Consider the following 97,013-nt stretch of genomic DNA (forward strand, 5'->3'; position numbering starts at 1 on the left):
TCTGGAGCCGCGCCAGCGACCTCCACCCGCAGGGCATCCCCGAAAAGCTCACCCGCCTGCTTACCGAGGAACTGGGGATCATCGGGCAGCAGGGCTACGCCGCCTACTTCCTCACCGTCCACGATATCGTGCAGTGGGCGCAGATACAGGGCATCCTTTGCCAGGGGCGCGGCTCGGCGGCCAATTCGGCGGTCTGCTTCGTCCTCGGCGTCACCGCCGTCGATCCGATGAAGCACAACCTGCTGTTTTCCCGCTTCATCTCCACCGAGCGCAAGGAACCGCCCGACATCGACGTCGACTTCGAACACGAGCGGCGCGAGGAAGTGATGCAATATATCTACAGCCGCTACGGCCGCGAGCGCGCGGGAATTGCCGCCACGGTGATTCACTACCGCTCGCGCAGCGCCGCCCGCGATGTCGGCAAGGCGCTGGGGCTCAGCGAGGACGTCACCGCCCGGCTCGCCAGCACGGTATGGGGCAGCTACGCCTCGGAATACGACCGCAACCGCTGCATCGAGGCCGGCCTCGATCCCGATAATCCCACGATCGCGCGGGTCAATCACTTCACCGGGACGATCCTGAACTTCCCCCGCCATCTCTCCCAGCATGTCGGCGGTTTCGTGCTGACTCAGGACCGGCTCGACGAAACCGTGCCGATCCACAATGCCGCGATGGAAAAGCGCACGTTCATCGAATGGGACAAGGACGACATCGATACGCTCGGCCTGATGAAAGTCGACATCCTGGCGCTCGGAATGCTGACTTGTATCGGCAAGGCCTTCGCCATGATCGAGACGCACATCGGCCGCCAGTACCAGCTCAGTTCCGTGCCGGGCGACGAGGAAGATCACCGGAGCAATCCTCCCCACGTCAAAGCCGTCTACGAGATGCTCCAGAAGGGCGACAGTATCGGCGTCTTTCAGGTGGAGAGCCGCGCGCAGATGAACATGCTGCCCCGCCTGAGACCTGAGAGGTTCTACGACCTGGTCATTCAGGTCGCCATCGTGCGCCCCGGCCCGATCGAGGGGGACATGGTCCATCCCTATCTGCGGCGCCGACAAAAGATCGAGGACGTCATCTACCCTTCTCCGGCTCCTCCCCACGATCGCGACGAATTGCGCGGTGTCCTCGGCGAGACTCTCGGCGTCCCCCTGTTCCAGGAGCAGGCGATGCGGCTGGCGATCACCGCCGCGAACTTCTCCGATGCCGAAGCCAACCAGCTCCGCCGCGCCATGGCGACCTTTCGCAATGTCGGCACGATCGGCTCCCTGCACAGCAAGATGGTGAACGGCATGGTGGCCCGTGGGTATGAGAAGGACTTCGCCGAGCGCTGCTTCCAGCAGATCAAGGGCTTCGGCAGCTACGGCTTCCCGGAAAGCCATGCCCTCGCCTTCGCGCGGCTGGTCTGGGTCTCGGCCTATATCAAACACCACTACCCCGAGGTCTTCGCCGCCGCCCTGCTCAATTCGCAGCCCATGGGCTTCTACGCCCCGGCCCAGATCGTCCGCTGCGCGCAGAAGCATGGCGTGGAAGTGCGCACCATCGATGCCAACCACAGCGAGTGGGACTGCACCCTGGAACCCAAAGCGAAAGGCGCACTCGCCCTCCGGCTCGGCCTGCGCCAGATCAGCGGCTTTCGCGAGAACTGGGCGGAGCAGATCAAGACCCATCGCCCTTACACCAACCTCGAAGATCTCGCCCGGCGCGCCAGCCTGCCCCAGCGGGCGCTCAACCTCCTGGCCGATGCCGATGCCCTGCATTCGATCGGTCTGGACCGCCGCGAGGGCCTTTGGGAAGCACGCCGCACGCCAACCGGCGAACTTCCCCTCTTTGCTGCCGCCCGCGCCCGCGAACTGGGAGAGGAACCCCATGCCGCCCTGCCCGCCATGCCGCTCTCCGAGGAAGTCGCCGCCGATTACCAGACCACCCGGCTCTCGCTGAAAGCCCATCCGATGTCGTTCCTGCGCCCGGTCTTCGCGGCGGAAGGCGTGCTGCGCTGCGCGGACCTGGCGAAGACCCGAAACGGAAAGCGCGTGAAAGTCGCCGGCGTGGTGCTGGTTCGTCAGCGCCCGGGCAAGGGCAATGCCATTTTCGTCACGCTGGAGGACGAAGGCGGCATCGCCAACGTGGTGATCTGGGCCCGGCTGTTCGAAACCTACCGCCGCCCGGTCATGGCCGCGCGGCTGATGCTGGTGGAAGGTCTGATCCAGCACAGCCCCGAAGGCGTCATCCATATCATGGCCCAGAGCATCCATGACCGTACACCCGAACTGAAACGCCTCTCGGAAGTGCACGAAGCCGAGCCCCAGCTATCCCGCGCCGACGAATTCGTCCGCCCGCAGCACCCGCGCAACGTGCGGGTCCTCCCCCGCTCACGGGACTTTCATTGAGCCGTGCCACCGGCAACTCAAAAAATTCATTGGTTTCTTAATGGCATGCCCATATCGATACGCCCCTTCACTTATCGACGGGGGTATCGATGACCGACACGAATTCATCCACTGCGGCCATGGCCGGCCTGCTCTACCAGGCAAATGCCAAGTCCACCGGCGTCACGTATCTCCTGTGGTTCTTCCTCGGCTCGCTGGGCGCCCATCGCTTCTACGCCGGCAAGACCGCCGGCGGCATCGTCCAGCTCGTCCTCTTCCTGCTCGGCTGGGCGACCATCTGGATCATGGGCTTCGGCCTGCTGTTCCTGATCCCGCTCGGCATCTGGGTGCTGGTGGACGCCTTCCTGATCCCGGGCTGGCTGCGTCAATACAACACCAACCTGGTCCACCGCGTCCTGGCCTGACCCGCCCACCTGAAGGGCGGCGCCCGCGCCGCCCGATCACGGCCACCGTGCCCGCCCCAATGCCCGAACAGACACGGCAGAGCATGGCCCGGAAGCCGGTTGATCTTCGCAAATGGAGGAAATGGTGCACCCGACAGGATTCGAACCTGTGGCCTCTGCCTTCGGAGGGCAGCGCTCTATCCAGCTGAGCTACGGGTGCAGTGCCCGCGGCGACTAGCAGAGCATGAGCGGTGTTGCCAGCGCCAAATCACTTCGATCCATCATGGACTTGGGAAAAACCTGTCAGCCGTTCTGGCTGGGCCAGCGCTCCAGATGCCTTGCGGCTTGAAAGTTCCCTCTATGTTCCTATTATGCCGCGATGGCCGAAGCTGATTCTCCGCTCGTTTCTCCCGCTCTTTCTTTCGTCGCCGCCGATGTGGCGCGCGGAATAGGGCGGCTTTTTGCTCGTAACGACATCTGGTGCCTGCCGGAAATGTCGCTGCGCTGCGGGCGCCGCGCCGATCTCATGGGCATCGACGCGAAGGGGCATGTCGTCATCGTCGAAATCAAGGTTTCACGCGCAGACTTGCTGGGCGACGGCAAATGGCCCGACTATCTGGACTACTGCGACCGTTTCTACTGGGGGCTGCCCCCCTCGCTGGACCGGGCGCCGCTGGAAACCGAGCCGTTCCTGCCCGACCAGTGCGGCGTGATCGTTGCCGATGGCTACGATGCCGAGATCCTGCGCCCGGCACCGCTGCGCCAGCTTGCCGCGGCACGGCGCAAGGTGGAAACCGAGCGTCTGGCCCGCGCTTCGCTCAGGCGTCTGGTTACCCTGGGCGATCCGCAGACCCTGCAATGGGGCAGCGAAAGCTGACGTGCGGGCGAAGCGATCCGGCGCCGAAGCGCCGGATCGGCCCGAAACTCAGGCGATCTCCTTCTCGATCCATTCCGGATAGAATGACGGTTCGCGCTCCGACCAGCCAGATGCCGTGGCCGCCGCTTCGCTGATCGAGTGAAGCAACGTCTTGCGGCGATCGGGACGGATCTGGGGAAGCGCGGCGGCTCCGCAGAAGGCGCCGGGCAGCCAGGGCCTTACCCAACCGCCAAGCAGGCGTTCGTAAAGGAAACGGAAGGCCGGGAACGATTCGATGCGTTCCTGGGCGAGATCGAAGGCGGCGACGTAAAGCAGCTTGCCCATGAACGCGGCAATGTCATCGAAGCCGAATTCGTCAGGCCGCATCTCGCGCAGCGCGGCGAGATCCGCGTAGGCTTCGTATTGCTTGCGGATCGAGGTGGCTTCGACGCCGTCGCGCGCCCAGAGACCCAGAGCATCCTGCCGGCCCAGTCCCACGTCCAGGCTGCGCCGGATGTAGCGCTGCTCGCAGGGCGTGAAGCTGGCGAATTCCCGCAGCTCCCCGATGGTGATGGTGGCCTTTCCCGTGTGAGTCATGGTCCTGATCCTCGTGACACGGAAGGACAATCCTCCCTGTCACTAGAACCAATCTCCGCCTCTTCGGTTGCTACAGCCTTAACCGGATGATGGTTTGAACCCGATAATAGCCGCAAGATTCTTGCAGCATTTCATTTCGGGACGCTTTGAAAATGGCCGTCCGCGGCACTTTTCCGTCACAATCGGCCATGCTGCAGCAGAGCTATCGGCCATCGTGAAGAAAAATGCCCCGCGGCCGAATTTTCAGATCAGGCCGGCAAGCGGACTGGAGGGATCGGCGTAGCGGCGCTGCGCCATGCGCCCTGCCAGATAGGCATCGCGGCCAGCCTCGACCGCCAGCTTCATGGCGCGAGCCATGCGGATCGGGTCGCGGGCTTCGGCGATCGCGGTATTCATCAGCACGCCGTCGCAGCCCAGTTCCATCGCCACGGCGGCTTCCGAGGCCGTACCCACGCCAGCATCGACGAGGACCGGCACTTTGGCCCCCTCAACGATCAGGCGGACGGTCACCTTGTTCTGGATGCCCAGGCCCGAGCCGATCGGCGCGCCCAGCGGCATGACCGCCACGGCGCCGGCTTCCTCAAGCTGCTTGGCCGCGATCGGATCGTCCACGCAGTAGACCATCGGCAGGAAGCCTTCGTTCGCGAGGATTTCGGTGGCCTTCAGCGTCTCGCGCATGTCGGGATAAAGCGTCCGCGCCTCGCCCAGAACTTCCAGCTTCACCAGATCCCAGCCGCCCGCTTCGCGCGCCAGCCGCAAGGTGCGGATGGCGTCTTCGGCGGTGAAGCAGCCGGCGGTATTAGGCAGGTAGGTGATTTTCCGGGGATCGATGAAGTCGGTCAGCATCGGCGCCTTGGGGTCCGAAACATTGACCCGGCGCACCGCCACCGTCACGATCTCCGCGCCCGAAGCCTCCACCGCCGCCGCGTTCTGTTCGAAATCCTTGTACTTACCGGTGCCGACGATCAGGCGCGAACGGAAGGTCCGGCCAGCGACAGTCCAGGAATCGGTGGTCGAGGAATCGGAGACGGTATCGGTCAAAGTTCGCGTCCTTTCGGGGAACGGGTATGTCAGGGATCGGTCCGGCGAACAGGTTCAGCCACCGCCCACGAAGTGGACGATCTCCAGCACGTCGCCATCGGCCAGCAGCACATCGGCCAGGGTCGAGCGCGGGGCGATCTCGCCATTGCGCTCGACGGCGACCTTGCGGGGATCCAGGCCGATGCCCGACACGAGATCGGCAATCGAGGAACCGGGCGCCACGCGGCGCGGTTCGCCGTTCACGGTGAGGGAAAGTTCTTCAGCCATGGGCCGCAGATAGCGCGGAGAAACGATTTGGAAAGTGCCCAATCGGCACTTTCAATGCGCGCGGTGCAAGTTCCGGATGTGTGCGAAGGCGACAAGCGCGACGCCGAAAATGGTCAGCACCGATTCTGCCAGGCCATGACCGACGACGATGGCCGTGGCCATGAGCGCCAGGCCCAGGCCGCCGATCACCAGCGGTCCCACGCGGCCATGGCGCACGACGCCGAAGCCCAGGGAGATCACGCCGACCACCAGGGCCAGCCCCAGGCCGACGCGGTGAACCTCGGGCGAGAGCAGAACTTCGCCGCCAAGCCCCAGGAAACCCACGAAAAACACGCCGAGAATACAGTGAATCGCGCAAAGACCGCTGAGGACGATGCCTGCCCGGTCCAGCCGGTTTCGAATCGCGATGATGGCGGTGCGCATGAATGCCCATGTATGAGACGTTGTAACATTCATCAAGTCCTGACTGTGTCATGAAACATTCGGTCGACGTGCCCCTTGCGCATTTCGTCGCAAGATCGCAGGGATTTGCGTCATGAGAGTCCCTGACGGTCGCCCCCTCCTCGGTACAGCCGACGATATCGCCCCCATGGTTCGCTGGCTGCTGATCGTTGCCGCGCTGGTCATCCTTATCGTCGCGGTCGGCGGCATAACCCGGCTGACCGAATCCGGCCTGTCGATCACCCAGTGGAAGCCGCTCACCGGCGCCATTCCCCCGCTGACCGACGCGCAGTGGCAGGCCGAGTTCGCCCGCTACAAGCAGATCCCGCAATATATCGATGTCAACGGCCCGGCGGGCATGACCCTTTCCCAATACAAGTTCATCTACTTCTGGGAGTGGGTGCACCGCCTGCTGGCCCGCGTGATCGGCCTGGCCTTTGCGCTGCCGCTGGCGTGGTTCTGGTACAAGCGCACGATTCCCCTGGGCTACAAGCCGCGCCTGGTCGCGCTGTTGGCGCTGGGCGGGCTGCAAGGCGTGGTCGGCTGGTGGATGGTCTCTTCGGGCCTCTCCGCCGAGGCTGCGGATCGGGTGAGCCATTTCCGCCTTGCCGCGCACCTGCTGGTGGCGCTGACGACCCTGGGCGGTCTGGTCTGGACGGCGCTGGACCTTCGCGAACTGCGACGCGGCCAGGCCCCTGCCCGCCTCAACCGCTTCGGTGCCCTCGCCCTGGCCATGCTGTTCATCCAGCTCTTCATGGGCGCGATGGTGGCAGGCCTGCGCGCCGGCTACGTCGCGGGCATGGGCTGGTTCAGCATGGACGCCTGGCCGCTGATGCAGGGCAGCTTCTTCCCTGACGGCGTKGAATGGGCCGGCGGCACGCTCCATGCGCTGGTCAACGACCCGTTCCTCACCCACTTCGTGCACCGCTGGTGGGCCTGGGCCGTGGTCGCCGTGCTGATCGTGATGGGCCGCAGGCTCAAGGCCCGCCATGCGCGTCTCGCTTCGATCGCCGTCCATTCCGCGTTCGGCACGCAAGTGCTGCTCGGCATCTTCACCGTATGGTCTGGCGTGGCGCTCTGGCTTGCCGTGGCGCACCAGCTCTGCGGCGCGCTGCTCGTTGCGGCCACGGTCTGGGGCGCGCATTGCCTGGGCCGCCGCGACCAGGTCGGGCTTGGCATGTGACGGATCATGTGAGCGGGCAGGCCAACGGCCCGGCGCTTACCCCCGCGCTCATCTGGTGCCCCTTCCCCGATGAGGAGAGCGCACTGAAGGCTGCCAATGCCCTGCTCGACGCGGGCCTGGCCGCCTGCGCCAACCTGCTCCCGGCGATGACCTCGCTCTTCGTCTGGAACGGCGAGAAGGGCACAAGCCGCGAGCAAGGCCTGCTGGTGAAGACCAACGCCGCCCTGCTCGATGCCGCCACGGCGCGGCTGGCCGAAATTCATCCTTACGAGGAGCCCGCGGTGCTGGGCTGGCGGTGCGACACTGCCGCGCCGGCTACTACCGCCTGGCTGGCTGCGATCGGCAGCACGCAACCTTAGAGGTATCATTTTACCTCTCTGGAATGCCGCACTCTGCTTGACTTGCCGGCCCTTTTCGACGATTTGGCCGCCTTCCCGCGGTGCCGGAGATTCGTGAAAGCGATCGATTCGGCCTCCGCGACATGAACATTAGGGATAGACCAGCCATGAAGGCGCTTACGAAGGTCACCCGGTCGATCAAGCCGGCCGAGGTGGAAAAGAAGTGGCATCTGATCGATGCCGAGGGTCTGGTGGTTGGCCGTCTCGCGGTCGTTATCGCCGACCTCCTGCGCGGCAAGCACAAGCCGAGCTTCACCCCGCACGTCGATTGCGGCGACCACGTCGTCGTGATCAACGCCGAGAAGGTGAAGTTCACCGGCAAGAAGCTGGGCGACAAGACCTACTACAAGCACACCGGTTATGCCGGCGGCATCAAGGAAGTGACCGCGGACAAGGTTCTCGCCGGTCGTTTCCCCGAGCGCGTGCTTGAAAAGGCTGTTGAGCGCATGATCCCCCGTGGTCCGCTCGGCCGTGACCAGATGCGCGCCCTGCACCTCTATGCAGGCACCGAGCACCCGCACGGTGGTACCCAGCCCGAAGCGCTCGACGTCGCTTCCATGAACCGCAAGAACAAGGTGGGCGCGTAATGTCCGATACCGAAACCGTCCAGAGCCTGTCCGACCTCAAGGACCTCGGCGAAGTCGCTACCGCCGTTGAAACGTCGGAAGAGACCTTCACGCCCGTCGTTTCGAACGCGCCCCTGCGCGAGCAGCAGCTCGACGCCTATGGCCGCGCTTACGCCACCGGCCGCCGCAAGGACGCCGTGGCCCGCGTGTGGGTGAAGCCCGGCACCGGCAAGGTCATCATCAACGGCCGCGACCAGGAAGTGTACTTTGCACGTCCGACCCTGCGTCTCGTCATCAACCAGACCTTCCAGGTTGCTGGTCGTGACGGCCAGTACGACGTGATCGCCACCGTCAAGGGCGGCGGTCTCTCGGGCCAGGCAGGCGCCGTGAAGCACGGTATCGCCCAGGCACTCTCGAAGTACGAGCCCGCCCTGCGCGCCGCCGTCAAGGCTGCCGGCTTCCTTACCCGCGACCCGCGCGTCGTCGAGCGTAAGAAGTATGGCCGTGCGAAGGCACGTCGTAGCTTCCAGTTCTCGAAGCGTTAATTCGCTTACCGAGAGCTTCGGCTTTACGAAAAGGGGTCGCGGGCAACCGCGGCCCTTTTTTGTTGCTTTGTTGCACGGCCTGTTTTGTTTCTAAGCCGTGAGATAGCCGGATGCGCGTCCGGATTGCGCCGAGGGAAACGATGGACCATGCCCTTTCCCGCCGTCACCTGATCGCTGGCCTCGCCCTGGCTGCACTCGCCTGTCCCGCTCAGGCAGCGTCCGATCTGGAAGAAATCGAGCGACAGCACGGCATGCGCATCGGCGCGGCCATGCGCGGCAGCGATGGCAGGATCCATTTCGCCCACCGCGCGGACGAGCGGTTCCGGCTCTGCTCCACATTCAAGATCTTCCTGGCCGCCGAAGTGTACCGCCAGGCGGCCAAAGATCCGCATCTGCTGCAACGCCCGGTCACGATCCGCGATACCGACCGGCTCGGCAATTCGCCGGTGACCGCCCGGCAGCAGGACGGCGGCACATTGTCTGCCGGGATGCTGTGCAAGGCCGCCGTCCAGTACAGCGACAATTCGGCAGCCAACTACCTGCTCGATCTCGTCGGCGGCCCACCGGCCGTGACCCGGCTGTTCCGCACCCTGGGCGACAACATTTCGCGGCTGGACCGCATGGAGCCCGCGCTGAACCTGGGCACCCCCGAAGACTTGCGCCACACCACCACACCCGCCGCGATCGCCCGTTCGCTGGGAACCCTGCTGCTGACGTCGACCGTTCTGGGCGACCACCAGCGCGCGACGCTGCTGGGCTGGATGCGGAACGAACAGAACGGCACCCGGCGCATTCGCGCGGGCGTGCCCAGGGGGTGGACCGTGGCGAACAAGCCGGGGACCAACGATGCGGGCGCGGTCAACGATATCGCCATCATACGGCCCCCGTCGGGCGGCTCCTTCGTCCTGACGGTCTACACCGCTTCGGCGGAGAATCGCGTTACCCAAAGCGAAAGCGTGATTGCCGCAATCGCCGGCATGGCCGCGCTGAAGATTCCAGGGCGCTGAATCGACAAGGGGCGCCGCAGGAAAGCGGCGCCCCTTGTCTTGCAGGGCTGACGGATCGGCCCGGGACTCAGCTTTGGGGCAGGGCGTAAGCGACGAGGTAGTCGCCGGTCTTCGTGCCCAGGCCGCCATGGCCGCCGGCGGCGATCAGGACGTATTGCCTGCCGTCCACCGAATAGGTCATCGGCGTGGCATTGCCGCCGGCCGGGAGACCGGCCTCCCACAACGTCTTGCCGGTCCGCACGTCCACCGCACGGAACATGTTGTCTGCCGTGGCGCCGATGAAATCGAGGCCGCCGGCGGTCATCATGTTGCCGCCGATATTGAAGATGCCGGTCGGCAGCGGCAGGTTGGTATGGGTTCCGCCCAGGCCCGTGGCGCGGGTGTCGCCGATGGGGCGCTGCCAGACGATCTTGTGAGTCACCAGATCGATGGCAGTCAGGGTGCCCCACGGCGGCGGGTTACAGGGCACGCCGATGGGATTCAGCCAGGGGTGGACCATGCCGACGTAGGGCGTGCCATACTGCGGTGCGATTCCGGGACCGATCCTGGGCTCGTTGCCCGAACCGTTCCACGGCGGCACCGCGCCCGACTTCTCGAAGGGCTCACGCGGCTTCATGGTAATCATGAAGGGAATGTAGTTCGAGTTTGCGATCAGCAACTTGCGCTGCGGATCGATGGTGGCGCCGTGCCAGTCGATCACCCCGTCGAAGGCCGGGTAGACGATGGTCTGCTTGAGCTGGGGCGGCGTGAACTGCCCTTCGTAATGCGCCTTTCGGAACTGGATGCGGCACATCATCTGGTCGATCGGCGTCGCGCCCCAGAGGTGGTTCTCGACGAGGTCGGCCGGCGTCAGCGACGGCATGCCGACAGGGTAGGACTGGGTCTTTGCCAGGGTCTCGCCCGGAACGCCGTCCTGCGGGACCGGCTTTTCGATGGTTTCGACCACGGGCTTGCCGGTGCGGCGATCCAGCACCCAGAATTCACCGCGCTTCGACGATTGGACAAGGGCAGGGACCGTCTTCCCGCCGATGGGCAGGTCCACCAGCGACGGACCGATCGGCAGGTCCATGTCCCACACGTCGTGATGAGTGGTCTGGAAGTGCCACTTGGGCGTCCCGGTGGTGATGTCCAGCGCGACGATGGAGCTGGAATATGCCTCGTCGAAAGGACGGCGTCCGCCGCCGAAGTAGTCGGGCGTGGCGTTGCCCAGCGGCAGGTAGACCATGTTGAGGTCCGGATCGGCGGTATAGACGCCCCAGGCATTGGGCGTGCCGCGCGTCAGCACGGTATCGTCGCCGGGATGGACGACCTGATCGGGATGGCCGACATCCCAGGCCCAGATGATCTTGCCGGAGACCGGATCGAAGGCCCGGATCGCGCCCGAAGGCTCGTTGCGGGACTGGTTGTCGTAGACCCAGCCGCCCAGGATCATGCGGTCGTGAACGACCAGCGGCGGCGAGGTGACGAAGTGGAAGCCCGCCGGAACGTGGCCGAGGTACTTGGCCAGGCTGATGAAGCCATGGTCGCCGAAGTCCTCGCAGGGCTTACCCGTCTCGGCATTGAGCGCCATGATCCGCGCGTCCAGCACGGGGGCCAGGATGCGCGTGGGGCAGACGCTGCTCTTGCCTTCCGGCGCACGGTAATAGGCGACGCCGCGGCAGGCCAGGTAGACGTCCGCGTCGGTATTGGCCTTGGGGTCGAACTTCCACTTCACTTTGCCAGTGCGCGCATCGAGCGCCTCGACCCAGGAGTGGCCGGTGCAGACATAGACCGTGTCGCCGACCTTGATCGGCGTCACTTCGAAGTTGAATTCGTGGCCGGCATCGGTGCCGCCGATATCCTCGCCCGGGCGCATCGTGTCGCCGGTCTGGGTGGTCCAGGCCACCTTGAGGTTCTTCACGTTGGCCGTGTTGATCTGGTCCAGCGGAGAAAAGCGGTCTCCCTTGGCGGTGCGGCCGTAATACCACCAGTCCTCGGCGGGTACCGAACCGTCCACCTGGCCGGCGAAGAGGCGGCTTCCGGCGTCTCCCGCCACGCCCACCGGCTGCGCGAAGCCGGCGATCAGCACCACGATCGCCAGGCCGCTGGCCAGGGCAGGGGCCAGGGCGGCATGGCGGGCGAGGGGCCGCCGATCGGTTGCCGGCACGATCCCGCGCCGCACCCAGGGCAGCGACAGCCACAGGCCCAGCACGGTGGGCGCCACCAGCCTCGGCTCCAGCCCCCAACCGTTCAGTCCCACCTCGTGAAGGGCCCAGAGCACGGTGCCCACCAGCAGCGCGCCATAGAGCCACAGCGCCTCCGGTCTTCGTCGCAGCGCCAGGATCCCGGTGGCGATCAGGGCGATCCCGGCGACGAGATAATAGAGGGAGCCCGCCAGCGTCGCGAGATAGACGCCGCCGGCCGTGAACACGGCGCCGACCGCAAGGAGGACCAATGCGGTGAACCAGGGCTGGCGATGCGGGGAGGGGAATCGAGAGGGGGGCTGTGTCAAAGTGTTTCTCCTTGGCCACTCCCGACAATTCACGGCTCGGCGCGTGGTTGCAGCGAAACGGCGCAAAAGCGCGGAACAAGTGGGATTCCCTGTCGCCAAGGCGGGGCCAAGGCGGGTTTGCACGGTGCCAGATACCTAGCCATAGCAAGGTACCTTGCCACACCCCGTACTAATCTTGGCAAGGTACCTTGCGTTACACAGTAGCTTGCAATATACACTCCTCATTCGCAGGAGATGATTCGATGTCCGAAATCGAAGTACAGCTGAAAAAGGGAGTGCTCGGCCTGTGCGTGCTCGCCCTGCTGTCGCGGGGGGACAGCTACGCCTACGAGATCGCCAGCCGCATGGCCGCGGCGGTCGATATGGGTGAGGGCACGATCTATCCGCTCATGCGCCGCATGCAGTCGGATGGCCTCGTGGCGACCTATCTGGAGGAATCGCCCTCGGGTCCACCGCGCAAGTACTACCGCATCACCGAAACCGGCCGCAGCCGCCTTGCCGAACAGGTAGAGGAATGGCGCGGCTTCACCGCCGCCGTCGACGGGCTGATCGAAGAGGCTGCCGCCCCTTCGCCCGATGCTCCGATGGAAGGCCCCATCGCAGAGGAGCCGAGCCATGACGCGTAACGAATTCATCCGGCGCCTGAAGGCCGGTCTCAAGGGCATGCCGCAAGGCGATGTCGCCGAGATCGCAGCCGACTACGAAGAGCACTTCGAAGCCGGCGCCGCCGAAGGCCGCAGCGAACAGGAAGTGGCCGCCGCCCTTGGCGATCCCGGCCGCCTTGCCCGCGAACTGCGCTTCGAGGCAGGCTTCCGCAACTGGGAAAGCGGACGCTCGCCGTCCTCCGCCTGGGGCGCGATCCTGGCCTTCATGGGCCTGGCGACCATCGACATCCTGATCCTGCTGCCCATCGTCTTGCCGGTGCTGGGCGTAATGTTCGGCCTCTACGTCGCGGCCATCGCCGTGTTCGTGGCAGGCGGCTTCATGCTGATCGCCGGACCGTTCAGCGGCTTTCCGGGCGGCATCCTCGTCGCGATCCTGGGCGGCCTCGGCACGATGAGCGCCGCCGTGGCGATCGCCGCGCTGCTGACATTGGTCAGCATCTGGATCATCAATGCCCTCATGTGGTTCGGCCGCCTTCACTACCGCGTGATCGAACCCGCCATCCACCCCGAAAACTGAGAAAAACGAGAGAAAGGAACCAAGTGATGTTCAGGAAACTGCTCATCGTATTCGCCAGCGGCGTGATCCTGACGATCGTCGCTTTCAGCGCGGCCTGGTTGATCGGCGGGGACAAGTTCCGCCAGGACATCCACAGCGGGGACTTCAACTGGACCATGGACGGTGACGATACGGACAGCCCGCAGATCACCCGCAACTTCCAGATCCAGCCCGGCGCCCGCCTGGCCATGGACATCCCCGTCCAGCTCGTCTTCACCAAGGGCGACAAGGCCGAGATGGTCGTCACCGGCCCGCAAAAGCTGGTCGACCGCCTGACCTGGGAGAACGGCCGCCTGGACGTGAAGGGCAAGTGGCACGGCCGCAAGGGCCTGAAGGTCCGCATCTCCGCGCCCGAGATCGAAGGCCTCGATTTCGAAGCGCCGGGCGACGTGACCCTGACCGGGCTCGACCAGGACAGCCTGACCGTGAACGGCAACGGCGCTCTCAGCCTCGAAGCCTCGGGCAAGGTCCGCAAGCTGGCCGTGACCGCCGAAGGTGCGGGTAACCTGGACTTCGGCAAGGTCGAAGCCCGCGATGCCCTGATCCGCGTCAATGGCGCAGGCAATATCACCATCGGCGCCACCGGCACGGTCGACGTTGCCATCAACGGCATCGGCAATGTCAGCCTGGTGCGCAAGCCCGCGAACCTCAAGACCGAGATCAACGGCATCGGCAACGTCGATCACGACTACAAGTAAGTATTCCCAGGATCCGTCGCCGCGGCCCTTCCCGCAGCGACGGCAGAAATGAAAAGGGCCGCACCGTTTCGACGGTGCGGCCCTTTCTCTTTGTCTTTGGCCAGACCTCCGCGGATCAGTGCACCGGCGGATCGACCGGCGGCACCGCGCCCACCGGCGCCACCGGCTCGCCCGGTTCGCGCGGGGGCAGGGCGTTCTCGGGCACCTGGTCGATCTGCATGGCCGACGTCGGCACATGATCGAGATTGCGGGCGACCACGCTGATCCGGTCGCCCTCGATGGTGATCTCGTTGAAGCTGGGCGGGGTCGAGCGAATCCGCTTCGACAGCGTCCCCGCGCCGATCATCCGCAGCGGCCCGGCCGGAGTCTCGGCGGTCAGGTCGAAAGCATCGTGAATGTGGCCAGACAGCACGGCCATGACCTTGCGGCCTGCCAGCACTTCCATCGTCCGGGTGCCGTTGATCGTCAGCAGCTTGTTGTCCTTGGCGCGTCGCTCGGTCAGCGGGTGATGCGCGGCGATCAGCACGCGGGTTCCCGCAGGCAGGGCATCGATGGCGGCCAGAGTTTCGGCCAGCGCCTTTTCCGTCACCCATCCGTTCGACCAGGGGAAGCGCTGCCACTGGGCACGCGTGGTGGTCTTGAGCGGAACGATGGCCAGGCCCGGCAGGTGAAGCTCTGCCTCCACCATGCTCTCGATCGCGTGGAACCGCTTGTAGGGCGCGAAAAACCGTTCGTAGAGGTTGAAATAGGGGATGTCGTGATTCCCCACTTCGACCGTCACCGGCACGTCCAGCCCCTTGATCCACGCCGTCGCCGCGTCGAATTCGGGATGGCGTGCGCGCATGGTCAGGTCGCCGGTGATGGCGACGGCATCGGGTTTTTCACGCGCGATGCAGGACTTCGCCCAATCGATGGCGCGTCTGTCCTCCAACCCGAAATGGATGTCGCTCAAGTGGAACAGGCGGATCGGATCGCCCGGCGAGAGAGAGTTTTCAGGAAGCATTGCGGGTCGTTACCAGATCGACTTCGCAAGTTGCGAGGTAAAACTCCTCCTCCGCGCCGCCATCGAAAGGTTCGCCGTCGATCAGCAGGCCCATCGGCTCGCCATCGGGGCAGACCAGCTTGAGCCGGCGATGGCTGCCAAGCGAGTCGTGCGGTCCGTCGCGGAAGTCGCGATTGAGCAGGGCGATGCCCTGGCCGGCATAGTCTGCCAGCGATTCGGCGTAATAGCCGTTCGCCTCCAGCCCGTTTTCGCCGGGGGTGACGGTGATGGCCGCATATCCGTCTTCGCGGCCGCAATCCGATTCGGCGCAGAACACCTTGGGGCCGTTCGCGGACCAGGAGATCGCCTGCCGCGCGGTGTTGACGAATTCGACGATATTCACCGCGCGCATGGCCTCGCGCACCTCGTTCCAGACGGTGCCGGGCCCGGCGAGCACGCCGGTCAGGCCGATTCCGTGGCGACTGGCGATGACGGTCGGCCGCACCGTGTCGAGCGGACCGCTGGCGAGGCGGGCGACGATCTCTTCCACGGGGACATCGCCGTGCAGGCGCTTGGGCAGCATGTTCATCGTGCCACCGGGCAGCACCAGCACCGCGCCGCTCCAGCCGCTGGCCGCCGCGACCACCGAATGCGTCGTGCCATCACCGCCGAAGGTCACCAGCAGATCCACTTGCGCGGCATCGAGCACGGCCGGTGTCGGCGCATCCTCTTCGGGAAAGCGCAAGGTGCGGACCACCGGAAAGCCGGCATCGGCCAGGTTTTCCTCGACCCGGGAAACCGAGGCATCGTCATTGCTGCCGCTGGCAGCGTTGCAGACCAGCCATACCCGGGGCAGCGGCGCGGCGGACTGCGGGATTCCGGCCTGCTGGCCAGGACGAGAGCGGGGATGTTCCGTTTGCGTCATGCCGCCAGAAACCTGCCTCGCCCCGCCGGGTTCCCGATCAAAGCCGTCCGCTGGAGATCAGCCAGGCGGAAAGGCCGTTGAGACCGGAGTAGAGGATATAGACCCAGGCCCAGCCCGCCGACCCGCCGGCCACGGCGATCATCGCGCCCAGCAGCATCACGAATTCGACGACAAGGCTGAAGCGCCCGCCCAGGGGCTGGAAGAACCACGGGATCTGCGAAAGCATTCGATGGCCGCTTTCGAGCACCGCCTTGTGCGCGGCGAAGTTGAATATCCCAAGGAAGAAGACGAGGATCAGTCCCATAAGTACATACAAATGGTACCGTCAAACGGCGAGGAAAGCCAGCTTTCGAATAGACCGCGATTTTCGCAGTGCTGATTCGCCGTAGTTCTTTCGCGCAGCCCGGATCGCAAGACGTCGTTCGTCGACACCCAATGTCGTTCATCCCCACCACCCGGCCTTCGTCGACCTTGAACGGGTGACGGTCGAGCCTCGCGTGAAGCTGCGGCGATTCGGCTGCAAACAGGTTTCACCGAGCCGGTTGCGACGAAACTCTCTGCACACGGCTCCCCTGAGGAGGAAGAGACGATGTTCAAGACCAACATGATCGCCGCCGCTGCTGCCGGACTTGTCCTCGGTGCCGTTGTTGCCGCAACCGCCCCGGCCCCCGCTTTCGCCAAGAATGTCGAAGTGCGCTATTCCGACCTGAATCTCTCGACGCCGGAAGGCCAGCAGAAGCTGGAACGCCGCATCGATACCGCCGCGCGTGAAGCCTGCGACTACAACCGCGTCACCACCGGGTCGCGCCTGCGCAGCTCCGATGCCACCGAATGCTACAGCAAGGCCCGTGCCGACGTCAGCGCGCAGGTTGCCGGCGCTGTCGACAAGGCCGGCGCCGAACGGCTCGCGGTCGGCCAGTAAGGCCGATCTTGGAGACGCCCCACACCCTATCCCGAAGTCCCTTAAAAAATAACCGGATACGACCTGGCGGGCCCTAGCGGCCCGCCATTTTCTTTACGGTCGGCAGATAAGTCCGGCCGATACGCAAGGCATCGCCGCTGGCGGTTTCCACCGACCACACCCCCAGCCCTTCGTGCCGAAGGCCGGTGACATGATCGCGGCGCAGGATGCAACTGCGGTGGATGCGGATGAAGCGTTCGGGATCGAGCCGCTCCTCCAGGCTGGTGATGGTCTGGAGCAGAAGGTAGCTCTGGCCCCGCACATGCAGCCGCACATAGTCGCGTTCGGCATCGATGCGCTCGACGTCGGCGGCCGGCACGCGCACCAGTTCGGAGCGATGCGGCACCCAGAATTCCTCCAGCCACTGGCTGGTCGGCGCCGTGCGCTGGTCTCCGCGCCGCGACATCACCCGGCCCACGGCCCGCTCCAGCCGGTCCGGCGCCACGGGCTTGAGCACATAGTCGATGGCATCGAGGTCGAAAGCCTCGACCGCGAACTCGTCATGCGCGGTCACGAAGATCACCGCTGGCGCATCGGGCTTGCCCGAGAGACGCCGGGCCACGGTGAGTCCGTCGGTTTCCGGCATGGTCAGGTCGAGCAGGACGAGATCGGGCGTCAGCGCGTCGATCAGGCGCAGTGCGGCCTGGCCGTCGCTGGCCGTGCCGATCACCGAGACGCCCTCGATCCGCGAGCAGATCACCTGCATGCGTTCCACCGCCAGCGGCTCGTCGTCGACGATCAGCGCACGAAGCGGCGCCGCCTCGGTAAGTTCAGGGGAAATGTCAGGCAAAACCAGCCTCCAGGGGCATTCTCAGGACCGTGGCAAAGCCGCCCTCGGGGCGTTTGCCGAACGCAATGGTGGCCGCAGCGCCGTAGCGGGCGCGCAGGCGATCCCGCACATTGCCGAGGCCGATCCCGAAACCGCCGCTGTTTTCCGGGCATCCCGGCCCATCGTCCACCACGCTGATCTCCAGCATGTCGTCATCGCGGCGCGCGCGAACGGCGATCGTCACCGGCCGCTGGGTGGCGGCAACGGCATACTTCACCGAATTCTCTACGAGCGGCTGCAGGATCATGCCGGGCACCATTGCACCAAGAACGGAATCGTCAACATCAATCGTCGTTAACAATCGATTCGGAAACCGCACCGCTTCTATTGCGAAATAGAGCTTCTGCATCTCGATTTCGTCGACAAGTGCAAGATCGCTGGTGGGATCCCCGGAAAGTGTTCGCCGATAGAAGGTCGAAAGATTCTGGATCATCTTTTCGGCATCGTCCTGCTTGCCGATCATGACCAGTGCGGAAAGCGAATTGAGCGTGTTGAACAGGAAGTGCGGATTGACCTGATAGCGCAGCGATCGCAGCTCCGCCGCCGCCGCCGCCCGCCGATATTCGCCCTCGCGCCATTCCGCGGCCCGGGCTTCCTCCGCCTTGACCAGCGCGAAATAGAGAGCCGCCCAGGCCAGCACCAGGAAATAGCGGCCGAAGGCGGTGTCGGCCATGTTCGCCCAGCGATCGTAGGCCTGACCGAACATCTTCTCGGCATCGACGCTGATTTCCGAGCGGGTTTCGCTCGTCGTCTCCGACTTGCGCTCACCATCGCCGGCCTCGGCAACGGGAGATTCGCTGGTCTCCGATTTCGGCGACATGCTCTTGGGAAGATCGACCAGGATATTGCCCGCATCGTCCCGGCTGATCCGCACATTGCTCGGGCCGTCGACGGAATCGTGCTGGTACTGCTCGTCCTTGTCCGAATTCATGTCGGCAAAGATCGCATCGTTGATGAGCGAGAGCGCGATCGCCAGCGGCAGCGCGCTGACCAGCACCACCACGAAGCGCGTACCGGCCGAGCGGCGATCCAGAAGTTGCAGCAGCGGCCAGACCGCCGCCATCAGCAGCATGGACAGGACGCAGATCGTCAGCCGCCGCGACACCATCGGCCAGAACATGTCGTAGCCCATCGCGACGCCGCGCAGCGTGGCGACGACGAAGTAACAGGCCCAGAGGGCGGCAAGGGAAAGCAGGACGAGCCGCGCAGGCACACGCGGCTGGGTGGAGACGGGCGTCATGGGGGTCGTCATCTGCAGGGGATAGCGCAAAAAATCCCCCGCGCGCCAGTTCCCTGATCGGGCCGCGACCGACATTCGTCGAAGCGGCGCCGAGGGAAGGTCCGGTCCGACGGAAAAGCCGCCGGACCGGGCTTCATCACGCCGGAAGCAGGTGCTCCTTGGCGATCTTTTCCTTCCACACCAGCGGCGCCAGCTGGTGGACGTTCTTGCCTTCGGAATCGACCGCCACGGTCACCGGCATGTCCTTGACGGTGAATTCGTAGATCGCCTCCATGCCGAGGTCCGCAAAGCCGACGACCTTGGCTTCCTTGATCGCGCGGGCGACGAGGTAGGCGGCGCCGCCGACGGCCATCAGATAGGCCGACTTGTGCTTGGCGATGGATTCGGTGGCGGCGGGGCCGCGCTCCGACTTGCCGATGCTGGCCAGCAGGCCAAGATCGAGCATGGTGTCCGAGAACTTGTCCATGCGGGTCGCGGTGGTCGGGCCGGCGGGGCCGACGACTTCCTCACGCACCGGATCGACGGGACCGACGTAGTAGATCACTCGGCCCTTGAAATCGACCGGCAGTTCCTCGCCCCCCCCTGCTTTTTGGGCGGCGAGCATGTCGGCAATGCGCTTGTGCGCGGCATCGCGGCCGGTCAGCATCTTGCCGTTCAGCAGCAGACGGTCGCCCTGCTTCCAGCTCTGGACGATCTCGGGGGTGAGGGTGTCGAGGTCGACGCGGATGGCGCCGGCGTCGGGCGCCCATTCCACTTGCGGCCACTCGTCCAGATTCGGGGTTTCGAGGTACTTCGGGCCGGAACCGTCCAGCGTGAAGTGCGCGTGGCGGGTGGCGGCGCAGTTGGGGATCATGGCGACCGGCTTGCCGGCGGCGTGGCACGGCCAGTCCATGATCTTGACGTCCAGGATGGTGGCCAGGCCGCCAAGGCCCTGCGCGCCGATGCCGAGGGCATTCACCTTGTCGAAGATCTCGATGCGCAGCGCCTCGATATCGTTCTGCGGGCCGCGTTGCTTGAGCTGTGCCATATCGATCGGCTCCATCAGGCTCTGCTTGGCGAGCTTGACGCAGTGCTCGGCGGTGCCGCCGATGCCGATGCCCAGCATGCCCGGTGGGCACCAGCCGGCGCCCATCTGGGGCAGCATCTCGATCACCCAGTCGACGATGGAATCGCTGGGATTCATCATCTTGAACTTCGACTTGTTCTCCGAACCGCCGCCCTTGGCCGCGACGTCCACCGAGACCTTGGAGCCGGGGACCATGCTGACCGAAAGCACCGAAGGGGTGTTGTCCTTGGTGTTGCGGCGGGTGAAGGCGGGGTCGGCCAGAACCGAAGCGCGCAGCTTGTTCTCGGCATTGTTGTAGGCGCGGCGCACGCCTTCATCGACCACTTCCTGCAGCGACTTCTCGGATTCGAGGCGGCAGTTCTGGCCCCACTCGATGAAGACGTTGACGATGCCGGTGTCCTGGCAGATCGGGCGATGCCCTTCCGCGCACATGCGGCTGTTGGTCAGGATCTGGGCGATGGCATCCTTGGCGGCGGGGCCTTGTTCCGCCTCATAGGCGTCGCCCAGCGCGCGGATGTAGTCCATCGGGTGGAAGTAGCTGATATACTGAAGTGCGTCGGCGACACTGTCGATCAGGTCGTCTTCGCGGATGGTCACCATCTGCGTCATGGAATTGTGCTCCCGTTTTTCGGATCGCGTGATTTTGCGGCCTCCTTAGACCCGCTTTGACATTTGCGCAAAAGCGCATTTCGCGCGGCGATTCTTGTGTTCCACGCGCAGCGGGTTGCATGTTCGGGAACGGCATCGTCAAAGCGTCACGATTGATCGACCAAGGTATTTCAAACTGCTTGGCCTGCATCGCCGCTTCGCTTAGAAGGCCCGGCATAAAGTCCGTATTTGCGGGGTACAGGCGTCTGCCGTCCTTTCCCGCTCCAGCATGAGGAATAGGCCGCAATGACCCTGACCGAGGATCGGTCCGCCACCGAAGCACGCCACGCGATGATCGTCAGCCAGCTGCGCACCAGCGGGGTCAACGAACCCTGGGTGCTCACCGCAATGGCCCGCGTCGCCCGCGAGAACTTCGTTCCGGCCGCCATGCGCGACGCCGCCTATATCGACCGCGCGATCGCGCTGGAAAACGGCCGATTCCTGGCCGCTCCGCTCGTTCACGGCAAGATCCTGGCCGAAGCGGCTCCCACGCAGGACGACAAGGTCCTGCTCGTGGGCGAAGCCAATGGCTATCTGGCTGCACTGCTGCGTCCGCTCGCCGGTTCGCTGACCGTGGTGGACCCTGCCGAAGCCGCCGCTCTGGCGGGTGAGGGCGGCTATTCGCTCGTCGTGATCGACGGTGCGATCGAGGAACTGCCCGCCGCTCTCGCCGCGCAAGTGGTCGACGGCGGCCGCGTGGTGACCGGTCTGGTCGTGCGCGGCGTCACGCGCCTCGCATCGGGCGTGAAGGCTGCCGGCACGGTTTCGCTGCTGCCGCTGATCGAGATGGGGATTCCGGTTCTTCCCGAATTCGCTGCTCCCAAACACTGGAGCTTCTGAACGTGGCCCGGTTCGCAAAGCGTGCCGGGCTGCTCGCGGGGGGATGTCTGACACTGGCTCTGACCGGCGCTCCGGCGCTGGCAGATACCCTGCGCGATGCGCTTGTTGCCGTCTATCAAACCAATCCCACGCTCGAATCCGCGCGCGCGCAGCAGCGCGCCACGGACGAGGGCGTGCCGATCGCCAAGGCCCAGGGGCGGCCGAACGCCAGCGTCAGCGGCACCTACACGGAGTTCCTGAAGCAGAGCGAGAATTCGTTCAACGCGCCTGCGCGCACTTTCAATGCCGGGGCGGACCTGGGCGTGCCGATCTATTCGGGCGGTGCGGTGAAGAACCGCATCAAGGCCGCGAAGATCCGCGTCGACGCCGGACAGGCAGACTTGCGCGCCACGGAAGCCTCGATCTTCTCGCAAGTGGTCGCGGCCTATATGGACGTGATCCGCACCGAGGCGATCGTCGGGCTCAACCGCAAGAACGTCAGCGTTCTGCAGACCAACCTGCAGGCCACCAGCGACCGCTTCCAGATCGGCGACCTCACGCGCACCGACGTGGCGCAGTCGCAGTCGCGCCTGGCCGTCGCCCAGAGCGACTTGCGCACCGCCGAAGCCAATCTGGCCGGCGCGCGGGAGACTTACATCCGCCTCGTCGGCCATGCGCCCGAGGCTCTGGAGGCGCCGCCGCCCCTGCCGAACCTTCCGGGCAATGCGGATGAAGCCTCCGCCATCGCCCTCGATTCCAACCCCGATCTGATCGGCGCGCGAGAGCGTACCAAGGCTGCGGAAAAGGACATCGACGTCGCCGGCGCCAGCCGCCTGCCGACGCTGCGGCTGTTCGGCCAAGGCACCTACAACAACTACTTCAATACCCTGGCACGCGGGGTGCCCAGCTCCGGCGTGTCCCAGCACGATACCGCCGCGCAGGCCGGGGCGCAGTTGTCGATCCCGATCTTCCAGGGCGGATTGCCCGCCGCGCAGCGCCGCCAGGCCCAGGCCACGGCCTCCGCCACGCTGGAACAGGAAATCGCCGCCGAACGCGACGTGATCGCCCAGGTACGGTCGTCCTTCACCTCGTGGAATGCCTCGAACGACCTGATCCGCTCCTCGCAAGTGGCGGTAGACGCCGCCTCGCTCAGCCTGGAAGGCGTCCGCGCCGAGAATTCGGTAGGCAACCGTACCATTCTCGACATTCTCAACGCCGAGCAGGAACTGCTGAACGCCCAAGTCACCCTGGTGACGGCACGGCGCAACGCTTACGTCGCCGGCTTCACCCTGCTGGCGGCCATGGGCAAGGCCGAGGCCCGCGATCTCAATCTGGACGGCGGGATTCTCTACGATCCCGAGATCAATTACGACCGGGTGAAGGGCAAGATTCTCGACTGGGATAACGATCCGGCACCCGTGGCCAAGTCCACCCGGACCGTTGACACGCAAGTGCAGGACGGGAACATTCCGCAGCAGTAATTGGCTGCTCCGATTCGGAGCAGGATTTTCGTCGCGTCCGGTGGGCCTTTGAAGCAGGCAGCCGGACCAGCGAGCAGGGGCAAAGTGGCATGCGTCAAAGCGGTGAACCTTCGGTCGAGGAGATTCTCCAGTCGATCAAGCAGGTGATCGCCCGCGACATGCGTGTCGATTCGCGGTCGGATGCCCGGGCCGAGCGGCACCGCCGTTCGGTGGAGGATCTGCGCGCGGTCATGCTCGAGGACGAGGATGACGATGTGCTCGATCTGGCGGAAACCGCGCAGCTCGCGCCCGACGAACCTGCCGACGAGCCCGCGCTGGTTCATGACGAGAAGCGCAATTCGATGCGCGAATCGCTGGCGGCGCTGGCCATGATCTCGGAACCCGGCGTGCCGCCGCAGATCGTCCGCTCGGGCGAGACTTCGCTGGAAGCCCTGACTCGCGAATTGCTGCGCCCGGCGCTTGCCGAATGGCTCGACAAGAACCTGCCGCCGATGGTGGAGCGGCTCGTCGCTGCCGAGATCGCCCGGATCGTGGGCAAGAAGGGCTGACAGCGCCCCGCCGGTGAGACATCGGCCGGCGGCCTGCCGGCACGTTCGCACTGGACCATCCGGCCGCCGCTTCCTACTTCCCGGAACATGGCTAAACCCGATCCCGCGCTGCTAGACGCCGCGCGCTACCCGTTCTCCTGTCAGATCGAACCGCGTTTCGGCGATCTCGACGTGAACATGCACATCAACAACGTCGCCATGGCCGGCATTCTGGAAGACGCACGCGTGCGCTTCTTCCGCACGGCGGGCGGCCTTGAGCACCTCGCCGGGCTCTCGACGATGGTGGCCAGCATCGCCATCGATTACCTGGGCGAGACTCACTATCCAGAGCCGGTCACCGTGCACGGCGCGGTCGAACGCATGGGACGGACCAGCCAGACCGTGCTTCAGGTGGTGATGCAGGACGGCAAGCCCGTGGTTTTCGCCCGCACCGTAATCGTCATGGTCGGTCCAAGCGGCCCTGCGCCGCTGACGGAAGCCTATCTGGAAAGCGCCCGGCAATGGATGTTCCGCGCATGAGCGCCACCGCCGAAGACATCGCGCGCGCCGCCGATGCACTGGCGAAAGCCGGAGGCGACGGAATCCAGCGTCACATCTTCATCTGCGCCGAACCCCAGAAGGGCGAGTGCTGCGCGCCGCAGCAGGGCGCGGCCTCATGGAAATACCTGAAGAAGCGGCTCAAGCAGCTCGGGCTCGACGGCCCCCTGCGTCAGGACGGCGGCGGCGTCGCCCGGACCAAGGCCGACTGCCTGCGCATCTGTTTCGCCGGTCCGGTCGCCGTCGTCTGGCCGGACGGCGTGTGGTACCACTCCTGCACCGAGGATGTGCTGGAGCGGATCATTCAGGAGCACCTGATCGGCGGCCTCCCGGTCGAGGAATTCCGGCTGAGACCTGCCGCGACCTGATTCGTCCGGCGCCTGGCGTTCCGCAGCCGAAAATTCAGAACCGGTGATCGTCGTCCAGCGGATCGACGACCGCCTCGTCATGGCCGGTGCCGCTGGACAGGAACACCAGGCCCATCAGCGCGGACGCCAGCAGCATGGTGAAGCCGATGCCCAATGCCGCGGCGATGTAGAAGTGGACCGAGACCATCCCGTTGGAACGGTAGAGCAGAATCACCGAAGCGATCACCAGAGCCACCGTCACTGTCAGCATATAGCGCATGATGCGGCGATAGCGCGCCCAGGCGTGGGCGGCCTTTTCGGGGTCATCCAGGGGCGAGCGCGGTATCATCCGGCCCATGTGCGCCTTCGCGCGCCGGCTCGCAAGGGACTCGTGGCGGTGCCGGGCCTGTGTTACTCTCCTTGGAACAAGCCCCGACAGAGGGCGTGCGAGGAGCGGGTCGAGGACCCGATTACGGGAGATTGAAACGATGACGATCGAGCGGATCATCGCCGGCCGGGAGGCCGTTATCACCTGCCAGGCCGATTGCACCGTCAGCGAGGCGGCGTCCCTTCTGGCCGATCGCCGCATCGGCGCACTGCCGATCTTCGAAGGCGACAGCCTCGTCGGGATCTTTTCCGAGCGCGACGTGATCTACCGCCTGCGTGAATTCGGGCCGAGCGTGCTGGGCATGCAGGTCAGCGAAGTCATGACCTCTCCGCCCGTCACGGTGGACCCGTCCGCCTCGGCCCTGGCGGCGCTGGCGTTGATGACGCGGCGGCGCATTCGCCACCTGCCGGTGACCGTCGGCGATCGCATGGTCGCTTTCGTATCGATCGGCGACATCGTAAAATACCGACTGGAAAAGGTGGAATCCGAAGCCGCGGCCATGCGCGACTATATCCAGATGGCCTGAACCGGCTCCGGCCGCCGTTCGGGCACTCCCTTCCGGCCGCGCGAGGCCGTCAGAACGATCCGCAAGAGTGCGCGGGCGGTGCCGCATGGCGACGCGCCGCCGCACAGGCTTCCCGGCGCAACCGCCCTACCAAGCCGGACAGGATTCCTCTGCCCTCCGCGCCTTGCCGCCGGGGGCGGGGAAGCCTACATCGCGGACATGGACCAGCAAACCGTCACTCTCAGCCCCTCGGCGGCCTCGCGCGTTGCCGCGATTGCCGAAAAGCAGGGCAAGCCCGCGATTCTTCGTCTCTCGGTCGAAGGCGGCGGCTGCTCCGGCTTCCAATACAAGTTCGGCCTCGCCGAGGCGCCCGAGGCGGATGATACCGTCGCGGAAACGGACGGCGTGCGTCTGGTCGTGGACTCGATGAGCCTCGATCTCGTGAGCGGCTGCGTGGTCGACTACGTGGAATCTCTTGGCGGTGCGGCTTTCAAGGTGGAGAACCCCCAGGCTGCGGCCGGATGCGGATGCGGATCGAGCTTCTCGGTATGAGGAAGATCGCCACGTTCAACATCAACGGGGTCAAGGCGCGCCTGCCGCGTCTGCTCGAATGGCTGGAAGAGACGCGCCCGGCCGTCGCCTGCCTGCAGGAGATCAAGAGCCAGGACGAAGGCTTCCCGATCGCCGAGTTCGAGAAGATCGGCTACAAGGGCATCTGGCACGGCCAGAAAGGCTTCAACGGCGTGGCCATCCTTGCCGACGGCGAGATGCCGGTGGAAGTGCAGCGCGGCCTCGAAGGGGAGCCTGAGGACGAGCATTCGCGCTATCTGGAAGCGGACGTCTTCGGAATGCGCGTCGTCTGCATCTACTTGCCCAATGGCAATCCGGTGCCCGGCCCCAAGTTTGACTACAAGCTGCGCTGGATGGACCGCCTCCGCCGCCGCATGGACGCGATCAAGGCCGAGGAAGTTCCCGCCATCGTCACCGGCGATTTCAACGTCATCCCCACCGATTGCGATGTCTGGTCGCCGCCGGCCATGGCGGCCGATGCCCTGATGCAGCCGGAATCGCGCGATGCCTATTTCCGCCTGCTCGGAGACGGCTGGACCGACGCGATCGCCACTCACAACCCGCGCGGCGGCGTCTGGACCTTCTGGGACTATCAGGCCGGCGCCTGGCAGCGCGATCATGGCTTCCGCATCGATCATGCACTGCTCTCGCCCGAGCTGGCGGACCGGCTCGTGGCCTGCGGCGTCGACAAGTCCTACCGCGGCCGCGAGAAGGCCAGCGACCATACCCCGGTCTGGGTCCATCTGAGGGACTGATTCCGGCGGGCCCGATGACGGCACGAGAAAGGGGAGCGAAAGCGGTGCATGGCGCACCGATTTCGCTCCCCTTCTCATGTTCCGCTACAGGGGCTGCAGCGCGCCCCCATACCGATCACCGCCGGATCAACGGTAGAAGATGTGATTGTCCACGCGGGCCAGGCGCGTCAGGCGCCAGTTCGGTTCCACGCGCGTGGCGTGGAAGAACAGCGCACCCTTGACCGGGCTCTTCCAGCTCTTTTCCATGGCGATCTTGGCGACGGCCACGGCTTCGCGCCAGCCGCTCGACTGTTCGCGCACCTTGGGCATCTTCTTGCCCTGGATGAAGGAGAACTGCGCCGGCTGGTAGACGACGCCGCAGTAGCTGGCCGGGAAGCGACCCGATTCCGCGCGGTTGATGATCACGCGGCCAACAGCCAGCTGGCCTTCCAGAGTTTCGCCGCGCGATTCGAAGTAGATCGCGCTGGCCAGGCAGCGCATTTCGCTGCTCAGACGGCCAGGTACGGACTGCTGGGCAACAAGCTGCGCCAGCGTGTCTGCATCGACCGGGTTGTCCTGCGAAGCATCCTGATCTGCGCCTGCTGCACTGTCGTCATCCGTCGCGTCTACCCCGTCTTCCGAGGGGAGGGACTGGACGACCGGCTTCGAGACGAAGATCGGATCGAGGTTCGATTGGGCCTGGACCAGGACTGGTGCCAGAGCCGCGGCGCCCGAACCCTGTGCGCCGAATAGGGTGGTCAATATCGTAGCGGCCAGCGCCACTGCGCTTGCCCACTGAACTTTGCTTCGCATCAACTTTAGATCAAGGGCGGTGAACCAATCCGACGCAGGCGGGAACGGAATGCCTTTTAGAGGCGTTCACCTTCCAACGATCCTGCCGACGATTCCCCGTCTGCGTGCTAGCCGGGTTGGCCGAAATGCTACCCGAGCCGCTTCCGCGTCTGCGAAGAGGCCATTAACTTGCATGCCGTGCAAGTCAACCCGGTTATACACCAAGCCCGATGAAGCGTTCGGGCTTCGCGACATCCAGTTCCACGACCCAAAGGTCGGGGTCCTGCGTGCCGCGTCTCTCCACATAGTCCGAGAACGCGAGTCTCGCCGTTAGCGATTCGCCGAAATCTGCCGATTCCTCCTGGCGGCGAGTGCAATGCCAGGCGCGCGTGCCATCGAGGCCCGGCATGCGTTCATAGGCGCGCGCACTGCCTCCATTCTCGAGCAGGACGAGCATGATCGTCCCGGCGTCGCGCTCACCTTTGCTGAGAACCATGCCGAATCCGCCTTCCGCTTCCACTGCGCGTATGAGGCCGGAGACTTCCAGATGGGCGGGCAGGCGGTCGTCCATGTCAGGCCGTACCGGTCGGGCCGGGGCCAGTCGGGACGACGTAACCGGGCAGGCCGGAAAGCGCGATGCGCGAGCGCATGAACGTGCCGGTGCCGCGGCCCACTTCCTCGCCCTCTTCATCCACCAGGCGCGATTCCGCCACCAGCACGCGGCGGCGGCCGCTCACCCAGCGACCTTCGGCCACGATGGTGCCGCCCTTGATCGGCTTGCTCAGCAACAGGTTGAACGAGGTTGTGAGCAGGAAGCGATCGGTGACGAGCGTGTTGGCGGCATAGAACGCCGCATCGTCCAGCATCTTGAAATAGATCGTCCCATGCGCCGCGCCGGCGGCGTGGAAACTGTCCGGCTCCACATCGAAAGTGATGCGGGAATGCCCCTCGCCGACGATATCGAGGCGGGAGCGGAACATCTGGTTGATCGGCGCCGAAGCATAGAGGCCTTCCAGCGCACGCCAGTGCAGGCCGGCGCCGGACATGTCCGGAGCGCCGGAGTCCGAAGTCTCAGGCGGCATCGCGATCGATGACGTTGCTGAGCAGGCTGTAAAGCGCCTCGGGGCCGGGCGCATCGATCAGCGCGGAATGCATGCGTTCATCGCGCATCATGCGCGAGATCGCGGCCAGGGCGTGAAGATGAGTGGCGCCGGCATTCTCGGGCGAAAGCAGGCCGAACACCAGATCGACCGGCACGCCATCCGCGGATTCGAATTCCACGGGGGCGTCCAGCCGCAGCACGACGGCCACGGGCCGCCCAAGACCGGACATGCGGGCATGCGGTATGGCGATGCGGCGGCCGAAGCCCGTGCTGCCCAGTTCCTCGCGCTCGATAATGCGCGCAAGCACGACTTCGCGATCGAGGTGGTAAACCTCGGCGAAAAGGTCGGCGAGTCGGCCGAGAATCACGGGCTTGCTGTCTGCGCTGGAAGTCACGACGGCATCTGGCAACAGGGTAAAAAGACTGCTCATCTGCGTTTCTGGTTCTGGCCCAAGATGGGTTACCTAGGACTAAACGTCCATAACCCCCGGAAAACCGGGGGTTATGCTTTGTCCTTCGAAAAGAAGTATAGACGCCTATTCGGCGCTACGGTCGGCGTCAGTGCGGCTCGACCCAGCCAATCGAACCGTCGCCGCGGCGGTAAACCATATTATGGCGCCCCGTGCCAGCGTTTTTGAACAGCAGCGCCGTGGTGTTGCGCAAGTCGAGCATCATGACCGCGTCCGAAACGGTGGCCTCGGGAACGTCCACACGGGTTTCCGCAATCACGACAGGTGCGTCGATTTCCTGCTCTTCTTCCTGCTCGTTCGCGCGTTCTTCGAAGATCGTGTAGGCGGCTTCTTCCACCGCGACGGCATGAGCCGACTGTTCGTGGCGATCCTTGATCCGGCGCTTGTAACGGCGCAGCTGCTTGTCGATCTTTTCGGCAGCCTGGTCGCAGGCGATATGGGCGTCCTGTGCCATGCCGGTGCCCTTCAGCACCAGGTTCTGCATCACATGCATCACGATATCGCAGCGGAAAGCGCCGGCCGGGGCGCGTCCGAAGGTGACCTGGGACGACAGCGCTCGGCTGAAGTACTTGTCTATGATCGCCGTCAGTCGCTCGCTGGCGTGGTTCTGGAGGGCTTCACCGGTGTCGACCTGATGGCCGGAAACGCGGATGTCCATGGGCGATTACTCCTCTGCTGTGAATCAGGCGCCCCAGAGCGGGGCATCGACCGACTTGAGAAACTCTGCGTGAACAAGAAGTTCCTCGTCGGTAGCCGCGTGGGGACGCGGCTGACGAAACGGGCGATCCTTTCGAATGAGAATGCGCGCCTCCGTCGTGATTTCGGCGGTTTCCGCGAGAAGCTCCAGGCCGATCTGGCGACCGCCCCTCAGCTCCACATAGACCTGCGCGAGCAGCTCGGCGTCTAGCAAGGCGCCGTGCTTGGTACGATGACTTCGATCAATTCCGTAGCGCGTGCAAAGCGCGTCCAGAGACAGCTTGGCGCCGGGATGCCGCACTTTGGCGAGCGCCACGGTATCGACCATCCGCGTCAGGCAGACTTCGGCAAAGCCGCACTTGGCGAGTTCGAAATTGATGAAGTTGAAGTCGAAGCCCGCATTGTGCGCGATCATCGGCGCGTCGCCGATGAAGTCCACGAAGGCCTGGGCGCAGCTGCCAAACAGGGGCTTGTCGGCCAGGAAGGCATCGGACAGGCCGTGCACCGCTTCGGCTTCGGCGGGCATCGTGCGTTCGGGGTTGAAATAGGCGTGGTAGGTTTGGCCGGTAGGCACCCGGTTGACCATCTCGATGCAGCCGATCTCCACCATCCGGTCCCCGTTCCTGGGGTCGAAACCTGTAGTCTCGGTGTCGAAGATGATCTCTCTCATCCCTCTCCATATCTGCCTGCCCGGCCCACTTCGCAAGGCCCTGAGGCGATTATTCTGACCCGGCCAACGCATCCACGATGCGGCCCACCTGCCGGCGGGTTTCCTCCAATGTGGTCCCGGTATCGATGACGAAATCGGCGCGCGCGCGCTTTTCCGCGTCCGGAACCTGAAGGGTCAGTATCTGCTGGAATTTCTCCGCCGTCATGCCCGGCCGCGCGAGCACGCGGGCACGCTGGGCCTCTGCCGGAGCGGAGACCACCGCCACTCCGTCCAGGCCGCGATCGCCCGTTTTTTCGTAAAGCAGGGGAATGTCGAAAACGACCAGCGGCGCGCTGCCATGCGTCGCCATGAAGCGGCGCCGCGCCTCCGCGACGGCAGGGTGGACGATGCCCTCGAGTCGCGCCAGTTCCGCCTTGTCTCCGAACACGGCCGCGCCCAGCTTCTGGCGAATGACTCCCTCCGGGCCGGTGGTGCCCGGAAAGGCCGCCTCGATCGCCGCGACCAGCAACCCGCCCGGGCCCTGCAATTCGTGAACGGTCGCATCGGCATCGAAGACCGGCACGCCGAGAGCGCGGAACATCCCGGCCACGGTGGACTTGCCCATGCCGATCGAGCCGGTGAGGCCCAGGATCTTCGGGGCCGCGGCGCGATTCATGCCAGAAGCCGCGCGCGCAGTTCCTCGTCATGCTCGCGCGGCGGCTTCACCCCGAAGAAACGCGTGAAGGCGACGTCGGCCTGGCCGATCAGCATCGCCAGGCCGTCGACCGTTTCCAGTCCCGCCTTGCGGGCATCCTGAAGGAACGGCGTCTCCAGCGGACTGGTGACGATGTCATAGGCCACGCTGCGCGGCGGCGCATGGCTGAAATCGAAGGCGAGGGGCGGCTGCCCGGCCATGCCCAGCGGACTCGCATTGACGATGATGTCGAGGCATTGCTCGCGGTCGTCGAAGGCGAAGTCGGTGGGATCGGCGAAATGCGCCAGGTCGATGGCGTGATGGTCATTCTGCGCGGTCAACTCGTCCAGCATGGCCCGCGCCTTGGCGGGATCGCGCCCGGCCARCACGATCACGAAGCCGCGCTCCGCCAGGGCCGCGACGATCGCCCGCGCAGCGCCGCCGGTACCCAGCACGCGCGCCATACGGAACAAGTGAGTCTGGTCGAGCAGCGGCTGCAGCGGCTCCAGAAAGCCCGGAGCGTCGGTGTTGTAGCCCGTCAGCGAGCCATCCGCTTCCCGCACCACCGTGTTCACGGCGCCGATCCTGGCCGCCAGCGGATCCAGCCTGTCGAGCAGGGGCACGATTGCCAGCTTGTGCGGCATCGTGACGTTGCAACCCCGCCAGGCGGCATCGCCGCGGCGTTCGTCGAGATAGCCGGCCAGGCCTTCAACCGGAACGAGATGCCGGTCGTAGCGACCCTCAAGGTCGAGCTTCTCCAGCCAGAATCCGTGAATCACCGGGGACCTGGATTGTCCGATCGGATCGCCGATCACTTCGGCATAAGGCAGGGTCATTTCGCGATTACTCCGAGACGGCGCAGCGCCGCCTGCACTTTGAGCAGCGGCATGCCGAGAATGGTGAAATAGTCGCCGTCGATCTTCTCGAACAGCTGCACGCCGCGGGCTTCGATACGAAAAACGCCCACGCAGCCTGCCACTTCGGGCCATTCGGCATCGAGATAGTCGGCAATGAACGCCTCGGAAAGCGTCGTGACATGGAGCGAGGCCACGGCGTCCTCGGCCCAGAGGACCTCGCCGTCGCGCACGAGGGCGGCGGCGCTGTGGAGATTCATCGCCTTGCCGGAGAAGAAGCGCAGATGTTCGGCGGCGGCCTTGCGATCGGCGGGCTTGTCGAAGCGGCGGCCAGCGCACTCGACCAGCGAGTCACTGCCGAGCACCAGTTCTCCAGGCGCCTGATCGGATACCGCCAGCGCCTTGGCCCGCGCCAGTTGCAGGGCGATCTCGGCGGGCGGCCTGCCGGAAAGCCCCGCCTCGATGGCGCGCTCGTCGACGTGCGCGGGCTGCGCGCGAAACGGAATGGCTGCGGCTTCGAGCATGGCACGCCGCGACGCGCTTTGAGATGCCAGGACGATCATGTCGATTTCCCGTGAAGTCAGATCGGCTTGGGGCCGACCGGACCTTGCGTCCCTTCGGCCTTGCGCTCGTTATAGAGATTGATGATCGCCGCGGCCGTTTCCTCGATCGAGCGACGCGTTACGTCTATCACCGGCCAGGAATTGTCCGCGAACATGCGGCGCGCGTATTTCAGCTCGTTCTCCACCCTATCGGACTTCACGTAGTCGGTATCCGGCGACTGGCTGAGGGAGAGCAGACGGTTGCGGCGAATCTGAATCAGGCGCTCCGGCGCGGTGGTCAGGCCCACGACCAGCGGTCGCTTGAGGCCGAACAGCAGCGGCGGGGGCGGGCTCTCCACCACGATGGGGATGTTCGCCACTTTGTACCCGCGGTTGGCGAGGTAGATCGATGTCGGCGTCTTGCTGGTGCGCGAGACTCCCGCCAGGACGATATCGGACTCTTCCCAGTCCTCCCAGGCAATGCCGTCGTCATGAGCGATGGTGAACTGAATCGCATCGACGCGCGCGAAATAGGCGTCGTCCAGGCGGTGCTGCCGGCCCGGACGCCCCTTGGCCTCCTGGCCGAGCAGGGCTTCCAGGGCATCGGTGACACCGTCGAGCACGGCAATCGCCGGCAGGCCGAGCTGCTGGCAGCGCTCTTCCAGCCTGCCGCGCGTTTCCTCGTTCACGAGCGTGAAGAAGACGAGTCCGGGATTGGCGGCGATTTCGCCCATGATCCGGTCGAGGTGCTGCTGGGATCGCACCATCGGCCAGAAGTGCCGCAGGACGTCTGAATCGTCGAACTGGGCGAGGGCGGCCTTGGCTATCATTTCCAGCGTTTCGCCAGTGGAATCCGAGAGCAGGTGGAGATGAAATCGCGCCATTCGAGGCTTTTCCAGAGTCTTTCGCGAGGGAGCCGCCAGACCTCCCGGCGGCTTGTGGATATGTCCCGGCATAAACCACGGGACTAGTCCGGTGACAACTCGGATCCCGGTTTTCCTCCCCGTTGAACCGATTCAATCTCTAGAGTCGTAAACATGATTCAATTCGCGCCCACACCCTGTGGGTAACCGGGATAAAGAGTCTTTGACTCAGACTCCGTGGAGAGTCGCCGCGCAGATTTGAACCTGTTCACCGTGGAATAATTCGGGCAAGATTCAATCGTCCCCGATATCCACAGGACCAACAGACTCCATCATCCTTCTAAGAATCTTTATTTTTTTGATCGGACCTGAATCTCGATGCCTGGCCTCCTTCTCGAAAACCTGCACGGAACGAACACGAGCAAGCGCCCGGTCTGGCTGATGCGCCAGGCCGGAAGATACCTTCCCGAATACCGTGCCCTGCGCGCCGAAAAGGGCGGATTCCTGGCCCTCGTCTACGATACCGACGCAGCCGCCGAGATCACCCTGCAACCGATCCGCCGCTTCGGATTCGACGGTGCGATCCTGTTCTCGGACATCCTGATCGTGCCTTACGCCATGGGGCAGGACCTCCAGTTCCTGGCCGGCGAAGGTCCGCGGCTGACTCCGCGCCTGGTCGACAGCACGCTGGAGAGTCTCTCCGCCGTGCCCGATCGCCTCTCCCCGATCTACGAAACCGTGCGCAAGGTTCGCGCCGAACTCGATGCCGACAAGACGATGCTGGGCTTTGCAGGAAGCCCCTGGACGGTCGCCACGTACATGTGTGCAGGCGAGGGCAGCCGGGATCAGCATGAGACCCGCGCCATGGCCTATCGCGACCCTACGGCGTTCCAGGCGATCATCCAGGCTATCGTGGGGGTGACTGTCGACTACCTCAGCGGCCAGATCGAAGCCGGCGCGGAAGCCATCCAGCTTTTCGATTCATGGGCAGGGTCGCTCTCTCCCGCTCAGTTCGAGCGCTGGGTCATTGCTCCCAATGCGCAGATCGTCGCTGCGGTGAAAGCGCGCCATCCCGAGACTCCGATCATCGGATTCCCCAAGGGGGCCGGCGAAAAACTGGCATCCTATGCCCGGGAGACCGGTGTCGACGCGGTCGGAATCGACGAGACCATCGACCCGATCTGGGCGGCGCGGGAATTGCCGGCGGGCCTGCCGGTGCAGGGGAATCTCGATCCGCTACTGCTGCTTTCGGCCGGTGAGGACCTCGAGAGTCAGGTCCACCGCGTGCTCGATGCCTTTGCCGACCGGCCGCACGTCTTCAATCTCGGCCACGGAATCGGCCAGTTCACGCCGATCGAGAACGTGGAGAAGCTGCTCGGCATCGTCCGGAACTGGTCGCGATAGGCCCATTCCGGCGGCGGCCCTCAACAGGCATCCCTCCCTCACCCTGCCCAGCGATCAACCGCCCGGAGGCGGATTAATCGGCTGATTCAGGGACGGAATCGTCTTGCTCGAAGCAGGGCAAGAGTGCAGGAGGGCCGCCCCGGAACCATCAGACTCGTGGGACTCATGCAGGAAGTGCTTTCCATGCTCTATCTCTGGCTCAAGGCCGGACATGTCATCTTCGTGATCTTCTGGATGGCCGGGCTGTTCATGCTCCCGCGCTATTTCGTCTATCACCAGGAAGCGGAGCCGGGCTCGGCAGAGGAAGCGCGCTGGATCGATCGCGAAGCCAAGCTGCGCAAGATCATCCTTACGCCTTCGCTGATCCTCGTCTGGGTGCTGGGCATCGCCACCGCCACTGCCATGGGCGCGTGGGACCAGGGCTGGCTTCACGCCAAGCTGCTCTTCGTCCTGGGTCTCTCGGGCTATCATGGCTGGCTGGTAGGCTACGGCAAGAAGCTGGCGCGCGGCGAACGTCCGCTGACCGGCCGAAAGCTGCGCCTGCTGAACGAGATTCCGGGGCTGGCCGCCGCCGTGATCGTGATCCTGGTGGTCGTGAAGCCGTTCTGAATCGGTTTTAGTCCTACACTCCGGCCTTGTTTCGGGCCCGCGCCGTCGGCAGCGACCGGTCCGCAGGAAAGCGACTCAAGAAACCTCAGCGCTCCCCCGTTACGACCCAGGGGACTCGAACGGCTTCATTCGCCGCCGCGACCAGGCCCGATCCATTCGGCCCGCCCACACGCCGCTTGGCGGATTGACTCGTTGACCGAGGCCCGGCGAACGCTTATCTGGGCCCTGTTCCGGCATAGGGCGGCGAGCCCATTCTCCTGCCCGGATCCGCTTTCCCCAAGCCCTTCGATCCCGCCGGCCGACACACCATTTCCATCCGGAATCCAGACAAATGCATCTTAAAGAACTCAAGAAGAAATCATCGGCCGAACTGGTCGAAATGGCTGAGGAACTGGGCGTTGAAGGCGCTTCGACGCTGCGCCGCCAGGACCTCATGTTCGCCATTCTCAAGGAAGTTGCCGAGGACGGCGAGGAAATCATCGGGCAGGGCACCATCGAAGTGCTCACTGACGGTTTCGGCTTCCTGCGCAGCCCCGAGGCGAACTACCTCGCCGGACCCGACGACATCTACGTTTCGCCGAACCAAGTCCGCAAATGGGGCCTGCGCACGGGCGATACCGTCGAAGGCGAAATCCGCGCCCCCAAGGACGGCGAGCGCTACTTCGCCATCACCAAGCTCATCAGCGTCAACTTCGACGATCCGGACGTGGTGCGCCACCGCGTCAACTTCGACAACCTGACGCCGCTCTATCCCGATCAGCGCCTGAAGCTCGATTGCCTGGACCCCACGGTCAAGGACAAGTCGGCCCGCGTGATCGATCTCATCTCGCCGCAGGGCAAGGGCCAGCGCGCGCTGATCGTGGCGCCGCCGCGCACAGGTAAGACCGTGCTGCTGCAGAACATGGCCAAGGCCATCACTGACAACCATCCGGAAGTCTTCCTGCTGGTCCTGCTCGTCGACGAGCGCCCTGAGGAAGTCACCGACATGCAGCGTTCGGTGAAGGGCGAGGTCATCTCCTCCACCTTCGACGAACCCGCCCAGCGCCACGTCCAGGTCGCCGAAATGGTGATCGAGAAGGCGAAGCGCCTGGTCGAGCACAAGCGCGACGTGGTGATCCTGCTGGACTCGATCACCCGTCTCGGCCGCGCCTACAACACCGTGGTGCCCAGCTCGGGCAAGGTGCTGACCGGCGGTGTGGACGCCAACGCCCTGCAGCGCCCCAAGCGCTTCTTCGGCGCCGCGCGCAACATCGAGGAGGGCGGTTCGCTCTCCATCATCGCCACCGCGCTGATCGACACCGGCAGCCGCATGGACGAAGTCATCTTCGAAGAGTTCAAGGGCACCGGTAACTCGGAAATCGTCCTGGACCGCAAGGTGGCGGACAAGCGCATCTTCCCGGCGCTGGACGTCGGCAAGTCCGGCACCCGCAAGGAAGAGCTGCTGGTTCCCAAGGATCAGCTAACCAAGATGTGGGTCCTTCGCCGTATCCTCATGCAGATGGGCACCGTCGACGCGATGGAGTTCCTGCTCGACAAGATGAAGGACTCGAAGACCAACGAGGACTTCTTCTCGACGATGAATCAGTAAAGGGGAGCTTGGGAGACTTTGGGGGGCTTGAGCATCCTTCAGACACTGGTGGCGACGTCTTCCATGGGCGGTCCGGCAGAGATCTGGCAGCACATCGTCAACGACTTCTCGAACCTGGGGACGCCGGCCGCTTTTTCGGCGTTCCTCCAGGTCCTGATGATCGACGTGGTGCTGGCGGGCGACAACGCCATTGTCGTGGGTGCCCTGGCCGCCGGTCTCCCGGCCGACCAGCGCAAGAAGGTCATCGCCCTGGGCGTGATCGCCGCGCTGGTCATGCGCATCGGCTTCGCGCTGATCGTCACCTGGCTGCTCGGCATCGTCGGGCTGGTGTTCGCGGGTGGATTGCTGCTGCTGTGGGTGGCGTGGAAGATGTACCGCGAGATTCACGGCGGCAATCATCCCGGCTCGCCCGAGATCGAGGGTGACGAAAACTCCGGCGTGCGCCCTGCCAAGAGCTTTGCCGGAGCGGCCATCTCGGTTGCGGTGGCGGATATCTCGATGTCGATCGACAACGTGCTCGGCGTCGCCGGCGCGGCGCGCGATCATCCCGGCATCCTCATCGTGGGTCTCGTCTTCGCCGTGGCGCTCATGGGCGTGGCCGCGAACTTCATCGCCCGGTACATCGAGCGTTATCGCTGGATCGCCTGGGTGGGGCTGGCCGTCATCCTCTACGTGGCGGTGAAGATGATCTACGAGGGCTGGGTGGATCCGCAGCTCGGGATCGTGACCCTGATCTGATACGATCGAGCGTGAAACGGAAAAGGACCCGGAGGCTTCGGCCTTCCGGGTCCTTTTCCGTTCTGGGGCATTGAATGCGCCGCCCGGTTCCTTGCCACCTTGGGGTGATCGTCGAGAAACCTGCGGAAGGGTTGGGCTTTGTGTGCCCAGGATCGGCCGTGGAGCCTTGTCAGGGCACCAGGATGGTGGAACCGGTGGTTGCCCTCGATTCCAGCGCGCGATGCGCTTCTGCGGCCTCTTCCAGGCCGAACGTCTGCCCGATGTTCGGCTTCAGGATTCCTTTGGCGATGCGGTCGAACAGCTTCTTCGCGCTGATCGCCAGCTGTTCCGGCGTGGCGACGTAATCGGCCAGAGTCGGGCGCGTGAGATAGATCGATCCGGCTTTCATCAGCTCCAGCGGCGCAATCGGGGGTACCGGGCCCGAGGCATTGCCGTAAGTCACCATGAAGCCGCGTTTGCGCAGTGACGCGAGCGAGGCCGTCCACGATGCCGCGCCGACGCCGTCATAAACGACATGGCACATCTCGCCCCGGGTGATGTCCCGTACGGCTTCCGGCAGTTCCGCGAAGGGGCAGTGGAGCACATGATCGCCCGGCACTTGCGCAGCCTTCTCGGCGCTGCCGGTGTGGGCGATGACGGTCACGCCGCGGTCGAGCAGCCAGGGGACCAGCAGCGAACCGACTCCGCCCGCCGCGGAATGCACCAGGGCGACGTGGCCCTTGTCGGCCGGGAAAGTGTCCTCTGCCAGATAGCAGGCGGTCAGGCCCTTGAGCATGACGGCGGCCGCGATCTCGGGGGCGATCGCCTCGGGGATGCGCATCGCCTGCGCGGCCTTGATCAGGCGGTGGCTGGCATAAGCACCGCCGGCATGAGTCGTGCCCACGCGTTCGCCGATGGAGAATTCCGAAACGCCATCACCCAGCGCGACGATCCGGCCGACGCTTTCGGAGCCCAGCTTGATCGGCAGCGGATCGGCGTAGAGACCTTTGCGGTAGTACGTATCGATGAAGTTGAGCCCCACCGCCTCGGTTTCGATCAGCACTTCGCCGGGGCCGGGGGAGGGAACGTCGAAATCTTCCCGCTCGATCACTTCGGGGCCGCCGTGCGTGCGGGCGATCATCCTGTATCCGGTGGTCATGTCGTCTGGTCCTTGAAGATGGCGATCAGAAGATTCTTCTGAACGTGTCCGCGCGCGAGACGCGCCAGGCGCGGGCATATGGGGTGGATTCGGGGTCGGCGAGCAGTTCGCCCGGCTTGAGGAAGCGGTAGACCTCATCGAGCGGCCCCGCCTTGGCGCTGTCTATGCGCTGGTACATGTCGTGCTGGCTGAGGCCCCAGGGGTCGTCGTAGCCCATGGCCACCACGATCTCGCGCAGGGAATTCAGGGTCTCGCTCTGGAAACGCATGACTCGCTCTGCCTTGTCCTCGACGACGAGGCCGCGCTGGCGCCAGGCAACCTGGGTGGCCACACCGGTCGGGCATTCGCCGGTGTGGCACTTCATCGACTGAACGCAGCCCAGCGAGAACATGAATGCCCGCGCGGCATTGCACCAGTCCGCGCCGAGGGCAAAGGCGCGGGCCATGCCGGCGCCGGAGTGAATCTTCCCCGAGGCGCCGAGCCGCACCCGGTGCTTGAGGTTCGCGCCGACCAGGGCGTTGCGCATCAGGGTCAGGCCTTCGCGCATCGGCATGCCGACATTGTCGGTCAATTCCTGCGGGGCTGCACCCGTGCCGCCCTCGGCCCCGTCGACGACGATGAAATCCGGGGTGATGCCGGTTTCCAGCATCGCCTTGATAAGCGCCATGACTTCATGGGGCTGCCCCACGCACAGCTTCATGCCCGCGGGCTTGCCGCCGGACAGTTCGCGCAGCTGCTCCAGCCACTGAAGCAATTCGATCGGGGTGGAGAAGGCCGAATGGGCGGCGGGAGAAAGGCAGTCCTCTCCGACTTCGACCTTGCGGGCCTCGGCAATTTCGGGCGTGACCTTGGGTCCGGGAAGTACGCCGCCGTGGCCGGGCTTGGCGCCCTGACTCAGCTTGATCTCCACCATCTTGACCTGATCGTCCTGCGCCTGCCGCGCGAAGAGTTCGGGATCGAAGCTGCCGTCCTTGTGGCGACAGCCGAAATACCCGCTGCCGAGTTCCCAGATCAGGTCACCGCCATAAGTCCGATGGTAGCGGCTGATCGAACCTTCGCCGGTGTCATGTGCGAAACCGCCCATGGCCGCGCCCTTGTTCAGGGCTTCTATGGCATTGGCCGAAAGCGAGCCGAAGCTCATGGCGGAAATGTTGAGCAGGGCGCTTTCGTAGGGCTTGGCGCACTGGTCTCCACCGATTTTCACGCGCCAGGATTCAGGGGCCTTTTCGTTGGGAGCGATGGAGTGGCCGAGCCATTCGTATTCTTCCGAATAGACATCGAGTTCCGTGCCCATCGGGTGAGACGAGACATCGCCCTTGGCACGGGCATAGACCAGACCGCGCTCCTCGATGGTGAAGGGCCGGCCTTCGCGGTCGCCTTCCACCAGATAGGCGCGTAAGTAAGGGCGCAAGTCTTCGAAGAGCCATCGGACCCGCGCGATCAGCGGGTAGTTCCGCCGCAAGGCATGCCGGTTCTGCAGGAAGTCCCAGACGGTCAACAGCAGGACCGGCACCATCAGGATCAGCGCCCAGCGCCACGATGGAACCAGCCAGCAGGCGGCCGTGAGGATCACGACCGCAAGCGGCACGGCGTAGCGCGGGGCAACCGTCATCGGCTTAGCCGACATGCTCCGCGAAGAACGCCTCGGTTCGGCCGTCCGCCAGTTCCGCGCCGGCCTCGTCGCGGCGTGCACCGATCTCGGCGGCGAACCCATGGTCGAGGCCTTCGTAGTCCCACAAGGTGACGCGGGGATGGTCGTCGAGACCGTCGTGGATGGCCTTCTGCGCGGCCGCGTCCACGAAATGGTCGGCCACCGGGATGTGCAGCATGAGCGGGCGGGCGATGGCGTGCTTTTCGCCCAGCATCTGGTCGATCATCACACCGTAGTAGCCCACCGAAGCATCGATGTCGGTGCGCGCCGCCACCATGTAGGCGATACGGCCGCCCATGCAGAATCCGACGAGGCCGACTTTCGGCACGCCCTCCTCGCGGCGGATCCAGTGGATCACCGCTTCGATGTCGCGAATGCCAAAATCGAAATCGTGCGCAGACATGTGGCCGATGGCCTGCTTGAATTCTTCCTCGACATAGGGGCTGAGTTCGATGCCGGGCTTCTGGCGCCAGAAGCTGTCGGGCGCGACGGCGAGGTAGCCCTTGGCGGCCCAGCCATCGGCCTTGCGGCGAATACCGGCATCCACGCCGAAGATCTCCTGCTGGACGATGATGGCGCCGCGCGGGGTGCCTTCGGGGCGGGCGACATAGGCCGGGATCATGCCGTCACCGTCGAGAGTCGGGATTTCGATATTGGTCATGGGTGTCTCCTGCGGAAGAGGGGCCTGGCAGCCTTTTGGCCCGGTCAGACGTTGCCGGGAGGTTAGGCACGAGCGATGGACTTTGCCAACGCCATGTGTCAGGCAGGATGCAGAAATTCCAGATGGGAGGCCGTGATGAAGGTCAATGTCGAGGTCGAATGCTCGCCTGAAGAGGCAAGGCGGTTCCTCGGTCTGCCTGACGTCACCAAGGCGAACGACGTCTATGTCGATGCGCTGGCCAAGGCGATGCAGGGCGTCGGCAATTTCGACCAGCTTCAGGAGCTGACCAAGCAGGTCGCCCCCATGGGCCAATACGGTCTCAAGCTGTTCCAGCAATTGATGGAAAGCGGCGCGGCCATGGCCATGAGCAGCGCCACCGGCGGCACCAAGCCCAAGAAGACCGACTGAGCGTTCGCAGCCGACGGCGCGCATGATGCTGGGCGGGGTTCACCTCTCGCCCGCGCTCCTGTAGCGCGTTGCTCATGCCTCAAGACATTCAAGACACGATCTTCGCGCTCTCCAGCGGCGCGCCACCGGCTGCCATCGGCGTCGTCCGCATCAGCGGGCCGCGCGCCGGAGCGGCACTGGAAGCCTTGAGCGGATCGCTGCCGCAGCCCCGCCGTGCCAGCTATCGTCCCTTGCGCGACGGGGCCGGGGCGGTTCTCGACCAGGCGCTCGTTCTCTGGTTTCCGGGGCCTCGCACGGCAACGGGAGAGGATCTGGCCGAACTCCATCTGCATGGGGGAAGGGCCGTGGTTTCGGCCGTGGAGACGGCTCTTGCGGAAATTCCCGGCTTGCGCCGTGCCGTGCCGGGCGAATTCACGCGGCGTGCATTTGCCAATGGCCGGATCGATCTCGCCGAAGCGGAAGGGCTGGCCGATCTGCTTTCGGCGGAGACCGAACTGCAGCGCCGTTCCGCGCTCGCCATGGCCGGCGGCGCTTTCTCGCGGCAGGTGGAGCTATGGCGTGACGATGTGCTCAGGGCATCGGCTTCCGTAGAAGCCGTGCTCGACTTTGGCGACGAAGACGACGTGTCCGATCTGCCGGCCGACTTCATCCAGCGCCTCGAAGGTCTCCGCGGCGAACTTCTGGCATGGATGTCCCGGCCGCGCGCGGAAGCGCTGCGTGAAGGCTTTCGCGTCGTCCTGGCCGGACCGCCCAATGCGGGGAAGAGCACGCTCTTCAATGCATTGGTGGAAGACGAAGCCGCCATCACCTCGCCGCTGGCCGGAACGACGCGTGATGTCCTGACCCGCGCCGTGTCCCTCGGCGGCATACCGTTCCTGTTCGGCGACACCGCAGGTCTTCGCGATGAGACCGGCGACGAGATCGAGGCCATCGGCATTTCGCGCGCTCTTGCAGCGTTGGACAAAGCCGATCTCGTGCTCTGGCTCGGTCCGGAAGGGGAGGCCCCTGAAGCGGCTTGGGAGATCGCGGCGCAAGCGGACTTGTTCCACGTGGAACAGAAGCAGGCACCGCGCCACCGGGTGTCCGCAGTGACAGGTGAGGGGCTGGAAGCGCTGCGGCACGACCTGGTGGCGACCGCTTCCGTTTCCATGCCGAAGCCGGGTGAGGCAGCGCTCAACCGGCGGCAGCATGCTCTGGTGGCCGAAGCGGAGCGGGCCTTGGCCATGGCGGTCCTTGAGCGCGATCCTTTGCTGGTTGCAGAGTCGCTGCGGCTGGCGCGCGTTGCCTTCGACACCCTGATAGGGCGCGCCACCACCGAAGACATGCTCGACGCGCTGTTCGGCCGCTTCTGCATCGGCAAATAGCGATGTTCCACGTGAAACACTTTCAACGACTTTGACGGGACTCGTCGCTTCGGGTAAGCGCATCGTCCATGCATTCCTTTGATGTGATCGTGATCGGCGGCGGCCATGCCGGCTGCGAGGCGGCGGCGGTTGCCGCGCGTATGGGCGCGCGTGTCGCTCTGGTGAGCTTCGATCTCGATGCGGTGGGGGCCATGAGCTGCAACCCTGCCATCGGCGGGTTGGGCAAGGGGCACCTCGTGCGCGAGGTCGATGCCTTCGATGGCCTCATCGCGCGCGCTGCCGATGCGGCTGCCATCCATTACCGCATGCTCAACCGCTCGAAAGGCAGCGCGGTTCAGGGCCCACGGGTCCAGGCCGATCGCAAGCTGTTTCGGGCGGCTATCCATGACCTGCTGCAGCAGCAGGGCGACCTCACCCTGATCGGCGGCGAGGCAGCGGCGCTCGTTATCGAACAGGGCAGGGTGGTCGGCATCGAGCTGGGTGACGGCACGAAGGTTGCCGCGCGTGCCGTGATTCTCTGCACGGGTACTTTCCTTGGCGGCACCTTGTTCCGGGGCGAAGAGCGGCTCACCGGCGGTCGCATCGGCGAGTCTTCCGCGCAGCGCCTGGCAGCACAGATGCGCGACGCCGCCTTGCCGATGGCGCGACTCAAGACGGGAACACCGCCGCGTCTCGATGGCCGCACCATCGACTGGGGCCGGCTCGACGAGCAGCCTTCCGATGGCGAGGACTGGACGATGTCGGCCATGGCCCCCAAGGACGGCGCGGCGCGGCGACGCAAGGTTCCGCAAGTCTTCTGCGCCATCACGCGGACAAACCCGCGCACCCATGACGTGATCCGCGAGAACCTCCACCGCTCCCCGCTGTTCACCGGCGCGATCGGTGCTTCCGGTCCGCGCTACTGCCCCTCGATCGAGGACAAGATTCACCGCTTCGCCGATCGCGACGGCCATCAGATATTCCTGGAGCCGGAAGGTCTCGATAACCCGCTGGTCTATCCGAACGGCGTGAGCACCTCGCTTCCGGCGGATGTGCAGCTTGCAATGCTGCGCACCATGGAAGGCCTGGAGCGGGTGGAGATGGTCGTTCCCGGCTACGCCGTTGAGTACGACCACATCGACCCCCGTGCGCTCCGCACGAGTCTGGAACAGCGTGACATGCCGGGGCTCTACTGCGCCGGCCAGATCAATGGCACGACCGGCTACGAGGAAGCCGCTGCGCAAGGTCTTGTCGCCGGGATGCATGCCGCTGCGGATGTGCTTGGACGCGAGATCCCGGCGCTGGACCGGGCCAACAGCTACATGGCGGTGATGATCGACGATCTCACCCTTCACGGCGTGAGCGAGCCTTATCGCATGCTCACGGCGCGGGCCGAGTATCGCCTCCGTCTTCGCGCGAACAATGCCTCGACACGGCTGACTCCGCTGGCCATCCAGATCGGTGCAGCCGGCCCGGAGCGCAAGGCATGGTTCGAACGGCGGCTTGAGGATCGGGCCAAAGTGGACACGGCATTCGGCATCGAAGTGACCGGGCATGAACTGGCGCAGGCCGGTCTCCCGGTGCGTGCGGATGTCGGACGGCTTCCCATTCGCGAGTGGCTGCGGTTCGGCGGAGTCGATGTGGCTGGCCTTGCCCCCTGGCTTGATCCGGCCCTGCTGGAAGACTCTGACTTGATCGAGGAGATGGTGGAGGACGCGGCTTACGCGCCGTACCTCGAACGGCAGGAACGCGAGCTACGTGACCTTCGGGCCAGCGAGGGCCTGACGTTGCCCGATGATTTTCCATATGCCGACATTCCCGGCCTCTCGCGAGAGATGGTCGAGAGGTTGAGCAAGGCCAGGCCAGCGAGTCTCGCAGCGGCCGGGCGGATCCCCGGAATCACTCCGGCAGCGCTGGCGGCGCTGCTGGTCCATGCCCGCAGGGAGGCGGCATGATCACGACGGAAGACGAAGCACGCGAATGGCTGCGGAAACTGCCCGAATGCGACGAGGACGCCTGGGTTCGCCTGGAGACCTTGATCGCCATGCTGGTCGAGGAGAACCGCCAGCAGAACCTCGTTTCCGCTGCGAGTCTGGAGCAGGTCTGGCTGCGGCATATCGTAGATAGCGCGCAGCTTCTTCCCTATGTTTCACGTGAAACATCTTCCCCCTGGATCGACCTTGGTACCGGCGCCGGTTTCCCCGGCCTCGTCATCGCGGCGCTGAGGCCCGAGTGCGAAGTGGTCATGGTCGAATCGCGCACGCGGCGAGTCGAGTGGCTCGATCGGGCGCGCGTGGCCATGGGACTGGATAATGCGCGTATCGCCGGGCAACGTCTCGAACTCGTCGAGAGCTTCCCCGCAAGCGTGATTTCCGCGCGCGCTTTTGCGCCTCTTGAAAAACTTCTGACAATTTCCGCACGTTTTTCCACAAGCGACACGGTTTGGCTGTTGCCCAAAGGGCGGTCGGCAAAGCAAGAACTGGAAGACCTTCGCAAGTGGCGGCACATGTTCCACGTGGAACAGTCCCTGACGGACCCGCATGCAGGCATCATTGTCGGTAAGCTGGCCGACAGGAAGGGTATGACCAAGTGATCCGTATCGCTATCGCCAACCAGAAGGGCGGGGTTGGAAAGACCACGACCGCGATCAACGTCGCGACCGCGCTTGCTGCGACTGGCTGGAATACCCTGCTGATCGACCTCGATCCGCAAGGCAATGCCTCGACGGGAATCGGCGTTTCGGCCTCCGATCGGGAACGCACATCCTACGAAGTGCTGGTCGACCGCGCACGGGTAGCCGATTGCGTCATGCCCACCAGCATTCCCGGTCTCGATCTGCTGGCAGCCACCGTCGATCTTTCCGGCGCCGAAGTGGAACTGGTGAACGCGGACGACCGCGCCAACCGTCTCCGTTCGGCGCTGCGGGTCGACCTGGGTTACGACGTCTGCCTGATCGACTGCCCGCCTTCGCTGGGCCTGCTGACGCTCAATGCGCTCACCGCGGCCGATACCCTGCTGGTGCCGCTTCAGTGCGAGTTCTTCGCGCTGGAAGGACTTAGCCAGCTGCTCCAGACGGTGGAGCGGGTGCAGCAGCGGTTCAATCCGGATCTTGGCATTATCGGCATTGCGCTGACCATGTTCGATCGGCGCAACCGCCTGACCGATCAGGTCTCCGAAGACGTCCGCTCGTGCCTGGGCCAGCTCGTTTTCGAGACCACCATTCCGCGCAATGTGCGCCTTTCCGAAGCGCCCAGTCACGGCGTGCCCGCCTTGATCTACGATCATGCCTGCGCCGGCAGCCGCGCCTACATGGCCCTGGCGCGCGAACTTATCACCCGACTGCCCGAGAAGAGGAAAGCGGCATGAACGACGAATCGATCGTCCGCCTCAGCATACCCCCCGTCAAGGATCCGACCGCTCAGGAATCGGCCGCGCCCGGACCCTCGGCCTCTGCCTCGAAGGCGAAACCGAAGGGCCTTGGACGAGGTCTGGGTGCCCTGCTGGGCGAGACCCGGCGCGAGGAACCTCTGGCCGCTTCCGGCCTGTCGGAAGGTCGTAGCGGTTTACCGCGGGCAGGGGGGCTTGCCGTCCTGGCCATCGCCGACATCACCCCGCACCCGGATCAGCCCCGTCGGATTTTCGACGAGGAGGCGCTGGAAGAGCTGGCAGCTTCGATCGCCCATCGCGGTGTGATTCAGCCGATCATCGTGCGGCCGATGGACAACGGCCGGTACCAGCTGGTCGCGGGCGAGCGTCGTTGGCGCGCGGCGCAGAAGGCGCAGCTCCACGAGATTCCTGCACTGGTGCGGGAACTTACCGAGCGCGAGGTCATGGCACTGGCCCTGATCGAGAACCTGCAGCGCGAAGACCTCAACCCCATCGAGGAAGCGCGGGCCTATAACCGCCTGGCGGAATTCGAGGGCATGACTCAGGCCGAGATCGCCCGCATGGTCGACAAGAGCCGCAGCCATGTCGCCAACTTCCAGCGCCTGCTCGCGCTGCCGGACGGCGTGATCTCGATGGTCGAGAAGGGCAGCCTGTCCATGGGCCATGCCCGTGCGCTCATCGGTTGCGATGATGCCGAGGAGATCGCCGACGCCGCGATCACCAAGCAGATGTCAGTGCGTGAGATCGAGAAGCTGGTTCGCAAGAAGGCGCGCGGAGACGTTGCTCCGCGCCGGGCGCGCACTGCTCGCAACCCGCATGAGGATGCCGACATCGTCGCGGTGCAGAGCCACCTTGAGGAGTTTCTGGGGTTGCCGGTGAAGATCAACGCCGATGCCGATCCCAAGTCAGGCACGGTGACGATCCGCTATGCCACGCTCGACCAGCTCGACCTGATCTGCCAGCGCCTCACTGGCGGATCTATCTGAGCGGCCGGCTTTTTGGAAAGATTGGGCGGCGCCTGAACCTCGGTTCGGGCGCCGCTTTTCTTTGGCCTATTGCGCTTCGTAGACCTCGCCGGAAGCCTCGGCTGCGGCGGGATTGCGGCGCGGGATCGTTCGGCGGGCGGGGCGAACGCCGGCTTCCTCGGCATAAGCGATAGGTTCGCCGCGTCCGTCGATGGCCTGGATTACGGGGATCGATACCATCCGCATCGACTGGGCTGGATAGACGTAAGCATAGCCGGGAGCCGCATAGCCATAGACCGGTACCGCGACTTGGCCCTGCCGATAGCGGGCGAGATAGTCGTCGAGATACGCTTCGCACTCGCCGCTAGCGCCCTGGTTTTCGCGGTAGGTTCCCGAGCGGGGCCGGCGGCTTGCTGCGACCTTGCCATGGCAATCGGCCAGCCAGGCATCGCGCTGGGCGGGATCGAATTCGTAGCGAATCGCCTGGGTGCTGGCGGAAGAGCCCTGCGGCGTGCCCCGAAGATAATCCGCGCCGGCCTGGTCGTCGGCGGCAAAGGCTACCGAAGTGCTGGAAAGCAGGGCAAGGGCGAGACTCGCGGTGCTGAGGGTCTTACGCATTCGCTGGGCCTTTTCACGGGATCATGGGCATTAGCCGCGTCTGTTAACGGACTGTTTAGCACCATGAGCCGCGAAAGGCCAAGCTTCCCGCTCTCGCCGGCCAGTCCCGGCGTGAGACGGCAGGAGAAAGTCCCGTCGAGAGACGGCAGGAATCAGATCGAAGATGCGATGATGGCCGCGAGCGCCTCGATGCCTTCGGCATCCTCGCGGTCGAAGCGATTGGCAATCGGGCTGTCGAGGTCGATCACCGCCACGACTTTGCCGTCGCGAATGACTGGGACCACCAGCTCGGAGCGGCTGTCGGCATCGCAGGCGATATGGCCGGGGAAAGCATGGACATCGGGAACGACTTGAGTCTCGCCGCTGGCCGCCGCCGTACCGCAGACGCCTCGGCCCAAGGGGATGCGGATGCAGGCGGGCTTGCCCACGAAGGGACCGAGCACCAGCTCGTCCTCGATATTGCGATAGAATCCCGCCCAGTTCAGCTCGGGCAGGAACTGCCAAATCAGCGCCGCAACGTTGGCCATGTTGGCCACGCCGTCCGGTTCGCCGTCCACCAGGGCCTTGGCGGCCGAGGTAAGGTCTGCATAGAGTTCGGGCTTGGGCTGATCGCCCCGGGGAGCAAAGTCGTACATGACCCTTCCGTTACTCCAAGTCCCTGTTGCCGCATAGGCGGGACCGGCTTATTTCAGGGGCATGCGCTCCATTCTCACGAAAGTCGCCCTGGCCCTCGTCGTGGTCATTCTCGCCGTCGTCGGCGTGATCGCCTGGTCCCAGTACTCCAACACATCCGATCTCCCGTTCGACGACACGGTGGGCAAGGATCCGAAGCTGGTCGAGCCGGACCCGCAATGGATTCCCAGCGTCAAGCTGCTGGAGCCCGTGGGCTGGGCTGCCAACGAGGCACCCAAGGCAGGGCAGGGGCTGGCGGTGGCCCGCTTCGCCGAAGGTCTCGACCAYCCCCGCACCATGCTCACTCTGCCCAATGGCGACGTGCTGGTAGCGGAAACCAATGCGCCTGCCGGCAACAAGCCCAAGGGCGTGACCGGCATGGTGATGGGCTGGATGTTCAACAAGGTGGGCGCCGGTGAGGCCTCGCCCGACAAGATCGTGCTGCTGCGCGATGCGGACGGCGATGGCAAAGCGGAACAGCGTTTCGATTTCCGTGCCGCCGACATGCATTCGCCCTCGGGCATGGCCTACCAGAACGGCAAACTCTACATCGCCAATCACGACAAGGTTCTTGAATTCGCCTTCCAGCCCGGCGCCACCAAGCTGGACGGCAAGCCGCTGCGCACGATGATGGACCTGCCGCCGGCCGGAAACCACTGGATGCGCAACCTGCTGCTCAGCCAGGACGGCAAGCATCTCTACGTCACGGTCGGTTCGGCCAGCAATATCGCCGATGATGGCATGGAAGCGGAAACGGGCCGCGCAGCGATCTGGGAGATCGACATCGACACCGCCCGCCGCCGCCAGTTCGCGGCCGGCATGCGCAATCCCAACGGCCTGGGCTGGAATCCATCTACCGGAGAGCTGTGGGCGACCGTGCAGGAGCGCGACATGCTCGGCCCGGACCTCGTGCCCGATTATCTGACCAACGTGCCGGTGGGTGCGCAGTATGGCTGGCCCTGGGTCTACTGGAAGACGACGTTCGACGAACGCGTGCAGTGGCCGATGCAGACTTACATGCTCGAATATACCCGCAAGCCGGAATACGCGATGGGCGCGCACGCCAGCGTGCTCGGTATGGTCTTCGCAGGCGGCGGAAACCGCATGGGCAGCAAGTTTGCCAACGGCGCCTTCGTCGCTCGCCATGGTTCCTGGAATCGCCGTCCGGCGGTGGGCTACGACGTGGTCTTCGTGCCCTTCGATGCCAATGGCAATCCGCAGGATGTGAAGCCGATCCCCGTGCTCTCGGGCTTCCTGAAGGACGCCTCGCATACGCGCGGCCGCCCCACCTGGCTGGCCTTTGACAAGACCGGCAGTCTGCTCGTCACGGACGATACCGCAGGCGTGGTCTGGCGGGTGCAGGCGCCCGGCGCGGCGCCTTCGGCAGCGATCAAGGCGGTGGAGACCGAACACATGAAGCCGCTGGAAGAGATCAAGGATCCCACCGTTCCCGGCGCTACCGGCAACCTCGAAGCCGGGTTCACCAAAGGACCGGACAAAATGCTGCCTGCGGGCCACTGACAAGGAAAAGGGGACCTTCGGGTCCCCTTTTTTGTAGATCGGTATGTGAGGCCGGAGCCAGGGCCTGAGAGCTGCTATTCCGGCACCCGGATGCTGTCCGCGCGGGGGCCGCCCGGACTCCTTGCTCAGACGATCTTGCCGGCCCGGCCGGCGACTTCGGTTACATACTGCCAGGCCACGCGGCCCGAACGGGCGCCACGGCGTCGCGACCATTCCAGCGCGTCATGCTCGTCGAAGGCCAGCCCGAACTGTTCGGTATAGCCGGCGATGATCGCGAGGTAGGAGGGCTGGTCGCAGTTATGGAAGCCGATCGAGAGTCCGAAGCGATCGGCCAGAGCGAGCCGGTCGTCCACGACGTCGCGCGTGTTGATCGGGTCATCCTGCTCCGACATCGAGCGTGAGACGATCGCGCGGCGGTTGGCGGTGACGGCAAGACGGACATTGTTCGGCCGGGCTTCCACCCCGCCTTCCAGCCAGGAGCGCAGCAGGCGCGGGCCGGCGCCATCATGCTCCTCGAAGCCGAGATCGTCGATGAAGACGAGGAACTGGCGGTCCACTTTCCCCAGCAGGGCGAAGAGAGCGGACACCCCGTGCAGGGCCTCCTGCGCCACCTGCACCAGCGCGATGCGGCCGGGATGGGCCGCCTGGGCAGCGCGGATGGCGGCGCGCATCACCGCGGACTTGCCCATCCCGCGCGAGCCCCAGAGCAGCATGTCGTGCGCGGCATAGCCGGCGGCGAGGCGCTCGACATTGCCGACCACGCGCTCCTTCTGGGAATCGATGCCCCGCAGAAGTTCGAGCGGCGGCGCGAGCAGTTCGGGAACGCCGCGCGCTTCCGCCCCGGTCCAGACATAGGCGGGATGGGCCAGCCAGTCGACCTGCGCGGCGGCGGGCGGTGCCAGGCGTTCAAGGGCTTCGGCAATGCGGCTGAGGACTTCGATCTGGTCGGTCATGCTGTCAGTTCTTCGCTCGTCAGTTCGTAGAGAAGGCTCGCACCCTTCTGGGCTTGGGCGAGGTAGCCCATGGCTTCGGGCACCAGATGCTCGATAAAGTATCGCGCGACCACCTTTTTCCGCTTGGCAAAGGCATTGGACAGGCCTGCGGAGGGCAGGGCGTCAGCCTGGCGGTGAAGCTGCCAGGCGGCCACGGCGATGGCGCAGCCGGCCAGGAAGGGTACGCTGGCGCCGAGTCGGTTATCGAGGGACCGGCTATCGGGGCGCTCGTCTCCTTGGGGTGCGCCGATGAGATGTTCTGCCGTCTGGCGGCAGCATTCGGCAAGTTCCTGTAGCGAGAGGCAGTCGCCTCCCGTGGCATAGGCCTGGATCTCCTCCATCAGCGAGAACAGGACCTGGCCGCCTTCGAGAGCGAGTTTTCGAGTCACGAGGTCTGCGGCCTGGATGCCGTTGGTGCCTTCGTAGATCGGGGCGATGCGGGCGTCCCGGTAGTGCTGGGCGGCGCCGGTCTCCTCGATGAAGCCCATGCCGCCGTGGACCTGCACGCCGATGCTGGCGACCTCGACGCCCATGTCGGTGCACCAGGCCTTGACCATCGGCACCAGCAGCTCCGCACGTAACCGCGCGGCTTTGTCATCCAGGGACCCGCGATCGAGCTGGCCGGCCGCATAGTAGAGCAGGGCGCGGCCGCCTTCGGTAAGCGCCCGCATCCGCAGGAGCATGCGGCGGACGTCCGGGTGCTCGACGATGGCGACGGGCTGCTTGTCGGCCGATCCGGCGCGGGCGGACTGAATGCGATCCGTGGCGTAGGCCATCGCCTGCTGCATGGCGCGTTCCGCGATCTGGACGCCTTGAGCGCCGACGTTGACCCGAGCGTTGTTCATCATCGTGAACATGCAGCGAAGGCCCTCGTTCTCGCGGCCGATCAGTTCGCCGATGCACTCGCCGTTGTCGCCGTAACTCATCACGCATGTGGGCGAGGCATGGATGCCGAGCTTGTGCTCGATGCTGACGACCTTCAGGTCGTTTCTGGCACCGAGCGAGCCGTCATGTTCCACGTGGAACTTCGGCACGATGAAGAGCGAGATACCGCGCGACCCGGCCGGCGCGCCGGGCGTGCGGGCCAGAACGAGGTGGACGATGTTCCCGGCCAGATCGTGCTCGCCCCAGGTGATGAAGATCTTCTGTCCGGCGATGCGATACTTGCCCTTATGCGGGCCTTCCGCGATGGGCGTGGCGGTGGTTCTCAGGGCGCCGACGTCGGATCCGGCCTGCGGTTCGGTGAGGTTCATCGTCGCCGACCATTCTCCGCTGACGACATGCGGCAGGTACATGGCCTGCTGGGCTTCGGTGCCGTGATGAATCACCGCTTCGATCGCGCCAAGGGTCAGCATCGGCAGAAGCGAGAAGCCCATGTTGGCACTGCCGAGGCACTCCATCGCGGCTATCGCCAAGGAGAGAGGCAGGCCCTGTCCGCCGAATTCTTCCGGCGCGGCGATGGCGTTCCATCCGGCATCCACGAAAGCGCGATAGGCCTGCGCAAAGCCGTCAGGCAGCACGACCCTGCCATCGGAGAGGCGCGCGCCCTCGGTGTTGCCCTTGCGGTTGAGCGGGGCCCATTCGCCGGCGGCAAAGGCGCCCGCGCCCTCCACGATGGCTTCGACAAGGTCGGGACTGGCCGCGGAGAAGCGCTCATGCGCCGCGAGTTCGTCCAGCCCGGCATTGACCCGCAAGGCCAGGATCTGGTCGGTGCTGGGGGGCGTGTAGGTCATTCGGAAGCATCCTCTGCGCGGTTTTTCTTGGCTTTCGGGGGCGTGGGCTATAGCGGCGGAGTATGGAGCGCAACCTTCGACCCGAACTTCTGGCGGCCGGCGTGGCCGGTGTCGCGCGCGCCGCCGAGCTGCTGCGCGTTGGTGGACTGGTCGCCGTTCCCACCGAGACGGTTTATGGCCTCATGGCCCGTGCCGACCGGGATGCCTCGGTGGCGGCGATCTATCGCGCCAAGGGTCGCCCCAGCTTCAACCCGCTGATCGTCCATGTCGCGGATCTTGCTGCGGCGCACCGCCTAGCAGTTCTCGATGCGCGCGCGGAGAAGCTTGCCGCTGCTTTCTGGCCGGGCGCCCTCACTCTGGTGCTGCCCTTGCGCGAAGGTGCGGAGGTTGCCCCCGCCGTCACCGCAGGGCTGCCGACGGTGGCGCTGCGCTGCCCGGCGCATCCCCTGATGCGGGCTGTCCTTGCCGAATCCGGGCTGGCGCTCGCGGGCCCTTCCGCGAACCGAAGCGGCGGCGTGAGTCCGACGCGCGCGGAGCATGTGGTTGCCTCGCTGGGTGCCAATGTGGATGCGGTGCTGGATGGCGGGGCCTGTGAGGCCGGTGTGGAATCGACCATCATTGCGCTGCGCGATGACGGGCGTTGGCAGGTCTTGAGGCCGGGTCCGATTCCGCAGGAGGCCATACGCGCGATTCTCGGCACCGAATGCGACGCCGTGACGTCACAGGAGATCGAGGCCCCGGGGCAGCTCGCCAGTCACTATGCGCCGGGCAAGCCGGTGCGGCTGAATGCCGAGACCGCGGCGGAGGACGAATTCCATATCGGCTTCGGCAATGTCGCCGGCGATGCAAGCCTTTCGGCCTCGGGCGATGTGATCGAGGCGGCCTCGCGGCTCTATGCCTTGCTGCATGAGGGCGCGGCCGCGAGTCAGCCGCGCATAGCCGTCGCGCCGATTCCGCAGGACGGTGTCGGCGCGGCGATCAACGATCGATTGAGCCGGGCCGCGGCCTGAGACACGTCATCGCGGATCGGATCCGGCAAAACGTGTCGGCACTGGCGGTTCAGCGGCGCTGCGGTACGGCGCCGGGCATCAGGTACTGCATGTCGGCATAGTCATCGCGGGCCTTGTTGCAGGCCTGGCGGTCGCCCTGGTCGCACTGGCGCAAGTGCTTCTGGTACTGGCGCTGCATCTTGCCCAGCTTCTCTTCCTGTTCGCGCATCTGGCGGCCGCGCTTTTCGTCAGCTTCGGACTGGCTGGTCGTGACCGCGTCCACGGCCGAACCCGCGATGCGCACCGGTGCGGTCACGATCTTCCCGGCCGTGCTGAGACAGCCGGTAAGGAGGAGCGCGGCGGCGGGTGCCAGAAGCGAGGGGGCCGAAAGCGAGGGGGCGAGCTTGAGCAGGGTGCGTGGGTTCATCGTGCCGCGGAACCTGTCACGAAGCGCATTTCCGGGCAATGAACATCTGGGCGAACACGAACATCCGGCCGGGCAATCGACACCGACCCGTCAGGCGACGATTGCTCCCAGGTGCCCACAAGCGAAAGGGGCCGCTTCCGGTGTGGAAGCGGCCCCTTTGCGTGCGATCTACGCTGCGTCTGATCAGACTGCTTCAGCGCTCTCGTAATACTTGGGAGCGTATTCGTTGAGGATCGCGAGGATCTTCTTCAGAGCGGCCGGCTCGTCGGTCTTTTCCATCGCCGCGAGTTCGCGGGCCAGGCGCGACGAAGCCGCTTCGAAGATCTGACGTTCCGAATAGCTCTGCTCCGGCTGATCGTCAGCGCGGAACAGGTCGCGAGTCACTTCGGCGATCGACACGAGGTCGCCCGAGTTGATCTTGGCTTCGTATTCCTGGGCGCGGCGCGACCACATGGTGCGCTTTACCTTGGGTTTGCCCTTGAGCGTATCGAGAGCTTCACGCAGGGTCTTGTCGGACGACAGCTTGCGCATGCCGATCGATTCGACCTTGTTGACGGGAACCCGAAGAGTCATGCGCTCTTTTTCGAAGCGCAGAACATAAAGATCGAGCTGCATCCCGGCAATTTCCTGCTTCTGGAGCTCGATGACACGACCTACGCCGTGCTTAGGGTAAACGACGTAATCTCCAACATCGAAGGCATCGGCCCTGGTTGCCATGTATCGTCCTTTCACCTGCAGTGGTCCGTTGCCATACTTACGGTGAGAGAAACCCGGGTGGATGCGACGTGGAAAGGACAATAGCCTCTCCGCCGCCCGGTCAGATAACTCTCCCAGCCGTTTGCTTTTCGAACCCTGCCTCGCAATGAAAATGCCTGCCGAACGGGCAGAGGGCCCGGGCAGTTGTCGGATTATATAGCACCGATGTGACAAAATTACCAGAGGCGAGCTAACGTTTAACCGTCGCTCGCCTCAGGATGTGCCGGTGCGGGTCATTTCGACCCGCCAAGTGCCTCTGCCTTGGGGGAAACCCGGCGGAAAGCCGGAGGTTTCCCAAGGCCGATCAGTCGCCCTCGCCGGGCTCAGGGGAGAAATATTTTTCCAGCTTGCCTTCCTCGCCGCGCATCGCGTCCGCGTCTTCCGGCGCGTCCTTCTTGGTGGTGAGGTTGGGCCATTCGGCCGAATACTTGGCATTCAGCTCGAGCCATTGCTCAAGGCCGCTCTCGGTATCGGGCAGGATCGCTTCGGCGGGGCATTCCGGTTCACAGACGCCGCAGTCGATGCACTCGCTGGGGTTGATGACCAGCATGTTCTCGCCTTCGTAGAAGCAGTCCACCGGACAGACTTCGACGCAATCCATGTACTTGCACCGGATGCAATTGTCGGTGACGACATAGGTCATGGCTGCGTATTCCTCTTAGAAGGCCTCGTTTCGGTTGGCCGCTGCTATGGGAACATCTGCCCCCGCGTCAAGCACTCTGTAGCAGGCTTGCGCTTCTGGGGCAGGGCCTCGGCGCTCCGGAAGGCAAAGGATTTCTATCACCTGCACGCCCTGAGCTGTCGGCAGGGTGAGAACATCGCCGACCGCCACCTTCTGATGCGCCCGCTCGACCCGGCGGCTGTTGAGCCGGATATGGCCGTCTTCCGCCAGTGCCTGGGCCAGGGGACGCGTCCTGGTGAGGCGCAGGAACCAGAGAAGCTTGTCGATCCTCATCCGCGCTCTTCCTCCCCGCTATCTGCCCAGCAGTTCGCCCAGCGCCGCGAAGGCGCCGTCCGTGCGCTGGGGTACCTCGCGAACTTCCTCGGCCTGGCGCCGCGGCGGACGCCAGCGCCAGCGCACCGGCGCGAGCGGTCCGTGCGCGCCTTCCGCCAGGGGCCGGGGCATCATCGCCTGGAACCCGCCGAAGCGCAGCAGCCGTGCATAGCTGCCCGTGGTGAGTCCCATGGACACGGCCCTTGCGGGATCGATCGAGAACGAGCGCGACGGCCCGCGATTGCCGCTGCTGTCGCTGCCGACACGGGCCTCGTGCGCCTCGCGCAGAAGCTTTTCCACGATGTCCAGTCGGACCAGCTGCTTGCCGAGGTTCCTGTAGCCGGGTGCCTTGTGGCGCTTGGTGGCATCCATCGTCGGCGGCATGGCAGCGTCCGGTTCGCCGCCGGGCACGGAATGGCCGGTGATCCGCGCCAGTTGCCGCCAGAGTGCGATGGGCGCGGGCCGCAGCATGGCCGGCACGAACAGATCCAGCGCGCCCACGCGAACCCCCAGCTTGGCCAGAAGAGTGCGGCGGCCCTTGTCGAGCCGGTCGACGCCCGAATCCTCGCGCGCGATCATGCCGCCGCGATCGACCAGGGTGATCAGCAGGGCGCGCAAGTCCGGCCCCGCTTCCTCGGAACGGCTTGCCTCGTCCAGCTTGGCCAGCGGAGCCAGCGGTTCGAGCGCGCTTTCCACCCAGGTCTCGAGCGCCGCGACCAGCGCCTTGCGGGCAGGGGCGGGAACCGCGTCGAGCAACCGGTCCGGCACGAGCACCGGTGCAAGCAGCGAGCGGCCGGGGGTGAGGGCGGCGATGCGCGCGCCTTCCCAGTTCAGTGCGCCGTTCTCCAGCGCCAGCGGCGCCACGCCTTCGTGCACGGCGGCGGTCAGGGCATCGGCGCGAGACTGGAGAAGGCCCGGCAGGTGCCGTTCGGCCGCAGCCAGCAGGAGCTTGCGGTCGGACAGCCGGGCCGCGGGATCGACCTGGAAGGCGAAGCCGTGGAGGGAGCCGATATGCTCGCCTTCGACCAGCACTTCCTCGTCTTCGAGGCGGACCGAGAGCAGTCCGGCATCGGGGCCGAGTTTCTTCATGAGCACAGCCGTCCTGCGGTTGATGAATCGTTCGGTGAGTTTGCCATGGAGAGCATCGGAAAGGCGAGCCTCGACCGCGCGTGCGCGTGCAGCCATTTCGTCGCGGGCCAGCACCCAGTCCGGCCGCTGGGCGATATAGGCCCAGGAGCGAATGGCGGCGATGCGGCCCTGCAGGGTGTCGATATCGCCGCCAGTCAGGTCCAGCCTGGCGATCTGCTGGGCCATGTAGTCCGCGCCGAGTTCGCCGCTGCGCAGATCCTGCCAGAGCCGCGCGACGAAGCGCGAATGCGTTTCCACGCCCTGCTGGCGGAAGTCCGGCAGGCGGCAGACTTCCCAGAAACGGCGGACCATGGCGTGTCCGTGCAGGCTGTCCATGACCGTGCCGTCATCGGCAAGGCGCTTGAGCACGGCCAGGTCGATGGCTTCGGGCGCCAGCACCAGGCCGTCCCGGTCGGGCGGGGTCTCCAGATCGGCGATCAGGGTGGCGACGCTGTCGAACCGGGGTTCGGGATCACGCCAGAACAGCTTGGTCAGCGGCGGGAAGCGATGTTCCTCGATCGCATAGACTTCGTCGGGCTCGAACTCGGAATCGTGTCCGCCGGACCCGGTGAGTGTGCCGAAAGTGCCGTCCGTCTGGTGGCGCCCGGCGCGCCCGGCGATCTGGGCCATTTCCGAGGTCGTGAGTCGCCGCTGCCGCTGGCCGTCGAACTTGGAGAGACCGGCGAAGGCGACATGCTCCACGTCGAGGTTGAGGCCCATGCCGATGGCATCGGTGGCGACGAGATAGTCTACCTCCCCAGATTGATAGAGCGCGACCTGGGCATTGCGGGTCTGCGGGCTGAGCGCGCCCATGACCACGGCCGCGCCGCCCCGGAAACGGCGCAGCATTTCGGCAATGGCGTAGACCTGCTCCGCGGAAAAGGCGACGATCGCGCTGCGCGGCGGAATGCGCGAGAGCTTCCTGGCGCCGGCATGGGTGAGGGTGGAGAAGCGCGGCCGGGTGACCACTTCGACGCCGGGGACCAGCGCTTTCACCATGGGTTCGAGCGTGGAGGAGCCCAGGATCATCGTCTCCTCCCGGCCGCGGGCATGGAGCAGGCGGTCAGTGAAGACGTGGCCGCGTTCGCGGTCTGCGGAAAGCTGCGCTTCGTCTATGGCGATGAAGGCCAGGCTGCGCTCCGTCACCGGCATGGCTTCCACCGTGCAGAGCAAGTAGCGCGCGTCCTTGGGCTCGATCCGCTCTTCGCCGGTGATCAGGGCGACGCTCTTCTCACCCTTGATCTTGCAGACCCGGTCATAGACTTCGCGCGCAAGCAGGCGGAGCGGAAAGCCGATGGCACCGCTGGAATGGGCGCAGAGACGCTCTATCGCGAGGTGAGTCTTGCCGGTATTCGTGGGACCGAGCACCGCCTTCACCCCGCTGGGGGCGTCGTTTCGCGACGAGGCATGCCGGTCGTGAACCATTATGCGGAGGAATGTGGCACCCCCTCCAGCCCCCCGCAAGTCTCGGCTCATCGAAAACAGGGGTGAAAATCCACAGTGTTAGCTGCAGATTAACCTTGAAGGGGCAGAACGTCGCCACTTAGCCATGCCGCCTGCGGGATCGGGCCGGCGCACGCAGGCGATTTGCAGCACTTCCGAGGGTATGCCGGAAGTGGTCGCGGGGAAGACTCGATTTGTTCAAGGCACTCGATCAGGCCGGGGATCACGCTGGAGGAGCAACCGCGCGCGTCGCGGCGCTTTCGCACGACCAGATGATTGCCGAGGCACCGGCCAGGCCGCCCGTTCTCGCGCGGTGGAAGCGCGGGATTGAGCGTTGGTGCCATGAAGTGGAGATCGCTCCGGACCTCGCATCGGACATCGGCAGTCGCCGTTGGTATCGCGGTCTCGCCACGATGCTGGGGCTGAGCGCAGCCGCAATTGCGCTCTGGCCGGATTTCTCCGCAGTGGAAGCCGCCACTACGTCGCCGATCGCGGCGCGCAGCCGGGACGAATTTCGCAGCCAGACCATTTCCCCCTTGGCGCTCGGTGCCGACAGCGGCCGCCACATGGGTGCCAGCCCGCTGGTGCGGCCGCTGGCGAATGTGCCGGAGCGGCCCTCGATCCAACTCGTCTCGACCCTGGGGCAGGGCGACAGTTTCGCGCGCATGCTGGAACGTGTCGGCGTGGGCAGCGCGGACGTCTCGCAGATTTCCGGCCTGATCGGCCAGGCCGTTCCGGTAGGGGATCTCTCCTCGGGAACCCGATTCGACATCACCATGGGCCGCCGTCCGGTGCCGAACGCCCCCCGGGCGCTCGATTCGATGGACTTCCGCGCCCGCTTCGATCTCGACCTTTCCATCGAGCGCGGCCCGGCCGGTGCCTTGTCGCTCGTGCGCCATCCCATTCGCGTGGACGAAACCCCGCTGCGCATCCGCGGCACCGTGGGTTCCAGCCTTTACCGCTCGGCGCGCAATGCCGGGGCTCCGGTGGGCGCGATCCAGGATTACCTGCGGGCGATAGACAAGTATCTCAGCCTGGAACGCGATATTTCCGCGCAGGACCAGTTCGACATCGTCATCGGCTATAAGCGCTCTGCCAAAGGCGAGCGCGAAGTGGGCAACTTGCTCTATGCCGGGCTCGACCATGGCGGAAAGCCGCGCGTCCAACTGCTGCGCTGGGGCAAGGACGGCGAGATGATCGCCTCGTCCGCGCTGACCCAGCCTCAAGGCGCGCCGGGGGGCATGCCGGTGGCGGGACACATGACGTCGCCTTACGGCAAGCGCCGCCATCCGATCCTCGGTTTCGTGCGCATGCATGCGGGCATCGACTATGGCGCGCGCTATGGCTCGCCGATCTATGCGGTGGCGGACGGTGTCGTGAACTTCGCCGGTCGGCACGGCGGCCACGGCAACTACGTTCGCCTGAGTCACAGTGGCGGGCTGGACACCGGCTATGGCCACATGAGCCGGATCGCGGTGAAACGCGGAGCCCGGATCAAGGCGGGGCAGGTGATCGGCTATGTCGGCTCGACCGGCCTTTCTACCGGACCGCATCTTCATTTCGAAGCCTATCGCGGCGGCCATACGATCAACCCCGCCGGCCTCCGCTTCGTCTCGCGTCCGCAGATTGACGGCAAGGAGAAGGACGCCTTCAGGGCCAGGCTGGCCGCGCTCATGGGCGTTCAGCCAGGCGAGGCGCTCGGCACGATCGAGGGGCCCGTCGAAGCGTCTTCGGATATGCAGCGCGAGATCGACCGGCTGGCGCCCAAGCCCGCCGAGTGAGCGGGCGGCCCATGACAGGTCGTCTCGCCTAGGACAGTCCGTCTCATTGAACCGGCTGGGCTTTTGCGGCAATCACTCCGGCCATGACCGGAGCATATCCCCACACCCGCCTGCGCCGCGCGCGCGCCACGGCCTGGAGCCGCGCCATGCACCGTGAGACGGTGCTGACCCCCGCCGACCTGATCTGGCCGGTTTTCGTGACCGAGGGCGAGGGCGTCGAACAGCCCATCGCTTCGCTGCCCGGCGTGTCGCGCTGGTCGGTGGACCTCCTGGTCGAGCGGGCGAAGGAAGCTGCGGACCTCGGCATTCCCTGCCTGGCGCTGTTCCCGGATACCCAGCCCGAGCGTCGCAGCGACGACGGGGCCGAGGCGCTCAATCCTGACAACCTGATGTGCCGCGCCTTGCGCGCCATCCGCGCGGAACTCGGCGATCGTATCGGCCTGCTGACCGACGTGGCCCTCGATCCCTATACCAACCACGGGCAGGACGGCCTGCTCGGCGATGACGGCTACGTGCTGAACGACGAGACGATCGAAGTGCTGGTCGGCCAGTCCCTGAATCAGGCGCGGGCCGGCGCGGACATCATTGCCCCCTCCGACATGATGGACGGCCGCATCGGCGCCATCCGCGACGCCCTTGAGGACGAGGGCTTCGTCAATGTCCAGATCATGAGCTACGCCGCGAAGTATGCCTCGGCCTTCTATGGCCCGTTCCGCGATGCCGTGAACACGCGCGGCTTGCTGAAGGGCGACAAGAAGACCTACCAGATGGACCCGGCCAACACCGAGGAAGCCCTGCGCGAGGTCGAGCTGGATCTGGGCGAGGGTGCGGACAGCGTCATGGTCAAGCCGGGCCTGCCCTATCTGGATATCGTGCGCCGGGTGAAGGACACCTTCGAGGTTCCCGTCTTCGCCTATCAGGTCTCGGGCGAGTACGCGATGATCGAGGCGGCGGTGGCGGCCGGCGCGGCGGACCGCGATGCCATGGTGCTGGAAACGCTGCTGGCCTTCAAACGGGCCGGCTGCTCGGGCGTGCTGACGTACCACGCGGTCTATGCCGCGCGCCTGCTGCGGAAATGACGTCATGACCGATTTCCGCCTGGAAACGGATCGCCTCGTGCTGCGCAACTGGCAGCCGGGCGATATGGCGGGCTTTGCCGAAGTGACCAATACGCCCGGCGTCATGCGCTGGCTCGGCGGCGTGATGGACGCGGAGCGGCTGGCGGCCTCGGAAGCCCGCATGCTGGGGTTCCACGAGACATATGGCCACACCTTCTGGATTGTCGAGCGCTTGGCCGACGGCGGCGATCTCTCGGGTGAGATGCTGGGCTTCTGCGGGCTGAAGAAGATCGACGCCCCGGGCGCCTCGTTCCTCGGAGCCTTCGAGATCGGCTGGCGTCTGCGCAGCGACGCGCACGGAAAAGGCTATGCCAAGGAAGCGGCCCTGGCATCGCTCGATGCCGGGTTCGGCACTTTCGGGGCAGAGGAGATCTTCGCGATCACCGTGATCGGCAACGAAGCGAGCTGGGGCCTGATGCGCCGGCTGGGCATGCGCCGCCGCGAGGATCTCGATTACGACGATCTGCGTTTCGAGCCACCCTTGCGCCATACGATCGTTTATTCGATCACGCGCGAGGAATGGGCCGCATAGACGAGCCCTATCGAGCGCGGGGGAGAGAGCATGATCGACAGCCGAACCGATATCACCGTCGTCGCCATTCACGGCAAGGCGCCGCGCATTCATTCGAGCGCGTTCATTGCCCCCGGCTGCCGCATCATCGGCGATGTCGAGATCGGCCCGGACGTCAGCATCTGGTACAATTGCGTGATCCGCGCGGATGTGAACCAGGTGGTGATCGGTGCGCGGACGAACATCCAGGACGGTTCCGTCATTCACTGCGACAGCCCAAAGCCTGTCCGACCGGAAGGCTATCCCACCCTGATCGGCGAGGACGTGCTGATCGGGCACATGGCGATGGTCCACGGCTGCATCCTGGAGGATCGCGCATTCGTCGGTCTCGGGGCGATCGTCATGGACGGCAGCCACATCGAATCCGACGGCATGCTGGCGGCGGGCGCGCAGCTTACCGGCAAACGCATCGGCGCGGGGCAACTCTGGATGGGGCGACCGGCGAAGTATCTGCGGGACCTGGAACCAGAAGCCATCGCTGCGAACCAGGCCGGCGTGCAGGGTTATGTCGTGAACGGCCGCCTCCATGCCAAGGCGCTGGGCCTTACGCCCTGATGGCCAAGCCAAGGATCGCCTTGCCGCCGGCCGCGGCGCTCCGCGACCTGATCGATTCCGAAAGCCGGCTTGCCGTGCGGGTCACGCCGGGCGCGAAGATGGAAGGACTGGAGATCGCGGAAGGCCGTCTGCTGGTAAAAGTCCGGGCCAAGCCGGAAGATGGCAAGGCGACCGAGGCGGTGCGGGTTCTGCTGGCGGCGGCCCTGGGTCTGGCGCCGTCCCGCCTGGCCTTGTTGCGCGGCGCAACTTCGCGCGAGAAGCAGTTCCACGTGGAACTTTGACGGCTTCCATCGCGGCAAAACCGCGGCAGCTCCGCTAGCGCGCCATGTTCCGGGCCATGCGGGTCAGCACGTCCGTCATGGCATTTGCGACATTCTCGGGCTGCGGCGAGACCTCGGCGATGGCGCGGGCCATGGCCTCGGCCCATTGATCGGCGGTGGTGCGGTCGATCGGGAAGTCCCGGTGCAGACTCATCATGCATTTGCCGGGATTGGCTTCGAACCAGTCACGCGGGCCGCCGGCCCAGCCCGCCAGAAAACGTGGGAGAGACCGGCGCATCGGCGCGAGATCCTCGGCATGCATGGCGCGAAGCTGCGCATAGGCCGGGTCCTGCTCCATCAGGTCGTAAAAGCGATGGGCAATTGCCTCGAATGCCGGAGCGCCGCCGAGCAGATCGTGCGGTGTTGCAGGGGCCTCGGGTTGTTTCGTCATGATCGGCTCTTTCGGCGGCTTGTCCGGGGGCAGGGGAGAGCCTCAGGATATAGCCGATCTGTTCCACGTGGAACTTGATCGCGGTCAATCGCGGACCATTGCCTTCAGAGTCTCGATCCGGTCCGCCTCATGCGCGGGCTTGTCCATGCGGATCCGATGGATTCGCGGAAAACGCATGGCGAGCCCGGACTTGTGGCGCTTGCTGAGGTGGACCGAATCGAAGGCGACTTCCAGCACCAGCGACTTGTCCGTCTCCCGCACCGGGCCGAAGCGATTGACCGTATGGTTGCGCACATGCCGGTCCAGCCATTTCAGCTCCTCGTCAGTGAAGCCGAAATAGGCCTTGCCCACCGGGAGCAGTTCGGCGCCGGCATCCGGGTCGCCGTCCCAGCAGCCGAACGTGTAGTCGGAATAGAAAGAGGATCGCTTGCCGCTGCCGCGCTGGGCATACATCAGCACACAGTCGATCAGCAGCGGATCGCGCTTCCACTTGTACCAGAGCCCGGTCTTGCGCCCGGCGACGTAAGGGCTGTCGCGCCGCTTGAGCATGACGCCTTCGATGGCATCATCTCGGGCCCGCTCGCGGATCGCGGCGAGTTCCGCGAAGTCGGCAGCCGGGATGACCGTGCTCAGGTCGAAATGCTGCGGGTCAAGCCGGGCCGCCAGGGCTTCGAGTCTAGCCCGGCGATCGCGCCAGGGGAGGGTGCGCAGATCCTCGCCTTCGACGATGAGCGTGTCGTAGAGGCGCACGAACGCGGGAGATTCCGCCAGCATCTTCTTCGAAACGGTCTTGCGGCCCAACCTCTGCTGCAGCGCATTGAAGCTGGCCGCGCCGCCTTCCTCGCCGCCCTGGTGGATGCCGCGCACCAGCAACTCGCCGTCCAGCACGGCGTCGAGGTCGAGCGCAGAGGCGATTTCGGGAAAAGTGCTGGAAATATCGTCGCCGGAGCGGGAATAGACCCGGGTATCCCCTGCGACCCGCACCACCTGCACGCGGATGCCGTCCCATTTCCATTCGGCCGCATAGTCCGCAAGGTCGAGCTGGGCATCCTCCAGCGGATGGGCCAGCATGAACGGCCGGAACAGCGGCAGGTCTTCGGAGGAAGGGGCGGCGGCGCCATGGGCCGCCCAGTCGAACAGGGCGCTGTAAGGCGCCTGCTGACCATGCCAGTGCTCCTCGACATCCTCCACCGAGACGTCGAAAGCCTGCGCGAAGGCGGTCTTGGCCAGGCGGGACGAAATCCCGATCCGCATGGCGCCCGTCGCCAGTTTGAGCAGGGCATAGCGCCCCTCGGCGTCGAGACGGTCGAGCAGGCGCGGCAGTTCGGACATGACATTGGCGCGAGTCATGCGGGTGAGCGCGTCGACAGCGTCGCTTACGGTCGGCGGATCGGGCGGAGCATCCGGGGTGGGCCAGAGCAGGCTGGCGGTCTCCGCCGAATCGCCCACGTAGTCGCGGCTCAGCGTCCAGAGCACCGGATCGATCCGCTCGCTCATCAGGTTGCGGATGGTCGAGCTTTTCACGGCGGGGAAGTCGAGCCCGTCGGTGAGCGCCGCCAGGGCCCATCCGCGGTCCGGATCGGGAGTCTCGCGCAAGTAGTCCGCCAGCAGCTTGAGCTTGGCGTTGCGGCTGCGGGTGTAGACCAGCGAGTCGATAAGGGCGGCGAAACGTTCCATTTATGATGGCACGCGGAAGCGCGGTGGCGCAGCGAAGAGAGCAGCCCGTTCGCGCAAAGGCACAAAGGCGCGAAGAGGCAACGTTCGCGGGGAATCCACTCTCGGAGCATGTGCTTGCGCGTGGCGCGATGCCGGAAAGCGGAAGCATGCCTGCGACGCGGGGCATCCTCCTGGCGCCTCTGCGGGAGTCCCGTTAATCATCTTCATCCTCGTATCCCACCAGCGCCAGTGCCCGCGCCCGGCGCTGGTTGAGCTGGCACCAGCGCAGCATCGCTTCCTCGCGGCCGTGCGTTATCCAGGTCTCGGCCGGATTCACGTCGATCACCGTCTGAGTCAGTTCGTCCCAGTCCGCATGGTCGGAGATCACCAGCGGCAGCTCGACCATGCGCTGGCGGGCGCGCTGGCGTACCCGCATCCATCCCGAAGCCATGGCGGTGATGGGATCCGGCAGGCGGCGGCTCCAGCGGTCGTTGAGCGTGGAAGGCGGCGCGACCACCACTCGGCCGACAAGGTCTGCCTTCGTGACGTCACTGACGAGCCGCAAGTCGCCGAGATCGACGCCCAGCTCTTCATAAAGGCGGCACATGCGCTCCATCGCGCCGTGGAGATAGATGACGTCATGATGTCCCGCGCGGCGCAGCTCGGCGATCAGGCGCTGGGCTTTGCCGAGAGCGTAGGCGCCCACCAGCACGCAGCGTTCGGGATTGGCGGCGAGGACGGCCAGCAGCTTGGCAATCTCATGTTCTACGGGCGGGTGGCGGAACACGGGGAGGCCGAAAGTCGCCTCGGTGATGAGGACGTCGCAAGCCGTCACTTCGAAAGGCGGGCAGGTGGGATCCGCCCGGCGCTTGAAGTCGCCGGTGACGATGATGCGCTCGCCCGCGTGCTCCAGCAGGATCTGCGCGGAGCCCAGCACGTGTCCGGCCGGGATATAGGTTGCGGACACGCCGCCGCGCAGGCTCAGGGTCTCGTGATAGGCCACTGGAACGGCGCCTTCGGAAGTTGCGTAGCGCAACTTCATGATCGCGAGGGTCTCCGGGGTGGCGATGGTCTCGCCATGACCGCCGCGGGCGTGGTCGGAATGGCCGTGAGTCACCAGGGCGCGGTCGACGGGGCGGGATGGGTCGATCCAGCAGTCGGCGGGGACGACGTGAATTCCCCAGGGTTCGGGTCTGATCCAGGAGAAATCGCGGGCCATGCATGAAAAATGGGGCGGGAACCGCGTGGTTCCCGCCCCCTCTATTTCGTCATCCCGAATCAGGTCCGGGATGATTGGCCGTGACGACCCGGTTCAGTCGTCGGCATTGGCTTCCGACGGCGGCCCGGGCTTCTTCGCCGACTTCTTGGCGGCGGGCGCCTTGCGTCCCTTCACCATCTTGGGCGCGGCGGGCGTCAGTTCGAAGTTCAGCCCGTCATCCTTGACGGAAACATGCACTTCGCCGCCGTGGTTCAGCTTGCCGAACAGCAGCTCCTCGGCCAGCGGCTGCTTGACCTTCTCCTGGATCACGCGGCCCATCGGACGCGCACCGTAGAGCTTGTCGTAGCCGCGATCGCCCAGCCAGGTGCGGGCGTCGGAGTCGAACTGGATATGGACGTTCTGGTCGGCCAGCTGCAGTTCCAGCTGGAGGATGAACTTGTCCACCACCCGGCTGATGGTGTCCTTGGCGAGGTAGGCGAAGGGCACGATGGCATCGAGACGGTTGCGGAATTCCGGCGTGAACATCTGCTTCACCGCCTCGTCCCCGGCATCTGCCTTGGACGTGTCGCCGAAGCCGATGCCCTGGCGAGCCATGTCGGATGCGCCCGCATTGGTGGTCATGATCAGGACCACGTTGCGGAAGTCCACGGTCTTGCCGTGGTGGTCCGTCAGTCGGCCGTTGTCCATCACCTGAAGCAGGATGTTGAACAGGTCCGGGTGGGCCTTCTCGATTTCGTCCAGCAGCAGCACGCAGTGCGGATTCTGGTCGATCGCATCCGTCAGCAGGCCGCCCTGGTCGAAGCCGACATAGCCCGGAGGCGCGCCGATCAGGCGGCTGACCGAGTGACGCTCCATATATTCCGACATGTCGAAGCGCTTCAGCTCGATGCCCATGATCGAGGCGAGCTGGCGGGCGACTTCGGTCTTGCCGACGCCGGTGGGGCCGGAGAACAGGAACGAGCCGATCGGCTTGTCGGGATCGCGCAGGCCCGCGCGGCTGAGCTTCATGGCGGTGGCGAGCACGCCGATGGCCTTGTCCTGGCCGAACACGACGCGCTTCAGATCGCGTTCGAGATTCTCCAGCGCCTTCTTGTCGTCCGAGCTGACCGACTTGGGCGGGATTCGCGCCATCGTGGCGATCACCTGCTCGATTTCGCGGGCGGTGATCGTCTTCTTGCGGCGGCTGGGGGGCACCAGCATCTGCATCGCGCCGACTTCGTCGATCACGTCGATCGCCTTGTCCGGCAGCTTGCGGTCGTTGATGTAGCGCGCCGAAAGCTCGACGGCGGTCTTGATCGCGTCAGGCGTGTACTTGACCTTGTGGTGCTCCTCGAAGGCCGTGCGCAGGCCCTTGAGGATCTTGATGGTGTCTTCCACCGTGGGTTCGTTCACGTCGATCTTCTGGAACCGGCGCAGCAGGGCGCGGTCCTTCTCGAAGTGGTTGCGGAACTCCTTGTAGGTGGTGGATCCGATGCAGCGGATCGTGCCGCCCGAAAGCGCGGGCTTGAGCAGGTTCGAGGCATCCATCGCGCCGCCGCTGGTGGCGCCGGCGCCGATCACCGTGTGGATCTCGTCGATGAACAGGATCGCGTGCGGCATCTTCTCCAGTTCGGAGACGACCTGCTTCAGGCGTTCCTCGAAGTCGCCGCGATACCGCGTGCCTGCCAGCAGCGAGCCCATGTCGAGCGAGTAGATCACCGCTTCGGCCAGCACTTCCGGCACGTCGCCCTCGACGATCTTGCGGGCCAGACCTTCGGCGATGGCGGTCTTGCCGACGCCCGGGTCGCCCACGTAGAGCGGGTTGTTCTTGGAGCGGCGGCAGAGGATCTGGATCGTGCGGTCAACTTCGGGGCCGCGGCCGATCAGCGGGTCAACCTTGCCGTTCAGCGCCTTCTCGTTGAGATTGACGGTGAACTGGTCGAGCGCCGAATCCTTCTTGCTGGCGTTCTTGGCTTCGGCCTTTTCCTCGGGCGTGGGGGCGTGTTCCTCGGACCCCTTGGAATTGCGTTCTTCTACGCGCTTGCCGCCCTTGCCGATGCCGTGGCTGATGTAGCTGACGGCATCCAGGCGGCTCATGTCCTGCTGCTGCAGGAAGTAGACGGCATAGGAATCACGCTCGGAGAACAGCGCGACCAGCACGTTGGCGCCGGTTACGGTGTCCTTGCCTGAGGACTGGACGTGCAGGATCGCTCGCTGGATCACGCGCTGGAAGCCGGCGGTGGGGGCGGGATCGCCCTTTTCCTCGGTCTTGAGCGACTGGTATTCCTGGTCGAGGTACTGACGGACCACGTCGCCGAGGTCGCCAAGTTCCACGCCGCATGCCTGCATGACCTGTGCCGCGTCCGGATCATCGATCAGGGCGAGCAGCAGGTGCTCCAGCGTGGCATACTCGTGGCTGCGCTCGGAAGCGTGCGACAGGGCCGAGTGCAGTGTCTTTTCCAGGCTTTGCGCGAAACTAGGCATCTAGAAGACTTTCATTTGGGAGGGGGACTCTCCTTGCGGCGGTTTCTGGCCTTGTAGGGGAGTTTGCTGGCCTTGCGAATTTGGCCGGGCTTCGTTTCAACTCATATATAGGGACGCTCCGGGTCCTTGCGAGGTTACCGTGAAGGAGAGTGACGCCGATCATGATTGCTTCGGCCTGAACAGCGCTTCTGCGGCCTGCATATGCGCGGAGGCCTGGTGGCGATGCGCCTTGATGCGGGCTATCTCTGATTCGAGCAGGGCAACGCGTGCGTCGAGTTCGTCCAGCGAAAAGCGATCCAGGCTTTCGCTGGCGAGAAGGCTGGCAGCTCCGAAGTCACCTTCGGGCGACCGCCGCCGCGGTCGATCGTCCTCGTCCATTGCACCGCAGCATCGGACTGTACTTTGGGACTGTCAATGGCCAGAAAATATGTTCCACTTCAAAGTGGGACTGTGGCAACAGGATAAGTATGTTAGCTAACTCACCCTCAATGATGACCGCGATCGGCTTCGAGGCACCCGGCGGTCCCGAGGTTCTCCAGCCCGTAACCGTGCCCGTGCCGGTACCCGGAGCGGGCGAGGTTCTGGTCAAGGTCGCCTTTGCGGGCGTGAATCGGCCGGACGTCGTGCAGCGCCAGGGGAAATACCCGCCGCCGCCCGGCGCATCGCCGCTGCCGGGGCTGGAAGTCTCGGGCCAGGTGGTGGYGCTGGGCGAAGGGGTGACCGAACTCGCGCCGGGGCAGAAGGTCTGCGCGCTGGTGGCGGGCGGTGGCTATGCCGAATATTGCATCGCCAAGGTCGGCACCTGCCTGCCGGTCCCCGATTCGCTCGCCCTGGATGAAGCAGCCGCCTTGCCGGAGACGCTGTTCACCGTCTGGCACAATGTCTTCGAACGTGGCTGGGCGCGGGAAGGGGAGACCATCCTGATCCACGGGGGCACCAGCGGCATCGGCACGATGGCGACGATGCTGTGCCGCCAGTTCGGCGTGACCGTTATCGTCACCTGCGGCTCTCCCGACAAATGCGCCCGCGCACTGGAGATCGGCGCCGATCATGCCATCGACTACAAGGCCGCCGATTTCGTCGAGGAAGTCGCACGGATAACCGAGGGCCGGGGCGTCGACCTGGTGCTGGACATGATCGCGGGCGACTATGTCGCGCGAAACCTCAAGTGCCTGGCGCCGGACGGCCGCCACGTCACCATCGCCGTGCAGGGCGGCGCGAAGGCGGAGATCAATATGGCCGTCGTCATGGCGCGCCGCTACACCCTGACCGGATCGACCCTGCGGCCCCGCACGGATTCCTTCAAGGCGCTGCTCGCCCAGGAAATCCGCGCCAATGCCTGGCCGCTGGTGGAGGAGGGCGCGCTGCGTCCGGTGATGGATACCCGCTTCCCCTTGCGGGAGGCGGCTGCGGCGCACGCCCGGATGGAAGCGGGGGATCACATCGGCAAGATCGTGCTGGAGGTCTGAGCGGCTGCGGCGCGCCTGCCTGGAGGCGTCCGGGCACGAAYCGTGCTCGCGGTCAGTCGAGCCGCATGGATAATAGAGTTGCCGAAAGCTAGGCTTTTGCTTGCCGAATGCGCAAAGTTTCCCTAAATCGGCTCTGTACGGCCGCTCCGCGAAGGGGCGGCCCTTATTGTTTCCGCCGGAGATAGAGACATGAGCCAGCCCACTCCGCTGATGCCGCACGCGACCGCCTCCTGGCTGGTCGACACCACTGCGTTGACCTTCGAGCAGATCGCAGAGTTCTGCGGCCTGCACATGCTCGAAGTGCAGGCGATGGCCGACGATCTGGCATCCAGCAAGTACACCGGCCGCGACCCCGTTCGTTCGGGCGAGCTGACGATGGAAGAAATCGAAAAGGGGCAGGCCAACCCCGAATACAAGCTGCGCATGCACAAGGTGCCGGTCACTTCGAACCGCACCAAGGGCCCGCGCTACACCCCGGTGTCCAAGCGCCAGGACAAGCCGGACGGCATCGCCTGGATCCTGCGTAACCACCCCGAGGTGTCGGACGCGCAGATCGGCAAGCTGATCGGCACCACCCGCAACACGATCGCGGCCATCCGCGACCGTTCGCACTGGAACATCGCCAACATCACCCCGAAGGACCCGGTTACGCTGGGCCTCTGCTCGCAGCGCGAACTCGATGCCATCGTGTTCAAGGCCGCGAAGAAGGCAGGCATCCAGGATGACGGCCAGAACGACGAGCGTCTGACCGACGACCGTGAAGCCCTGATCGAGGAACTGCGCGCCGAGCGTGAGGCCGCATCGCGCGCCGCCAGCGAAGCCGCGCAGGAAGCCGAAGTCGCTGCCTGGCTCGAAGCCAAGCGTGCCGCCGAGGCGGCCGGCGAAACGGGCGGAGACCGGGGCGAGTAATCGATCCCGTCGACGCGGTGCGCCGGAGCGATCCGGCGCGCAGCGATCCTTCACCGGAACGAAAAAAGGCCCGCGACAGATGACTGTCGCGGGCCTTTTTGCTGTCTGCGTTCCCGCGTCGGGGATGCGGGCCGCTTACTCGGCGGCCAGCACTTCCACTTCGGCTTCCGCGGAAGCGTGCGGCAGGCGCGCGAGGGCCGGGGGCATCTGGCCGCCATTGGGGCTGAGCCGGCCTTCGAGGCGCGCGCCCTGCTCGATGGTGAGGGCATCGTAGGCGATGTCGCCGATGATCTGCGCGCTCTTGAGGATCACCACTTCGCGGGCGGCGATGGTGCCGCGCACGATTCCGGCGATGCGGACCGATTCGGCGGAGATTCCGCCGGAGATCTCGCTCTCCTCGCCCTGGACGAGCGCTTTGCAGGTGATGTCGCCGATCACCCGTCCGTCGATATGGAGATCGGCGGAGGCTTCGACATTGCCGGTGAGCGTGATGTCGTTGCCGAGCATCGAGAAGCCCGAGGTCGGGCCGGTGCGGTGGCTGGTGAAGTTCTTGACCATGGTGTTATCGGGCTTCTTGCTGAACATTGCGGGCGGCCTCCAGGAAGGGGCGCGGATTCATCGGGCGATTGTTGACGCGCACTTCGAAGTGGAGGTGCGAGCCGGTGGAGCGGCCAGTGCTGCCCATCGCGGCGATGCGGGTTCCGCCGTCCACTTCCTGCCCGACGCGAACGCCGAAAGCGGAAAGGTGGCCGTAGCGGGTCATCAGGCCATTGCCATGGCTGATCTCGATGCAGTTTCCGTAGCCCTGGCGCTGCCCGACGAAGGACACCTTGCCCTTGGCGGCGGCGTAGATCGGCGAACCCATCGGGCCGGGGAAATCGAGCCCGGCATGGAACGCGGCGCCGCCGGTGAAGGGGTCGGACCGGTAGCCGTAGCTGGAGGAGACGTAGGCGACATGGGCCGGCTGCACCTGCGGGATCGAGGCGAGACCGTTCTCCAGCGCGTCCATGCGCGCAAGGCTGAGGCCCAGGCGCTGGAAGCGGGGATCCAGAGATCCGTCGGCCGCGGTGGCGAGGCTTTCGAGCGGACCACCTTCCGCCACCTTGGAGCGGGCGCGGGCCATGATCGGGGCAGGGTTCAGGCCGAGCTTGCGGATCGTGTCGGAAGCAAGGGCGGCGCGGTGGTCGGCATAGCGGGTCAGCCGTTCCACGAGCGCGATCTGCCCGGCTTCGAGCCGGGCCAGCTTGCCGGCCTCGGGCAGGACGGCGCTGATCTTGCGGGCGGGCTCGCCGGCCTTTGCCGGGTCGGCCTGCGCCGGATCGGCCTTCGCTGCGTCCTCGGCCGGGGCTTCTTCGGGAAGCTCGCCGATGTGCGCGTCGATCATCTTCTCGATGAACTGCTGGCGGCGGGCGAGGTCGGCCACCGTGCCGTCCAGATTGTCGCGATACTTTTCGACGTTGCTGGCCGCGGCGGCGACACGCGCCTCACGCGTGGCCAGGGCGGCGGATTCGCTGGTTGCCGAAAACTGCGAGAAGGCCAGGGCGCCCATCGAGACGCACCAGGCGCCGAGCAGCGAGACGGCCACGCCGGCGGCGGCCTTCTGCATTCCCGACGAGATACGAATGAAGCGGACCTGCCCCTGCGATCGCACGATCAGTTCGCGATCCGGGAACGCCGCCTTGAGACGCCGTTTGAGCGTCCCGGCAGATGTTGATTTCAAAACGACCCCGCGTAGTTTCTCGGCGTGAATTTTTGGCTTGAACCCGGGCCGGCGAGCTAGCAGGGGGCGGGCGGCAAGGCGAATCGACTTGCCGTGAGTCTTTGCGGAATCCCGCTGAGTCGAACTGTGCTTGCGATAAACGGAGGAACCCGTTTCGATTGCGGGCTGGGCCGTTCATCTCCCGTTTCGGGTGATTCGTCGAAAAACTTCGGTTTTTCAATCGCATTGTCGGGATCGCGCAGGATCGGCTCTCGGACCATGTCCGGTCGGTGACAGCCCCTTCCAACGGTGCTAGGCCGCTGGCCATGAACCTGCAGACCACTCCCGTCGCCGAGAAACAGGCTCCTGTCGATGAGACGCCTGAGGCGCTTGTAGCCCGCCTGGCCACCGAGGGCCGCGCCGCGCAGCGCCTGCTGGCCCGGCTCACCGATGCGCAGAAGGCCGATGCCCTGCGCGCCGCCGCCGATGCGCTGCGGGCCGCGGAGCCAGCCATCCTGGAGGCCAATGCGCGGGACGTGGCAGCGGGAGAGGCCAAGGGGTTGACGGGCGCCATGCTCGATCGCCTGCGCCTCGATGCCGGTCGCCTTGCCGCCATGGCCGCTGCGGTCGAGCAAGTGGCCGGCCTGCCCGATCCGGTGGGCGAGATCATCTCCGAAAGCGCGCGCCCCAATGGCCTCAAGCTGTCGCGCGTGCGCATTCCGATCGGGCTGATCGGTATCATCTACGAAAGCCGCCCCAACGTCACCGCCGATGCGGCGGCGCTTTGCCTGCGCTCGGGCAATGCCGTGCTGCTGCGCGGCGGCAGCGAGGCCTTGCATTCCAACCGCGCGATTCTGGCAGCGATGGTCTCGGGCCTGGAGCAGGCGGGCGTTCCCGCCGCGGCAGTCCAGCTCGTACCCACGCAGGACCGCGCCGTGGTGGGCGCCATGCTGACTGCAGCAGGCCTGATCGACATGATCGTGCCCCGCGGCGGCAAGAGCCTGGTGGCGCGGGTCCAGGCCGATGCGCGCGTGCCGGTGCTCGCCCACCTGGACGGTATCTGCCACACTTATGTCCACGCCTCCGCCGACCCGGAAATGGCGCGCGGCATTGCCGTCAACGCCAAGCTGCGCCGCACCGGCATCTGCGGTTCGATGGAGACGCTGCTGCTCGATACGCAGTTCCCCGGTTCTGCCGAAGTGGTGCGCGCGCTGGCGGATGCGGGCTGCGAACTGCGCGGCGATGCCCGCGCACAGGCGCTGGACCCGCGGGTTCTGCCTGTCGGTGACGAGGACTGGGACACCGAATATCTCGATGCCGTGCTCTCGGTGGCGGTGGTGGACGGGCTGGACCCGGCGATGGACCATATCGCCGCGCATTCCTCGCACCACACCGATGCCATCGTCGCTGCCGATCCGGCCGCGGCCGAGCGCTTCCTGGCCGAAGTGGACAGCGCCATCGTGATGGTCAACGCCTCCAGCCAGTTCGCCGACGGCGGCGAATTCGGCCTTGGCGCCGAGATCGGCATCGCCACCGGCCGGCTCCATGCGCGCGGCCCGGTCGCGCTGGAGGGACTCACGACGTACAAGTGGCTGGTCCGCGGCACCGGGCAGGAACGGCCCTGACCGTTCCGCGCACCGCGATTCCCTTGCATGGCTGACCGCAGGACCCGCCTCGGCCCGATCACCGGCCTGCTTGGCGGCAGTTTCAATCCGGCCCATGGCGGGCACCGGCGCATCAGCCTGTTCGCGGCAGAGGCGCTGGGACTCGACGAGGTCTGGTGGCTGGTCTCGCCCGGCAATCCGCTGAAGCCCAGGGCCGGGATGGCGCCGCTGGCCGCGCGGGTGCTTTCGGCCCGCCGGCAGGCCCGCCGTGCGCCGATCCGGGTGACGGCGATCGAGCGTGAACTGGGTACGCGCTACACCGTCGATACGCTGAAAAAGCTGGTCCGGCGCTACCCGAAACGCCGCTTCGTCTGGCTCATGGGAGCGGACAATCTGGCCCAGTTCCATCAGTGGAAAGACTGGCGCGCCATCGCGAGACTCATGCCGATTGCGGTTATCGCGCGTCCGGGGTATGATGGGGATGCCTTCGCGAGCCCCGCGATGGTCTGGTTGGGGAGGTTCCGGAGGCCCCGTCCTAGTCTTCGTGGTCCGGAAAGGTGGAGCGCACCCGCGCTGGTGACATTGCGATTCGACCCCGATACGCGGTCGGCCACGGTTCTACGCCGGGCTGATCCGGAGTGGGCCCGGAAGCTGATGAACAGGCTTCCGCAGGCAGGCTCCGATACCGTGGAACATTGGGGCATCGATTCGCTCAGAGACGATGTCACCCACCGCCCGATACCCGGAGATGCAGCGTGAGCAGGCTTGATGCCTCTCGTTCGCATGCCGGAAATCCAATGATCAGATCGAGTGCGGCCGGGCATTTCATGCCCGGCCCGGTCGGTCGCTGAAAGGAGCAGACCCTACTTAAGATGCCACAGGCACAGATACAGCCGGCTTCAACCGGCGCAACGCCCCCGGCCATGGTCGAGTCAGACGACCCGCAATTGGCCCTCGTCCTGCAGTCCCTGGATGACGACCAGGCGCAGGACATCGTGACCATCGACCTCGCCGGCAAGTCGACGATCGCCGAATTCATGGTGATCGCTTCGGGCCGTTCGACCCGCCAGGTGGCGGCCATGGCCCAGAAACTCGGCGAACGCCTCAAGCAGGGTGGCTTCGGTCATTCCCGCATCGAGGGTCTGCCGGCAGCCGACTGGGTTCTGGTCGACGCAGGTGGCGTGATCGTTCACCTCTTCCGTCCGGAAGTGCGCAGCTTCTACAACCTTGAACGGATGTGGGGCTTCGACGGACCGTCGGGCGCGGCCTGAGCCGAATGCGGCTTGAGCCTTCATGGGCTCAGGCGGTAACGGCCCCGGGTTCCGATTGGAACGGACTGGGATCACCCGGCCGCTGAGTGCGGCCGGGATCCGGCTGAACCTCGCGGCGCGCCGCCCAGGCTGCGCCCGTGGTTGCCGCATTTCGCGTTTTTGCGCCTGAGATTGGGCACCCATGCTTCTGCATATCATCGCCCGCGGCAAGATCGCGCGTTCGCCGGAGGCGGAACTGCTCGATCGCTATGCCAAGCGGCTCACCTGGCCCTTCCGGCATAGCGAGTTGCCGGACGTGGGCGGTAAAGTGCCGCCGCCGGTGCAGACCCCCTTCCGCGAGGTCCTGCTGGACGAGCGCGGCAAAGTGATGAGTTCGGAGGAATTCGCAGCGCTGCTCGGGCGCTGGCGGGATGAAGGCGTGCGCGAATGCCGCTTTCTGATCGGCGCGGCCGACGGTCACGGTGACGAGGCCCGCGCCCAGGCCGATCACCTGCTGTGCTTCGGCAAGATGACCTGGCCTCATCTGATGGCCCGCGCGATGCTGGCCGAACAGCTCTGGCGCGCGACCGCGATTCTGGCGGGGCATCCGTACCACCGTTCGGGCTGAGCGAGAGGCGCGGCGGCGGCCATCGGTTTCGGTCTTCGCAGGCTGAATATCGCCCAGGAAAGCGCAAGGTTTCCTCTTTCCGCGGGACTCGCGCTGCCCTAATCATCCCCGCGTGAAGCCGGGACCACGCACTTTCATCGTCACTGCCTCCGCTGCCCTGGCAGTCGGAATGGCCGTGCTTGCCGGACAGGGGCTGACCCAGTCCGGGGCGCTGGCCGTGCTCGACCCGGCGGTGGACGCGACCCAGGCCCAGCGCGAGATGCTCGTCGCCCGAAAAGAGGGCGATGCGGCGCGCCGCCGCGCGGAAAAGCTGGAAGCCCGGGCCCGCGATGTTACTGAGCAGGCCGAACGGACCGCGCGGGAAACCGCCGCTGTCGCCGCGCGCATCCAGGAAACCGAAGCGGGAATCGCTGCGCAGCGCGCCCAGGTCCGGCTCATCGCCATCGAGCGCATCGACTTGCGCGAGCGTCTGGCGGAAAAACAGGCCCCGCTGGCGCGGCTGACAGGTTCGCTCCAGCGCCTGTCGCGCCGTCCGCCGCTCCTGGCCGTGCTGCGGCCGGGTTCGGTGCGCGACGCGGTCTATCTGCGCGCCTTGCTCGATACCATGCTGCCGGAAGTCGAGCGCCGCACCCGTGGGCTGCGCAGCGAGATCGAACGGGGCCGCGCACTGGAACAGCAGGCGCGGGCGGCCGGACGGCAGCTTGCGGAAATGGAGGGCGAGATGCGCCAGCGGCGCAAGGCCCTGGCCATTCTGGAATCCCGCCAGCGCCTTGCCGGGCGCGAGGCCAGCGGCATTGCCGCGCGCGAGGGCGAACGGGCGCTGGCCCTGGCGGAGAAGGCCCGCGATCTCGGCGACCTGGTGGACCGGATGGGCGAGCAGGGCGCGCTGCGCGAACAGCTCGCGGCGCTGCCCGGCCCGACGATGCGCCCCTTGCGACCGGAAGAAACGCGGGTGATCGAGGCGTCGCAATTCGTGCCCGTTCCCGAAGGGCTGGCCAGCTACATGCTGCCGGTGACGGGGCGGCTGGTGACAGGTTTCGGGGAAGTCCTGCCGGGACAGGCGCCCTCGCGCGGACTTTCGCTGGCGACACGGGCCAGCGCCCAAGTGGTGGCGCCGGCCGCCGGGCGCATCGCATTTGCCGGTCCCTATCGCGGCTATGGGCAGATCGTCATCATCGAGCATCGCGGCGGATGGACCTCGCTGATCACGGGGCTGACGCGGCTCGACGCGGACGTGGGCCGCCAGGTGGTGGCCGGGGCGCCCATCGGCACGACGGGGCCGCGCGATCCGCGCGTCATGGTCGAACTGCGCCGGCAGGGCGAAGCGGTGAATCCTCTACAATACATCCGTTCGCTATGAACGTTCCTTCGCGGCGCGCGGCAGCCTCTCCATTTCTGCCGCGTTCATTCTCGATCCTCTAGCCTCGCGACAGGTTTGCGCGTTCTTGGCAATTGTGCGCGCGGTCCTGTAGGATTACAGTCAGGAATTCCCCGGCCCCCGGCCGGCGTGACCCACGAAAAGGCCCCTAAGCCCGATGAAATTCGCACCCCTGATGCGCGCTGCCCTGCTGGTGTCGGCCGTTGCCGTCCTTCCTGCGGCGACGTCCGGTCTTGCCGCGGTGGACAGCCGCGTGAATCCAGAATTCAGCAAGCTTTTCACGATCTACGAACTGGTCAAGGCGAACTACGTAGATCAGGTTGACGACGACAAGCTCATCAAGGGCGCGATCGACGGCATGCTGGCCAGTCTCGACCCGCACTCCAACTACCTCGACGGCCCCTCGCTGCAGCGGCTGGAGACGATGATCGACGGCAATTACACCGGACTCGGCCTTTCGGTGGTCGAGGACGACGGCGCCGTGAAGATCGTCTCGCCGTTCAAGGGCAGCCCCGCGGAAAAGGCCGGGCTCAAGGCGGGCGATTACATCACTCATCTCGACGGCGTGCTCTATTACGAGCGCGACCTGGACGAGGCAGTGTCGAAGATGCGCGGCCAGGCCGGCACCTCGATCCGCCTGACGATCTACCGTCCCGGCCGCGACAAGCCTTTCGACGTCACCGTGACGCGCGGCGTGATCGAACTGGAACCGGTGACGTGGGAACTGAAGGACGACGTGGGCGTGATCTCGGTGAACGAGTTCTCGCGCGATGTCGGCAACTTCGTGAACAAGGGCATTGCCGATCTCAAGAAGCAGGCCGCGACCAAGGGCACCAAGCTCGATGGCCTGGTGCTCGACTTGCGCTCCAACCCCGGCGGTTCGCTGGACGAGGCCGTGGCGCTGTCCGACCTGTTCCTCGACAAGGGCGTGATCGTGTCGCAGCGCGGCCGCATCGCCAGCGAGAATCAGTATTACCGCGCGGAAACGATGTTCAAGGGCGATGCCGTGAAGGGCATGCCGATCGTGGTGCTGGTCGACGCGGGTTCGGCTTCGGCTTCCGAGATCGTCGCCGGCGCGCTCCAGGACCAGCATCGTGCCGTCGTCATGGGCGAGCGTACGTTCGGCAAGGGCTCTGTCCAGTCGTTCATCCAGCTGGATAAGAACAGCGCCGTGAAGCTCACCACCGCGCGCTACTTCACGCCTTCGGGCCATTCGGTTCAGGAGGGCGGCATCCTGCCCGACATCAAGGTGCCGCAGCTGTCCGACCCGGATGCGCGTTTGCGGGCCGAACGGGCGGTGCGCGAATCCGACCTTCGCGGCCACCTCATCAACGAGGCCTCGCTGGACGACAAGGAACTGGAGACCGACAAGGCGGACGATCCGCGCTTCAAGGCCTCTGCCGAAGAGCTGAAAAAGCAGGGTATCGACGACTTCCAGCTGACTTACGCCATCGACACGCTGCGCCGCACCGCGGGCAAGCCGGCGCTCGCCCGCTATACCGCGCCGCCCGCCACGGTTCCGCCCGTGCCCAAGACCGCGCAGAAGGACTGAGGCCGTCGTCATGACCGTTGCCGTTGCCGCTCCCTTGCGCGCCGCCCGCGCGCTTGCGCTGGCCGTACCCGTGGTCCTGCTGGGCGGGGCCTATGTCAGCCAGTATGTCTTCGGACTTCATCCTTGCGAGATGTGCTGGTGGCAGCGCTATCCGCACATGTTCGCCATCGTCTTCGCGGCGCTGGCGTTCTTCTGGCGTCCGGTCCGTCCGCTGGTGGCGGTGGCCGCAGTGGGCATCCTGACTTCGGGCCTGATCGGCGGCTACCATGCCGGCGTGGAATATGGCTGGTGGCAGGGCATGACCGCCTGCACTTCCACGTCTTTCGCGGCCGGGGTGGACCCGATGGACGCGATCCTCAATGCGCCGGTGATCCGCTGCGACGTCGCGCCCTGGACCCTGGGCGGCATTTCGCTGGCGGGCTTCAACTTCCTCATTTCCACCCTGGGTGCGCTGGCCGTGTTCGGCCTCGTCGCCCGCAGCCGCAAGGTTCCGTCATGACGTCATCGAAGGCCGCGCGGATGATTCGGGTCGATCAGGCCGGTGAATTCGGCGCGACGCGCATTTACGCGGGCCAGTTGGCGGTGATGGGCGCGCGCGCGCCGCACTCCACCGAGATCGCCGGCATGGCCGAGCAGGAGGCCGAGCATCAGGCGCGGTTCGACGCGATGATCGCCGAGCGGGGCGTGCGGCCTACCTTGCTTCAGCCCGTCTGGTCGGCGGCCGGCTATGCGCTGGGCGCCGCGACGGCGCTGATCGGGCCGGAAGCGGCCATGGCCTGCACCGCCGCGATCGAAACCGAGATCGACCGCCACTACAGCGAGCAGATCGAAGACCTGGGTGACGAGGATCCCGAACTGGGCGACGTGATCCGCAAGTTCCGGGACGAGGAACGCGAACACCGCGATGCCGCGCTGGCGGCAGGCGCGGAAAAGGCACCGGCCTATCCCCTGCTGTTCAACGCGATCCGTCTTGGTTGCCGGGTGGCGATCAAGCTCTCGGAAAGAATCTGAAATCCGCACGTTATACTGTCGACCAAGAAGGGCGGCATGTTACCTTAGAGCGTTCTCCAATCAGGTGGAATCACCTGATGACTCGGAAAACGTGACAAACCAGGAGCCTGGTGCAGTGGATCCGATGCATTCGGATCGGAATTGCTCCAGGATACCGTTCAAGGCTGCCGCGGCCATCTTGTGGCACCGCGAAGCCATCGACCAAAGCTGGAGCAATTCCATGACGCGCCTCCTGACGACCGCCGCAGCCCTGGCCACTTTCGGCGCCGCCTGCGGGCTGACCATGGGCGCGATGCCCGCCTTGGCGCAGGCGCCCCAGGTTGCCACGGACGATCTGGGTTCGGGCGACGAGAAGGTGAACCAGCTCATCGTCTACGGCGAAGACCCTTGCCCCGCCTCCTCCGGCAACGAGATCACCGTCTGCGCGCGCAAGGCCGAAGCGGAGCGCTTCCGCATTCCCGAGCCGCTGCGCGGCATCGATCGGCCGCAGTCGGAAGCCTGGAGCAATAAAGTGCAGGCTTATGAGACGGTCGGCGCGTTCGGCAACATGAGCTGCTCGCCGGTCGGCGCGGGCGGCGCTTCGGGTTGCACCCAGAAGCTGATCAACCAGGCCTATTCCGAAAGGAAGAACGGCTCGGAAGTGCAGTTCAGCAAGCTGATCGAGGCCGAGCGCGAAAAGCGCCTTTCCACCATCGATGAAGATGCCGCCGCCCAGCAGAAGCGCGTCGAGGAAGCCGAAAAGGCCTATTTCGACCAGCAGCGCCGCCAGCAGGCCGACGCCGACGCCAAGGCAGATGCCACCGACGTAGCCCTGCCGCAGCCGAAATCCCGGAAGTGACGACAGGCCGGGGCGGGGCGAGGTAAGCTCCCCCGGACCCCGGATCTCTCATCCGGCATGAGCGGCTGACGATTGCCGCTCTGCCTTCAGGCCGGCTCGAACGCGGTGGAAAGCGAAAGCGTTTCCCAAGCGTCCATCTGCTGTCCCACGAATGCGATCTGGTCGCGGGCGTAGTGCAGCGCGTCTTCGCCCAGGAACAGATGGAGCGGGGGCTCCGCTGCGTCGAGGGCGGCCAGGATAGCCTCGGCCCCGCGCGCGGGATCGCCCTTTTCGGCGCCGGCGCCCGCGGTGAGGCTGCGGCGCGCGAAATGAGCGCCGTCCTCGTAATCGGCGATGTCCTTCGCCGCGACCTTGAGGCCCGAGGCCGCGAATCCGGTGCGGAACCCTCCGGGCGCGACATTGGTCACGCGGATGCCAAAGGGGGCCACTTCCTGCGCCAGGGTCTGGCCCACGCATTCCAGCGCATATTTGCTGGCCCCGTAGACGCCGGTACCTGCCCAGGGCGCATGGCCGGACACCGAAGTGATGTTGACGACATGGCCCGCTCGCCGCATCCGCATGGCGGGGAGCACCGCCTGGATCATGCGGATCGCGCCGAAGACATTGATTTCGAACAGATCGCGCGCCTCGTCGATGGAGACTTCCTCGATCGCCCCGACCAGGCCGTAGCCGGCGTTGTTGAGCAGGCGGTCGATACCGCCGGTCAGCGTCTCGGCCCGGGCGACGGCAGCGCGAACCGAAGCATCGTCGGTCAGGTCCACCGAGAGGACATGGGCGCGGCCCGGTGCCAGCGCCTCGAACGCTGCGTCTCCGGCGCTGCGCGTCGTGCCGACCACCGAGTCTCCACGCGCCAGCGCCGCCTTCGCCACGGCCCGCCCGAGGCCGCCGCCGATGCCCGTGATGAGCCATTTCGTCATCTTCGATGTCCTTCAGGATTGCGCCGATCATGCTTTGCGGCGAGGATTGCTGCAGGCCGGTGCGGCCTCGATCAAGCGCATTGTAGGATCCGGGCCAATCCGCGCTCTTTGCGCTGGCAACCGCAATTGTTGCGGCAGCGCGCACGGCGGCGGGTGGCGCTTGACCTGTCCAAAGGCGCCATGCAGCCCATGAAGAAAGCAAGGGCGCGGAACGGCTTGGCGCCCTGAGCAAGTTGGGGTGGCAGCTTTGGCAGTTCACATCTTCGGTTCGATCAATCTCGATATCATCACGTCGCTGAACCATCTTCCACGGCCCGGCGAGACGGTCATGGCCACGGCAACGGCACGGCTGCCCGGCGGGAAGGGCGCGAACCAAGCGGTGGCGGCGGCGCGGATGGGCGCACAGACCCGCATGGTGGGCGCCGTGGGGGAGGGCGATTCGGGCAGCTGGATGCTCTCGCGCCTCAAGGCGGACGGCATCGATGTCAGCGGCGTCGCCACGCTGCCCGGCGTCGATACGGGCACGGCCTATATCGCCGTGGACTCGCTGGGAGAGAACCAGATCATCGTCGTGCCCGGCGCCAACGCCCGTCTGCGCGATGCCCTGCCCGTGGCCGAAGGCGTGCTGCTGGCCCAGCTGGAAGTGCCGGTTTCGGCGCTGCTTCCGGTCTTTGCCCGTTCAAAGGCGCTCCGCATCCTGAATGCCGCCCCGGCCGTGATCGAGGGCAGGGCGCTGTTCGAGCATGTCGACATCCTGATCGTCAACCAGCACGAGATGGCGGCATTCCTCGGCCTGGATGCGGCGCCGGTCAACGACGACATGGTCGCCGTCGCCGAGATCGCGCGCGGCCTGCTCTGCCGCGAGGGGCAGACCGTCATCGTCACGCTCGGCGCCGGGGGCGCGCTGGCCGTGCGCGCGGACGGGCAGCTCCACGTCCCCGCCCTACCGGTGATACCCGTAGACACCATCGGCGCGGGGGACTGCTTCTGCGGCGCGTTGGCGGCCTTGCTCGACGAGGGGCGCTGCCTGGAGGAAGCCCTGCCTTATGCCACCGTGGCCGCGGCGCTCTGCACCCTGGGCCAGGGCGCGGCACCGGCCATGCCGATGCGCGCGGCGGTGGAGGATCTGATCGGGCGGCCGGCAACAGAACATGCGCTGCCAATCAAGAAGCCTTCGGCGGCATCCCTAAGCTGACTTCGAGCGGTGCCGGACCAGATCCGGATCCAGGGGCCCGCCCCCAGACGACAGGCCAACAAGAGGACGCGATGAACCAGTTTCCCATGACGCCCTTCGGACTTCCTTCGGACAATGGCGGCAAGGACCTTGGCCTGTTCCTGCCGGTCGCCAACGGCGGCTGGATCCTGTCGAAGAACAAGCCCGAGCTTGACGGCTCCTATGCCTACAACCGCCAGTGCGCCGTGCTGGCCGAGGCGGCCGGCATGGACTTCATCATGTCGATGTCGAAGTTTCGCGGCTATGGCGGCGAGACGAAGCACTGGGATTCCTCGCTCGATCCGATCGTGCTCATGGCCGCGCTCAGCGAAGTGACGCGCAAGACCCGCATCGTCACCACGCTGCACACCCTGCTCCAGAATCCGGCCGTCGCCGCCAAGATGATGGCGACGCTCCAGCAGGTGAGCGGCGGCCGCGCGGGGCTGAATGTCGTGACCGGCTCCTACAAGGGTGAGTTCGCGCAGATGGGCGCCTGGCCTGAGGACGTGAATCACGACCAGCGCTACGATCTCGCCTACGAATGGGTCCGCGCGGTGAAGGCGCTGTGGAGCGAGGATTCTGTCACCATGAAGGGTGACTACTTCACTCTGGAAGATTGCGAATCCTGGCCCAAGCCGGAGCAGCGGCCATTCCTGGTCTGCGCCGGGTCTTCCGAGATCGGCATGCGGCTCACCTCGGAAGAGATGGATGCGATCTTCCTGTCGGGCGGCACCGCGCCGGAACTGGCCAGGAACAGCGACCGCGCCAAGATCATCGCCGCCGAATATGGCCGCAACATCCGCACGTATTCGATGATGACCCTGGTGATCGACGACAGCGATGCGGCGGCCAAGGCCCGCGCCGAACACTATGCCGCCGGGCTGGACGAAGGCGCGCTGGCGGGCATGATGCGCGCTTACGGCTTCCTCGATGCCGAGATCGGCAAGGAGAACGACTTCACCCGCAAGGCGCGCAGCTCGTTCATGTCCGCCCAGATCGTCGGCAGTGCGAAAAGCGTGACCGAACAGCTCGGCGAACTGCTCGACGCCTCGGGCACCGACGGCCTCATGCTGATTTTCGACGACTACCTGAAGGGGCTGCCGGTCTTCGGCGCCGAGATCCTGCCGGCCCTGCGCGAACGCTTCCCCGGCAAAGTCGCCGCGCCGGTGGCGGGCTGAGCCGATGGCCCCGATCCCGCCCCAGATCCCGCACTTGTGCACCGAAGACCTGCCGCACGTCGATCCGGCCGCACTGGCGGCGATGATCGATCCTGCGAAGACGGCCCTGGTCGTCATCGACATCCAGGTCGATTTCGCGGCGCCGCACGGCCTGCTCGGCGGCTACGGCGTCGACCTCTCATCCGCCGATGCGGCGATCGACAATTGCGAGAAGCTGGTGGCGGCGGCACGCGGCGCCGGGGCCACGGTTGCGCTGATGCGCGTCGTCACCAGCGCCGAAACGGATTCGCGGGCGCTCAAGACGCTGATGGCACGGCGCGGCCAGCCGGGCGGAGAGGCGATCTGCCGCGCCGAGGACGGCGGCGCGGACTATTACCGCATCTTCCCCGAGGCCGGTGACATCGAGATCGCCAAGCTGCTCTACGACGGTTTCCACGGCACCGACTTCGATGCGCAGCTGCGCGCGCGGGGCATCGAGACGCTGGTGATCTGCGGCCTCTCCACCGATTGCTGCGTGGACCAGACCGCGCGCTCGGCATTCCACCACGACTACGACGTGTTCCTCGTTTCCGATGCCAGCGCCGCCTACGAGCCGGGCCTTCACGAGAGCTCGCTCTCGGCGATGGAGAAGAACTGCGTCCTGCTGACCACCACCGGCGCGGTCGAGAACGCCTGGCGGGTCTGAGTCGCTTCACCGAGCCCTGCCGCCCCCATCCCAATCAGGAGCCGCCGCCCATGACCGTGACCACTCCCCCCCGCGGATCGAAGGGCGGCGTGCTGTTCGCCTGCACGCTCGGCAATTCCGTGAGCGTGACTCCGGCTGTCCACGCGGTCTTCGGGCTGTTCCTGGTGCCCTTGTCGGAGACGTTCGGCTGGAGCCGGGCGAGTATCTCCGGCGTCCTCGGCATCCTCGCCCTGGTGGGCGCGGTGACGTATCCGTTGATCGGCCGTCACATCGACCGGGCCGGCGCGCGCACGACGCTGCTCGTCGGCACCTTCGGGCTGGCGCTTTCCATCGCGGCGCTGGCTCTGACCAACGGCAGCCTCTTCCAGTTCTACGCCACGTTCACCGTGCTCGCGGCCTTCGGGGCGATGGCGGGGACGCCGATCTTCCAGAAAGTGATCGCTGACTGGTTCGACGAGAATCGCGGCACCGCACTCGGCATCAGCGCGGGCGGCGGCTGCGGGATCGGCTCGGTGGTGCTGCCGGTCATGGCGGCGGTGCTGGTGCAGACCTGGGGATGGCGTGCCGGCTACCTTGGCATCAGCGCCTTCATGCTGGTGGTGGCTCTGCCGCTGTTGTTCGTGCTGCTGCGCGATCGGGCCGCTTCGGGCGCGGCCGATACCATGCGCCTTCGCGAGGGGATGACTCTTGGCGAAGCAGCGCAGACGCCGATGTTCTGGCTGATCCTGCTGGCACTGGCGGCCGGGGCGGGCGGCACCACCGCGGTGTTCAGCCATGTCGTGCCGATCCTCTCCGATCGCGGCTTCTCGGTGGCGGCGGGCACGGCGGTCGTCAGCGTCTTCGCGCTCGTCACATCCGGCTGGCAGATCGCCACGGGACGGATCATGGACAAGATCCAGACCCCGCGCGTGGCCGTGCCGATGTATCTCATGGCCGTTGTGGGCCTGGTCCTGCTGGAAACCGCGCAAGGCATGCCGCTCCTGATCGCGGGCGGGGCGCTGCTCGGTATCGGCCTCGGCGGCCAGTTCGGCGCGCTGCCTTACTTCATCGCCCGCTATTTCGGCACCAGGCACTTCGGTTCGGTGATCGGCGCGATGTATTCGGCGGTCATCGCCGCGCAGGGGACGACGCCGATCCTGCTCGACCTGGTTTTCGACGCGCGCCATTCCTACCGCCCCGCGCTTGTCGGTGTCGGCGCCGCGCTGCTGGCAGGGGCGCTGCTGCTCATGCTGCTCCCCCGTTACGGCCGGGAGGCGGAAGGCGCGGATGCGGATGGGCCGCTTTTCGCCGCCGCGCACTGATCATACACGGAGCCCCGACTTTGGCCGACATGCCCGATCCCGTCCCGACTTTCGCCGATCCCGCCAAGGCGCCTTACGCCGTAAGCGAGGCGGAACGCGCCGCCATCGCCGCCGCCATCGACAGCTACGAGCTGGTCGAACTGGCGCTCACCCTTGGCAACATCCCCAGCCGATCGCGCGAGGAACTGGCGGCGGCCGAGTTCGTCCACGCCTGGATGGCGAAAGAGGGCTTCAACCCCCGCAAGGTCGGGGCCACGCCGGAACGTCCCAACGTGATCGGCGAGTACGGCGGCTCGGCCAGGGGAGGGGGACGCGGGGCGAACCTGCTGTTCACCGCTCACCTCGACACCGAATCGCCCAGCGGCCTGCCCGAGCACGACAAGTTCCGCTACCGCGATTCCACCCTGGCCGATCCCGAGTGGACGCAGTGCTGGCTGGACGAGGACGGCCGACTTCGCGGCTACCCGCTCAGCAACGATCGGGGCCCGATGTCCTGCTTCCTGATCGCCGCCAAGGCACTGAAGAAGGCGGGGATCGGCCTTTCCGGCAAGACCTGGCTCACCGCCTGCCCGGGAGAGATCGGCCCCGAGCCGATCGAGGAGTTTTCCGGCATCGGCTGGAACGGCAAGGACATCGGCGCGCATTACCTGTTCCACCACGGCGGCGTCGCGCCGGACTATGTCATTGCCGCGGAAGGCACGGACTTCGGGCTGTCCTGGCAGGGCTGCGGCTATGCGCTCTACCGCGTGCGGATCTTCGGGCAGGGCGTGTTCTCCCCGATCCTCGACGCTCCCGCCGACCCCCGTGCGCATCCCAACCCGATCTACCGCCTTGGCGCGGTGATCGAGGCGCTCCACGCCTGGGGCCTGAAGTTCGAGGCCGATTCCATCATGGAAACCGCCAGCGGCGCGATCCACCCCAAGGTCCAGATCGCCTCGGTTCGCGGCGGGATGCCGATAGACTTCGGCGCGGGCACGGAAGTCTGCGCGCTCTACATCGACGTCTCGCTCAACCCGCGCCAGAAGGCGGCCGATGCCTATCACGGCATCATGGAGGCCATGCGCGGCGTGGACGTGCAGGACTTCGACGTGGAGCCCATGGTCGTGCGCCACGGATTCGAGGCGCGGCCTACCGAAGTAGCGCCGCTGGTCGGTGCCGTGGATGCCGCCACGCGGCTGGCGCGCGGCACGGCGCTGGAGCCGGCGCACCCGGTGTTCTCCAGCATGTGGCGCGACCACAACGTGTTCAACATGCACCGGGTGCCCGCCGTCACCACCGGCATGCCGCGCTGGCGGCCGACGCCGGCGGACATGGCCTCCAGCGCGCTTGTCTATGCCCTCACCATGCTGGCCGTCTGCGGCCGCGGCGAGGCGCCCGCAGCGGCGGGAGGCACCAGCGTGTACGGGAATGAGACTCCCTTCGAATAGCTCTTTCGCGCACTCTTGCCGAGGGGGGCGGCGGCCGATAGACCTTTGTCATAAAGGTCGCCAAAGCCCCCGAAATTGGTCGCCCGACAGGGAAGGGTGCCACCCGCTTCTAGGTGGTTTCCGCTTGCGTATAACGACGAATGTCTATCCCAAGGAGCAAAGGCGCGACGCCTGGCGTTTTGCGCTCAAGCGGCTTTCGCTGACGCTGGACGAGGCGGACGACGCCACCCTCTACGGCGAACTGATCCAGTTCCGCGCCAGCACCGGCATCGACTTCATCCGCGTCACCGGCACGCCCCAGTCCTGGACCATCGACTTTCGCGATCGCCCTGCCACTTATTGGCTGGCCCTGGTGCTGGACGGCACCGCCACCGTGCGTGATTCCGAACAGGAACTGCGCCTTTCCGACGGCGAGATGATCTGCGGCCGGGGCGACAGCCCGGTGCACCTCTCGTTCTCGGGCGACAATCGCAGCCTGATCGTGCAGGTGCCGCACAGCGAACTCAGCGCCCGGCTCAAGACCCCGATCAGCGGGCCGCCGCGCAAGATCGCAACGGAAAGCGGCACGGCGCGGGTGTTCTCGGGCATGTTGCGCTCGCTGGCGGACACGATCTCGGACATCACCACCGACCAGGCCCGGCCGATCGAGCTGGCCTTTCCCGAATTCCTCGTCACCGGCCTGCTCGACAACGCCCCCGCCAAGGCCATGGGCGGCGCCGCGGGCATGCGCGCTGCGCTGCTGGAGCGGATCTTCCAGACCATCGAGATTCGCCTCTCCGACCCTGAGCTGAGCTATCAGCAGGTCGCCGCCGAGCACGGGATTTCGCCGCGCTATCTCCAGAAGCTGTTCGAATCGATCAACGACAGCTTCGGGCACTATGTGAAAGTGCGCAGGCTTGAACGCTGCCGGCTCGACTTGCGCAGCCCGCTGCACGTCCAGAAGTCGATTTCGGACATCCTGTTCGAATGGGGTTTCAACGACAGCGCCTCGTTCTCCCGCGCTTTCCGCGAGCAGTACGGTATTTCGCCCCGCGAATACCGCAAGGCGCCGCCGCAGGAGCAGGAGGCGGTCGAGCTGCTGCGCCGCGGTCGCCCCGGCCGCAAGGAGCGGGCCGCGCGAGTCGAGACGATGGAGAGCGAGCCGGAACTGACGGGAGAGGGCGAGGAGGCCGCCGGGCTGGCGGAAGCGCCGATGGGGCCGGCGCTGCTGGGCGATACCGGCATTTCGCGCCACCATCACTTGCCCGCCACGCCCGAGACCATTCACTGGGGCTATCTCAGCAAGGACCTGAAACCCGCGCTGCACATCCGCTCGGGCGATTTCGTGACGATCGAGGCCCTGACCCACCACGCCAACGACGATCATGAGCGCATGGTGGAGGGGGATCCGGGGGTAGAGAGCGTCTACCGCTGGGACGAGACCGGCAAGGCCGTGGACCGGCGCGGGGCAGGGCCGATGGATGCCAGCGCGGTCGGCCGCGGTCCGGGCGAGGGCTTCGGCGTGCACATCTGCACCGGGCCGATCCACATCGAGGAAGCCATGCCCGGCGATCTCGTCGAAGTGCGGATACTGGACCTCAAGCCCCGCCCCAGCGGCAATCCGCGCTTTGCCGGCAAATGCTTCGGCTCCAACGCGGCCACTTATTGGGGCTTCCACTATAACGACCTGCTGACCGAGCCGAAGATGCGCGAGGTCGTGACGATCTACGAAGTGGAAGCCGCAGGAGGCCGCCTGCCGACCGCGCACGCGGTCTACTCTTATCGCTGGACGCCGCAGGTGGACCCCTCGGGCGTGACTCATGCGCGCTATGACTATCCTGGAGTCCCGGTCGATCCCGCCTCCATCGAGCGCAATTACGACGTTCTGCGCAATGTCGAGATTCCGATCCGCCCGCATTTCGGCGTGATCGCGGTGGCGCCTGCCTATAACGGCCTCGTCGATTCGGTGCCTCCGGCCAGTTTCGGCGGCAATCTCGACAATTGGCGGACCGGGCCGGGCGCGCGGGTGTTCCTGCCCGTGCAGGTGCCCGGTGCGCTGCTGTCCCTGGGTGATCCCCATGCGTCGCAGGGGGACAGCGAGCTGTGCGGCACGGCCATCGAATGCTCGATGACCGGGCTTGTCCAGGTGATCCATCACAAGGCGGCGGGGCTGATGGAGCAGCTCAGGGATGTCGACTATCCGCTGATCGAGACAGAAACCGAGTGGGTGGTGATGGGCTTCAGCCACCCGAACTACCTGAAGGAACTGGGCGACGATGCGCAGAGCGAGGTCTACAAGCAATCCTCGATCGACGCCGCCATGCGCGACGCCTTCCGCAAGGCCCGCCGTTTCCTGATGACGGCCAAGCAGCTGACCGAAGACGAGGCGATCTCGCTGTTGTCGGTCGGCGTGGACTTCGGGGTGTCGCAGATCGTCAATGGCAACTACGGCGTTCACGCGGTGATCCGCAAGGCGCTGTTCACCAGCTAAGGCCCCTGTACCGCGCTATCGGCGCGGGGCCGGGGCCGCGGTCGGGACCGGCGAAGAGGCAGTAAAGCAATTATCTTGCGTTTTCCCGAAACATGCACTAAATGCACCCCGACAACCGGCGCGTAGGGTTCTTCCCTGCCGCAATCCGTGAGCAGCGTGAGGTCCCGATGCGGACCGGCCCGGACGAGCGGTTGTCCCTTTGAACCAGCTTCCTTCTTCACGCAGGGTCGCCCGTAACGACACCTTGCTGTGTGCGCGGGCTAAGTACCTTCCGCGTGCCCCGCACCTTGTGAAAGTGACACATGTCCTATTTTTCCGAACTTGGTCTGGCCGAGCCGATCCTCCGTGCGCTCGCGGCCAAGGGCTACACCGATCCTTCGCCGATTCAGCGCCAGGCCATTCCCGCGCTTCTCGAAGGTCGTGACATCCTCGGCATCGCGCAGACCGGCACCGGCAAGACCGCCGCGTTCTCGCTGCCTTCGCTGCACCGCCTGGCGAACGACCCCAAGCCGCGCACCAATGCCGGCTGCCGCATGCTCGTGCTCTCGCCGACCCGCGAACTCGCGGCCCAGATCGCCGAGAACATGCGCGGCTATGCCAAGTTCCTGAACCTCTCGGTCCAGTGCATCTTCGGCGGCGTGCCTGCCGGCAAGCAGGCCCGTGCGCTCGAGCGCGGCACCGACATTCTCGTCGCCACCCCCGGCCGCCTGCTCGACCTGATCGACAGCCGCGCCCTGACGCTGCGCCATGTCGAGATCTTCGTGCTCGACGAAGCCGACCAGATGATGGACCTCGGCTTCATCGTTCCGCTGAAGCGGGTCGCGAACCTTCTGCCCAAGCAGCGCCAGAGCCTGTTCTTCTCGGCCACCATGCCGCAGGCGATCGCCGAACTGGGCAAGCAGTTCATCAACAACCCGGTGAAGGTCGAAGTCGCCCCGCAGTCGACCACGGCCGAGCGCGTCGAGCAATATGCCACCTTCATCAACCAGGCCGAAAAGCAGGCGCTGCTGACCATCAGCCTGCGTGACGGCCTGGCCGAAGACGCAGCCGAGAAGGCCGAGCACGGCGCGATCGACCGCGCACTGGTCTTCACCCGCACCAAGCACGGCGCCGACCGCGTGGTCCGCCATCTCGTCGCGGCCGGCATTCCTGCCGCTGCCATCCATGGCAACAAGAGCCAGGCCCAGCGCACCGCCGCGCTCGGCGGCTTCCGCCAGGGCACCGTGCGCGTGCTCGTGGCCACTGACATCGCCGCCCGCGGCATCGACGTCAGCGGCGTGAGCCACGTCTACAACTTCGAAATCCCGAACGTTGCCGAACAGTACGTCCACCGCATCGGCCGCACCGCGCGCGCCGGCGCCGATGGCGTTGCGATCAGCTACGTCGCGCCGGACGAGAAGCCCTATATCCGCGACATCGAGAAGCTGACCCGCGTCAAGCTGGCCGCTCTCAGCCTGCCCGAGGACTTCCAGAAGCAGGCTGCGCGCCTTCCCGCGCCCTCGCGCCAGGCTCCGGCCGCACCGCAGGGCAACGGTCGTGGTCGTCCGGGCGAAGGCCGCCGCGACGGTGGCCGTGGTGGCAACCGCAGCCAGCAGCCGCGCGGTGACCGCCGCGACCGTCCGCATGGTGATCGTCCGCATGGTGACCGCCCCCAGGGCGACCGTCCCCAGGGCGAGCGTACCGAGCGCCGCGGTGACGAGCGTCGCCGCGACGATCGTCCGCGCAGCGATGCACCGCGTGGCGATCGCCGCGAGCATGGTGGCGAGGAAGGCGAGCGCAAGCGCAGCTTCCGTCCGCGTGGCGGCAAGACCGTCGGCACGCACAAGGGTGCCGTCCGCCGCGCCAGCTGATCCGCGAATGAAAAAGGCCGGCCCCCATGCGATGACATGGGGGCCGGCCTTTCAATTCATCGAAAAGGGCCCCCTGCCTTCGGCACGGGGCCCTTTTCCTTATGCCTCTCCGGCAACTCCATCGGCGCCGCCATCTTCGTCGATGCGGGAGACGAGTATCTTGTCGATCTTCAGGCCGTCCATGTCGACGACCTCGAAGCGCCAGCCGCGGTCGGCGAAGAACTCGCCCTCGCGCGGGACTTTCTTGAGCGCGGCCAGGATGTAGCCGGCGGCGGTCGCATATTCGCGGTCGTCGGGCAGGGTCATGGCCAGGCGGTCGGCCAGGGCGTCGGCCGGCATCGCGCCGGAAACGAGCAACGAACCGTCCTCGCGCTCCACGACCATCGGCTCGTCGCCCTCGTCCTGGTGGCCCACGAATGTACCGGCAAGCGCGGCCAGCATGTCGGACGTGGTGACCAGGCCTTCGAGATGGCCGTATTCGTCATGGACCACCGCCATCGTCACTTCCGCCAGCTGCAGCTTGCGCAAGGCGTCCATGGCGTCGAGCTGGTCGGGGATGACCTCGGCCTTCTTCATCATCGCGGCAATCGCGACCGGGCGCCCCTCGACGAGCGCGGCCAGGGCCTCGCGCACCTTGAGGATACCCATGATATTGTCGGGCGATCCTTCCTCGGCCACCGGCAGCATCGAATGCGGCGAGGATTCGATCTTGGCGCGCAGCGCTTCCTCGCTGGCGTTGACGTCGATCCAGTCGATCTGGTTGCGCGGCGTCATCAGTTCGCGAACCGGCCGTTCGGCCAGGCGCATGACGCCGGTCATCATCGCGCGCTCTTCCTCTTCGATCACGCCCGAACGGGTCGCTTCGGCGAAGATCATCTGGAGTTCCTCGGCAGTGAGCTGTTCCTGCCCGCCGCCGCGGATCGAGAAGAGGCGCAGGATCAGGCCTGAGGACTTGTCCAGCAGCCACACGAAGGGCGCCATGATCCGGGCCAGCCAGGCCATGGGCCGGGCCATGACGATGGCGACCGGCTCGGCCATGCGCAGCGCCAGCTGCTTGGGCACCAGTTCGCCCACGACGAGGCTGGCGAACGTGGTGGCGATGATGACCAAGGTGAAGCCAGCTTCGCCCGCGAAGCGCGCCGGAACGCCCATCGCGGCAAGCCGTTCGCCCACCGGACCGCCCAGGCTGGCACCCGAATAGGCGCCGGCGATGATGCCGATCAGGGTGATGCCGATCTGAACGGTGCTGAGGAACTTGCCGGGGTCCGCCGCCAGTTCGAGCGCGGTGCGCGCGGCGCCGCTGCCCTTGTCGGCGGAGACTTTCAGCCGCGCGGAGCGTGCGGACACGATGGCCAGCTCGGACATGGAAAACAGGCCGTTGAGCAGGATCAGGCCGGCGATGATGAGGAGGTCGGTCCAGGGAAATGGTGTCACAGTACCTCAGCGCTAGCAGAAATCGCCGCAAGTGCGAAGCGCGTGTTGCGCTTGGACATAATCGTCACGGGCGGGAAACACCGCTTGGACAGAAACGATGGAACCGACGCGGGCGGGAACCCAAGCGGACAGTGATCGTTTCGCCGGGATCAGCCATCTGTTATTCATGTGCACTATAACACAGACGTGCCTGGAAGTGTTTCTGAACAGGAGGGAAGACCATGAAGAAATCACGCCTGATGACCTCCGCCCTTGCCGCGCTTTCGCTTGTCGCGGTTTCGGCGTGCGTCACCGATCCGAACACGGGTGAGAAGAAGGTGTCGCGCACGGCCATCGGCGGCGCTGGCGGCGCCGGCCTCGGCTACCTCCTGGGCAGCGTGATCGGCGGCAAGACCGCCCGCATCGTCGGTGCCGGCATCGGCGGCGTGGCCGGCGGTGTCGTCGGCTACCAGATGGACAAGCAGATCAAGGAACTGAAGGAAGACACCGCCGGTTCGGGCATCGACGTCACCCAGGAGGGAGACGGCATCCTGGTGAACCTGCCGGACGTGACTTTCGCGGTCAATTCCACCGAGATCAGCCCCTCGTTCCAGGCCGCGCTCGACAACGTGGCGCAGAGCATGACGAAGTATCCGGACAGCCTGATCGACGTTTACGGCCACACCGATTCGACCGGGTCCGACACCTACAACCTCGATTTGTCCAAGCGCCGCGCCGATTCGGTGGCACGCTACCTGATCATGCGCCGCGTGGCCTCTTCGCGCATCCAGACCCAGGGCATGGGCAAGAACTACCCCGTGGCGGACAACACCACCCCGGAAGGACGCGCCAAGAATCGCCGCGTCGAAATCAAGATCACGCCGGTCACGCAGGACGAAGCTGCCGCCGCGCACTGATAAGGGATTTCCGCGAAAGCGGGATCGGGGAAGGGGTCGGCCGCAAGGTCCGGCCCCTTTTTACATGCGGGCGCCCGGCACCGGCTCCGGCCTGAAAGCCTACGCCGAGTAGCGACGCGCCCGGTCCGCCAGCCGCTCCACCGCCGCCTCGTGAATCGCCGGAGAGCTTACCATCACCCCGAAAGCGCGAGGGTCGTGCTTGTTGTAGTTGAGCGGCTTGCCGAAAGCGTCAGTGACGGAGGCCCCCGCTTCGCGCGCGATCAGCCCGGCGGCGGCGATGTCCCATTCGTAGCCCCATCGCAGGGTCGTCAGGAGGTCCGCCTCGTCGGCCGCGACCATGGCCATGCGCAGGGCGATGGAGTTCGGCTGGTCCACCAGGACGAGATCGGCATCCTCGGGTGCCAGCTTCTTTGCCGGAACCCGCGCACCGGCAAGGGCTGCGCGGTGGCTGGCCTGCAGGCGTTCGCCGTTTCGCCAGCTTCCCTTGCCGGCCTCGCCATACCAGAACTCGCCCCCGGCCTCGCGCGCCCGGGCCGGTGCATGGAGCAAGCCGATCAGCGGGCGCCGCGTATTGACCAGCGCCACGGACACCGCCCAACCGGTGCGGCCGGCGATGAAATCGCGGGTCCCGTCGATCGGGTCCACCAGCCAGACAAGCTCGTGCCCCTGTCGTGCCGGCGAATCCGCCGTCTCTTCCGAGAGCCACCCGGCCGAGGGCAGCAAGCCGGACAATTCCCGCTTGAGGAAGGAATCCACCTCGATGTCGGCGACGCTCACCGGGCTGCCGGGGGTTTTTTCCCAATGTTCCAGGACGTGGCCGTCGCCGGGCCAGCCGGCCATGGCGATCCGGCCCGCTTCACGGACAATGGCTTCCAGTCTGTCGCGATCGATCATGCGCGAGTCGTTCTCGTTATTCGGGCGATCTGAGTGCTCGCGCGATCCCATTGCGCAGGGAACGGGACTTTTCAAGCGCGCAGGGATGTGCTTATGCGGCCGGGATCAAGTTCGGGGTCCCTCCCGCGCTTTTGGACAACTCCTTTCCTCGGACACTCCAGCAGAAAGCGATTTCAGCGATGAACATTCACGAATACCAGGCGAAGGAACTGCTCGCGAAGTACGGCGTCGGCATTCCGGCCGGCATTGCCGCCCTCACCGTCGAGGAAGCGGTTGCAGCTGCCAAGCAGCTCCCCGGACCGCTCTATGTCGTGAAAGCCCAGATTCATGCCGGCGGCCGCGGCAAGGGCAAGTTCAAGGAACTCGGCGCCGACGCCAAGGGCGGCGTGCGTCTTGCCAAGTCGGTCGAGGAAGTCGAAGCCTTCGCCCAGGAAATGCTCGGCAACACCCTCGTCACCGTGCAGACGGGTGATGCCGGCAAGCAGGTGAACCGCCTCTACGTCACCGACGGCGTCGACATCGCCAGCGAATATTACCTCTCGATGGTCGTCGACCGCGCTTCCAGCCGCGTCGCCATGATCGTCTCGACCGAGGGCGGCATGGACATCGAGGATGTTGCTCACAACACCCCCGAGAAGATCACCACCGTCACCATCGACACCGCCGCCGGCTTCCAGCCGCACCACGGCCGTGCCGTCGCTTTCGCTCTCAAGCTGACCGGCGACCTCAACAAGCAGGCGCAGAAGATCGCCAAGCAGCTTTACGAGGCCTTCGTGGCGCTCGATTGCGACATGCTCGAAATCAACCCGCTCGTCGAAACCAAGGACGGCAACCTGCTCGTCCTCGACACCAAGATGAGCTTCGATTCGAACGCGCTCTACCGTCACCCCGACGTGCAGGCCCTGCGCGACGAGACCGAGGAAGATCCGGCGGAAGTCGAAGCCTCGAAGTACGACCTGGCCTACATCAAGCTCGATGGCGACATCGGCTGCATGGTCAACGGTGCYGGCCTCGCCATGGCGACGATGGACATCATCAAGCTCAATGGTTCGTTCCCGGCCAACTTCCTTGACGTTGGCGGCGGCGCCACCAAGGAAAAGGTGACCGCGGCGTTCAAGATCATTCTGCGCGATCCGAACGTGAAGGGCATCCTCGTCAACATCTTCGGCGGCATCATGAAGTGCGACGTCATCGCCGACGGCATCGTTGCCGCCGCGAAGGAAGTGAACCTTTCGGTTCCCCTCGTCGTTCGCCTCGAAGGCACCAACGTCCAGCAGGGCAAGGACATCCTGGCCAACTCGGGCCTGCCGATCGTCCCCGCCAACGACCTGGGCGATGCCGCCAAGAAGATCGTGGCAGAGGTCAAGAACGTCGCCTGACAGGGCCCCGTTTCTTGGATCTTGCACGATCCCGTGATGGATAATGCAGCGGCGGGGGTTTCCGGACCCCCGCCGTTTGCGTTTGAAGCGCGCAGGAAGCCGGCCTTTTCGGCTTCATAGTAATTCTGGGCCTCCGATTTCTGCCGGGGCGATGCGCAATCTCGCGGATTTGCGATATGGCGCGCTTTGTAGCCCACGCTGGGCTCATCTCGCTGCGGCAGGTCTTGACGCTTACGTCAATTGCCTATTAGGCGGGCCTTGAGTGGATTTAATCGAGCGGCTAAACACGCCGTGCCTGAAACTGAGAGGACCCGATCAGATGAAGATCCTCGTGCCCGTAAAGCGGGTGATCGACTATAACGTGAAGCCCCGCGTGAAGGCGGATGGCACGGGTGTTGACCTGGCCAACGTCAAGATGAGCATGAACCCGTTCGACGAGATCGCGGTGGAAGAAGCCATCCGCATC

101 protein-coding genes, 1 tRNA gene and 1 pseudogene (1 of these 103 running past the window's edge) are annotated in these 97,013 nt (G+C 65.7%); 58 read left to right on the plus strand and 45 right to left on the minus strand.

Annotated features, from left to right (window positions below; genetic code table 11):
* Both AB4Z00_RS20560 and AB4Z00_RS20565 read left to right on the plus strand, forming a co-directional pair.
* Positions 1-2,390, plus strand: partial view of an error-prone DNA polymerase gene (locus tag AB4Z00_RS20560; protein ID WP_442047035.1) — the 3' portion only. It extends 871 nt beyond the left edge of the window; the window shows 2,390 of its 3,261 coding nt (coding positions 872-3,261); its start codon lies off the left edge, out of view; its stop codon occupies positions 2,388-2,390.
* 89 nt (positions 2,391-2,479) lie between these two features.
* On the plus strand, positions 2,480-2,794 hold the full coding sequence (locus tag AB4Z00_RS20565; RefSeq protein ID WP_132269910.1) for a TM2 domain-containing protein: 315 nt from the start codon (positions 2,480-2,482) through the stop codon (positions 2,792-2,794).
* A gap of 122 nt (positions 2,795-2,916) precedes the next feature.
* Here AB4Z00_RS20565 and AB4Z00_RS20570 read toward each other — a convergent pair.
* Positions 2,917-2,993, minus strand: a tRNA-Arg gene (locus AB4Z00_RS20570).
* Positions 2,994-3,152: 159 nt separating this feature from the next.
* Between AB4Z00_RS20570 and AB4Z00_RS20575 the strand changes: the two genes are divergently transcribed.
* Positions 3,153-3,650 carry an MmcB family DNA repair protein gene (locus AB4Z00_RS20575; RefSeq protein ID WP_134094849.1) on the plus strand — a complete coding sequence of 166 codons (498 nt, stop codon included), beginning with the start codon at positions 3,153-3,155 and terminating at the stop codon, positions 3,648-3,650.
* Positions 3,651-3,698: 48 nt separating this feature from the next.
* On the opposite strand, the gene AB4Z00_RS20580 is transcribed toward AB4Z00_RS20575, so the two are convergent.
* The 4 genes from AB4Z00_RS20580 to AB4Z00_RS20595 form a co-directional block, all read right to left on the minus strand.
* Entirely contained in the window at positions 3,699-4,226 is a 528-nt protein-coding gene (locus AB4Z00_RS20580) for a hypothetical protein (protein WP_132264235.1), read from the minus strand.
* 243 nt (positions 4,227-4,469) lie between these two features.
* Entirely contained in the window at positions 4,470-5,267 is a 798-nt protein-coding gene (locus AB4Z00_RS20585; protein WP_431568057.1) for a bifunctional sulfur carrier protein/thiazole synthase protein, read from the minus strand.
* Between the two features lie 54 nt (positions 5,268-5,321).
* Positions 5,322-5,534 (minus strand): sulfur carrier protein ThiS, encoded by a 213-nt coding sequence (thiS, locus tag AB4Z00_RS20590; RefSeq protein ID WP_134094847.1) that lies wholly within the window; start codon positions 5,532-5,534, stop codon positions 5,322-5,324.
* A gap of 51 nt (positions 5,535-5,585) precedes the next feature.
* Positions 5,586-5,957 carry a MerC domain-containing protein gene (locus tag AB4Z00_RS20595; protein WP_132264237.1) on the minus strand — a complete coding sequence of 124 codons (372 nt, stop codon included), beginning with the start codon at positions 5,955-5,957 and terminating at the stop codon, positions 5,586-5,588.
* A gap of 112 nt (positions 5,958-6,069) precedes the next feature.
* On the opposite strand from AB4Z00_RS20595, the gene AB4Z00_RS20600 reads away from it, so the two are divergent.
* The 5 genes from AB4Z00_RS20600 to bla all read left to right on the plus strand — a co-directional run bounded on the left by AB4Z00_RS20600 (position 6,070) and on the right by bla (position 9,674).
* Positions 6,070-7,158: a COX15/CtaA family protein gene (locus AB4Z00_RS20600; RefSeq protein WP_442047036.1), complete on the plus strand. Its 1,089-nt coding sequence runs from the start codon at positions 6,070-6,072 to the stop codon at positions 7,156-7,158.
* Positions 7,155-7,517, plus strand: a complete 363-nt coding sequence (gene cutA, locus AB4Z00_RS20605) for a divalent-cation tolerance protein CutA (RefSeq protein ID WP_442047037.1) — start codon at positions 7,155-7,157, stop codon at positions 7,515-7,517. The genes AB4Z00_RS20600 and cutA overlap by 4 nt, the downstream gene beginning before the upstream one ends.
* Positions 7,518-7,663: 146 nt before the next feature.
* Positions 7,664-8,143 (plus strand): 50S ribosomal protein L13, encoded by a 480-nt coding sequence (rplM, locus tag AB4Z00_RS20610; RefSeq protein WP_054442085.1) that lies wholly within the window; start codon positions 7,664-7,666, stop codon positions 8,141-8,143.
* Positions 8,143-8,667 (plus strand): 30S ribosomal protein S9, encoded by a 525-nt coding sequence (gene rpsI / locus AB4Z00_RS20615; RefSeq protein WP_132264241.1) that lies wholly within the window; start codon positions 8,143-8,145, stop codon positions 8,665-8,667. The genes rplM and rpsI overlap by 1 nt, the downstream gene beginning before the upstream one ends.
* Positions 8,668-8,807: 140 nt before the next feature.
* Complete coding sequence (bla, locus tag AB4Z00_RS20620) at positions 8,808-9,674, plus strand: class A beta-lactamase (protein WP_442047038.1); 867 nt, start codon at positions 8,808-8,810, stop codon at positions 9,672-9,674.
* A 67-nt stretch (positions 9,675-9,741) separates the two neighbouring features.
* Here the strand turns inward: bla and AB4Z00_RS20625 are convergent, their stop codons facing one another.
* A complete protein-coding gene (locus tag AB4Z00_RS20625; RefSeq protein WP_442047039.1) occupies positions 9,742-12,165 on the minus strand; it encodes a membrane-bound PQQ-dependent dehydrogenase, glucose/quinate/shikimate family in 2,424 nt (807 codons plus the stop codon).
* 242 nt (positions 12,166-12,407) lie between these two features.
* Between AB4Z00_RS20625 and AB4Z00_RS20630 the strand changes: the two genes are divergently transcribed.
* Genes AB4Z00_RS20630 through AB4Z00_RS20640 form a run of 3 tightly spaced genes read left to right on the plus strand, consistent with a single transcriptional unit; the run spans position 12,408 to position 14,084 of the window.
* Entirely contained in the window at positions 12,408-12,791 is a 384-nt protein-coding gene (locus AB4Z00_RS20630; RefSeq protein WP_132264247.1) for a PadR family transcriptional regulator, read from the plus strand.
* Positions 12,781-13,347, plus strand: a complete 567-nt coding sequence (locus AB4Z00_RS20635; protein ID WP_132264249.1) for a DUF1700 domain-containing protein — start codon at positions 12,781-12,783, stop codon at positions 13,345-13,347. Before AB4Z00_RS20630 ends, AB4Z00_RS20635 begins: the two co-directional genes overlap by 11 nt.
* 26 nt (positions 13,348-13,373) lie before the next feature.
* Positions 13,374-14,084, plus strand: a complete 711-nt coding sequence (locus AB4Z00_RS20640; protein WP_132264251.1) for a GIN domain-containing protein — start codon at positions 13,374-13,376, stop codon at positions 14,082-14,084.
* A gap of 115 nt (positions 14,085-14,199) precedes the next feature.
* Here the strand turns inward: AB4Z00_RS20640 and AB4Z00_RS20645 are convergent, their stop codons facing one another.
* The 3 genes from AB4Z00_RS20645 to AB4Z00_RS20655 are packed head-to-tail and all read right to left on the minus strand — an operon-like array spanning position 14,200 to position 16,295.
* Positions 14,200-15,087 (minus strand): metallophosphoesterase family protein, encoded by an 888-nt coding sequence (locus tag AB4Z00_RS20645; protein ID WP_134094842.1) that lies wholly within the window; start codon positions 15,085-15,087, stop codon positions 14,200-14,202.
* Positions 15,077-15,991, minus strand: coding sequence for a diacylglycerol/lipid kinase family protein (locus tag AB4Z00_RS20650; protein ID WP_442047040.1), 915 nt, complete (start codon positions 15,989-15,991; stop codon positions 15,077-15,079). The genes AB4Z00_RS20645 and AB4Z00_RS20650 overlap by 11 nt, the downstream gene beginning before the upstream one ends.
* A gap of 37 nt (positions 15,992-16,028) precedes the next feature.
* Complete coding sequence (locus tag AB4Z00_RS20655) at positions 16,029-16,295, minus strand: hypothetical protein (protein ID WP_132264257.1); 267 nt, start codon at positions 16,293-16,295, stop codon at positions 16,029-16,031.
* Between the two features lie 285 nt (positions 16,296-16,580).
* Here AB4Z00_RS20655 and AB4Z00_RS20660 point away from each other — a divergent pair, with 285 nt between their 5' ends.
* Positions 16,581-16,913 (plus strand): UrcA family protein, encoded by a 333-nt coding sequence (locus tag AB4Z00_RS20660; protein ID WP_243654126.1) that lies wholly within the window; start codon positions 16,581-16,583, stop codon positions 16,911-16,913.
* A 73-nt stretch (positions 16,914-16,986) separates the two neighbouring features.
* Here AB4Z00_RS20660 and AB4Z00_RS20665 read toward each other — a convergent pair whose 3' ends face one another.
* From AB4Z00_RS20665 to AB4Z00_RS20675, 3 genes are all read right to left on the minus strand, one after another.
* Positions 16,987-17,733 carry a LytR/AlgR family response regulator transcription factor gene (locus AB4Z00_RS20665; protein WP_134094911.1) on the minus strand — a complete coding sequence of 249 codons (747 nt, stop codon included), beginning with the start codon at positions 17,731-17,733 and terminating at the stop codon, positions 16,987-16,989.
* Between the two features lies 1 nt (position 17,734).
* Entirely contained in the window at positions 17,735-19,021 is a 1,287-nt protein-coding gene (locus AB4Z00_RS20670) for a sensor histidine kinase (RefSeq protein WP_134094910.1), read from the minus strand.
* Between the two features lie 136 nt (positions 19,022-19,157).
* The gene (locus AB4Z00_RS20675; protein ID WP_442047041.1) at positions 19,158-20,696 is read right to left on the minus strand and encodes a fumarate hydratase; all 1,539 of its coding nucleotides are present in this window, start codon (positions 20,694-20,696) and stop codon (positions 19,158-19,160) included.
* A 285-nt stretch (positions 20,697-20,981) separates the two neighbouring features.
* Between AB4Z00_RS20675 and AB4Z00_RS20680 the strand changes: the two genes are divergently transcribed.
* The 5 genes from AB4Z00_RS20680 (at position 20,982) to AB4Z00_RS20700 (ending at position 24,488) form a co-directional block, all read left to right on the plus strand.
* Positions 20,982-21,575 (plus strand): protein-L-isoaspartate O-methyltransferase family protein, encoded by a 594-nt coding sequence (locus AB4Z00_RS20680; RefSeq protein WP_442047042.1) that lies wholly within the window; start codon positions 20,982-20,984, stop codon positions 21,573-21,575.
* A 2-nt stretch (positions 21,576-21,577) separates the two neighbouring features.
* The gene (locus AB4Z00_RS20685; protein ID WP_442047043.1) at positions 21,578-23,035 is read left to right on the plus strand and encodes a TolC family outer membrane protein; all 1,458 of its coding nucleotides are present in this window, start codon (positions 21,578-21,580) and stop codon (positions 23,033-23,035) included.
* An 89-nt stretch (positions 23,036-23,124) separates the two neighbouring features.
* Positions 23,125-23,583, plus strand: coding sequence for a DUF2497 domain-containing protein (locus AB4Z00_RS20690; protein ID WP_132264265.1), 459 nt, complete (start codon positions 23,125-23,127; stop codon positions 23,581-23,583).
* Between the two features lie 87 nt (positions 23,584-23,670).
* Positions 23,671-24,102, plus strand: coding sequence for an acyl-CoA thioesterase (locus AB4Z00_RS20695; protein ID WP_442047044.1), 432 nt, complete (start codon positions 23,671-23,673; stop codon positions 24,100-24,102).
* Complete coding sequence (locus tag AB4Z00_RS20700) at positions 24,099-24,488, plus strand: (2Fe-2S) ferredoxin domain-containing protein (protein WP_442047045.1); 390 nt, start codon at positions 24,099-24,101, stop codon at positions 24,486-24,488. Before AB4Z00_RS20695 ends, AB4Z00_RS20700 begins: the two co-directional genes overlap by 4 nt.
* Before the next feature lie 34 nt (positions 24,489-24,522).
* Here the strand turns inward: AB4Z00_RS20700 and AB4Z00_RS20705 are convergent, their stop codons facing one another.
* On the minus strand, positions 24,523-24,816 hold the full coding sequence (locus AB4Z00_RS20705) for a hypothetical protein (protein WP_132265251.1): 294 nt from the start codon (positions 24,814-24,816) through the stop codon (positions 24,523-24,525).
* Between the two features lie 139 nt (positions 24,817-24,955).
* Here AB4Z00_RS20705 and AB4Z00_RS20710 point away from each other — a divergent pair, with 139 nt between their 5' ends.
* The 3 genes from AB4Z00_RS20710 (at position 24,956) to xth (ending at position 26,685) form a co-directional block, all read left to right on the plus strand.
* On the plus strand, positions 24,956-25,381 hold the full coding sequence (locus AB4Z00_RS20710) for a CBS domain-containing protein (protein WP_134094835.1): 426 nt from the start codon (positions 24,956-24,958) through the stop codon (positions 25,379-25,381).
* 198 nt (positions 25,382-25,579) lie between these two features.
* The gene (gene erpA / locus AB4Z00_RS20715; RefSeq protein ID WP_132264273.1) at positions 25,580-25,912 is read left to right on the plus strand and encodes an iron-sulfur cluster insertion protein ErpA; all 333 of its coding nucleotides are present in this window, start codon (positions 25,580-25,582) and stop codon (positions 25,910-25,912) included.
* The gene (gene xth / locus AB4Z00_RS20720; RefSeq protein WP_431568071.1) at positions 25,909-26,685 is read left to right on the plus strand and encodes an exodeoxyribonuclease III; all 777 of its coding nucleotides are present in this window, start codon (positions 25,909-25,911) and stop codon (positions 26,683-26,685) included. Before erpA ends, xth begins: the two co-directional genes overlap by 4 nt.
* Before the next feature lie 126 nt (positions 26,686-26,811).
* On the opposite strand, the gene AB4Z00_RS20725 is transcribed toward xth, so the two are convergent.
* From AB4Z00_RS20725 to AB4Z00_RS20770, 10 genes are all read right to left on the minus strand, one after another.
* Positions 26,812-27,477 carry a cell wall hydrolase gene (locus tag AB4Z00_RS20725; RefSeq protein ID WP_442047046.1) on the minus strand — a complete coding sequence of 222 codons (666 nt, stop codon included), beginning with the start codon at positions 27,475-27,477 and terminating at the stop codon, positions 26,812-26,814.
* Between the two features lie 193 nt (positions 27,478-27,670).
* Positions 27,671-28,027 (minus strand): DUF1491 family protein, encoded by a 357-nt coding sequence (locus AB4Z00_RS20730; RefSeq protein WP_132264278.1) that lies wholly within the window; start codon positions 28,025-28,027, stop codon positions 27,671-27,673.
* 1 nt (position 28,028) lies between these two features.
* On the minus strand, positions 28,029-28,502 hold the full coding sequence (locus AB4Z00_RS20735; RefSeq protein ID WP_442047047.1) for a PaaI family thioesterase: 474 nt from the start codon (positions 28,500-28,502) through the stop codon (positions 28,029-28,031).
* 25 nt (positions 28,503-28,527) lie between these two features.
* Positions 28,528-28,989 (minus strand): PTS sugar transporter subunit IIA, encoded by a 462-nt coding sequence (locus tag AB4Z00_RS20740; RefSeq protein WP_132264281.1) that lies wholly within the window; start codon positions 28,987-28,989, stop codon positions 28,528-28,530.
* Positions 28,990-29,116: 127 nt separating this feature from the next.
* Entirely contained in the window at positions 29,117-29,686 is a 570-nt protein-coding gene (gene hpf, locus AB4Z00_RS20745; protein ID WP_132264283.1) for a ribosome hibernation-promoting factor, HPF/YfiA family, read from the minus strand.
* Positions 29,687-29,710: 24 nt separating this feature from the next.
* Positions 29,711-30,394: a DNA polymerase III subunit epsilon gene (gene dnaQ, locus AB4Z00_RS20750; protein ID WP_132264285.1), complete on the minus strand. Its 684-nt coding sequence runs from the start codon at positions 30,392-30,394 to the stop codon at positions 29,711-29,713.
* Between the two features lie 49 nt (positions 30,395-30,443).
* A complete protein-coding gene (gene coaE / locus AB4Z00_RS20755) occupies positions 30,444-31,049 on the minus strand; it encodes a dephospho-CoA kinase (RefSeq protein ID WP_442047048.1) in 606 nt (201 codons plus the stop codon).
* Positions 31,046-31,903, minus strand: coding sequence for a shikimate dehydrogenase family protein (locus AB4Z00_RS20760; protein ID WP_442047049.1), 858 nt, complete (start codon positions 31,901-31,903; stop codon positions 31,046-31,048). The genes coaE and AB4Z00_RS20760 overlap by 4 nt, the downstream gene beginning before the upstream one ends.
* On the minus strand, positions 31,900-32,484 hold the full coding sequence (locus tag AB4Z00_RS20765) for a Maf family protein (protein ID WP_442047050.1): 585 nt from the start codon (positions 32,482-32,484) through the stop codon (positions 31,900-31,902). Before AB4Z00_RS20765 ends, AB4Z00_RS20760 begins: the two co-directional genes overlap by 4 nt.
* A 17-nt stretch (positions 32,485-32,501) precedes the next feature.
* The gene (locus AB4Z00_RS20770; protein WP_132264292.1) at positions 32,502-33,347 is read right to left on the minus strand and encodes a pyruvate, water dikinase regulatory protein; all 846 of its coding nucleotides are present in this window, start codon (positions 33,345-33,347) and stop codon (positions 32,502-32,504) included.
* Between the two features lie 357 nt (positions 33,348-33,704).
* Here AB4Z00_RS20770 and hemE point away from each other — a divergent pair, with 357 nt between their 5' ends.
* The 4 genes from hemE to AB4Z00_RS20790 all read left to right on the plus strand — a co-directional run bounded on the left by hemE (position 33,705) and on the right by AB4Z00_RS20790 (position 37,665).
* The gene (hemE, locus tag AB4Z00_RS20775; protein WP_442047051.1) at positions 33,705-34,730 is read left to right on the plus strand and encodes a uroporphyrinogen decarboxylase; all 1,026 of its coding nucleotides are present in this window, start codon (positions 33,705-33,707) and stop codon (positions 34,728-34,730) included.
* A gap of 165 nt (positions 34,731-34,895) precedes the next feature.
* Entirely contained in the window at positions 34,896-35,339 is a 444-nt protein-coding gene (locus AB4Z00_RS20780; RefSeq protein ID WP_132265252.1) for a CopD family protein, read from the plus strand.
* Positions 35,340-35,670: 331 nt separating this feature from the next.
* The gene (gene rho / locus AB4Z00_RS20785; protein ID WP_132264295.1) at positions 35,671-36,927 is read left to right on the plus strand and encodes a transcription termination factor Rho; all 1,257 of its coding nucleotides are present in this window, start codon (positions 35,671-35,673) and stop codon (positions 36,925-36,927) included.
* 63 nt (positions 36,928-36,990) lie between these two features.
* Positions 36,991-37,665 carry a TerC family protein gene (locus tag AB4Z00_RS20790; protein ID WP_132265254.1) on the plus strand — a complete coding sequence of 225 codons (675 nt, stop codon included), beginning with the start codon at positions 36,991-36,993 and terminating at the stop codon, positions 37,663-37,665.
* Between the two features lie 169 nt (positions 37,666-37,834).
* Here AB4Z00_RS20790 and AB4Z00_RS20795 read toward each other — a convergent pair whose 3' ends face one another.
* The 3 genes from AB4Z00_RS20795 to AB4Z00_RS20805 are packed head-to-tail and all read right to left on the minus strand — an operon-like array spanning position 37,835 to position 41,115.
* The gene (locus AB4Z00_RS20795; RefSeq protein WP_442047052.1) at positions 37,835-38,803 is read right to left on the minus strand and encodes a quinone oxidoreductase family protein; all 969 of its coding nucleotides are present in this window, start codon (positions 38,801-38,803) and stop codon (positions 37,835-37,837) included.
* Positions 38,804-38,828: 25 nt separating this feature from the next.
* Positions 38,829-40,415, minus strand: coding sequence for an FMN-binding glutamate synthase family protein (locus AB4Z00_RS20800; protein ID WP_442047083.1), 1,587 nt, complete (start codon positions 40,413-40,415; stop codon positions 38,829-38,831).
* 4 nt (positions 40,416-40,419) lie between these two features.
* Positions 40,420-41,115 (minus strand): dienelactone hydrolase family protein, encoded by a 696-nt coding sequence (locus tag AB4Z00_RS20805; RefSeq protein WP_442047053.1) that lies wholly within the window; start codon positions 41,113-41,115, stop codon positions 40,420-40,422.
* Between the two features lie 135 nt (positions 41,116-41,250).
* Between AB4Z00_RS20805 and AB4Z00_RS20810 the strand changes: the two genes are divergently transcribed.
* From AB4Z00_RS20810 to AB4Z00_RS20835, 6 genes are all read left to right on the plus strand, one after another.
* Complete coding sequence (locus AB4Z00_RS20810) at positions 41,251-41,523, plus strand: DUF6489 family protein (RefSeq protein WP_442047054.1); 273 nt, start codon at positions 41,251-41,253, stop codon at positions 41,521-41,523.
* An 86-nt stretch (positions 41,524-41,609) separates the two neighbouring features.
* Complete coding sequence (gene mnmE / locus AB4Z00_RS20815) at positions 41,610-42,887, plus strand: tRNA uridine-5-carboxymethylaminomethyl(34) synthesis GTPase MnmE (protein ID WP_442047084.1); 1,278 nt, start codon at positions 41,610-41,612, stop codon at positions 42,885-42,887.
* A gap of 68 nt (positions 42,888-42,955) precedes the next feature.
* Positions 42,956-44,821 carry a tRNA uridine-5-carboxymethylaminomethyl(34) synthesis enzyme MnmG gene (gene mnmG / locus AB4Z00_RS20820; RefSeq protein ID WP_442047055.1) on the plus strand — a complete coding sequence of 622 codons (1,866 nt, stop codon included), beginning with the start codon at positions 42,956-42,958 and terminating at the stop codon, positions 44,819-44,821.
* A complete protein-coding gene (rsmG, locus tag AB4Z00_RS20825; RefSeq protein WP_134094824.1) occupies positions 44,818-45,459 on the plus strand; it encodes a 16S rRNA (guanine(527)-N(7))-methyltransferase RsmG in 642 nt (213 codons plus the stop codon). Before mnmG ends, rsmG begins: the two co-directional genes overlap by 4 nt.
* A complete protein-coding gene (locus AB4Z00_RS20830) occupies positions 45,456-46,232 on the plus strand; it encodes a ParA family protein (protein ID WP_132264304.1) in 777 nt (258 codons plus the stop codon). The genes rsmG and AB4Z00_RS20830 overlap by 4 nt, the downstream gene beginning before the upstream one ends.
* Positions 46,229-47,239 carry a ParB/RepB/Spo0J family partition protein gene (locus AB4Z00_RS20835; RefSeq protein ID WP_314467807.1) on the plus strand — a complete coding sequence of 337 codons (1,011 nt, stop codon included), beginning with the start codon at positions 46,229-46,231 and terminating at the stop codon, positions 47,237-47,239. The genes AB4Z00_RS20830 and AB4Z00_RS20835 overlap by 4 nt, the downstream gene beginning before the upstream one ends.
* Before the next feature lie 66 nt (positions 47,240-47,305).
* Here the strand turns inward: AB4Z00_RS20835 and AB4Z00_RS20840 are convergent, their stop codons facing one another.
* The gene (locus AB4Z00_RS20840; RefSeq protein ID WP_442047056.1) at positions 47,306-47,836 is read right to left on the minus strand and encodes a hypothetical protein; all 531 of its coding nucleotides are present in this window, start codon (positions 47,834-47,836) and stop codon (positions 47,306-47,308) included.
* A gap of 152 nt (positions 47,837-47,988) precedes the next feature.
* Positions 47,989-48,471 (minus strand): GAF domain-containing protein, encoded by a 483-nt coding sequence (locus AB4Z00_RS20845; RefSeq protein ID WP_442047057.1) that lies wholly within the window; start codon positions 48,469-48,471, stop codon positions 47,989-47,991.
* A 61-nt stretch (positions 48,472-48,532) separates the two neighbouring features.
* On the opposite strand from AB4Z00_RS20845, the gene AB4Z00_RS20850 reads away from it, so the two are divergent.
* Positions 48,533-50,029, plus strand: a complete 1,497-nt coding sequence (locus AB4Z00_RS20850; protein WP_132264312.1) for a PQQ-dependent sugar dehydrogenase — start codon at positions 48,533-48,535, stop codon at positions 50,027-50,029.
* Positions 50,030-50,154: 125 nt separating this feature from the next.
* Here AB4Z00_RS20850 and AB4Z00_RS20855 read toward each other — a convergent pair whose 3' ends face one another.
* Positions 50,155-50,982 (minus strand): DUF815 domain-containing protein, encoded by an 828-nt coding sequence (locus tag AB4Z00_RS20855; RefSeq protein WP_442047058.1) that lies wholly within the window; start codon positions 50,980-50,982, stop codon positions 50,155-50,157.
* Complete coding sequence (locus AB4Z00_RS20860; protein ID WP_442047059.1) at positions 50,979-52,754, minus strand: acyl-CoA dehydrogenase; 1,776 nt, start codon at positions 52,752-52,754, stop codon at positions 50,979-50,981. Before AB4Z00_RS20860 ends, AB4Z00_RS20855 begins: the two co-directional genes overlap by 4 nt.
* A gap of 62 nt (positions 52,755-52,816) precedes the next feature.
* Between AB4Z00_RS20860 and AB4Z00_RS20865 the strand changes: the two genes are divergently transcribed.
* Positions 52,817-53,764, plus strand: coding sequence for an L-threonylcarbamoyladenylate synthase (locus AB4Z00_RS20865; protein ID WP_442047060.1), 948 nt, complete (start codon positions 52,817-52,819; stop codon positions 53,762-53,764).
* Between the two features lie 49 nt (positions 53,765-53,813).
* On the opposite strand, the gene AB4Z00_RS20870 is transcribed toward AB4Z00_RS20865, so the two are convergent.
* The 5 genes from AB4Z00_RS20870 to AB4Z00_RS20890 all read right to left on the minus strand — a co-directional run bounded on the left by AB4Z00_RS20870 (position 53,814) and on the right by AB4Z00_RS20890 (position 58,473).
* Positions 53,814-54,170 (minus strand): DUF6726 family protein, encoded by a 357-nt coding sequence (locus tag AB4Z00_RS20870; RefSeq protein ID WP_132264319.1) that lies wholly within the window; start codon positions 54,168-54,170, stop codon positions 53,814-53,816.
* Positions 54,171-54,353: 183 nt separating this feature from the next.
* Complete coding sequence (locus tag AB4Z00_RS20875) at positions 54,354-54,887, minus strand: CarD family transcriptional regulator (protein WP_054442043.1); 534 nt, start codon at positions 54,885-54,887, stop codon at positions 54,354-54,356.
* Between the two features lie 343 nt (positions 54,888-55,230).
* Entirely contained in the window at positions 55,231-55,569 is a 339-nt protein-coding gene (gene fdxA / locus AB4Z00_RS20880; protein WP_021234860.1) for a ferredoxin FdxA, read from the minus strand.
* Positions 55,570-55,584: 15 nt separating this feature from the next.
* Positions 55,585-55,881, minus strand: coding sequence for an RNA-binding S4 domain-containing protein (locus AB4Z00_RS20885; protein ID WP_132264321.1), 297 nt, complete (start codon positions 55,879-55,881; stop codon positions 55,585-55,587).
* A gap of 18 nt (positions 55,882-55,899) precedes the next feature.
* Complete coding sequence (locus tag AB4Z00_RS20890) at positions 55,900-58,473, minus strand: helicase-related protein (RefSeq protein ID WP_442047061.1); 2,574 nt, start codon at positions 58,471-58,473, stop codon at positions 55,900-55,902.
* 212 nt (positions 58,474-58,685) lie between these two features.
* Between AB4Z00_RS20890 and AB4Z00_RS20895 the strand changes: the two genes are divergently transcribed.
* The 5 genes from AB4Z00_RS20895 to AB4Z00_RS20915 all read left to right on the plus strand — a co-directional run bounded on the left by AB4Z00_RS20895 (position 58,686) and on the right by AB4Z00_RS20915 (position 62,797).
* Positions 58,686-60,272, plus strand: a complete 1,587-nt coding sequence (locus tag AB4Z00_RS20895; RefSeq protein WP_442047062.1) for a M23 family metallopeptidase — start codon at positions 58,686-58,688, stop codon at positions 60,270-60,272.
* Between the two features lie 83 nt (positions 60,273-60,355).
* Entirely contained in the window at positions 60,356-61,351 is a 996-nt protein-coding gene (hemB, locus tag AB4Z00_RS20900) for a porphobilinogen synthase (protein WP_442047063.1), read from the plus strand.
* 4 nt (positions 61,352-61,355) lie between these two features.
* Entirely contained in the window at positions 61,356-61,922 is a 567-nt protein-coding gene (locus AB4Z00_RS20905) for a GNAT family N-acetyltransferase (protein ID WP_442047064.1), read from the plus strand.
* Positions 61,923-61,952: 30 nt separating this feature from the next.
* Complete coding sequence (locus tag AB4Z00_RS20910) at positions 61,953-62,516, plus strand: gamma carbonic anhydrase family protein (protein WP_442047065.1); 564 nt, start codon at positions 61,953-61,955, stop codon at positions 62,514-62,516.
* On the plus strand, positions 62,516-62,797 hold the full coding sequence (locus tag AB4Z00_RS20915) for a DUF167 domain-containing protein (RefSeq protein ID WP_442047066.1): 282 nt from the start codon (positions 62,516-62,518) through the stop codon (positions 62,795-62,797). Before AB4Z00_RS20910 ends, AB4Z00_RS20915 begins: the two co-directional genes overlap by 1 nt.
* A 34-nt stretch (positions 62,798-62,831) precedes the next feature.
* Here AB4Z00_RS20915 and AB4Z00_RS20920 read toward each other — a convergent pair whose 3' ends face one another.
* From AB4Z00_RS20920 to AB4Z00_RS20940, 5 genes are all read right to left on the minus strand, one after another.
* On the minus strand, positions 62,832-63,227 hold the full coding sequence (locus AB4Z00_RS20920) for a group II truncated hemoglobin (RefSeq protein ID WP_442047067.1): 396 nt from the start codon (positions 63,225-63,227) through the stop codon (positions 62,832-62,834).
* 84 nt (positions 63,228-63,311) lie between these two features.
* Positions 63,312-64,904: a cisplatin damage response ATP-dependent DNA ligase gene (locus AB4Z00_RS20925; protein WP_442047068.1), complete on the minus strand. Its 1,593-nt coding sequence runs from the start codon at positions 64,902-64,904 to the stop codon at positions 63,312-63,314.
* 193 nt (positions 64,905-65,097) lie between these two features.
* Entirely contained in the window at positions 65,098-66,102 is a 1,005-nt protein-coding gene (locus AB4Z00_RS20930; protein WP_442047069.1) for a ligase-associated DNA damage response exonuclease, read from the minus strand.
* Positions 66,103-66,195: 93 nt separating this feature from the next.
* On the minus strand, positions 66,196-68,565 hold the full coding sequence (gene clpA / locus AB4Z00_RS20935; RefSeq protein WP_132264336.1) for an ATP-dependent Clp protease ATP-binding subunit ClpA: 2,370 nt from the start codon (positions 68,563-68,565) through the stop codon (positions 66,196-66,198).
* A 159-nt stretch (positions 68,566-68,724) separates the two neighbouring features.
* Positions 68,725-68,943 (minus strand): DUF1192 domain-containing protein, encoded by a 219-nt coding sequence (locus AB4Z00_RS20940; RefSeq protein WP_132264338.1) that lies wholly within the window; start codon positions 68,941-68,943, stop codon positions 68,725-68,727.
* A 113-nt stretch (positions 68,944-69,056) separates the two neighbouring features.
* Between AB4Z00_RS20940 and AB4Z00_RS20945 the strand changes: the two genes are divergently transcribed.
* On the plus strand, positions 69,057-70,034 hold the full coding sequence (locus AB4Z00_RS20945) for an NAD(P)H-quinone oxidoreductase (RefSeq protein WP_442047085.1): 978 nt from the start codon (positions 69,057-69,059) through the stop codon (positions 70,032-70,034).
* Positions 70,035-70,223: 189 nt separating this feature from the next.
* Positions 70,224-70,943 (plus strand): DUF1013 domain-containing protein, encoded by a 720-nt coding sequence (locus AB4Z00_RS20950; RefSeq protein ID WP_132264341.1) that lies wholly within the window; start codon positions 70,224-70,226, stop codon positions 70,941-70,943.
* 135 nt (positions 70,944-71,078) lie between these two features.
* On the opposite strand, the gene AB4Z00_RS20955 is transcribed toward AB4Z00_RS20950, so the two are convergent.
* Both AB4Z00_RS20955 and AB4Z00_RS20960 read right to left on the minus strand, forming a co-directional pair.
* Complete coding sequence (locus tag AB4Z00_RS20955; RefSeq protein ID WP_132265263.1) at positions 71,079-71,501, minus strand: bactofilin family protein; 423 nt, start codon at positions 71,499-71,501, stop codon at positions 71,079-71,081.
* A 4-nt stretch (positions 71,502-71,505) separates the two neighbouring features.
* A complete protein-coding gene (locus AB4Z00_RS20960; protein ID WP_442047070.1) occupies positions 71,506-72,663 on the minus strand; it encodes a M23 family metallopeptidase in 1,158 nt (385 codons plus the stop codon).
* Between the two features lie 305 nt (positions 72,664-72,968).
* On the opposite strand from AB4Z00_RS20960, the gene AB4Z00_RS20965 reads away from it, so the two are divergent.
* The 9 genes from AB4Z00_RS20965 (at position 72,969) to AB4Z00_RS21005 (ending at position 80,903) form a co-directional block, all read left to right on the plus strand.
* Positions 72,969-74,267 (plus strand): glutamate-5-semialdehyde dehydrogenase, encoded by a 1,299-nt coding sequence (locus tag AB4Z00_RS20965; protein WP_442047071.1) that lies wholly within the window; start codon positions 72,969-72,971, stop codon positions 74,265-74,267.
* Positions 74,268-74,294: 27 nt separating this feature from the next.
* Positions 74,295-75,005, plus strand: coding sequence for a nicotinate-nucleotide adenylyltransferase (locus AB4Z00_RS20970; RefSeq protein WP_442047072.1), 711 nt, complete (start codon positions 74,295-74,297; stop codon positions 75,003-75,005).
* Between the two features lie 164 nt (positions 75,006-75,169).
* Positions 75,170-75,517 (plus strand): ribosome silencing factor, encoded by a 348-nt coding sequence (gene rsfS / locus AB4Z00_RS20975; RefSeq protein ID WP_132264347.1) that lies wholly within the window; start codon positions 75,170-75,172, stop codon positions 75,515-75,517.
* Positions 75,518-75,698: 181 nt separating this feature from the next.
* Positions 75,699-76,124, plus strand: coding sequence for a 23S rRNA (pseudouridine(1915)-N(3))-methyltransferase RlmH (locus tag AB4Z00_RS20980; protein WP_132264349.1), 426 nt, complete (start codon positions 75,699-75,701; stop codon positions 76,122-76,124).
* Between the two features lie 112 nt (positions 76,125-76,236).
* On the plus strand, positions 76,237-77,484 hold the full coding sequence (locus AB4Z00_RS20985) for a murein hydrolase activator EnvC family protein (protein WP_442047073.1): 1,248 nt from the start codon (positions 76,237-76,239) through the stop codon (positions 77,482-77,484).
* A 175-nt stretch (positions 77,485-77,659) separates the two neighbouring features.
* Complete coding sequence (locus tag AB4Z00_RS20990; protein ID WP_132264353.1) at positions 77,660-79,054, plus strand: S41 family peptidase; 1,395 nt, start codon at positions 77,660-77,662, stop codon at positions 79,052-79,054.
* Positions 79,055-79,064: 10 nt separating this feature from the next.
* Entirely contained in the window at positions 79,065-79,553 is a 489-nt protein-coding gene (locus AB4Z00_RS20995; RefSeq protein WP_442047074.1) for a disulfide bond formation protein B, read from the plus strand.
* Positions 79,550-80,065 (plus strand): demethoxyubiquinone hydroxylase family protein, encoded by a 516-nt coding sequence (locus AB4Z00_RS21000; protein ID WP_132264356.1) that lies wholly within the window; start codon positions 79,550-79,552, stop codon positions 80,063-80,065. Before AB4Z00_RS20995 ends, AB4Z00_RS21000 begins: the two co-directional genes overlap by 4 nt.
* 220 nt (positions 80,066-80,285) lie before the next feature.
* A complete protein-coding gene (locus tag AB4Z00_RS21005; RefSeq protein ID WP_132264358.1) occupies positions 80,286-80,903 on the plus strand; it encodes a hypothetical protein in 618 nt (205 codons plus the stop codon).
* Positions 80,904-80,989: 86 nt separating this feature from the next.
* Here the strand turns inward: AB4Z00_RS21005 and AB4Z00_RS21010 are convergent, their stop codons facing one another.
* The gene (locus tag AB4Z00_RS21010; RefSeq protein ID WP_442047075.1) at positions 80,990-81,820 is read right to left on the minus strand and encodes an oxidoreductase; all 831 of its coding nucleotides are present in this window, start codon (positions 81,818-81,820) and stop codon (positions 80,990-80,992) included.
* 238 nt (positions 81,821-82,058) lie between these two features.
* Here AB4Z00_RS21010 and AB4Z00_RS21015 point away from each other — a divergent pair, with 238 nt between their 5' ends.
* From AB4Z00_RS21015 to AB4Z00_RS21045, 7 genes are all read left to right on the plus strand, one after another.
* Positions 82,059-83,015 carry a ribokinase gene (locus AB4Z00_RS21015; RefSeq protein ID WP_442047076.1) on the plus strand — a complete coding sequence of 319 codons (957 nt, stop codon included), beginning with the start codon at positions 82,059-82,061 and terminating at the stop codon, positions 83,013-83,015.
* Positions 83,016-83,086: 71 nt separating this feature from the next.
* Positions 83,087-84,211 carry an LLM class flavin-dependent oxidoreductase gene (locus tag AB4Z00_RS21020; RefSeq protein WP_314467748.1) on the plus strand — a complete coding sequence of 375 codons (1,125 nt, stop codon included), beginning with the start codon at positions 83,087-83,089 and terminating at the stop codon, positions 84,209-84,211.
* Positions 84,212-84,215: 4 nt separating this feature from the next.
* Positions 84,216-84,896: a cysteine hydrolase family protein gene (locus tag AB4Z00_RS21025; protein WP_442047077.1), complete on the plus strand. Its 681-nt coding sequence runs from the start codon at positions 84,216-84,218 to the stop codon at positions 84,894-84,896.
* A 50-nt stretch (positions 84,897-84,946) separates the two neighbouring features.
* Positions 84,947-86,197 carry an MFS transporter gene (locus tag AB4Z00_RS21030; protein WP_132264366.1) on the plus strand — a complete coding sequence of 417 codons (1,251 nt, stop codon included), beginning with the start codon at positions 84,947-84,949 and terminating at the stop codon, positions 86,195-86,197.
* 29 nt (positions 86,198-86,226) lie between these two features.
* Positions 86,227-87,624, plus strand: a complete 1,398-nt coding sequence (locus tag AB4Z00_RS21035; protein WP_442047086.1) for a peptidase M20 — start codon at positions 86,227-86,229, stop codon at positions 87,622-87,624.
* Positions 87,625-87,748: 124 nt separating this feature from the next.
* Complete coding sequence (locus AB4Z00_RS21040) at positions 87,749-90,094, plus strand: acetamidase/formamidase family protein (protein WP_442047078.1); 2,346 nt, start codon at positions 87,749-87,751, stop codon at positions 90,092-90,094.
* 302 nt (positions 90,095-90,396) lie between these two features.
* On the plus strand, positions 90,397-91,944 hold the full coding sequence (locus AB4Z00_RS21045) for a DEAD/DEAH box helicase (RefSeq protein ID WP_314467740.1): 1,548 nt from the start codon (positions 90,397-90,399) through the stop codon (positions 91,942-91,944).
* A gap of 99 nt (positions 91,945-92,043) precedes the next feature.
* Here the strand turns inward: AB4Z00_RS21045 and AB4Z00_RS21050 are convergent, their stop codons facing one another.
* Positions 92,044-93,378: a hemolysin family protein gene (locus AB4Z00_RS21050; RefSeq protein WP_442047079.1), complete on the minus strand. Its 1,335-nt coding sequence runs from the start codon at positions 93,376-93,378 to the stop codon at positions 92,044-92,046.
* A gap of 221 nt (positions 93,379-93,599) precedes the next feature.
* On the opposite strand from AB4Z00_RS21050, the gene AB4Z00_RS21055 reads away from it, so the two are divergent.
* The gene (locus AB4Z00_RS21055) at positions 93,600-94,274 is read left to right on the plus strand and encodes an OmpA family protein (RefSeq protein WP_132264374.1); all 675 of its coding nucleotides are present in this window, start codon (positions 93,600-93,602) and stop codon (positions 94,272-94,274) included.
* A gap of 99 nt (positions 94,275-94,373) precedes the next feature.
* On the opposite strand, the gene AB4Z00_RS21060 is transcribed toward AB4Z00_RS21055, so the two are convergent.
* A complete protein-coding gene (locus tag AB4Z00_RS21060) occupies positions 94,374-95,168 on the minus strand; it encodes a 3'(2'),5'-bisphosphate nucleotidase CysQ (protein ID WP_442047080.1) in 795 nt (264 codons plus the stop codon).
* A gap of 179 nt (positions 95,169-95,347) precedes the next feature.
* Here AB4Z00_RS21060 and sucC point away from each other — a divergent pair, with 179 nt between their 5' ends.
* Complete coding sequence (gene sucC / locus AB4Z00_RS21065; protein WP_134094797.1) at positions 95,348-96,547, plus strand: ADP-forming succinate--CoA ligase subunit beta; 1,200 nt, start codon at positions 95,348-95,350, stop codon at positions 96,545-96,547.
* Positions 96,548-96,866: 319 nt separating this feature from the next.
* Positions 96,867-97,013, plus strand: a pseudogene (locus tag AB4Z00_RS21070) (electron transfer flavoprotein subunit beta/FixA family protein); the annotation flags it as partial.

Origin of the sequence: Novosphingobium sp. YAF33, assembly GCF_052113265.1 — a bacterium.
Classification (GTDB): Bacteria; Pseudomonadota; Alphaproteobacteria; order Sphingomonadales; family Sphingomonadaceae; genus Novosphingobium.

What these genes read in the sequence shown, in the direction of transcription:
- AB4Z00_RS20565 (WP_132269910.1), top strand. Translation starts at nt 2,480, where the DNA reads ATGACCGACACGAATTCATCCACTGCGGCCATGGCCGGCCTGCTCTAC.
- AB4Z00_RS20575 (WP_134094849.1), top strand. Translation starts at nt 3,153, where the DNA reads ATGGCCGAAGCTGATTCTCCGCTCGTTTCTCCCGCTCTTTCTTTCGTC.
- AB4Z00_RS20580 (WP_132264235.1), bottom strand. Translation starts at nt 4,226, where the DNA reads ATGACTCACACGGGAAAGGCCACCATCACCATCGGGGAGCTGCGGGAA.
- thiS (WP_134094847.1), bottom strand. Translation starts at nt 5,534, where the DNA reads ATGGCTGAAGAACTTTCCCTCACCGTGAACGGCGAACCGCGCCGCGTG.
- AB4Z00_RS20595 (WP_132264237.1), bottom strand. Translation starts at nt 5,957, where the DNA reads ATGCGCACCGCCATCATCGCGATTCGAAACCGGCTGGACCGGGCAGGC.
- rplM (WP_054442085.1), top strand. Translation starts at nt 7,664, where the DNA reads ATGAAGGCGCTTACGAAGGTCACCCGGTCGATCAAGCCGGCCGAGGTG.
- rpsI (WP_132264241.1), top strand. Translation starts at nt 8,143, where the DNA reads ATGTCCGATACCGAAACCGTCCAGAGCCTGTCCGACCTCAAGGACCTC.
- bla (WP_442047038.1), top strand. Translation starts at nt 8,808, where the DNA reads ATGGACCATGCCCTTTCCCGCCGTCACCTGATCGCTGGCCTCGCCCTG.
- AB4Z00_RS20630 (WP_132264247.1), top strand. Translation starts at nt 12,408, where the DNA reads ATGTCCGAAATCGAAGTACAGCTGAAAAAGGGAGTGCTCGGCCTGTGC.
- AB4Z00_RS20635 (WP_132264249.1), top strand. Translation starts at nt 12,781, where the DNA reads ATGACGCGTAACGAATTCATCCGGCGCCTGAAGGCCGGTCTCAAGGGC.
- AB4Z00_RS20640 (WP_132264251.1), top strand. Translation starts at nt 13,374, where the DNA reads ATGTTCAGGAAACTGCTCATCGTATTCGCCAGCGGCGTGATCCTGACG.
- AB4Z00_RS20645 (WP_134094842.1), bottom strand. Translation starts at nt 15,087, where the DNA reads ATGCTTCCTGAAAACTCTCTCTCGCCGGGCGATCCGATCCGCCTGTTC.
- AB4Z00_RS20650 (WP_442047040.1), bottom strand. Translation starts at nt 15,991, where the DNA reads ATGACGCAAACGGAACATCCCCGCTCTCGTCCTGGCCAGCAGGCCGGA.
- AB4Z00_RS20655 (WP_132264257.1), bottom strand. Translation starts at nt 16,295, where the DNA reads ATGGGACTGATCCTCGTCTTCTTCCTTGGGATATTCAACTTCGCCGCG.
- AB4Z00_RS20660 (WP_243654126.1), top strand. Translation starts at nt 16,581, where the DNA reads ATGTTCAAGACCAACATGATCGCCGCCGCTGCTGCCGGACTTGTCCTC.
- AB4Z00_RS20670 (WP_134094910.1), bottom strand. Translation starts at nt 19,021, where the DNA reads ATGACGCCCGTCTCCACCCAGCCGCGTGTGCCTGCGCGGCTCGTCCTG.
- AB4Z00_RS20675 (WP_442047041.1), bottom strand. Translation starts at nt 20,696, where the DNA reads ATGACGCAGATGGTGACCATCCGCGAAGACGACCTGATCGACAGTGTC.
- AB4Z00_RS20680 (WP_442047042.1), top strand. Translation starts at nt 20,982, where the DNA reads ATGACCCTGACCGAGGATCGGTCCGCCACCGAAGCACGCCACGCGATG.
- AB4Z00_RS20690 (WP_132264265.1), top strand. Translation starts at nt 23,125, where the DNA reads ATGCGTCAAAGCGGTGAACCTTCGGTCGAGGAGATTCTCCAGTCGATC.
- AB4Z00_RS20695 (WP_442047044.1), top strand. Translation starts at nt 23,671, where the DNA reads ATGGCTAAACCCGATCCCGCGCTGCTAGACGCCGCGCGCTACCCGTTC.
- AB4Z00_RS20700 (WP_442047045.1), top strand. Translation starts at nt 24,099, where the DNA reads ATGAGCGCCACCGCCGAAGACATCGCGCGCGCCGCCGATGCACTGGCG.
- AB4Z00_RS20705 (WP_132265251.1), bottom strand. Translation starts at nt 24,816, where the DNA reads ATGATACCGCGCTCGCCCCTGGATGACCCCGAAAAGGCCGCCCACGCC.
- AB4Z00_RS20710 (WP_134094835.1), top strand. Translation starts at nt 24,956, where the DNA reads ATGACGATCGAGCGGATCATCGCCGGCCGGGAGGCCGTTATCACCTGC.
- erpA (WP_132264273.1), top strand. Translation starts at nt 25,580, where the DNA reads ATGGACCAGCAAACCGTCACTCTCAGCCCCTCGGCGGCCTCGCGCGTT.
- xth (WP_431568071.1), top strand. Translation starts at nt 25,909, where the DNA reads ATGAGGAAGATCGCCACGTTCAACATCAACGGGGTCAAGGCGCGCCTG.
- AB4Z00_RS20725 (WP_442047046.1), bottom strand. Translation starts at nt 27,477, where the DNA reads ATGCGAAGCAAAGTTCAGTGGGCAAGCGCAGTGGCGCTGGCCGCTACG.
- AB4Z00_RS20730 (WP_132264278.1), bottom strand. Translation starts at nt 28,027, where the DNA reads ATGGACGACCGCCTGCCCGCCCATCTGGAAGTCTCCGGCCTCATACGC.
- AB4Z00_RS20735 (WP_442047047.1), bottom strand. Translation starts at nt 28,502, where the DNA reads ATGTCCGGCGCCGGCCTGCACTGGCGTGCGCTGGAAGGCCTCTATGCT.
- AB4Z00_RS20740 (WP_132264281.1), bottom strand. Translation starts at nt 28,989, where the DNA reads ATGAGCAGTCTTTTTACCCTGTTGCCAGATGCCGTCGTGACTTCCAGC.
- hpf (WP_132264283.1), bottom strand. Translation starts at nt 29,686, where the DNA reads ATGGACATCCGCGTTTCCGGCCATCAGGTCGACACCGGTGAAGCCCTC.
- dnaQ (WP_132264285.1), bottom strand. Translation starts at nt 30,394, where the DNA reads ATGAGAGAGATCATCTTCGACACCGAGACTACAGGTTTCGACCCCAGG.
- coaE (WP_442047048.1), bottom strand. Translation starts at nt 31,049, where the DNA reads ATGAATCGCGCCGCGGCCCCGAAGATCCTGGGCCTCACCGGCTCGATC.
- AB4Z00_RS20765 (WP_442047050.1), bottom strand. Translation starts at nt 32,484, where the DNA reads ATGATCGTCCTGGCATCTCAAAGCGCGTCGCGGCGTGCCATGCTCGAA.
- AB4Z00_RS20770 (WP_132264292.1), bottom strand. Translation starts at nt 33,347, where the DNA reads ATGGCGCGATTTCATCTCCACCTGCTCTCGGATTCCACTGGCGAAACG.
- hemE (WP_442047051.1), top strand. Translation starts at nt 33,705, where the DNA reads ATGCCTGGCCTCCTTCTCGAAAACCTGCACGGAACGAACACGAGCAAG.
- AB4Z00_RS20780 (WP_132265252.1), top strand. Translation starts at nt 34,896, where the DNA reads ATGCAGGAAGTGCTTTCCATGCTCTATCTCTGGCTCAAGGCCGGACAT.
- rho (WP_132264295.1), top strand. Translation starts at nt 35,671, where the DNA reads ATGCATCTTAAAGAACTCAAGAAGAAATCATCGGCCGAACTGGTCGAA.
- AB4Z00_RS20790 (WP_132265254.1), top strand. Translation starts at nt 36,991, where the DNA reads ATGGGCGGTCCGGCAGAGATCTGGCAGCACATCGTCAACGACTTCTCG.
- AB4Z00_RS20795 (WP_442047052.1), bottom strand. Translation starts at nt 38,803, where the DNA reads ATGACCACCGGATACAGGATGATCGCCCGCACGCACGGCGGCCCCGAA.
- AB4Z00_RS20800 (WP_442047083.1), bottom strand. Translation starts at nt 40,415, where the DNA reads ATGACGGTTGCCCCGCGCTACGCCGTGCCGCTTGCGGTCGTGATCCTC.
- AB4Z00_RS20805 (WP_442047053.1), bottom strand. Translation starts at nt 41,115, where the DNA reads ATGACCAATATCGAAATCCCGACTCTCGACGGTGACGGCATGATCCCG.
- AB4Z00_RS20810 (WP_442047054.1), top strand. Translation starts at nt 41,251, where the DNA reads ATGAAGGTCAATGTCGAGGTCGAATGCTCGCCTGAAGAGGCAAGGCGG.
- mnmG (WP_442047055.1), top strand. Translation starts at nt 42,956, where the DNA reads ATGCATTCCTTTGATGTGATCGTGATCGGCGGCGGCCATGCCGGCTGC.
- rsmG (WP_134094824.1), top strand. Translation starts at nt 44,818, where the DNA reads ATGATCACGACGGAAGACGAAGCACGCGAATGGCTGCGGAAACTGCCC.
- AB4Z00_RS20835 (WP_314467807.1), top strand. Translation starts at nt 46,229, where the DNA reads ATGAACGACGAATCGATCGTCCGCCTCAGCATACCCCCCGTCAAGGAT.
- AB4Z00_RS20840 (WP_442047056.1), bottom strand. Translation starts at nt 47,836, where the DNA reads ATGCGTAAGACCCTCAGCACCGCGAGTCTCGCCCTTGCCCTGCTTTCC.
- AB4Z00_RS20845 (WP_442047057.1), bottom strand. Translation starts at nt 48,471, where the DNA reads ATGTACGACTTTGCTCCCCGGGGCGATCAGCCCAAGCCCGAACTCTAT.
- AB4Z00_RS20855 (WP_442047058.1), bottom strand. Translation starts at nt 50,982, where the DNA reads ATGACCGACCAGATCGAAGTCCTCAGCCGCATTGCCGAAGCCCTTGAA.
- AB4Z00_RS20860 (WP_442047059.1), bottom strand. Translation starts at nt 52,754, where the DNA reads ATGACCTACACGCCCCCCAGCACCGACCAGATCCTGGCCTTGCGGGTC.
- AB4Z00_RS20865 (WP_442047060.1), top strand. Translation starts at nt 52,817, where the DNA reads ATGGAGCGCAACCTTCGACCCGAACTTCTGGCGGCCGGCGTGGCCGGT.
- AB4Z00_RS20870 (WP_132264319.1), bottom strand. Translation starts at nt 54,170, where the DNA reads ATGAACCCACGCACCCTGCTCAAGCTCGCCCCCTCGCTTTCGGCCCCC.
- AB4Z00_RS20875 (WP_054442043.1), bottom strand. Translation starts at nt 54,887, where the DNA reads ATGGCAACCAGGGCCGATGCCTTCGATGTTGGAGATTACGTCGTTTAC.
- fdxA (WP_021234860.1), bottom strand. Translation starts at nt 55,569, where the DNA reads ATGACCTATGTCGTCACCGACAATTGCATCCGGTGCAAGTACATGGAT.
- AB4Z00_RS20885 (WP_132264321.1), bottom strand. Translation starts at nt 55,881, where the DNA reads ATGAGGATCGACAAGCTTCTCTGGTTCCTGCGCCTCACCAGGACGCGT.
- AB4Z00_RS20890 (WP_442047061.1), bottom strand. Translation starts at nt 58,473, where the DNA reads ATGGTTCACGACCGGCATGCCTCGTCGCGAAACGACGCCCCCAGCGGG.
- hemB (WP_442047063.1), top strand. Translation starts at nt 60,356, where the DNA reads ATGACCGGAGCATATCCCCACACCCGCCTGCGCCGCGCGCGCGCCACG.
- AB4Z00_RS20905 (WP_442047064.1), top strand. Translation starts at nt 61,356, where the DNA reads ATGACCGATTTCCGCCTGGAAACGGATCGCCTCGTGCTGCGCAACTGG.
- AB4Z00_RS20910 (WP_442047065.1), top strand. Translation starts at nt 61,953, where the DNA reads ATGATCGACAGCCGAACCGATATCACCGTCGTCGCCATTCACGGCAAG.
- AB4Z00_RS20915 (WP_442047066.1), top strand. Translation starts at nt 62,516, where the DNA reads ATGGCCAAGCCAAGGATCGCCTTGCCGCCGGCCGCGGCGCTCCGCGAC.
- AB4Z00_RS20920 (WP_442047067.1), bottom strand. Translation starts at nt 63,227, where the DNA reads ATGACGAAACAACCCGAGGCCCCTGCAACACCGCACGATCTGCTCGGC.
- AB4Z00_RS20925 (WP_442047068.1), bottom strand. Translation starts at nt 64,904, where the DNA reads ATGGAACGTTTCGCCGCCCTTATCGACTCGCTGGTCTACACCCGCAGC.
- AB4Z00_RS20930 (WP_442047069.1), bottom strand. Translation starts at nt 66,102, where the DNA reads ATGGCCCGCGATTTCTCCTGGATCAGACCCGAACCCTGGGGAATTCAC.
- clpA (WP_132264336.1), bottom strand. Translation starts at nt 68,565, where the DNA reads ATGCCTAGTTTCGCGCAAAGCCTGGAAAAGACACTGCACTCGGCCCTG.
- AB4Z00_RS20940 (WP_132264338.1), bottom strand. Translation starts at nt 68,943, where the DNA reads ATGGACGAGGACGATCGACCGCGGCGGCGGTCGCCCGAAGGTGACTTC.
- AB4Z00_RS20950 (WP_132264341.1), top strand. Translation starts at nt 70,224, where the DNA reads ATGAGCCAGCCCACTCCGCTGATGCCGCACGCGACCGCCTCCTGGCTG.
- AB4Z00_RS20955 (WP_132265263.1), bottom strand. Translation starts at nt 71,501, where the DNA reads ATGGTCAAGAACTTCACCAGCCACCGCACCGGCCCGACCTCGGGCTTC.
- AB4Z00_RS20965 (WP_442047071.1), top strand. Translation starts at nt 72,969, where the DNA reads ATGAACCTGCAGACCACTCCCGTCGCCGAGAAACAGGCTCCTGTCGAT.
- AB4Z00_RS20970 (WP_442047072.1), top strand. Translation starts at nt 74,295, where the DNA reads ATGGCTGACCGCAGGACCCGCCTCGGCCCGATCACCGGCCTGCTTGGC.
- rsfS (WP_132264347.1), top strand. Translation starts at nt 75,170, where the DNA reads ATGGTCGAGTCAGACGACCCGCAATTGGCCCTCGTCCTGCAGTCCCTG.
- AB4Z00_RS20980 (WP_132264349.1), top strand. Translation starts at nt 75,699, where the DNA reads ATGCTTCTGCATATCATCGCCCGCGGCAAGATCGCGCGTTCGCCGGAG.
- AB4Z00_RS20990 (WP_132264353.1), top strand. Translation starts at nt 77,660, where the DNA reads ATGAAATTCGCACCCCTGATGCGCGCTGCCCTGCTGGTGTCGGCCGTT.
- AB4Z00_RS20995 (WP_442047074.1), top strand. Translation starts at nt 79,065, where the DNA reads ATGACCGTTGCCGTTGCCGCTCCCTTGCGCGCCGCCCGCGCGCTTGCG.
- AB4Z00_RS21000 (WP_132264356.1), top strand. Translation starts at nt 79,550, where the DNA reads ATGACGTCATCGAAGGCCGCGCGGATGATTCGGGTCGATCAGGCCGGT.
- AB4Z00_RS21005 (WP_132264358.1), top strand. Translation starts at nt 80,286, where the DNA reads ATGACGCGCCTCCTGACGACCGCCGCAGCCCTGGCCACTTTCGGCGCC.
- AB4Z00_RS21010 (WP_442047075.1), bottom strand. Translation starts at nt 81,820, where the DNA reads ATGACGAAATGGCTCATCACGGGCATCGGCGGCGGCCTCGGGCGGGCC.
- AB4Z00_RS21020 (WP_314467748.1), top strand. Translation starts at nt 83,087, where the DNA reads ATGAACCAGTTTCCCATGACGCCCTTCGGACTTCCTTCGGACAATGGC.
- AB4Z00_RS21025 (WP_442047077.1), top strand. Translation starts at nt 84,216, where the DNA reads ATGGCCCCGATCCCGCCCCAGATCCCGCACTTGTGCACCGAAGACCTG.
- AB4Z00_RS21030 (WP_132264366.1), top strand. Translation starts at nt 84,947, where the DNA reads ATGACCGTGACCACTCCCCCCCGCGGATCGAAGGGCGGCGTGCTGTTC.
- AB4Z00_RS21035 (WP_442047086.1), top strand. Translation starts at nt 86,227, where the DNA reads ATGCCCGATCCCGTCCCGACTTTCGCCGATCCCGCCAAGGCGCCTTAC.
- AB4Z00_RS21045 (WP_314467740.1), top strand. Translation starts at nt 90,397, where the DNA reads ATGTCCTATTTTTCCGAACTTGGTCTGGCCGAGCCGATCCTCCGTGCG.
- AB4Z00_RS21055 (WP_132264374.1), top strand. Translation starts at nt 93,600, where the DNA reads ATGAAGAAATCACGCCTGATGACCTCCGCCCTTGCCGCGCTTTCGCTT.
- AB4Z00_RS21060 (WP_442047080.1), bottom strand. Translation starts at nt 95,168, where the DNA reads ATGATCGATCGCGACAGACTGGAAGCCATTGTCCGTGAAGCGGGCCGG.